Here is a 114,038-nt window from a genome sequence, read left to right as displayed (position 1 = left end):
CGTCGGTCAGCGTCATGGGCACAGAGGAACCGTGGACTGGGCCGCAGGGCTCGACGGTGCCGCCGAAGTGATCGAGCAGCGCCTGGAAACCCAGGCAGATGCCGAGGATGGGGATGCGGCCGAGGGAGGCGTCGATAAGCTGCATCATCGATCCGGCGTCGCGCGGATGGCCGGGGCCGGGAGAGAGGATGATGATGTCGGGTTGGGCGGCGAGAACCTCCTCCACCGGCACGGTATTACGGAAGACGGTGGTGTTATACCCGGCGAGGGCGTCGACGAGGTTGTAGACGAAGGAATCGTGGTTATCAATGAGGACGACGTGTGGGTTCATCGGATGACCTCCAGGGATGCGTTGTGTGCCTGGGCGATAGCGCTGAGCACCGCGAAGGCCTTGTGGACCGTTTCATCGGCTTCGGATTGGGGGATGGAATCACGAACGACACCGGCGCCCGCTTGGACGACGGCCGTGCCATCCTTGACGTAGGCGGAACGGATGACGATGCAGTTATCCATGGACCCGTCGCCGCGCAGGTATCCGATAGCTCCCCCGAAGGAGCCGCGGCGAGTGCCCTCGGTCTCACGGATAAGCTCCATCGCGCGCAATTTCGGCGCGCCGGTCAGAGTGCCCATGTTCATGCAGGCGCGGTAGGCGTCGAGGGCGTCGAAATCCTCGTGCAGCGTGGCGACGACGCGGGAGACCAAGTGCATCACGCGGGAGTAGCGGTCCACCTGGAGCAGGTCAGCGACCTGGCGGGTGCCGGGGACGGCGACGCGGGCGAGGTCATTGCGCGCCAGGTCCACGAGCATGATGTGCTCGGCGACCTCTTTGGAATCCGTGCGCATCTCGAGTTCGTTTCGGATGTCTAGCTCGTGGGTCGCGCCGCGCGGGCGGGTGCCGGCGACCGGGTAGAGCTGTACCTGCCGGTCGGTGGCCGTGTACTTCAGGTTGGATTCCGGAGAGGCGCCGAAGAGCTCGTGCTCGGTGCCGCGCAGGTAGAACATGTACGGCGAGGGGTTGGTCTCACGCAGCGTGCGGTAGGCGGCAAAGGCATCGGGGCAGTCGAGGCTAAACGCACGGGAAGGGACCACTTGATAAATATCGCCGGCGTGGACGTTGCCTTGGAGGCGCTCCACGTGACGTCGGAAAGCAGCGTCGTCGATGGAGGCGTGCGCGGAGATACGAGGCAATGGCTGTGGGGGCTGGGGCGTGATGGGCTCGGTGCGGGCGGCGCGGTCGAGCTCCTCCTCGAGCGCCTGCTTGTCGACGCCCCACCCCTCGATCTTCGCGGTCTCCGTCAGATGGTCTACGGTGAGGACGTGCTCGGCGACGAGAAACTCATAATCGGGGTATCCGTTGAGTCCGTCGGGAACCGCGGGTAGCTTCTCGAAGGTTTCGACGTAGTCGAAGGCGAAACCGCCACCGATGAAGGGCAGTGATTCACTGGAATACAGTTGGCTGAATTGTAAGGTCCGCAGGATATCCGCGGTGGAGGTGGCGCGGAGGCGGGCGCGCTCATCGTGCTCGGTGGAGAGCTCGAAACTAAAGGTGGCGCTCTCCTCGCTGTCCTGGCTGATCCTGGAGCGGAAGTCCTGGCGAAGCTCGTCGAGGAGCAGCTGGCCAGCGGGCGTTAATGCGGTAGCGGTGACCTCTTGGCCGCGGCAGACGACTTTGAGCGCTGCCTTGGTGATCGCGATACACGTGAGGTTCTTCTTGGACTCAATGTCCGCTGATTCTAAGAGCAGGGAATCCTGCGGCGTGGCGAGGGCATAAAAGAGCGCACTGGCGTCGGGTGTGTACCCAACCTCGCGTTTGGCTGTAAACGGCATACGGTGTCTTTCTTTAACGATGTTGTGTGCTGCCGCGAGCTTTTAAAGAGAGCAAAACGCCGAAAAGCCCGCAGCTGCGGGCCTTAAATATGGGAGAACAACGAGGCCCGCGGGTTACGCGCGCCACCACCAAAGGTTAGAAATGTTCTTCACATCACTGACTCTAACACCGATACCTTCTGCCGTACAGATAAATGTGAGCGGGTACCCCCGTGGGCTCTATGTGCTGCAGGGCCACAGCGAGGTCAGTGATGTAGGAAACATGCAGCTTAAGCATGTGATATAGAACTCTAAAACTGTCAAAGTATAGCTTTTGGAGGGCTAAGAGTACCCCCGTGCGGGAAAAATATTCACAAAACTGCTGCTTAAACGCATGGAAAGAGGCTTAAATAACGGTCACAACAGTCACTCTAGAGTAGAAAAGGACCGTTATGTTCTCTAAAACTGCTGCTGCTCTCTCCGCTCTCGCTCTGAGCGCCGCCGCCCTCGTGGGGTGCTCCTCATCCTCGGACAACGCCGGCGGTGATTCCGGTGGTGGAGACTCCTACTCCATCGGTATCAACCAGCTGGTTCAGCACCCCTCGCTCGACGCCGCCGCGGAAGGTTTCCAGGAAGCCTTCGAGGAAGCGGGCGTGGACGTGGATTGGGACATCCAGAATGCCAATGGCGAGCAGGGCACCGCGGTGTCCATCTCCCAGCAGATGGCAAATGCTAACCACGACCTCTACCTGGCAATCGCCACCCCAGCCGGCCAGGCCATGAGCAAGTCCATCAAGGACAAGCCGCTTCTGTTCACCGCGGTGACGGACCCTGTGGAGGCGGAGCTGGTGGAGTCCCTGGATAAGCCGGGCAAGAATGTCACTGGTACCTCTGACGCCGCGCCCATCGAGGAGCAGGTTGAGCTGATTACCCAGCTGGTCCCAGACGTCAAGACCGTCGGCGTGGTCTACTCCTCCGCCGAGGTCAACTCCAAGGTGCAGGTGGAACAGTTGGCGGAGGCCGCTAAGCCGAAGGGCATTGAGGTGAAGTCGCAGACGGTGACCTCCGTGACGGAGATCCCGCAGGCTGTGGAGGCGCTGGGCGATGTCGATGCCATCTACGTGCCGACCGACAACATGGTTGTTTCCGGCATTTCTTCGCTCATCAAGGTAGCGAATGACAAGACCATCCCGGTCATCGCAGCGGACTCGGGTGCCGTTGAAGGTGGTGCTGCCGCCACCATCGGTATCGACTACAAGGAGCTGGGCCGCCAGACCGGTGAGATGGCGCTGCGCATCCTTCAGGACGACGCAGACCCGGCCGAGACCCCGGTAGAAACCGCCTCTGAGTACACCTACGTCATTAACGAGGATGCCGTGAAGGCACAGGGCGTTGAGGTACCGAAGGAGATCATGGAGAAGGCTGAGAAGCTGTGATTGGTGCACTCGAGCTAGGGCTCATCTATGCGGTCATGGCCGTGGGCGTCTACCTGACATTCCGCGTCCTTGACTTCCCGGACCTGACCGTCGATGGCTCCTTTACCACCGGGGCTGCGACGGCCGGCGTGCTCATTACGAATGGGGTTAATCCCTTTCTGGCATCGGCCGCGGGCTTTGTCACCGGCTTTATCGCCGGCTGCATCACGGGGCTTCTGCACACGAAAGGCCGCATCGACGGTTTGCTTGCGGGCATCCTCACGATGATTGGTCTGTGGTCCATCAACCTGCGCATCATGGGCAGCGCCAACGTTCCGTTGCTCTCCCAAGATTCGGTGTTTACCCCGCTGGATGCAGTAATGGGGTCGTGGGCCGGGGTGGGCTTGCTCGCCCTGGGTGCGGTGTTGCTCTGCCTGCTGATCGTGTGGTTCCTGTCCACGGACCTGGGACTTTCTCTGCGCGCAACCGGTGACAATCAGCAAATGATCACCTCCTTTGGCGTGTCTACCGATTTCACCAAGATCCTGACCCTGGCCTTGTCTAATGGCCTGGTGGGCCTGTGCGGTGCGCTCATCGCGCAGTACCAGGGCTTCGCCGACATTTCGATGGGTATCGGACTCATCCTGGTTGGTCTGGCATCCGTCATCCTGGGACAAGCGGTACTCCCCCAGTCGCGCTTGTGGATGGCCGTGGTTGCGGTGGCGTTGGGCTCTGTGATCTACCGTCTCATCATCTTCGCTGCGCTTCAGGTAGGCCTCAACCCGAATGACATGAAGCTCATCACGGCGCTGCTGGTTATTGTCGCTCTGCTGGTGCCGCGTATGACGAAGGTGCGCGGGAAGAGGAAGGTCTAGATCATGCTCAAAGTAGATAAGATTTCGAAGACCTTCTTCCCGGGTACGGTCAACGAACGCCGTGCGCTTCGCGACGTCTCCCTGGAACTTGCCTCCGGCGACTTTGTCACTGTTATCGGCTCCAACGGTGCGGGAAAGTCGACACTGCTGAACTCCGTTGCGGGCCGGCTCATCCCGGATTCGGGAAAGATCTCGATCGACGGCCAGGACGTGACGAGCCAGCCGGAGCACAAGCGTGCAAGGAAGGTCGGGCGCGTCTTTCAGGACCCCATGGCGGGTACGGCACCAAACCTCACGATTGAGGAGAATCTCTCCTTGGCGTACCTGCGTGGCAAGAAGCGGGGCCTCGGTTTGGGTCTCAACTCCGCGCGCCGGGCCATCTTCGTGGAACAGTTGGAATCCCTCGAGCTCGGCCTAGAGAAGCGTCTGGGGACCAAGGTGGGGTTGCTCTCCGGCGGTCAGCGCCAGGCGCTGTCGTTGCTCATGGCCGGCTTTACTAACCCGAAGGTGATGCTTCTGGATGAGCACACGGCGGCCCTCGACCCGCAGCGCGCCGAGCTGGTAACGACACTGACGAAGCGCATTGTGGAGCAAGGTCAGCTCACGACTCTGATGGTGACGCACAATATGGCGCAAGCGCTGCAAGTGGGGAACCGTCTCATCATGATGCATGAGGGAGAGATCATCTATTCCGCTGACGCCGAGCAGAAGGCGAAGCTCACGGTAGAGGATCTCATGGCGGAGTTCGCAAAGATTAAGGGAGCGACCTCCGATAGGACGCTGCTGCAGTAGCATTCCTGCGAGGTTGTTTCACGTGAAACCTAGGTGCTGTGTTCGGCAGCATCTAGGTTTCTTTTGCTAGGTTTCTTTCTTTCTGTGGGGGCTTAGCGGCGGCATTAAAAGAGGGCCCAGCGTTGTGCTGGGCCCCTTTCAGTTTCAAGCTCCTTGAGCTTGAAACGAACTACGTGAGCTTGATGAGCGCGGAAGAGAAGTAGTCCTCGATGGCAGCTGGGTCATCGAGCGGAAGGACCGCTCCCACGTACTGGTCCGGGCGGACGATGACGACGGCACCGTCGCGAGAAATGCCGCGGGTGTGGAAGATGTCCTTGTCTCCCGGCAGAGCATTGAAAACATTCTCCCAGTTCGGGATATTGAACTTGCCGTTGCGGGGGCGGAACAGGAGCGGAGCGTCTAGGATCTCGTACTCGTGATGGTTCGTCTGCTGGTAGATAGCCTTCACGTCGAAATAGGTGTTCTCATCGGCACCCTCGGGCGTGAACTTAGCCAGGATGGGGCCCACCTTGTCAGCCCACTCGCTGAGCCTTGAGGTCTCGCCGGCCTTGGGGGCATCAGCGAAGGCGTAGATGCGGTAGCGGCCGTCAGCGGTGTGCTGGTGGCCCAGGTGCTGGGGGTACGCGTCACAGCGGCGCAGAACCTCGTAGGACTTGAAACGCTTGCCTACCGGGAAGCCGACGGCCAACTTCTGGTGCTCGGTGTTGCCGACGATGAGGTTCTCTTCGTACTGCGTCATCATGCCGGCGGCGAACTCCTCTGCGGAGACGTAGTACTTCTCGACTGCCTCGGGATCATCCAGCTCCTCGGTTGGGGTGGCCATGAGGGTCGACCATTCGCGGTCGAAGTTGATGAGGTTCTGCGCGGCTGGCTGGCGCTCGCCGTGGTAGGTGGCCAGGAGTTCCTTCGGCGCGCGGCCATCGAGGACGTGGCCGAGCTTCCACCCGATATTGAAGCCATCCTGCATGGAGACGTTCATGCCCTGGCCGGCCTTGGCGGAGTGGGTGTGGCAGGCGTCGCCGGTGAGGAAGACGCGCGGGTCCTCATCGTTGTTGTCGAAGGCATCGACGAGGCGGTGCCCTACCTCGTACACGGAGTGCCAAGCGACCATCTTGACGTCGATGAAGTAGGGCGAGTAGATCTCGTTTGCCTTCTCGATGATCTTCTCAATCGGGGTGGAGCGGACCTTGTGGTTGTCATCCTCGGGCACGACGCCAAGGTCGACGTAGATGCGGCAGAGGTAACCGCCCTCACGCGGGATGTGCAGGATCGAGCCTGCCTGCGAGTGGATGGCACACTTGGTGCGCCAGTCCGGGAAGTCGGTATCAACGACAACGTCCATGACGCCCCATGCGTGATTGGCCTGGTCACCCTTGAGCGAGCAGCCAATGGACTTGCGGACGCGGGACTTCGCGCCATCGCAGCCCACGACGTACTTAGCGCGTACGTCGCGCGGGTTGCCATCGACGTCCTCGAGGTGCACCGTCACGGGGTATTCGCCCTCCCCCACCTCAAGGGAGACGAAGTTCCAGCCGTAATCCGGGGTGATTCGGCCGGGTGCTCGGCGTGCGTAGCGGGCGAAGTAGTCCAACACGCGAGCCTGGTTCACAATGAGGTGGGGGAACTCGGAGATTCCGTGTTCGTCGTCAATCGGGCGTGCACCGCGAACAATCTTGGAGCGGTCCTGCGGATCGGGGTTCCAGAAGGACATCTCGGTGATTTCGTAGGCCTCTTCCGTGATTTCCTTGGCAAAGCCAAAGGCCTGGAAGGTTTCTACGGAACGGGACTGGATGCCGTCGGCCTGGCCCAACTCGAGGCGGTGGGGGCGGCGTTCAATGATGCGCGTGTTGACGTCGGGAAACATTGCTAGCTGTGCGGCCGCGATCATGCCGGCTGGGCCGGAGCCCACAATGAGGACGTCCATTTCATCGGGAAGCTCAGTGGCGCGATCGATGCCATACCCGGCGGGCTCGTGCACGCGGGGATCTTCCGAAACGTAGCCGTTGTGGTGGAACTGCACTGTGGACTCCTTAGTCAGCGGGTTGTCGTGGTCGAGAACAAAAGCGAGTGATGGGGTGGTAGCTACTCCCCCATCGCTCTGTGAGCTTTGCTCGTGGAGGTGGTGACTCAGTTCAAGGCGTCTGGAGGATGTGAGCTGGGTCTTATTTCTAGAATCATATATGATGCGCGTCTCCTGCACAATGATCTGCGCACAGGACGTCGCCTAGCGCGGGCTGAAGATGAAGTGTCCCTGAGATTGCTCGGACTCGTGCTCTGCGCCGAGTGCGATTCCCTTGCGCTCACGCAGGATGAAGGCGCAGATGAAGCCGACAATCGAGGCGGAGACGAGGTAGCCCGACACCGCGAAGGTGGTGCCGGTAGCCTCCACGAGCGACGCGGCGATCATGGGTGCGAAGGCGCCGCCCAACACCGAGCCGAGGGCATAAGTGATGGACACGCCGGTAGCGCGAATGGAGGCGGGGAAGAGCTCGGCGTACATCGCGGACTGTGCGCCATAGGTCAGGCCCAGGCCGACGGTCAGGAAAATAAGTGCGCCGTAGAGAAGCCCCAGGCTACCGGTGTTGACCAGCGGGAAAAGGGCGGCAGCGCCGATTCCCTGCAGGATGAATCCGATGAGGTAGGTGTTTCGGCGGCCGATGTAATCGGAGATGTATCCCGCGAACAACGTCATCAATGCCCACGTGACCGCAGAGACGGTCACGGCGTTGAGGACGTCACCGCGGTCGAGGGCAACGAGGCCGTCGGGATCGGTGGCGTAGCGCTGAATATAGCCGCCCGTGGTCATGTACCCGACGGTGCCGTTACCTGCAAAAACGAGGGCCGCGACCAGGACCAGCGGGGTGAAATTCTTGAAGAGCTTGCCAATGGGGTTGGTGGCCTCTTCCTCCTCGCGCTCTGCAATCTCTTCGAAGACTGGGGACTCGTCGACGCCCATGCGGATGAGGTAGCCCACCAGGATGAGAACGAAGGAGAGCAGGAAAGGTACGCGCCAGCCCCAGCTCATGAAGGCGTCGCCAGGCGCGATGGTGTTCATGATGGAGAGCACGCCGGAAGAAAGCAGCAGACCGGCAGGAACGCCGATCTGGGGGCCTGCGCCGTAGAGGCCGCGCTTGTCATTCGGCGCGTGTTCCACAGCCATGAGCACGGCGGATCCCCACTCGCCACCTGCGGAGATGCCCTGGATGATGCGCAAGGTGATGAGGAGGATCGGCGCCCAGATTCCAGCGGTCTCGTAGGTGGGCAGAAGGCCGATGAGGGTGGTCGCACCTCCCATGGCGATGAGCGTGACCATGAGAACCACGCGGCGGCCAAGCCGGTCAGCAAAGTGCCCTGCTAGGAACGCGCCGACCGGGCGGAACAGGAAGGACAATCCCACGGTCAGGAAGGAAATGATGGTGGCTAGGCCACCCTCGAGCGGGCCGAACATGAGCTGGTTGAACACGAGTCCGGCCACTGCGGCATAGAGGAAGTAGTCGTACCACTCGATGGCGGTACCGATGGTAGTCGCGGCGACGACGCGGCGGCGTTCGGCCGTCGAAATTGCCGGCGTGACAGATGTGTGCGACATTCTGGTTCCTTTCGGCATGCGGTGTGCCATATATGGAAATGCGTGTGAGTTGAACCACTTGCGGTGGTGGTAGGGATAATATACGATCTGGGCAAGGATTTGTTCACAATTAAGGATTCTTCATGGCTGTACCTGAGTTCTTGCCGGTTAAACCGGGCAAAATGATCGCTGTCCATGTGGCTTTCGAGTCCCGCGCAGCTCAGCGCGGTCGCTGGCCCAAGACCCCGAGCTACTTCCTTAAGGCGACCAGCACGCTGGCTGAATCGGGCGGGGTTGTTGAACGCCCCGAGGGAACGGAGCTGCTGGCTTTCGAGGGCGAAATCGCGCTCATCATCGGAACCCCGGCCCGCAACGTATCGCTTGAGGATGCGTGGAAGCACGTCGCCTACGTGACGGCTTCGAACGACATCGGCCTGTATGACTACAAGGTGCAGGATAAAGGCTCCAACACCCGCTCCAAGTCCCGCGATGGATACACCCCCATTGGGCCGGAGCTTATCGACGCCCAAGGGATCGACCCCAAGGGCCTGCGCCTGCGCACGTGGGTCAACGGCGAGGTTGTCCAGGAAGGAACCTCTTCTGATGAGGATCTCATCTTCCCGCTCGCGCAGTTTGTGGCCGACCTGTCCCAGCACATGACGCTGGAGACCGGCGACATCATCCTCACCGGTACCCCGGCGGGCTCCTCTGTCATTGAGCCTGGTGACGTTGTTGAGGTCGAGGTTGACGTGCCAGGTGGCGTGAGCTCCGGCAGGCTGAAGACCACCGTGAAGGAAGTCCCCGCTTCCTTCGATCCGCAGCTGGGCAACCTGCCCTACGTGGACGATAAGCAGCGCGAGGACGCCTACGGTGACCGCGAATCCGCCGGCCTTCCCCCCAAGGATGAGGGCGGGCTCGACCCCGAGCTCAAGGCAGCGCTGGAGAAGGCACCGACCGCCGGCCTGTCCGCCCAGCTGCGACAGCGCGGAATCAACCAATCCGTGATCGAAGGCGTCTACCCGCAGGCCAAGGGAACCAAGATGGTGGGTGTTGCCCGCACGCTGCGCTTCGTGGCTGGCCGTGAGGATCTGTTTAAGTCTCATGGCGGTGGACTCAACGAGCAGAAGAAGGTCTTCGACACCGTCAAGGAAGGCGAGGTCATCGTTATTGAGGCCCGCCAGGAATCCGGCTCCGGAACACTCGGCGACATCCTGGCGCTGCGGGCGAAGGTCCGCGGTGCCGCAGGCGTCGTGACCGACGGCGGCGTGCGAGACTACGAGGCCGTTAAGGAGATTGGTCTGCCCGTCTTCACGCAGGGCGCACACCCGTGCGTTCTCGGCCGCAAGCATGTCCCATGGGACAGCGATATCGCTGTCTCCTGCGGCAACGCCACCGTCCTCCCGGGTGACATCATCGTTGGTGATGATGACGGCGTCGTGGTCATCCCCCGCGATATCGCAGCCGAAGTCGCCGCAGGTGCCCTGGCTAAGGAGCACGAGGACGAATGGGTCGCCTCCCAGGTGGAGACGGGCGCCAGCTTGGATGGGCTCTTCCCGCCGACCGGAGCGAACAAGGAAGCCTACATCGCTTTCCGTGATGGAAAGGCAGGTGGTCAATGACGCAAACCGCAGCACCAGCCGGGGAAAGTAAATCCCAACAAGCCTATAACTGGATAAGTGAAAGGATTCGGACTCGCGACTATGAGCCCGGGTATCGCCTCGTGTTGGCAACAATCGCGGATGAACTGGGGATCAGCGTAGTTCCCGTCCGTGAGGCTATTCGGCAACTCGAAGCGGAAGGGATGGTCACCTACGAACGCAACGTCGGTGCCAGCGTGACCACCTACAATCGCGAGGCCTACTACGAATCCATGGACATCGTGGCCACCGTGGAAGCCAATGCCACGGCCCAATCCGCCCCGTATCTCAACGCGGAGGATATTGCCCGGGCGCGGGAGATCAACCAGCGCATGCGGGAGCTCGATATCCACCACGATCCAGAAGAATTTACCCAGCTCAACAAAGAATTTCATAGCGTTCTCTTCTCCAAGTGCCCGAACGAGAGGTTGAAGGACTTGGTGGTGGACCAATGGAAGCAATTGGAATACCACCGCGTCTCGACCTTCCGCTACGTGCCGGAGAGAGCCCAAGAGTCAACGCGCGAGCACGAGCAATTGGTCAGCCTCATCGAGGCTGGCGCGGAACCCGCCTACATAGAAAAAGTGGCCAGGCAACACCGACTGGCCACCCTCAACACCTATCGCAAGAAAAACGATTAAGGAGTTCACAGTACTCATGGCTATCAACAACGATGCTGCTAAGCCCACCGACCTTCCAGAGAAGATTCTTCACTACATCAACGGCGAGTTTGTCCCGTCGATTGACGGCGATGAATTCGAGGTCCTCGATCCGGTAACCAATAAGGCCTACATCAAGGCCGCTTCTGGCAAGCCTGAGGACATTGACAAGGCGGTCGCCGCCGCTAAGGACGCCTTCGAGAACGGCCCATGGTCTAAGGCACTGCCGCGTGAGCGCGCCCGCGTCCTCAACAAGATCGCCGACATCGTCGAAAGCCGCGCAGACAAGCTCGCTGCTTGGGAATCCTTCGACTCCGGCTTGCCGATCACCCAGGCCAACGGTCAGGCCAAGCGCGCTGCGGAGAACTTCCGCTTCTTCGCTGACCTGATTGTCGCCCAGGCTGACGACGCCTACAAGGTACCGGGCCGCCAGATCAACTACGTCAACCGTAAGCCGATTGGCGTGGCGGGCCTGATTACCCCGTGGAACACCCCGTTCATGCTGGAGTCCTGGAAGCTCGCCCCGGCCATCGCCACCGGTAACTCCGTCGTCCTCAAGCCGGCCGAGTTCACTCCGCTTTCCGCACAGCTGTGGGCAGGCATCTTCGAGGAGGCCGGCCTCCCGAAGGGCGTCTTTAACCTGGTCAACGGCTTCGGCGAAGAAGGCTACGCCGGCGACCCGCTGGTTAAGCACCCGGACGTCCCGCTGATCTCCTTCACCGGCGAGTCCCGCACCGGCCAGATCATTTTCGGCAACGCAGCCCCGCACCTCAAGGGCCTGTCGATGGAGCTGGGCGGCAAGTCCCCGGCCATCGTCTTCAGCGACGCCGACCTGGAGACAGCTATTGACGCCTGCATCTTCGGCGTCTTCTCCCTCAACGGTGAGCGCTGCACCGCCGGCTCCCGCATCCTGGTTCAGCGCGATATCTACGATGAGTTCGTGGAGCGCTACGCCGCCCAGGCTAAGCGCGTGAAGGTGGGCCTGCCCTCCGATCCGACCACCGAGGTCGGCGCCCTGGTGCACCCGGAGCACTACGAGAAGGTCACCTCCTACATCGAGATCGGCAAGCAGGAGGCCACCCTGGCCGCCGGCGGCGAGCGTCCGGAAGGCTTCCCGGAAGGCAACTTTGTTCAGCCGACCGTCTTCGTTGACGTCAAGCCGGACGCACGAATCTTCCAGGAAGAAATCTTCGGCCCCGTCGTTGCTATCACCCCGTTCGATACCGACGAAGAGGCACTCGAGCTGGCGAACAACACGAAGTATGGTCTTGCCGCCTATGTGTGGACCTCGGATCTGAAGCGTGCCCACAACTTTGCCCAGAACGTTGAGGCCGGCATGGTGTGGCTCAACTCCAACAATGTCCGCGACCTGCGCACCCCCTTCGGCGGCGTGAAGGCTTCCGGCCTGGGCCACGAGGGCGGCTACCGCTCGATCGACTTCTACACCGATCAGCAGGCCGTCCACATCAACCTGGACAAGGTGCACAACCCGGTCTTTGGCAAGCAGGACCAGTAACGTCTACACGCCCCCTTCACTCCCCCATTACTAATTCACACTAAGGAGCCATCATGGCTGACATTCAGGCCCCCGACATTCTGCGTTGCGCCTACATGGAGATCATCGTTACCGATCTCGCTGCATCCCGTAAGTTCTACGTTGACACCCTCGGTCTCGTCGTGACCGAGGAAAACGAGAACGAAATCTACCTCCGCACCTACGAAGAGTTCATCCACCACAACCTCGTGCTGCGTCAGGGCCCCGTCGCTGCCGTCGCTGCATTCTCCTTCCGCGTTCGTTCGCCGGAGGATCTGGATCTCGCCGAGGAGTTCTACAAGGCACGTGGCTGCGAGGTCCGCCGTAACAAGGATGGCTTCGTCAAGGGCATCGGTGACTCCGTGCGTGTTCAGGACCCGTTGGGATTCCCGTACGAGTTCTTCTACGAGGTTGAGCACCGTGAGCGTCTGGCCTGGGCATACGACGCCCACATCCCTGGTGCGCTCGTTCGCCTCGATCACTTCAACCAGATCACCCCGGATGTCCCTGCTGCCGTGAAGTACATGGAGGAGCTCGGATTCCGCACCACCGAGGACATTCGCGATGAGGAAGGAACCGTTTACGCTGCATGGATGCGTCGTAAGCCGACGGTGCACGACACCGCCATGACCGGTGGCGATGGCCCGCGTATGCACCACATCGCCTTTGCTACCCATGAGAAGCACAACATCATCGCGATTTGTGACAAGTTGGGTGCGCTGCGCGAATCCGACCGCATTGAGCGCGGCCCAGGCCGCCACGGTGTCTCCAACGCGTACTACCTGTACCTGCGTGACCCGGATGGCCACCGCGTGGAGATCTACACCCAGGACTACTACACCGGCGACCCTGATAACCCGGTCGTGACCTGGGATGTTCACGATAACCAGCGCCGTGACTGGTGGGGAACCCCGGTTGTTCCGTCCTGGTACCGTGACGGTTCCACCGTCCTTGACCTGGACGGCAACCCGGTGCCGCTGGTCGCTCGCGAGGACGAGTCCGAACTGGAGGCCACTATTGGTGCGGACGGCTTCTCCTACACCCGTAAGGAAGATTCGGACGAGATGCCGGAGTGGAAGCAGGGCGAGTACAAGCTGGGTAACCAGCTCTAGAAGTCCCCAGCACTCAGGTTGATAAACGTGGTCCCGCGGCGTCGATAATGCGCTCATAACGCGGGGCCGCGTTGTCGTTTCACGTGAAACCGCAACGATTAACAACTAACAACATAGTAAGGAGCGAAGTACATGCTGGATGAAAAACAGCACATCGCTATTGCAGATGAACTGGCGCAGGCCGAAAAGGACCGGTCAATGGTTCCGCTGCTGACCGCCCGTTTCCCGGAGATGAGCATCGAGGATTCCTACGCGGTGCAGCGCGAGTGGGTGCGCCGCGGCATCGAAGACGGACGTCGTCTCGTCGGCCGTAAGATTGGCCTGACCTCGAAGGTCATGCAGGAAGCCACGGGAATCACCGAGCCAGACTACGGCGCCATCTTTGAAGACCAGGTCTATGAGAACGGCTCCACCATCGAGCACGCGAAGTTCTCGAATGTTCGCATCGAGGTCGAGCTGGCCTTCGTGCTCAAGGAGGAACTCAAGGGTCCGAATTGCAGCATCTTCGACGTGCTGCGCGCGACGGAGTACGTCGTCCCGGCCCTGGAGATCCTCTCCTCCCGCATTGAGATGGAGGGACGCACCATTGTCGACACCATTTCGGATAACGCAGCCCTCGGCGCCATGATCTACGGCGGCAACCCGGTGGATCCCGCGGACGTCGACCTGCGCTGGGTGTCTGCATTGCTCTACCGCAACGAGTCCATCGAAGATACGGGTGTGGCGGCGGCCGTGCTGAACCACCCGGCAATGGGCGTGGCCTGGCTTGCCAACAAGCTTCACGCGCACGGCGATAGCCTTGCCGCCGGCGACATCATCCTGGCCGGTTCCTTCACCAAGCCCATGTGGGTTGAACCGGGCGATACCGTCCATGCAGACTATGGAAAGTTGGGGTCCATCACATGCCGATTTCAGTAAAGCTGCCGCCCACCTTTGCGGACGTCCTAGAAAAGGCCGAGCAGCCGCTCGTTGGCGCCTGGATCTGTTCCGGCTCGGAGGCTGCAGCGGAGATCATCGCCTCGGCTGGCTTTAGCTGGACGCTGATCGACGGCGAACACTCGCCCTATGGCCTCGAAACCATCCTCTCTCTGCTGCGGGCTACCGACGCCTACGGCTTGACGCGCGTGGTCCGCGTGCCAGTAAACAACACGGCACTCATCAAACAGTACCTTGACCTGGGTGTACAAAACTTGATGGTGCCCATGATTGATACCGCCGAGGAAGCCGAGGCGGCCGTAGCAGCCATGCACTACCCTCCCCGCGGCGTGCGCGGCGTGGGCTCGGCGCTGGCCCGCTCCTCACGCTGGAACGGCGTGGAGAACTACCTCGCCAATGCCTCAGATACGGTGAGCCTCACGGTGCAGATTGAGTCTGCGACCGCGGTAGAGAACGTGGAAGAAATCGTGGCTCTTGACGGGGTGGACAACATCTTCGTCGGTCCCTCTGATCTGGCGGCCTCCATGGGGCTGCTGGGTCAGCAGACCCATCCGGATGTGATCGAGGCGGTTAATCACACATTTGAAGCCGTGCGCGCTTCCGGAAAGAAGGTAGGCGTCAACGCTTTCAACCTTGAACAGGCCCAGAAATACATAGCTTCCGGCGCATCATTTGCCCTGGTTGGGGCGGATGTTCAACTTCTTTCGGGTGCGGCACGCCAACTGGCAGACAAATTCCATTTGGGAGGGTAAAAAAGAACCATGAGTGAAAACAACAAGGTCAATATTGACGAGCTGCTGGCCAAGGTTCCGACTGGCTTGCTGATTAACGGTGAGTGGGTAGACGCCTCCGATGGATCCACTTTCGACGTGGAAAACCCGGCAACCGGTGAAGTTATCGCCACCCTTGCCTCCGCTACTTCTGAGGATGCGAAGAAGGCTTTGGACGCCGCCTGCGCCGTGCAGGATGAGTGGGCACGCACGTCCACCCGCGAGCGCTCCAACCTGCTGCGCCGTGCTTTTGACCTGGTGCAGGAGCGCAAGGACGAGTTCGCTGCGCTGATGACCCTGGAGATGGGCAAGCCGCTGGCAGAGTCCTACGGTGAGGTTACTTACGGCGCTGAGTACCTGCGTTGGTTCAGCGAGGAGGCCGTTCGTGACTACGGCCGTACCCTGCCGGCGCCGGAGGGCACCCTGCGCATGGTGACCCGTCGTAAGCCGGTGGGCCCGTGCTTGCTTATCACTCCGTGGAACTTCCCGCTGGCCATGGCTACCCGTAAGATTGCACCGGCCATCGCCGCTGGTTGCACCATGGTGGTGAAGCCGGCCAAGCTGACGCCGCTGACCACCCAGTACTTCGCACAGACCATGATTGATGCTGGCGTTCCGGCTGGCGTGGTCAACGTGGTCTCCGGTAAGTCTGCGTCTGCTATCTCCGAGCCGATCATGGCGGATTCTCGTCTGCGCAAGGTTTCCTTCACCGGCTCCACCCCGGTGGGCAAGACTCTGCTCAAGGCAGCTGCGGACAACGTCCTGCGCACCTCGATGGAGCTGGGCGGCAACGCTCCGTTCATCGTCTTTGAGGACGCCGACATTGACCAGGCCGTCGAGGGCGCAATGGGCGCCAAGATGCGCAACATCGGTGAGGCCTGCACCGCTGCCAACCGCTTCATCGTTCACGAGTCCATTGCTGATGAGTTCGCGGAGAAGTTCGCCAAGCGCATCGGTGAGCTCAAGGTGGGCAACGGCCTCGATGAGGGCGTTACCTGTGGTCCGCTCGTGGAGCAGAAGGCGCTGGATAACATCACCGCGCTTGTCGACGATGCCGTGGCCAAGGGCGCCAAGGCCCTCGTCGGTGGCAAGCCGGGTGAGGGCAAGGGTTACTTCTACGCCCCGACCGTCCTGACGAACGTTCCTCGTGATGCCCGCGTGGCACAGGAGGAGATCTTCGGCCCGATTGCTCCGATCCTGACCTTCTCTGATGAGAAGGAAGCAATTGAGATTGCTAACGACACCGAGTACGGATTGGCCTCCTACGTGTTCACCGAGGATTCGGACCGCATGTGGCGCATCGGTGACGGCCTCGAGTTCGGCCTCATGGGCTTCAACGCCGGCGTCATCTCCAACGCCGCTGCCCCATTCGGTGGCGTGAAGCAGTCCGGCATGGGCCGCGAGGGCGGCGCTGAGGGCCTGGACGAGTACACCTCGCTGCAGTACATCGCTATGCGCGACCCGTACGCGAATGCATAAATAGTGCATTAAATCCGCTGATAATGATGCTGGCATCTCCTTTGTGGGAGGTGCCAGCATTGTCTTTTGCGCATAGTATTCGCGCTGATGTGGTGTGACAGCACTCATAGACAAATCGTGATCACGCACAAACAACAATAACTCTGTGTGACGGGACACAATTGCTAACTACACACCGAGATACGTTGGGCTCGCTCCAAGGCATCTCGGGCCGACATAGTTAGTAAGGAGGAGTTGGCGTGGACACATCGACGCAGTCACCAGTGCTACCCGCTCGAAACGTACAGCCCGGGCACCGGGCTCCCAACGACCAAGAGGGCGGCCTGGGCGCCGGGCGCCTAGGGACAACGTCGCTAGTCTTTATGATTATTGCGGCTTCCGCCCCCCTTACTGTGCTCGCGGGAGGAGTACCGACCAACTTTGCGGTATCTGGATTGTTGGGGGTCCCTTGGAGCTACTTAGCGCTTGGGATCATCCTCGTGTTCTTTGCAGTCGGGTACGGAATTATGAGTTCGAAGATTCAGAACTCAGGAGCCTTCTACGCCTATGTGTCAGAGGGGTTGGGCAACCGTCAAGGAATCGCAGCTGCAATTCTGGCCTTGGTTTCCTACAACATGATGCAAGTTGGTCTGTACGGAATCTTCGGTTTCTCCCTCGCCAATCTGATCAATGGTTGGTTCGGCACGAGCATTTCGTGGTGGATGGCGGCTTTGGTTGGCTGGCTTTTGGTAGCAGTCATGGGAGTCAGCAACGTCGACTTCTCGGCCAAGGTCTTGGGAGTTTTAGTAGCGCTTGAATTCCTCGTCGTTGCCGGTGTTTCTTTGTTGTCGCTAGGCGTTGCTCCCGAGGGAATCACCGCGGAGACGATGCGTCCAGGCCAGTTTTTCACTAACGGCATTGGCGTGCTTCTCGCTTTCGGAATCGCGGCCTTCATGGGCTTTGAGTCTGGTGCGATCTACTCGGAAGAAGCACGAAATCCGGAGCGGACGGTTCCGAAGGCCACGTATATCGCTGTTGGAACTATTGCCCTTTTCTACGCCTTTTCGGCATGGGCATTCGCTCAGGGAGTGGGGCCCTCCGTCGTCATCGACAAGGCAACTGAGCTTGGTCCCGACCTAGTCTTCGTGTGGTTGGGCGACTATTCAGTGTTTGCTTCCAACATAGCGAACTGCTTGTTTGTAACCTCGCTTATTGCTGCTCTCGTGGCGTTCCATAACGCCGCAGCGCGATACTTTTTCTCCCTCGGGCGCTCACGCGTTCTTCCTAAGAAGTTCGCGACATCATCTGCTAAAGGCGCGCCTATAGCTGGGTCTCTTACCCAGACAACACTTGCAGTCGTTGTCGTCGCTGGCTTCGCAGTGGCTGGAAATGGGAGTGAAATGGGCGAGCTGTTCCCAGTTCTTACTCTCTTTACGTGGCTTACTAACGCGGCGGCATTTGGCCTGGTGTTCCTGCTCGCAGTGGTGAGTGTGTCCATCATGGTATGGCTCAACAAGCAAGAAAAAGGCTACAACCTATTCACTCGCATCATTGCACCGCTTGTGTCAGCTTGCGGACTCTCAGCTGTCTTCGTACTGGTGCTGATGAATTTCCCGCTCATGATTGGCGACACCGGCCCGGATGCCCTCGTGTGGGTAATGCCGGGAATCATCATCGCATCCGGAATCCTTGGCCTTGTCTGGGGCGAATACTTGAAACATAAGAAGCCGCATATCTACGCAGGTCTTCAAGACAATCTTGACCAAATCTAAAACTTGAGGAAGGCAATCATGGAAAAGAAGAATGTAATCGTCGTTGGTGCAGGATTCGCAGGTCTAACGGCAGCGCGCGAGTTGCAAACCGCTGGAATTGACTATCACATCGTGGAAGCACGCGACCGCATTGGTGGCCGTGCGTGGACGGATGACAGGCTCGGACGTCCGTTGGAGATCGGTGCAACCTGGGTGCACTGGCATCAGCCGCATGTCTGGTCCGAAATCACTCGTTATGGCCAGGACATTATCGCTTCGCCCGTTGTAGATACCGCCTACTGGTATGCCGGCGGAGAGCTGAAGTCTGGCACGGAGGCAGAAATGGATGCCAAATTGGCTCGGCCGATGGAGAAGATCTTCGAGAATTCTCGCGAATTCTTCCCAGAGCCGCACAAGCCGCTGCTTGTGCTGGATGAAAAATTCGGTGCATCCCAAGAGTTAAAGGATGCTTTCCTCGCTGCAGATCAGGCTGGAGTTCTTGACGCATTAGAAGACGGTGACTTCACACAAGAAGAAAAGGACTTGTGCAATGCTTACTGGTCGGCCGGGTACATCGGGTACCCAGAACAGGGCTCCTCTTTGATGGCCAAGCAGTGGGCAGCCTTGTGCGATCACCGTCTTTCCTTGGTGGATGAGCAAACGCTGCGATACAAGCTCGTCAATGGCATGCGGGGTATCTACGGCAACATTGCAAAAGATCTGACCGGAGAAATTCGTTTAAACACTGCGGTGACGGCGATTGAGCATGGAGAAGATTCAGCCACCGTTACATATGCGGACGGTACTTCCGAAACGGCAGACGCGGTGATTGTCACGGTTCCGGTCGGTGCGTTGGGGAACATTACGTTTACGCCAGGGCTGCCCGAGGGCGCGCAGAAGACTGTCGAGCAGAAATGGAACTCAACTGGTTTCAAGGCGTGGATCAAGATCAAGGGGCACCACAATATTTTCGGCTACGCGCCTCAGCCGGCCGTTGTGTCTGTGCTGCGTTCGGAGTACTTCGAAGATGACGACACGACCATTTGTGTCGCCTTCGGCTCCGATCACGAGAAGATTGATCTGGAAAGCATTGAGGATGCCCAAAAGGTCGTTGACCAGTGGCGCCCAGATCTTGAGGTTGTTGGTGTCACCGGTCATGACTGGGTAGCCGACGAGTACTCCGGCCAGGCCTGGGCCACACTGCGGCGAGGCCAGTTCACGGAGGGGTGGCACCACTTCCGCACTTCCACTTCCTCGTTGCACTTCGCAGGAGCCGATTGGGCTTCCGGTTGGCGTGGAGTGGTTGTTGATGGAGCCATCGAAACCGGAATCTCCACCGCACGCGAGGTCATCAATAAGCTGCGTGGTTAGTCGCTGGCCGCCGCTCGGTACGCACTCGGCGACTTGTGGAACTCCGCCTTGAAGATGCGTGAGAGGTGCGAGGGATCGTGCAGGCCATAGCGGGCGCTGATGTGGCTGATTGATTCCTCGGAGTGCCGCGGGTCGACGAGTTCTCTGCGGATGTGCTCTAGGCGCCTCGTTCTGATGTAGCTGCCTACAGAGAGGCCCTGTTCGGAGAACTTGGCGTGGAGGTGGCGCACTGATACGAAGAGTGCTTGGGCGATGGTGCTGGGGCCTAGGTCCGGGTCGCCCAAGTGCTTCTCGATGTAGGCGGTGGCCTGGTTGAACAGAAGTGTGCCTGCAGAGGGTTCGTCGGCGACGTCGGAGGCCAAGACTGACACCAGCATGGTCAGCGCCGAGCGGACTAGGGCCGTGGCATGCGGGCCCTTCAATAGGTCCAGGTTCTTGGCAAGCTGTTCAAAGAGGGGCACGGCCACCGCGCCGAGGCCGTGTGAGCGTGAGATCGGATTCGCGGTGAGGCGTTGGATCTGCGCGGGTGAGATGTCGAGGAAGCTCTGCGGGAAGTGAACAATGAGGGTGTTTTGTTCCTCCGGATAGCGCAGGGTGTAGGGCCGCTGGGTGACGTATAGCGCTAGGTCCCCTGGGCGAAGCTCGCAGGTTCGCCCGTCCTGGCTCATGGTTGAGGAGCCTGTGATCTGCAGACTGAGCTTGCAAAAAGGGACTTCGTCGGTGGAAACCTTGTATCGGTTCACGGTGTGCGGGGAGGTGTGCATATCGAAGAGGGATATGTCCCCCACCTTCGTTGAGCGCAGCGTGGCGTGAAAGGAAGAGGGGTCTTCGGCGTCCACGTCGAGTTGTCCAAAAGAATCGGATGACGCGGTGCGCCACGACGCGATATCGAAATGTTCAACGGCGGAGGAAGACATAACTGGAATCATATCGTGAGAACTGGCACATTTTTGGACAAATTGTGTGCACGCAGAGTCAAGACGACATGTGTGGTGCAGGTAACATCCTAAACAAAAGTATCTTTTGGGCTTTGCTCGCGGGGCCCTCGACTTCCTTGAAGGAGATCTCATGACTCAGTTCGCTACGTACGCTGATCTGCTCAACGCCATCACGGACGAGAATGGACGCGACATCCTCAACCCCGCCACAGGTGAGGTCGTTGGCCGCGCCCCAGAAAACACCGTAGAGGACCTCAACGCTGCAGTTGAGACCGCACGTGCTGCCCAGAAGGACTTTGCCAAGCTCAGCGACGAAGAGCGTTGCGAGCTTCTCACCAAGGCCGCCGCCGCCATCGACGCTAACGCAGAGGCGCTCGTGGAGCTGCTCTCCCGTGAGCAGGGTAAGCCGCTCAACGGACCGAACGCCCGCTTCGAGGTCGGTGCCTGCTCCGGTTGGCTGAATGCTACCGCCTCCTTTGAGCACCCCAACTACACCGCCGTGGATGATGACATCACCGCCACCGTCAACTACCGTCCGCTCGGCGTCGTTGGTGCCATCGGCCCGTGGAACTGGCCGATGATGATTACCATCTGGCAGATTGCGCCGGCACTTCGTATGGGCAACGCGGTCGTCGTCAAGCCCTCCGAGTACACCCCGCTATCCGTACTGGGCCTGCTCGAGGTCGTGAATTCCGTGCTTCCGGAGGGTGTTCTCCAGGTCGTCAGCGGTGCCGGTGAGGTTGGTGCGGCGCTGACGACCCACGAGGGCGTCGACAAGATCATGTTCACCGGTTCCACCGCCACCGGCAAGAAGATCGTGGAGGCCAGCGCCGACAACCTCACCCGCCTCACGCTGGAGCTCGGCGGCAACGATGCCGGCATCGTGCTGGACGACGCCGACCCGAAGGAGATCGCCGGCGACCTCTTCTGGGGTGCGTTCATCAACACCGGCCAGACCTGTGCGGCGATGAAGCGCGTGTACGTGCCGGAGTCGCTGTACGACGCCGTCTGCGAAGCCCTCATCGAGGTGGCCAAGGCCTCCCCGATGGGCGTGGGCCTGGAGGAAGAGAACGTGCTCGGCCCGCTGCAGAACAAGCAGCAGTTCGACATCGTTGACAAGCTCGTCAACGCTGCCAAGGACTCGGGTGCCCGCGTGCTGCTGGGCGGCGACCCGGACTACGACGCGCCGGGCTACTTCTACCCCACCACCCTGGTGGCGGATATCGACCCGGATAACCCGCTGGTCGTCGAGGAGCAGTTCGGTCCGGCACTGCCGATTATCAAGTACACCGACCTCGACTGGGCCATCGAGCAGGCCAACAAGCTTGACGTGGGCTTGGGCTCCTCCGTGTGGTCCTCCAACCGTGAGCGCGCTCTGGACGTCGCTGCTCAGCTGGAGGCTGGCACCACTTGGATCAACAGCCACGGTGCTGTGGATCCGCGCGTGCCTTTCGGCGGCATCAAGTCCTCCGGCTACGGCGTGGAGTTCGGTACTGAGGGCCTCAAGGGCCTGGCCTACCCGCAGATCATCAACGGCTAAAACCGACATGGCGCTGCTATTCTTAGCGCCATGAGCACCGCCAAAGTCCCGGAGATCGAGTACGCAGCCTTCGACGCCATGAAGGAGGTTGCGTCCTCGCTGAAAGCTGCCTACCTCACTAGGGCTGCTGAAGCAGGCAACGATGTTGAATCACAATGGTGGATTCGTCAGAATTGGCTGGTAGAGGACATAGTCAGTGGTGTTGATTCAACCGACATTGAAGCCATCCGCGCCGCTGCGGCTCTCTTTGCGCAGCGGCTTGAAGCCCTCTCCTCCGAGCACAAAGCGGCATAGCCTATGCTTTCCGCCGCTGACTTCCCCGTTGATCCGCAGGTCATGGAGCAACGGCTAAAGACTCTGCAAGCCAGCTACTTTGGCCGATCGAATGCTCACAGTCCGTCTGTTCCAGAAGTCATTTATGTGGCGGGGCAGCCAGCGTCAGGCAAATCAACGGCTATTGAATCTGTAAAGAATGGTCATGCGGTCCTTGATTCCGATGAGGTTCGGAAGCTGCACCCCGCCCTCGACGAGATCATGGAGCGCGACCCCCTGCGCATGGACGTGCTCACCAATGGCCCGGTCCCCTATTGGATGTCCTCGCTCATTGAATATGGCCGCCAGCATGGGCATTCGCTCATCATTGAAAACACGCTGTCTAACCCGGAATTCATCGCGGGTGAAATAGCCAAGTTTCGCTCCGCGGGTTTCCGCGTGAAGGTCGTGGGCCTGGCGGTGGCGCAGGAGGTCTCCAGGCTGGGCGTCGTCCAGCGTTACTTGGAGGCGAAGCGCGTGAGCCGCTACCCGCGCTGGACCAATGAGGTTTCCCACACGACGGGCTTTAAGGCCATCGTCCCAGGGCTTCAAGCGATTGCCCCGCTTGTCGACGACCTCGAGATCCGCACCCGCGACGGCCGTACCTTGAGCGGCATCGAGGATATTGAGGCTGAGCGCGCAACCTGGTTCGACTCCCCCGCCATTCGTGCTGATTGGCTGGCCCGCTTCGACAACTGTGACTTGAGTGGTCTTGAATCCGAGAAGCTCACGCAGAACCTCGTGGCTGATGCAGAGCGTATCCGCAAACTTTAAGGCTGTGCCCGTGGAACTATTAGGTTCACCCACAGTTCCCGTGCCTGCACGCATCGAGAAGGACCAGGCGGTGAACTCGAATGACTCGCCTGGTCCAACGTGTGTGTGCGCTCGGCGCGTGGTTCAACCCTTATAAGACTTGCCGGTCACAGCCTCAGCGTTTCGCTCGTGCAGCCCGCAGGCCGTTCAAGATCACGATGACTTCGGCGACTTCGTGTACCAACACGACGGCGGCCAGGCCCAGTACACCGCTGATCGCCAGTGGCATCAACACGATGATGATGGCCAGAGACAGCACGATGTTTTGGTTGATGATCCTGCTGCCTCGGCGGGCGTGCTGCAGCGCCTGCGGGATCAGCCGGAGGTCGTGGCCAGTGAAGGCGACGTCAGCGGACTCGATCGCGGCGTCAGAGCCGGTTGCTCCCATCGCAATGCCCACCGTTGCGCCCGCCAGTGCCGGCGCGTCGTTGATGCCGTCGCCGATCATCGCCGTCGGCGTCTTGGAGGAGAGTTCGGCGACGATGCTTGCCTTGTCCTCCGGTCGCAGCTCGGCGCGCACGTCGTCGATTCCGGCGATTTCAGCTAGCGCCCGGGCGGTGCGAGTGTTATCGCCGGTAAGCATGCTCACTTCTACGTCGTTGTCGTGCAGGGACTGCACGGCATCGGGCACCTCGGGCCGCAACTCGTCGCGCACCCCGATCGCCCCGGCGAGAGCGTCATCGACGGTGACTAGGACGCAGGTCTGGCCTTCGGACTCCATGCGCTCAACGTCCGCCTTCAGTGGCCCGGCGTCGATCCATCGGGGGCTGCCGACCAGCACCCGTCGGCCTTCGACGGTGCCGCCGATGCCTTGACCGGCTTCCTCGCTGATATCCAAGGCGGTGGGCGCTTCGGGCTCCGCTGCCACGATCGCCGCGGCGAGGGGGTGCGTCGATTGCTGCTCAACCGCCGCCGCGAAGGAAAGCACCTGCGCCCGATCGAATCCGTCTGCCGGGACCACTCCGGTAACCTCGGGCTGGTTGCGGGTAAGGGTTCCGGTTTTGTCTACCGCTAGGTGACGGATGCCGCCGAGTCGCTCGAACGCCGCGCCGGACTTGATGACTACTCCGAACTGGCTGGCCGCGCCGATCGCGGCCACGACCGTCAGCGGCACGGAGATTGCCAGCGCGCACGGCGACGCTGCGACCAGGACCACCAGCGCACGGGTGATCCAAGTCTCGGGGTCGCCCAACAGCGAGCCGATCACGCCGACCAGCACCGCCAGGATCATCACCCCGGGCACGAGAGGTCGGGCAATCCGGTCGGCGATCCGGGCGCGGTCACCCTTCTCCGCCTGCGCCTGCTCGACGAGGTCGACGAGTGTGGTCAGCGAGTTGTCCGTTCCAGCTGCGGTCGTCTCGACCTCCAGCACACCGGCGGAGTTGATCGCTCCCGCGGGTACCTCGTCGCCGGGCGCAACCTCCTCCGGAATGGATTCTCCGGTGATCGCTGAGGTGTCAAGGCTGGAGTGTCCGGACCGAATGATGCCGTCCGTGGCGATCCGCTCCCCGGGGCGTACGACCATTAGCTCGCCAACCTCAAGGTCCTTCGCAGTGACCTCGGCCGTCGTACCGTCGCGCAGCACGGTCGCGGTTTGCGGTACCAGCTTCAATAGTGCCCGCAGTCCGCCTTGGGCCCGGTCCATCGCCTTGTCTTCCAGCGCCTCGGCGATCGAGTACAGGAACGCCAGCGCCGCGGCCTCTCCGACGAAACCAAGGATCACCGCGCCGACCGCGCTGATCGTCATAAGCAAACCAATGCCGAGCTTGCGCTTCGTGACAAGGTTCCGGATCGCTCCAGGTGCGAACGTGTAAGCGCCTAACAGCAGGCCAAGCCAATACAGTACCGTTGCGGGCGTTTCCAAGTCGGACCAGTCCAGCGCCAGTCCTGTAATGAGGGCTACGCCGGAGAAGATCGGTAGCAGTAGCTCGGGGTCCTTCCACCATGGCCGATCGAGCTCTTCGATCTCCGTGGCGGGTTCGTGTTCGCATCCACATGCTGAACTCATGCGTCCGTTCCTTTCTCGCCGCAGCCGGGCACCGAGCACTCATTGTCGATGCAGGGGGCATTCTCGTCGACGGCCAGCGTCGCGTTGACCAGCGCTTCGAGCGCCGCCGCGAGGTGCGGATCGGCAATTTCGTAGCGGGTCTTACGGCCCTCCGGCTCAGCGACGACGATGCCGCAATCGCGTAGGCAGGACAGGTGGTTCGAGACGTTCGAGCGAGTCAGATCCAAGCTTTGCGAAATCTCGGCCGGGTAGCCCGGACCGTCGAGTAGGGTCATCAGGATTCGGGAACGCGTCGGATCAGCCATGGCCCGGCCGAGCCGGTTCATAACGTCGAGGCGTGAAGCAATAGTCAGCATGTGCTGAACAATACAACGTGTGCTGAACTATTCAAAATCCACTGAACTGACGGTTACGCGAAGGTCCTGCGACCTGCAGGAATTAGTCGATGGGATAGCAGATGACTGGTCCTTTGTGGTTCGGCTGCCACCCAACGCGGGAGCGACGTGCGCGGCGAGGTTCTCCAGAATCTTCACGTTGACGTCCACGCCATCCCGCACAACCTTTACGTGTTTCCATGCGCCCATATGTTCTCTGTGTGCTGACGTAATTACAGTTTTCTGATTGTTGCAGGCTAACGAGAAAGTAACTTTGCAACTACATACCGTGGAGTTCAAATTTAACGCGTAGCGTTATTGACGCTTCGCGTTATGGGGGATAAGGTGAAGCATGATCCAGTCGTTCGCTGACAAGGACACTGAGCGTCTGTGGAATCGAGAGCGGATTCCCCGGGGAAACCGGCTCGAGGCGTTGAAAGGTGATCGGCGGGGCCAGAGGAGGTTGAGATCGTTGACTACCACTGACAAGCTCCCTCCGGTTCACCCCGGTGAGATCCTCATGGAGGACTTCCTCAAAGGAATGGGGATCACCCAGCACAAGCTCGCCGTCTCCATCGGCGTTCCGCCCCGCCGGATCAACGAAATTGTTCACGGTAAGCGCGCTGTAACCGCTGACACGGCCCTTCGTCTAGCGAAGTTTTTCGAGATGAGCCCCCAGTTCTGGCTCGGGTTACAGGCTCAATATGACTTGGACGTGGCGGAAGACAAGATCCTCTCGGAAATCGAGTGGATTCAACCGGTCCAAGTTGTCTCAGCGTAGCGGTTACCCGAACCAGGTCCGTCAGCGTGAGGATATGCATGCGGATGGTTCGAACTAGGGAATTTGGGGCCGCCGTCGCGTGGACTTGAGTTCCGAGCGCCGCTTTTTCGCTTCGAGACGGCGTCGCACCGAGCTCCGCGTCGGCTTGGTCCTGCGCCGCGGGGGAGGAGGCGGAGCGAGCGCCTCGCGCAAGAGGGCGGCCATGCGTTCGCGTGCCTCAGCGCGGTTGCGTACCTGCAATCGCTGGGTCGATGCGGTAACGGTAAGGACGGTGCCGTCTAGGCGGTGCTCGTGGTTGTGGAGGACGCGGCGACGCTGGGCGTCGGAAAGCGATGAGCACGTAGCGATATCGACGGAAAGCTGCACTTTGCTGTCCGTAGTATTGACGCCTTGGCCACCTGGTCCCGACGACTTCGCGAACCGCTCCGTCAGGTCGGCGGCGACGATGACCAGACCCCCGGGGATCCCTGGGCCAGGTGCGATGGTCAGGTCGTTCATACCGCCCAGCTTAGTTAGAGTTGCTTCCGGATCAGACCCGCCGTGCGAGATCAGGGTAGTGTACGACCACGCCGCCACCGTCGACCTCCAACTCGACGTCGACTCCCCGTGTTCCGCTTTCATATCGGACAGTTTCAGAATCGACGGAGCTGTAGTACTGGTCTGATGCGATCACCTGGAGGGACGGTATATCAATCCAAGCCATGATCAGCTGCGTTTTCGGAACCTGAGTCTCAAGCAGCGTCAAGCGACGAATAGGCATTGTGTTGGTGAGAGGGCACAGACCGAGAGCGCAATCGAGTGCGGCTTTCAGGTCGGCTGACTGGACGATACCGGGGGAGGGCAGATCTTCAAGCTGGGCGCCCTCTTCAGTGGTTTCCGCCGACCACACGCCTTGCTCGGACCTAAACAGCTCGAGGCTTCGCCCCCATCCGTCGCCTTCAACGTTCACCGACACACGTTCAGTCACCCAGTTCTCCTCGGCGCGCAGTTCCCACGTGGCCTCGTATCCATCGCCGTATTGCACTCCGGAAGCGGTCAAACCGGCTCTTAAAAATGAACTGCGGCCTAGTTCCGGATGAGGGGAATCTCGACATGCTCCCACTTATACGTGCGCTTCATGGTGAGGATTTTCCCACGCTTGATGGTGCGAAAAGGCAGGTAGCTTTCGATTTGGACCACGTACCGAGGACGAGGCATACCGGCAGAATGGTGTATTCAGTAAGTCCGCGACGCAGAAGAATCCCATGAATGAGAGCACGGCCCACACGGCCGTTGCCATCTGCAAATGGGTGAATCGTTTCGAATTGAGCGTGAGCAATCGCGGCCTGGATGAGAGCACCGTGCGAAGCGCCATCGAGGTAAAGACATAAGTCGTCCACGAGGTCATGGACTAGACGTGGGGGCGCTGGGATGAACTCGGCCCCAAAGGGTGTGTGGTTACTTCCACCAATCCAGTTTTGAATAGTGCGGAGACCAGTGGGGATAGAGCCCTTCTCCCCCATCAACTCTCTTTGGAGCTTTTCAAGAAGGCCGATGGAGATGTTGGTTCGGTGGCAAAGCTCTTCTCAATGGAACACAGAACGGTGAGGTTACGCGCAACCTCTTCCGCGCTTTCCTTAAAGCCGCGGACTTCCTTAAAGCCGCGGACTTCCTCCTTTTGGGCGAGTTCCGCGAGGACAACCTTGTCGACGTTGGGCGCAATACCTTCAATGCGTGAGGAAGAAATCGCCTCAGAACGCATGAGTAAGCGGGCCACAGACTCCAACTGGCCAGAAGCAGCATGACGGTTGAGATTCAAGATCTCTCGCTCGATACGTGCTGCCCGGCTGGTGAGCTCTGGGGAAAACTCCATGCCTTACTTACAAAATGGTCAGGGACATAGACCTAAAAAGGGCCTCCGGCCTTATCGCGCCGGGGAATGCCGGAGCCTGATTCGGGGATCCAGCTCTCGGTAACGTAGTGAGGCTTGTAGAGGCTATCCATTCGTCAGACAGCAAATGAGTGGTTGGATAACTCTTATCCAACCACTCATTGCGGTTTATGCGCTAGATAAAGCTTAAACATACGGGGTTTCAGGGCCATAATTTGGCCTCAATGAGAATGTCAATGACACCTCAATGGGAAGATCAATGAGAACTCTTGTCATTGAAGAGGAATGAAGTTAGCATTGAGCCGTCATTGTTAACATTGAGGGCGGGTATTCATCGTGAACAATTGGTCCGAGAATCAGCTGAGAGAGCTATTGGCTGAGCTTGAGTTGCGCGGCGGTGATTCAACAACAGTCGAGGTCAAAACCGCTCAAGGGGGCATTCCGGACTCTCTACCGCAGACATTGTGTGCGTTCGCAAACATGCCGAGTGGCGGCCTTATCATTCTCGGTGTCAATGAGAAGGAAGGATTCATTGTCACTGGCATTGAGAATCCTTCGGAGATGGAGGCTGCTCTGGCCTCGCAGGCGCGTCATGCCATCACCCCTCCAGTCACAGTGCATACCGACAGTGTGGCAATAGATGGCACGCATGTCGTGATTGCGGAGGTTACGGGTCTTCCGATCATTGATAAGCCTGCTATCTACAGGGGAGAAGCGTATCTTCGAATGGCTGATGGGGACTACCGTATGAGTGCCTCGGAGCTGCGCATGATGGACGTGGCAAAGCTGCATGCCGAAGAGGCAGTGTCCTATGACACGACGATTGTGGAAGGCACGAGCCTTGCAGACCTAGATAGCGACGTGGTGCAAGATTTCTTGGTTCAGGCGCGGAAAAAGAATCGGCGACTATCGGGACTTACTCAAGATGAGGACGTCTTACGGGCGCTAGCGGTGACGACCGCGACTGGAGAGCTGACGCTTGCTGGCCTGTATGCGCTGGGTTTCTATCCCCAAGGGCATTTTCCCTCCTTAGCAGTAACGGTGGCGCAAAGGCTACCAAATGGTTCGAAGCACGGGCGAGTGTTGGGGTTGGAGACCTTTGAGGGGCCCGTTCCGGTGCTGTTGAACTCGGTAATGGGATGGGTAAGGCAACGTTTAGCCGCCGTACGGCGATATCGAGAGGACGGATCAATGGTGGAAGTTCCTGAACTTCCCCTTCCGGCCATTCGAGAGGCCGTGGCTAATGCATTGGTGCACCGTGATCTTGGGCCAAATACGTTGGGTGCGGGTAAATCGATTGATGTCCGCCTATTACCGGACAAGATGGTTATCTCCAGTCCAGGAGGCCTACGGGATCTGACGGTTGAACAGCTCAAGTCGAGAGATCTGGCGCGCCAGGAGATTAACCAGCGGCTCTATAGACTGTGCCGATATCTCAAAGCAGACGATGGCTCTTTTGTTATTGAGGGCGAAGGCGGCGGCGTGCAGCTCATGCTGGATGCCGCGCGAGAGCAAGGACTACCGGAGCCTGACCTGATAGATTCTGGCGTGCAATTTACGGTGAAAATGTGGCGGCCGGACACTCGTGGAGAGGCCCGTATCTGGGAGCCACTACGCAAGGAGGAATCAGGCACCGGCCCGGAACGACGAGTGGATGCACCAGTGACCTTGGAACGCCTGGGTGTTAACGCCCCGCGCGTAGCGGAGGCGCTGCGTACGGCGGCACAACCGCTGTCTATCGGCGAAATAGAAACAGCCACAAACCTTACTCGAGCGCAGGTCCGATATGCGCTGAAGTCACTGGTGAAGGCACGATTCGTGCGTATGGATGGCACGCGCGGTTCACAAGCGACAACCTATGAATGGCTAGCTAACCGCGGGCCTGCAGGCGCTTGACCAGCTGATCGTGGTGAATGGGGGCGAGGCAGCCGGCGTCGACGACGCGCCGGGCTAGGTCCTTGTCCCCCATCTTGGCGGCGAAGGCCATGCCCATGGTGATGCCATGGTCGGGGCGGCTGATGAGGGTGATCTCATCGCCGGGATTGATGCGGCCCGGCTCGATGATGCGCAGGTAAGAGCCGCAATCGCCGCGCTCTGTGAAGGACTTGAGCCAGCCGGGCTCGTCCATCCAGCCGGAGAAGGTGGCGCAAGGCTGGCGCGGGATAGAGACTTCGAGCACGCACTCCCCCACCTGAATGCGCTGGTTGATGAGCATATTCGGCCAGGAAATCCCCTCGGTGGTGAGGTTCTCCCCAAAGTAGCCGTCACGCAGAACGCGGTTGAGCGTGCCCTCCCAGTAGTCAAGCTCCTCGCGGGCATAGGCGTAGACGGCCTTCTCGGCGCCGCCGTGGTGGGCGTGGTCACCGATGGAATCCCCCACCACGCCGGAGCCGTCACCGTAGGCGGGCCCGGGGACCTCCAAGTCCAGGAAGGGGCGCGGCTGCTTATCGATGCCCGTGTACTCGTGCCGCCCGTGCGGCTCGGGGCGGCGGACAGCGACGTTCGTGGAGATAACTTTCATGCTCACTCATTGTGGCACACCTCACGCGCTTATACGTCGCGATCGCGGAAGAGAGCTTCGGCGGTCACGAGGTCGTAGAAGAAGAGGCGGGGGGCGAGGGGGAGGACGTCGGCAAGCATAGGCATGTCCTCCTTGAGCAGGGGGCTTTCCATGATGATGTCGTTCGCCGCGGCGCGAGACGCCAGTGCGAAGGCATAAGAGATGTAGGGCATCCACGCAGCGGCATTGAGCTCATCAGCCGTGTTTCCGCTGGCAAAGGCGCCCAGCGCGATAAGGGTGTGGCTGACGGACATGTCAACGCCCGCGTTTTGCACCAGCGAGGCCAGTGCCGTGGCGTCCTTGCGCAGGTGCTCGATGGTGCCCAGCGCATCGAGTGCGCCGTTGTTGGCAAAGCACTCGCGCAGCGCGGCGACGCGGCCAGCCTCCCCCATCAGGTTATCGACGGGCGGCGTGGGGCTGTGAATGGTCGCAGCATTCAGCAGCATCGGGCGGGTCAGGCCATCGGCGCCGGATTCGCGCACGGCGTTCAGCTCCGCGTTCTCGCTGGCGGAAGGATCGAGCAGGAGATCCAGGTAGCTATCGGCGCTCGACTCGGCGGTGGGCTCCAGCGGAGAGTGGAACAAGCGCGTGCGCGCGAGCGAGCGGGCCTGCTGGTTCACGCTAACGCCGGTGCGCGCCAGGGCGTGGAGCGCGTCCTCCGGTTGGGCGCGAAGGCGATCAATCGTGCTGTCGAACATCGCCTGCAGCTTCGGGTTCGGGCTGCGCTGCGAGAGCACGTGAAGCGCGCGGAAGGTGCCCCACAGCTGTTCCGGAGTCCAGTCCTTTGAGGCCAGAGCTGCGGGAGAGCCTTCCGGCGTGATCACGATGGAGGCGCTGGAGGGGCGAGCGGGGGCGGCGAGGTTGGAGTCGGCGCGGAGCTCGCGGACGTCGACAAGCAATGAGCCCTGCTCAGCGAGGTCTGCGGGCAGTTCGAAGCCGTCCTCGGTTGCGGTGAGCTGGGTCGGTGCAACTGTTGGTTCAGCCAATGGCCAGGCCCAACCCACTACTTCTGCTGGCGGCTCAGCGTTCTGTTCGATAACGATGTTGGCATCGGCATCGAGGAGGCCGCGGCTGACGAAGGGAGACTTGCGGATGGTTGCCAGCGCCGCGTAAATCAGGCTGGTGGACGCGGAAGCTTCATACTCCACGATGCGCCGCTCCAAGCTGCGGGCCTGGTGGGCCGCGCGCTCCTCCGCCGGAAGGGAGTCCAGGTAGTCCTCATAGGACAGCGTGGACCACATGAGGAAAAGCTCCGCCGTTGGCTGCTTGCGCACGGCGTTGGCCAGCGCGGCATTGGGCACGGCGAGGCTGGTGACCGCTTGGGTCGTCTTCGACGTGCGGGCCAGCTCCTTGATCTTTTGGCGGCCGTCAATGGTGACGAACTTGGCCAGCGGGAGCGGGCGCGGGGAGTGGACGGTGAACATGTCATCTTGATCAAGCTGGCCCGCAAAAATCACCGGCTTATCGGAGTGCTCGGTGGGCTCCAGGCCGATGCGCTTGACGCGGCTGAACAGGGCCTCGGGCCAGACATCGAATTCCAGCTCATAGCCGGCGTCACTGGCCACTACCTCGCGGCGCGAGACCTCGGTGTCCTCGAGGGTGCGAAGGCCCTTCTCCAGCGCGATGGGCTTCTTTGGCGGAGAGGCCAGCGTGTAGCTGAAGCGCGAGTGCGCGCCGAGGGCGTCGATGATGCGGAAGTCCATGCCGCGCGGACCGTCGTTGGTGGCGCGCATGTGGAGACCCTCGGCGAGGGAGATGAAGCGGACGTCGACAAGCTCCTCGTCGTGCCACAGCGACACCTTGTACCGGCCCACCCACGGGTCTTCGTAGAGATCGCCCGGGAAAGGCTCGGCGATGCCCGCGTCGAAGGTCTGCTCCGAAATCTCCTCCTGCTCGCCGCCGAGGGGAGCGTAGGTGAGATCGATGCGCCACTCCCCTTCCGCGATAAGGTGCACGCGCGGGGACTTGGTGAATACTGGCTCGTTGTCGAGGCCCCGGGCGTTGGGTAGCGTGGCAACGTTAAAGTCCCACTCGAAATCGCTGTGCTTGGCGACGTCCACCGGTTCCCTCTGTGGCACCTCCACCCGCTCCGGCAGCGGGCCTACTTCCCAGCCGGCCCAGATGCCGAGCGGCTTAGCGTCCTTGAGGGTGCCCTGCGGCGCGATAAGCGTGGTGCGGTCATAGACGATGAAGGGCGCGTCCTCGGTGATGCCGGTGAAGGTGATGGTTTCGATGAGGACCTCATCGCCATCGTGCAGGGTGACCTCGATGCGGGTGAACGGCCCAGGGATGCCGACTTCCAGCGGCTCTTCGGTGGCGAATTCACGCACCGAGTGGGGGCGATCGATGAAATGGGACTTGACCACCCACCGCGGATCCGTCAGTTCCGCTTCGGGGTACGTAGCGGGCAGCTGAAGCATGAGGATGTTGCTTCCCCGGCGCAGTGAAATCCGGGGGCCCTGTTCGATGAAATCAGTGGTGACCAACGGCGTTGTGGGAAGTGAATAGATCTCCGCGCTCATTTTTTTCATCATAGGACACCGTGGGGTGCTGTTGCCATGTCGCTGGTAGAAGTATCACCTGTCCTATGCGTAGGACAGCTGTCCTATCTATAGGACAGCTAGCTATAGTAGGGCCATGGACCCAGTACAACTCCTCAAGAAAAGCCCACTGAGCCTTAGTGAAGTGTCGCGGCGTTCGGGGGTCTCACGAAATACGCTCAATCTGTGGTTGCGTGGGACAGCTCAACCGAGTTTGGCTGGTTTGGAGAAGGTAATGCGCGTGCTCGGATACGAGGTTTCCGTATCTGTACACCGCACCAGTGATGCCGCGGCCGCGACAGCCGCCCGAGTGCTTTGTGGGGACCTTAAGAGTGAGGAACCGGACGTTAAAGCCTGGATTGACCGCTTTGTGCAGTGGGGTGACGCCCCGGCCGGCGGCGGTAGCTACCAGGCTCTCATGGAACGGGCCGCGTGGGCCTCCAATCCTTATGGCCGCCACGGGTCTCTCCACTTTTTGCCGTCGAATCCCATAACGGTTGCCTCAGCGGTTGATGCGAGCGGGCAACCATGGGCGATGTCGGGTGCCTTTGCAGCTCAACGAGTCGCGGGGCAGATCGCTGGTGCAGGAGAACCTCAATCAACGTTGATCTGGTGCACAAATCCAGCAGAGATCGTGCCTTCGTTGCCCACGCGGATTCGTGCCAGTGCCGAGCCCGTATCCGGAGGGATCACGCTCGTGCCAGTGGCTGGTGAAGAGCTAACGGGCGCAACAAAAGAATCAGGAATACACTACGTGTCACCGCACCAGCTTGCTATCGATGCGTGCGCAGAAAACTATGTGGGAGGGGCATAGGTGATGAGAAGAGCGACGAGCCGAGTGAGCTGGGAGCACCATGAGCGACCTCTCATTGTGGAGTTGGGGACCGAGCGCGCGTTATTCCGACTAACCAAGCAACTTCCTGACTTGGTGTGGAATGCCGCTGCGCTGGAAGGAAACACGTTTACCCTCCCGGAAGTCCGCACGTTGCTCGATGGCGTCACTGTCGGTGGAAAGGCACTTGCTGAACAGCAACAGATCTTGGATTTGTCAGAAGCTTTTAACCTGCTCCATGAGCTGGTCATCAACGAGAAGTATGCGGTGGATAGAGCCACCAGTGACGCGCTCCATGCTGTCCTTGCAAGGAACGAGGCTCTCGATGCCGGACTTTTCCGTGGTGAAGGCCACGTGGAGGGAGATGGCGGTGGCGTGCGGCTCATGGACGGCGGGTTCATCCCCTTTGACCCTGCTGAAGAGTTGGGTGAAGCCCATGCTGATTTGCTGGCCTCCCTTCAAGGATGTGGAGACCCCGTCGAGCAAGCGTTGGCCTATTTCTGCTCTGCTACACGCAGCCAGTTCTATTTCGATGGGAATAAGCGGACCGCCAGGCTAGTGGCGTCCGGCCTTTTGCTCAGTCATGGATACAGCGCGTTGAATATCCCTCACGCGCGGCGGTTGGAGTTCAACCTTGCCCTCGATGAGCTCTTCCGTGCTGACGACGCCACAACGCTGATGGATTTCCTGTACGACTGCCTAGCGGAGTCCTCCCAGTAGAGGGAGAAGACTCGAAGTGCGTGAACGGCAAAGGCTCTCCGCTTCGAAAGCGGAGAGCCTGTCTGGGCGCTGATTGTTCAGCGCGTCGCTGAGCGCCTAGTGCCTAGCGGAACATCCTCTGCAGGGCGGCGAAGTCAACCTTCACGATGCCCATGGACTGCAGGTAAGCAGCGATAGCGCCGAGGATGGCGGCAGCAACGCCAGCGCCCAGGAAGCCGGCGCCGATGGAGGAGCCGACCTTGCTGCTGGTGTCATCCTTGCTCTGGTTGCCCTGGTCGCCCTGATTCTGGTCATCGCCCTCGTCCTCCGGGGCGGAGCCGTCAGCGAACCACCAGTCCTGGATGATCAGGTTGGCAACGTCGGTGTTGTCGATGTACTTGCCGCGGACCGGGTCGGTGCCGGTGGCCTTGGCCATGATGTCCTCGGAGCCAGCGCCCTTGAAGAAGAACGGAACCACCTGGTTGGTGTGTTCGCCGGAGTACCACTGGTGCTCCGGAGCCTTGCCCTTCTCACCGGTCTGCGGGTTCCAGGAGGCGGTCTCTTCCTTGCCGGAGAGGTAGCCGGTCTCGTGGTCAGCGGTGACGATGAGCAGGGTCTCGTCCCAGCTGGAGTTCTCCTCAACCCAGGCGATGGCGGCGTCGACAGCCTTGTTGAAGTCCTGGGTCTCCTCGATGTCGCGGCCGGTCTGGTTGGAGTGGCCCGACCAGTCGATGGCGCCGCCCTCAATCATGACGGAGAAGCCCTTGTCGTTCTGGCCCAGGGCGTTGAGGGCGCCCTTGGTCATGGTCGGAAGATCAACGACGTCATTCTTCGGGTCGGTGCCCGGCTCAGCGGCATCCGGGTTACCGTCGCGGCCCTGCTGCAGGGTGGACGCAACCGGTGCGAGGCCGAAGTACTTCTTGTCGGCCTCAACGTTGCCCTCAGCCCACTTCTCAAAGTCAGCGGTGTTCTCGGCGAACTCCCAGCCAGCGGAGCCATCACGCAGGGACTTGAAGGAATCCTCGGAGATGTACTTGTAGTTCGGCGCGTCTACCTTCTGCGCGTTGTCATCGAACTCTGGGTGGCCAGCGCCCATGACAACGGAGAGGTCAGAGCCGACCATCTCTTCAGCGATCTCGGTGTAGTTGTTGCGGTTCTTGTTGTGCGCCGCGAAGGCAGCCGGGGTGGCGTGGCTGAACGGAACGGAGCTGACAACACCAGCGGACTTGCCGTGGGAAATAGCCTGCTCGGAGATGTTCTTCAGGGAGTGGCCGTACGGGGACTTACCCAGAACACCGTTGTCCACCTTCTGGCCGGTGGCCATGGCGGTGCCGGCTGCGGCGGAGTCGGTGACCTTGTTCTTCTTGACGTAGTCGTGGTCGGTCCAGGCCTTCTCCGGGTCGTAGGAGCCGCCGTCTGGGAAGGTGGTCATGGAGAGGCGGTTGAAGTCCTCGAAGGCCTGGACGGACTCACCGTCGAGCTCCTTGGCCTGGCCGTCGAAAGCGCCCTCAACCAGGTACTTGGACTGGCCGGACTCGTAGAGGTTGGTGGATGCGATGTGGTTGTAACCCATGCCATCACCAATCATGTAGATGACATTCTTCGGGCCCGAGGTTGCGGCCTGCGCGGGGGCGACGACACCAGCGGTATCAAGGGAAGCGACGGTCACAGCCGCGCAGGTGCGCAGCGCACGAGAGGAAATACGCATTATTGAGCTTTCTAAAGTGAAAAGAGCGAGCAAGAAAAGAGACGGACTGGGGGCCATTGTTCGCATGGCCGGAATCCACTCTGAGACCGTAATAAGCGCAGATGTCGGTTCGGGGAAGGAGAAAGTAAATCAAAGGAAACTCTATGTGGCGGTGAACGATCCTGAGGACAGTGGATCGTCGACAAGCGGTGCGTCCCTCACATGGAACGCACCGCTCAGCGTGGGCATGGTTGGCTAGGCCATCTGCAGTGTGGTCACGCAGGTAGCGCCCTCCTCGGTGGTGTTCAGGGGAACCTCACCGGTCTTGCCGTCGTGGGTGATGGTGATGGTGCCGTGCTTATCGGCGGGCAGCCAGTACCCAATGAAGCCGTTGTCAAAGGTCGTAGTGTCTTCGTTGACCAGCTCTTCTCCGGAGTCATCGGCGATGGTGACGTGGATGTCTCCCTTGCTGAGCTCACCAGTGCAGGTGGTCAGGGAGTGGTTGAAGCAATCATGCGTCTGGGTCATGTATGGCGCGATGGAGACGTAGAACTTGTCCTCCGGCAGGGGCAGGGATGCTTGGCCCTGCTCGGCGGTGAGGACCAGCTCGTTTGGCAATACGGAGGCGTGAAGATTGCTATTGCGCTCCCCCTTGGGCATGTGGTCTAGCTTGTCGATGACCTCCGGGCCGTCCAACCCTTCGAGGTCGAACTCGGCGAGGATCTCCTCGGCAGGCACCTGTTGGATGTCGGTGCTGGAAGCGGCGCTCTTCGAGGCTTCGCTCGGGACGGGGCTCTCCGTGGAGCAGGCGGACAGGGTGATGGCTGCGGCGCACACAGCCGCAAGAGAAATGAGGCGTTTCATAAGTCTTCCGAATGGGTCCGATTATGTTCACTCAAGCCTATACCCCACCCGGGTATCCATCAATGGAATGAGAGAAGGATCATCTTTTCCCCCTACGCAGGCTAAACTCTCCCCTATGTCTGATACTTCGGCCGCAACTCTGCCGCCCTGCCCCGAATGCTCCTCTGAGTACACCTACGAAATGCCGCCGCTCATCGTCTGCCCTGAGTGCGCGCATGAGTTCTCCGCCGACGCTGCCGAAGCCTCGTCCGCGGAAGGAAGCGAACCGACCATCGTCGACTCCGTGGGCAATGCGCTTGCCGACGGCGACACGGTCACCATCACCAAAACCCTTAAGGTCAAGGGCGTTCAGCAGCCACTCAAGGCTGGCACGAAGGTGCGTGGTATCCGCCTCAACGTCGATGCCGGCACCGGCCAGGAAGACCACAACATCGATTGCCGGATTGATGGTTTTGGCGCGATGAAGCTCAAGCCTGCTGTGGTGAAGAAGGTTTAGTATTAAAACCTGCGTGGGGCAGACTCGGAGGCAGTCCCCTACCGCGAGCTAATAGCCGGCATGGCTCCGCATGACAGCTACCCTGAGTTACATGATTACCGGCGCCCTTAAGAACAACGTCGACCGCATCTGGGACACCTTCTGGTCCGGCGGCATTTCTAACCCCGTTTCCGTCATCGAGCAGTTCACCTACCTGCTCTTCATCAAGGATTTGGACGAGCGTCAGGTCCAGATTGATAAGCGCCGGGCGTTGGGGGATCCCACCGCGACGGAAGACATCTTTGATGCGAGCCAGCAGGATCTGCGGTGGCGCAACCTCATCGAAGACCGTGACATCGCCCGCCGCAAGGCCACCATCATCACCAAGGTCTTCCCCTTCCTCAAGGAGATGGGCGGCACCGGCTTCCAGGAGCACATGGCTAACGCCTCCTTCGAGATTGAATCTGAGGCCACGCTCTCGCGAGTCATGGAGCTCATTGACCAGTTGCGCTTTCCGAACAAAGACATGAAGGGCGACTTGTATGAGTACATGCTGGACAAGCTGTCCACCTCGGGCACGAATGGTCAGTTCCGTACACCCAGCCACATCATTGAGCTCCTCGTCGCACTCATGGAGCCGACGCCAACGCAGCGGATCATCGACCCGGCTTGTGGCACCGCGGGCTTCCTGGTGGCCGCCAACGATTGGGTTGCTCAGCATCACCGCGAAGACCTCTACAACAAGGACACGCGCTCTAAGTTCATCAAGAAGGGCCTGACGGGTTTTGACTTTGACAAAACCATGGTCCGCATTGCTGCGATGAACATGTTTATGCACGGTTTTGAAGAGCCCAACATCTCGCACCACGATTCCTTGCAGAAGCTACCCACAAAGTTTGGGGATTTCGACCTTGTCCTGGCCAACCCGCCTTTCGCGGGCAGCCTGGATAAGGACTCCATCGATCCCAAGCTCAAGTCCGTGACCACGGCCAAGAAAACTGAGCTCCTCTTTGTCCACCGCTTCCTGCAGCTGCTCAAGCCGGGCGGCCGCGCTGCGGTGATTGTCCCTGAAGGCGTTCTCTTCGGCTCCACCAAGGCGCATAAGGCCCTTCGTAAAATTTTGGTTGAGGATCAGCGCCTGGACGCTGTCATCAAACTTCCCTCCGGCGTGTTCAAGCCTTACTCGGGCGTGTCCACCGCCGTGCTGTGCTTTACCCGCACCGATTCCGGTGGTACCGACGAGGTGTGGTTCTATGACGTCACCGCGGATGGCTACTCCCTGGATGACAAACGCACTCCGCTTCTCGAGCGCCCCTTGCTCGGCCCCTCCCCTGCCTCCCACATCCAGGACTTAAGTGATCCCGCGCTTGCCGACGTCCCCACTCCCGTCACCCTCACCGACGAGCAGTTGAAGCTCAACAACCTTCCGGACGTGGTTGCCCGCTGGCACTCCCGCACCACCGATGAGCGTGAGCGCGCCCGCACGGACTACTCCTTCACCGTGCCCAAGGAGGAGATCGCCCAAGCCGACTACGACCTCTCCATGAACCGCTACAAGGAGATCGTCCTCGAAGCACAAGAAACCCGCGACCCCATGGACATCATCGCCGAAATCGAAGAACTCGACCGCGACATCACCCAGGGCCTTGCCAACCTCAAGGCCATGCTCAGCGAGGGGAAATAGGATGGCTAGCACTGCAAAGCATGATTGGCCGATGGTGCGGTTGGGGGATGTGTGTGAGGTCGTTTCAGGCGGCACGCCGAAGACGAGTGTTGAGGAGTATTGGGGCGGTGAGATCCCATGGGTGACTCCTGCCGATCTGAGCAAGCTCAAGGGACTCGAAATATCTTCTGGGGAACGAGCTATTACTCAAAGAGGTGTTGACAAAAGCTCTGCCGTGCTTCTTCCTGCAGGCAGTGTAGTGCTTTCGAGCCGTGCACCAATTGGTTATGTCGCAATCGCACAAGTACCCATGACTACGAATCAGGGTTGCAAGAGCTTCATTCCTTCCTCCGAAATAGATGCACGCTACCTAGCCCACTATTTGCTATCGCAGAAAGATGCCCTTCAGTCGCTGGGTACAGGTGCGACATTCAAGGAACTCTCAAAAACAAGGGCCGCGGACATCCGAATCCCCCTCCCTCCCCTCGACGAGCAGCGCCGCATCGCGGCGGTTTTGGACGAGGTTGGCCGGCTATCCTCAATACAGATAAAGAAAGTCGAAGGCCTTGAAGCTCTAAAGCGGGTTGTCGTTGAAGAGTTTCTAAAGGCAAGGGGGGATCAAGAAGTTGAGCTTGGTACCATCTCCGAAATTCAATCTGGAATTACAAAGGGTAGAAAGGTCTCGAAAAAGAGTACAACCTCGATAGTGCCGTATCTTTCGGTTTCCAATGTTAAGGATGGATTCCTTCAACTGCATCCGATTAAGGAAATCAACGCGACAAATGACGAAATATCGCGATATCAGTTGCAACGGGGCGACATCGTTCTAACAGAAGGCGGGGATCCCGACAAGCTGGGGAGAGGAACAGTGTGGAATAACGAGATCCCGGTTTGCATCCATCAAAACCACATTTTTCGCGTCCGCATTCTGCAAGACTCGACTGTAATGACGCCTGAAGTGCTGGCTGCGATACTTAGTAGTTCGAGGCCTAAGAAGCATTTCTTGAGGTCAGCGAAACAAACAACTGGAATTGCTTCGATAAATAAGTCGCAGCTTTCTCGAACACCGATCCCAAATTTGACGCGAGATGACGTAAGAGCCTTATCGCTTCAAATTGAGTTATTGAAGTTAGAACAAGAAAGAGCTGAAACTCAGCGTTCCTCTTTTGAGGAGCTTCGACAGTCCCTATCCACTCGCGCATTTCAAGGAGAGCTCTAGTGGCTATCGAAAGATGGGAAGCCTACATGATTTCGGTGTTGGAGGCTCTTAACGCAAATGGTGCTGAGCTCCGGCGTAGGGAGCTCATCGAGATAACTGCGTCTTATGCGGGCATTACTGACGAAGAGAGGCTTGAGACCATTGCGTCGGGGCAGTCGCGCTTTGAAAACCGTGTTGGGTGGGCGTTGACATTCCTTAAGAAGGCGAATGCCATTACTTCACCGGCGCGGGCGCGTTTTCAAATTACAGATTTTGGCCGTGACCTGTTGGCGCGCTACCCCGAAGGAATGACGGAGAAGCAGCTGTTGGGAGAGATTGCGGGCACGGAAGCGGCACTTACGTGGCGGGGCAGGAATCCTGGGCATAAGGCTGGGGACGAGGTGGGCGTCGATAAGCAAGATGTCCTTCCAGAGGCCGAGAGCGAGCTCGATCCGGTAGAGCAGGTGGAAACCGGTGTGTCTCGTAACAACGAATTCGTGGCTGGTGAGCTGTTGACTCGGTTGCACGACAATGAGCCGGCGTTCTTTGAACAGGCAGTGCTGGACTTGCTCATGGCCATGGGATATGGCGGTACGCAGGGCAAGGCTACGCGTACGCAGTTATCCAATGATGGTGGAATCGACGGGATTATTGACCAGGATGCGCTGGGGCTGTCCCGTATTTACGTGCAGGCTAAGCGGTATGCGTTGGACAAGAGCATCGGCCGACCGGCTATTCAGGGATTCGTGGGTGCGCTGCAGGGTGCGCAGGCGGATCGAGGGGTGTTTCTGACTACAGCGACGTTTTCAGATAAGGCGCAGGAGTATGCGGATGCGGTGTCGTCACGCGTCGTTTTAATCGACGGGGACAGGTTGGCGAAACTGATGATTCGTTACGGCGTAGGTGTGCAGGTCAAGAGGACCGTGGCCCTGGTCGAGGTGGATGAGGATTACTTCGAGTAGGTAGGGGCGGATTCTTGTGTTTGCGGGAGCGAGTACAGCCTTTCGCTGCGTTTAAAAAGGACAGGCGCCCAGCTCAACGAAATGGAGCTGGGCGCCTGTCATTGGTCACGTCGGGGAAACTATTTCCGCTCTTTCGCCTTAAAAGAGTTAATGGCGATGACCTAAGAAGCCAATCTCTAGAAAGGGAGCTTGAACCCTAGTTGCGGCAGGAAGGCCACAACACCAATACCTGCGGCGGCAAGAATTGCCAAGACGATGGCGATGATTCCGCCAGTGGAGGAACCGCTGTCATTGGTCTTATTGGGCTTCGGCGCTGGAGTGGTTGTGGTCGGCTTTGCGGGCGCGGTGGACGTAGGCGCAGAGGTGGACTTGGTCGTGGTCGGCTTGGGCTTGGTTGTAGTTGGCTTTGCCGTGGTCGGCTTCGCGGGTGCAGTAGGAGTAGCTGCCGGGGTGGTCTTAGCCGGACGGGTTGTGGTTGGTTTCGTCGAAGAAGGAGGCACAACGGAAGTGGTCGGTGCCGTGGTTGTGCTAGTGGACGGAACTGGTTCAGAGGTCGGCGGCGTAGCAGAGGCCTCAGCTTCGGATTGTTCCTTCGCGAGGTAGGCGTTTTCGCAAGCACCAGCAAGGGTGACAGTGGAGCTGAAGGGCAAGGTAAAGCCCATGACTTCGAGGCCTGCTACGGCTTCGAATTCATCCTCGAGAGGTTGCAGACGAAGCTCCCCCGGCTTCATGAGATTGGTCAGCTTTTGAGAAGTAGTGGGGAAACCAGCATGTAGACCTGCGGAGTACGAGGGCACCTGCGTCCGAAGATCCATGGCAGAATCCTCGACTTCACCGTTCTGTGAGTTCACTACGGGGAGATCGCCGTAGGGATACTCAGCGAGTTCGCTGGGAGTCCAATTGCGCGCCACTTCCCAATTGAAGGGATATCCGTTGGCCGCCCAATCCTTGTACTTGGCCTCAGTGTCAGAATTGGTGAATACGAGGTAGGAAGCGTCCAAGCGGTCGTAGCCCTGAGCTGCAAGCTCAGCCTCAGTGGGGAGCGCAAAGAAGCTGATGTCAGACCAGAAAGTGAGCATTCTGTGGGTCTGAGGGGCGGAGTCTAGGCGGGCAAAGCTGTCCGCATACTGCGGGAAGTCCTGGCGCATGCGGTTCTGCAGTTTGGTTTGTTCCTCGAGTTTCGCAGCGAAGTACTTCTTAGAGATTTCCTTTTCCGTGGAGTCGAGGGAGACCACACAAATCTCTTTGCCGTTGCGAGTGTCCAGCTGAGCATCGAGAGCAGTAGCGGAAGGGACAGAAACCAAGGAGAGCGAAACGGCGATGGAGACGCCAAGGCCGAGCCGAGAGTATGTCATGGGAGAGTTCAACTTTCAGAGAAGAGAAATAGTGACCTTGTAGTTATAGCCCAAGATTGTGTCTGAAGTCTTGGTTATTAGTAATCAAAATTATTTTTATGGATCTGCTTGTTTGTTGGCCTGCTGCCTTGAAGAAACGATGCATGCCGCAGCATGAAAATGAGTAGGCATTCATCGGGCACGAGGAGCTGCGTTCGCTCTTTCGAATTTTTCGAATTGCCCTATGATGAACTTATGGATGAGGCACGGAATCACCGCCCCCACACGACGCTTCCGCCGCAGGACCTGAAAGCCATGCTTGACGTGAGCAGGTTCTTAGAGCAGCAGTCGGGACCTACTGCGCTAGTGGGGCCCGACGGGCAGGCGGTAGATCTGCCCGAGGAGGCATTGAGCGTATTACTTGACGCAGTTCACGCGATGCAGCAAGGAAAGGCCGTGACTGTTGCGCCCGTAGACCAGTTGCTCACAACGCAGCAAGCGGCAGATTTCCTGGGCATTAGTAGGCCGACTCTGGTGAAGAAGCTTGAGGATGGATCGATTGCGTTTGAGCGCACTACCGGTGGAAGGTATAGGAGAGTTCGGCTCGTTGACCTATTGCGGTACCGAGATGGGCTGCGGAGTGAACGCCGCAAAGCACTGCGAGAGCTGGCGTCTGAGGCCCAGCGTGCTGGTGCCTATGACGTAGATACTCTAGATAAAACTGACGGCGCTGTGGACATTACGCAGATCTTTAAAAACGTCCGCAAGGAAGCGGCGCAGAAGGCTCGGCGTGGATAGTCTGTCGGCGCATCTGGATGGGGTCATGCAACGAGCCATCCACATAAGCCATCACAAGCGGTCGTCACGGTCCAGTAGCGAAATAATGTCGGTTCCAGGACGCAGATTGTCTGTGTGCCTTGGCTGCGGGGCTGTGGCGGCTGGCTGTGAATAAGGCTCTGGAGCGTGGCTCAAAATTCCGGCAGCCACTAATTGCTTCACGGGGCTATCTGGGGATGAGATGGGGACAATTCGAACGATGGCTTGATTGCGGTCAGTGATGACCACGTTGTGACCCGTAGCGGCCACTGCACGCACTATGTGCTCAGAACGCTGGGTGAGTTCGCGCAAAGAAATACTGGTCATCGTTTTAGCTGCCTTGTCTGAACATCCGGTGGACGGGAGTTTTGTCCTTCTTTATTGGTTTATTGGTGTCCTTGTTTTTGAGTGGTGGACCTTGGAACAGCCAACTGTAGAACTGCAGGACAACGGTGATTCTAGTGGCGTATTTAGGCAAGGACAAGGGGCGAATGCAGTGATTAACCAGGGAGGACGGCGATAGGTCAGGGAAGAGAGAGGCTGAAGAGATTGACCCGGGAAAGGAGTAATTCTGGTAGCTAGGTATAGGGCGGTGACTTAGAATTACTGGAATCAAGCTGTATTCGATATGACACCACGTCCCTGGTGATGTGAAAACTTGTCCCTGGAGAACTCTATGGTGACCACTACTCCCCCGACTGCCGGACGCAACGGTGTGCCAGGTGGGCCTGCACGCAGCAACTTCGGCTTTGTACGTTACGTCTGGCCCACGGCGTATGAGGAGTGCCTGAAGGTAGAGCGGTTCGTGGATGCGGACCCGGTGATTTCCTGCTTCTATGCGCGCAAGGTGCTGGAGCGAGTGGTCAGCCACATCTGGGTGCTCCGAAATTTGGGTGACACTCAGTACCGTAGCTTGGCGGAGATGACCCGAGACCGCGCCTTCACTAAGTGTGTGGACAATAAGACCATGCTGCGCAAGATGACTCTCGTGCGCAAGAGCGGCAACGACGCCGCGCACGCAGACGACATGGAAGGCAAGCAAGCGCCGACCTCCCCGCAGAGGGCGCGGAAGACGGCGGCGCACCTCTATGACCTCATGGCCTGGGCGGTGCGGTACCACTCGGCCAACCCTCAGGCCGCACCGGGTCCGCAGGCGGCTTTTGATACTAACCTGCTGGGCCAGGCCACAGCTGACTCTTCAGGCATTCACGTTGCTGGGCGCTCCCAAGCGCAGACCGCCGCGTACCTCAAGAAGCTAGCGCAGCAGGATGAGGAGCTAAAGAAGAACCGGCTGCTGCTCGATGAGGCCAAGGAAGCCGCGCGCGAAGCGGAGGAGAAGCGCCTTCGTGAGGCAGCCCAGTTCGAGCTCAAGCGGCGGAGCACGGAGATTAAGGCGAAGGCGGAGATCGCCGATGCCCAGGAGCAAGCCGAAGCGGAGCGCGAAGCTGCACGGCAGGTGAAAGACGAACTTGCTGCCAAGATTGAGGCCCTCCAGGAGCAGTTGGCTGAGCAACAAGCAGCCGCGGCAGAGCGCGCCGGGGTGGCAGCACCGTCGGCTGCGCCTTTGGCGATCAGCGAGGCCGAGACCCGCCGACAGCTCATTGACCCGATGCTCGAAGCAGCAGGGTTTAGTGATGATTCAATCACCCGAGAGCTCGAGCTGCGCGGCATGCCCAATCCCTCCGGCGTTGGCTACGCAGATTATGTCTTGTGGGATGATGACCGCACACCGCTGGCCGTTATCGAAGCGAAGAAATCGATGGAGTCTATGAGCGTGGGCGCCCAACAGGTGAAGCTGTACGCGGATTGCATCGAGCGCGAATACGGCACACGGCCGGTCATGTTGTGTACCAACGGCTATCACATTGACCTGATCGATGATGCCGCTAACCTTCCTGGCTCCGGTGTGGGCTATCCCGCCCGAGAGGTTGAAGGTTTCCCCACTGCGCAGCAATTTCGCCGCATGATCGGGCGGCGCACCATGCGTGCCCTATTGAGTGAGACGGCGGTTGATACGGAGATTGCTGGCGGCGGCGCCCGCACGTATCAGCTCGAGGCCATCCGCGCGGTGACGGAGACGTTGGAGAGGCGGAGGCGTCGCCAAGCATTGCTGGTCATGGCGACGGGAACTGGTAAGACGCGTGTGGCCGTGGCCACCGCCAAGCTGTTGCGTCAGGCCGGCTGGGTGGGCAAGGTGCTGTTCCTGGCGGACCGCACCGCCTTGGTCAACCAAGCGCACAAGGCCTTTGTGAGCATGTATGCGGAGTCCACGCCCGTGAACCTCATCAAAAATCCTGAGCAGGTAGGTGATGTGTACGTCACTACCTACAACACCATGATGAACCTGATTGGGGATGACGGAGACAAGCCGGCCAAGTTTGGGCCGTTCGACTTTGACCTCATCATCGTGGATGAGGCCCATCGCTCCGTGTACAACCGCTTCAAGCGCATCTTGGAGTACTTCGATGCCTACGTGGTGGGGCTGACGGCGACGCCGAAGAGCGAAATCGACCATGACACATATGCGCTCTTTGAGATGGAAGATAAAACACCGTCCTTCGAGTACGGCCTCGATGAAGCCGTGGCAGATGGAAACCTCGTTCCCTTCAAGACGGCTCGTCAGGACTCACTCTTCCTGCGTCGTGGTATGTCCTATGACGAGCTCTCCCCCGAGGAACAGCTGGCGTGGGACACGTCCGATTGGGGTACCGACGAGGACGGTGGGCGCCTAGATCCGCCCGGGCAGATTTCCTCGGCGGAGATTAACCGCTACCTGTTCAACAAGGACACCATACGCAAGGTGTTGAAAACCGTGGTGGAGAACGGGATTCGCGTGGGCGGCGACCAATTGGGAAAGACCATCATCTTCGCCCGGACCCAACGCCACGCGGAGCTTATTAAGGAAGTCTTTGACGCGACGTTCCCGGAGTATTCGCGCACTGGTGCCTCCGTGATCACCACGCACACAAAGTATGCGCAGTCGGCCTTAGACGAGTTTGCAAATCCGGACGGGGACGTCAACATCGCGATTTCCGTGGACATGCTGGACACTGGCGTCGACGTACCCGAGGTGGTTAACCTCGTCTTTTTCAAACCCATCTACTCCCCCACCAAGTTCTGGCAGATGGTGGGCCGAGGGACGCGATTGCGCCCGGACCTCTTCGGACCAGGGATGGATAAGACCCACTTCCTCATCTTTGATTTCTGCGGAAATGTGGATGAGTTCTACAAGGGTGAAGCCCGGGATTCAGCCACGGGCCGCCCACGATCGCTGTCGGAAAAGCTTTTTGATGCCCGCGTGGGATTGCTCGCGCAGCTGGACAAGCACTCCGATGCCCCAGACCTGCGTGCCGAGCTTGCCGACTCCCTCCACGCCTCAACGGCATCCGTTCCGTTAGGTCACATCATGGTCCGGCCCGGCGACAAAGAAACCCTGATGCGCTACCGCGAGCGCTCCGCCTGGGACGACGTGAATGAGGAAAAGGCTGAGCAGCTGCGCCGCCATCTCGCACACCTGCCGCTGAACACAATGAAAGAACCAGAGACAGCTAAGCGCTTTGATCTGGTGATTCTGAAGCTCCAAGTGGGGTTGCTCGACCACAGCCCCGAGTTTGCGGCACTGCGCCAACGCGTGGAGGGTATGGCGAATGATCTCATGGCCGTGAGTTCCACAATCCCCATGGTGGCCGAGCGGCGGTCCTTCCTCGAGCGCGCGCTGGATCCAGAGTGGTGGAAGAGCGTTACGGTCGAGGACCTCGAGACCATCCGCATCGGCATGCGTTCGCTCATCCAGTTCGTGCCCAAGGGAAAGCGCAACGCCGTGACCCTCGACATCCAGGATGAGATGGGTGAACTCACGATCGATGATGAGATGCCTGTGCGGCTGCCCGGAACAGGCTCTTACCCCTCTCAGGCCGAACAACAGCTGCGTGAAGTGCTGCAGGAACACGACAACGATCTCGCGATGATCAAGTTGCGCAGTGCACGCGCGCTTAACGCAGAGGATGTTGCCGCGTTGGAAGCCATGGTGGCTCAGGCTGGCGGGGGAAGCGTGGGCTTCGAGGAAAGCATTGACAAGCTGCGGGAACGCATGGGTGGAGACAGTATTCCTGCCTTCATTCGCCGCTTGGTGGGCCTTGATGAAGCTGCAGTCCAGGAGCAATTTGCAGACCTTCTCAGCAACACTTCGTTCAGCGCCGCCCAAATCCGCTTCATCAAGATGCTGGTGGACGTGCTGGTTCACAACGGTGGCGTGGCCTACGAGGAAATTTTCCAGCCGCCCTTTGATGAAGAGGGCTCTGTCGTCGATATCTTCTACAACAAGACCGATGTCATCGTGGATTTGCGCAAGCGCCTTGAACGGATTGAAGCAACGGCACAGGCTAACTAAGTGCCGCCGCGCTGCGGGAAAGGACGCGGTCTAGCTGGGTCTAACTGGGGTGATGTCCGTGCGGTGACTACACTGTCTAACCATGACTAACCCGAGCGATAACACCACCCACCGCTACACGCCGGAGCTCGCCGCGCAGATTGAAAAGGCCTGGCAGCAGTACTGGAAGGACAACGGCACGTTTAACGCGCCGAACCCAGTCGGTCCGCTCGCGGAGGAGGGTAAGGAGCTTCCCGCGGAGAAGCTGAACATCCAGGACATGTTCCCCTACCCTTCGGGCGCAGGCCTTCACGTGGGCCACCCGCTGGGCTATATCGCTACGGATACCTATGCGCGTTATCAACGCATGCTGGGCAAGAACGTCCTGCACACGCTGGGCTATGACGCCTTCGGCCTGCCGGCGGAGCAGTACGCCATCCAGACAGGTACGCACCCGCGCACCACGACGGAGGCGAATATCAAGAACATGCGCCGCCAGCTGGGCATTCTGGGCTTGGGCCACGATCCGCGCCGCTCCGTGGAGTCCACCGACCCCTCCTTCTTCAAGTGGACGCAGTGGATCTTCCTGCAGATTTATAACTCCTGGTTTGATGAGGAGCAGCAGAAGGCGCGCCCGATCTCTGAGCTCATCAAGGAGCTTGAGGTGGGCAAGCGCACCACCAAGGACGGCCGCTACTACGCGGATCTCACTAAGGAAGAGCAGCGCCACGCGCTCGACGAATTCCGCCTGGTTTACCTGTCCAACTCCACCGTGAACTGGTGCCCGGGCCTGGGCACGGTGCTGGCTAATGAGGAGGTCACCGCGGAGGGCAAGTCCGAGCGCGGTAATTTCCCGGTCTTCCGCAAGAACCTGCGCCAGTGGATGATGCGCATTACCGCCTACTCCGATCGCCTGCTCGATGACCTGGAGCTTCTGGATTGGCCGGAGAAGGTCAAGTCCATGCAGCGCAACTGGATTGGCCGCTCCCGCGGCGCGGAGGTCACTTTCCACGCTGAGGGCTACAACATCGACGTCTTCACCACTCGCCCGGATACCCTTTTCGGCGCGGAGTATGTGGTGCTGGCTCCGGAGCACGAGCTTGTCGACGCCCTCCTCTCCCCCATCCCCTACGAGGATGACGTCGACGAGCGCTGGACCTTCGGCCACGATGATCCGAAGGAGGCCGTGGAGGCCTACCGTGCTTCCATCGCCGCGAAGTCTGACCTGGAGCGCCAGGAGAACAAGGAAAAGACCGGCGTCTTCCTGGGCACTTATGCCACCAACCCGGTCAACGGCAAGAAGGTCCCGATCTTCATCGCGGACTACGTCCTCACCGGCTACGGCACCGGCGCCATCATGGCGGTCCCGGCGCACGATACCCGTGACTACGAGTTCGCCACCGTCTTTGGCCTGCCCATTACGGAGGTCGTCGCTGGCGGCGACATCACCAAGGAGGCGTATACCGAGTCCGGAAAGGCCGTAAACTCCGCTAACGATTCCCTGGACATCAACGGCATGTCCAAGGATGAGGCCATCGCCGCCATCATCCCGTGGCTGGAGGAGCAGGGCGTGGGTCGCGAGAAGATCCAGTACAAGCTGCGTGACTGGCTGTTTGCCCGCCAGCGCTACTGGGGCGAGCCCTTCCCCATCGTCTACGACGAGGCGGGCCAGGCCTACCCGCTGCCGGAGTCGATGTTGCCCATCGAGCTGCCTGAGGTGGAAGATTACAAGCCGGTGTCCTTCGACCCGGATGATGCCGAGTCCTCCCCGCAGCCGCCGCTGGCCAAGGCCCGCGAGTGGGTTGAGGTGGAGCTGGACCTGGGTCTTGGGGATGGCCCCAAGACCTACTACCGCGATACCAACGTCATGCCGCAGTGGGCAGGTTCGTCCTGGTACCAGCTGCGCTACATCGATCCGACGAACGATGAAGTCTTCTGCGATCTGGAGAACGAGCGCTACTGGACGGGCCCGCGTACAGAAGAGCACGGCGCCAACGATCCGGGCGGCGTTGACCTCTACGTCGGTGGCGTTGAGCACGCTGTGCTGCACCTGCTCTACTCGCGCTTCTGGCACAAGGTGCTCTTTGACCTGGGCTTTGTAAGCTCCAAGGAGCCCTACCGCCGCCTGTACAACCAGGGCTACATCCAGGCCTACGCGTACACGGATTCCCGCGGTGTCTACGTCCCGGCCGCCGAGGTAGTAGAACGCGATGGCGCGTTCTACTACGGGGATGAGAAGGTCAACCAGGAGTACGGCAAGATGGGCAAGTCCCTGAAGAATGCCGTGGCCCCGGATGACATCTGCAACGACTATGGTGCCGATACCCTGCGCGTGTACGAGATGTCCATGGGCCCGCTGGATACCTCCCGCCCGTGGGCGACCAAGGACGTGGTGGGCGCGCAGCGCTTCCTGCAGCGCCTGTGGCGCTTGGCTATCGATGAGAACTCCGGCGAGCTGTCCACGACGGACGCCGCGCTTTCCGACGATGACCTGAAGCAGCTCAACCGCACCATCGCCGGCGTGCGTGACGACTATGAGAACCTGCGCCTCAACACCGTCGTGGCCAAGCTCATCGAGTACGTCAACTACCTGACCAAGACCTACCCGAAGGGAGCGCCACGCGCGGCCGTTGAGCCCTTGGCCCAGCTGGTCTCCCCTGTTGCCCCGCACATTGCGGAGGAGCTGTGGAAGCGCTTCGGTCACGAGGAGACCATTACTTACGAGTCCTTCCCGGAGTTCGATGAGAAGTACCTCGTCGACGATGAGATTGAGGTTCCGGTACAGATCAACGGCAAGGTCAAGGCCCGCGTCATGGTGCCCGCCGATGCTGACCAAGCCACCGTCGTGGGCGTGGCAAAGAGCGATGAGCGCATCGCCGAGCTGACCGCCGGTAAGAACGTGGTCAAGGAGATTTACGTCCCGGGCCGCATGGTCAACTTGGTGGTGAAGTAAAACCAACGCGGCCCCGTTAGATGGCGGCCGCAACTGCCCTAGTTGACGAAACCAGCGCCCTTCCAGCGAAGGATCGTGGGGAAAATTGTCAGTTAGGGCAGTTTTGCGCCTAGGCGTGTACCTTCGTCACTCCCCTCGCAGCGCGCAACGTCTGCGTGCCTCCATTGACATGCAGGAGGCAACTGATAAAAGGCGTCTTACAAAAGGCATCAGTCAAATGGCGTTTTCGCGACCAAAAACGCCATTTACTCAGTGCAGATGGCGTTTTTAGACCCAAAGATGCCTTTTACCAGATGCCTTTTGCAGGACGCCTTCCTGACCTAGGCGGATTTAGTACGCAACAATCCCACCTCACCGCCGAACAACACCAGGGAGCAGTGTTATGAGTGGCGCCTAAAAGGCCGCGGCGTGGAGCTAATCCAGCTCTTGGTTCAGCTCCTCGCGCACCTTGGTGATGATCGCGCCGAGGAAGCCCTCGCACCCATCGGTAATCATGGGAAACGTGGAATCATCCTCAAGGACGCCCAGCGTGAACAGCAGGTCGCGGGTGATGGCGTGCGTGTAGTCGTATTCCGGGTTGAACTCCCACTCGCCGCGGAATAAATGGACTAGTTCGAAGGACAGTTGAGGAATGCCCTCCGGTTCGGCGTAGGCATAAGGAATGTTGTTCAGGACGACCTGCGTTGCCCAGAGCGGATCGCTCATGGCCTTGCGGCCATACTTGGTGAGCTTGATATCCGTCGTCGTGGTCTTGATCCAATCCAAGTCCGTCAAGAAACCCCGCAGGTTCAGCAACGGCTGGTGGTAGTCCTCGCGCTTGACCTCATCAAAATCATTGGGGCTATTCAGTCCCTCCTTGAGGCGCGCGACGGCCGCCTGCTTGAGGTAGCCGGCCCCGGTCAGGCGTGGAAATTCCTCGATGACCTCGAGGTATTCGCGTATGCGCTGGCCTACGTGGAGGGCGGTGGCGTCGTCAAGCGCCGGCAGCTCATAGTCGGGACGCAGCTCCGGGTAGGCCTCGTGGATGTCCGCGCGCCATTGTTTCAGCAGCTCCGGGGACGGCACGGGGATGTCCTCGAAGGGTGTGGAGCGGAAGGGATCGAGCGGGAGATCCCCAGGCAGCGCGGGCTTGGTGCCGCCCTCGAGGTTGGCGGCCTCCGTGCCCATGGTGGCCAGGCGCTGTGCCACTGCTGGCGGGAAGAACGTGGTGAGGCGCTGGTGGATTTGGTCCAGTGTGTAGTTGGGGAAGAGCGCGAAGATGCGCTCCATGCTCTCCGTGGGCACGGCCATGTAGGCCATGGTGGCCTGGACGTCGAGGACCACCTTGAACATCGCCTCGGCGCTGCCCAGCTCACTCATCAGATCGGGGCCCTCACCCGCGATAAGCGCGGGAAGGCCCATGACGACGCGCGAGCTATCGGCCACGCTGATGCTGATATTCCAGGCGCCGTCCGAGGGGTGGTAGTGCGCTACCTCCCGGAAAGTCTCGAAAAAGTCTTGGTCAATGATGCTGAGGACGTCGATTGGCGTGCCTTCCTCACCCACGAGGATTCCCGGATGAGAGGGCTCGAGGCCGAGTGCGGCGTGGACGATGATCATCATCTCGCCCACGGTGAGTTCCGCGGGGGCGGCGACGAAGCGGGACGTGGTGAAGAAGGGATTCTCCACGTCGATGCGGACGTTCCTAGCGAGGTTCATAGTGACCGACAGTATTAGAAAACCGTGCTAGCCGCGCGCCAACGCTTCGCCCACGCGCTTGCCCGAGTGGATGCATCCGCCGAGGAAGGTGCCTTCCAGCGCATTCTTGCCGTGCATGCCGCCACCGCCGAAACCGGAGGCCTCACCGCAGGCGTAAAGGCCGGGGAGTACCGTGCCGTCGGGGTTGAGGCACTGGCCATCGAGGTTGGTCTCCAGGCCACCCAGCGTCTTTCGGGTCAGGAATTTCAAACGCACCGCGATGAGCGGGCCCTTGGATTCATCGAGGATGCGGTGCGGGGGAGCCACGCGGATGAGCTTGTCACCCAAGAAGCCGCGGGCCACGCGCAGGTAGTTGACTTGGGTGTCCTTGCTGAAGGGATTATCAAGCTGAGAATCGCGGTCTTCCAGGACTTTTCGAAGTTGGGCCACATCAATGGTGGGGGAGCCCTCCGGAGAGATGTCGTTCATTCCGGCGACGAGATCCTCCAGGTTGTCTTTTACGACCCAGTCGATACCGTTGTCCATGAAGGCCTTGACGGCCACGTGCGTGCCGGGGCCCAGCTTGCCGGCGAGCTTCTTGAATTCCTTATCCGTCAGATCCGGGTTCTGCTCCGAGCCGGAGAAGATGAATTCCTTGTCCACGATGGCCTTGTTGAGCACGAACCAGGAATAGCCGTGGCCGGTCTGGCCAATGTGGGCGAGTGCGGCCAGGTTATCGGTGCCGGGGAAGAGGTTGGTGGGCAGGCGGTTGCCTTCCGCGTCGAGCCACAGCGCCGAGGGTCCAGGGATGATGCGGATGCCGTGGCCGGGCCAGATGGAGTTCCAGTTGGTCATGCCCTCGGTGTAGGCCCACATGCGGTCGGTGTTGACCACGGAGGCGCCGGCCTGCTGGGCGATGTCGATGCCGCGGCCGTCGACATGCGCGGGAACACCCGTGACCAGCTCCTTCGGGCATTCGCCCCAGCGCTCAGTGGGCCACATCTTGCGTACCTTCTCCAGATTGCCGCCGATGCCGCCGGTGGCGATGACTACGGCGGAGCCGCGCAGCTCAAAGTGCTTGACGACGTCCCTCGGGCTCGCCTCACCACGCGCCTGGCTGGTGGGGGAGAGGACGCTGCCGCGCACGCCGACGACGCGGGGGCTACCAGTGTCGTCGTTGTCGACGACGAGCTCGTCCACTCGGTGGCGGAAGTGGAATTCGACTTGGCCCTTCTCTTCTGCCTTAAGGAGTGGTTCGCGGAAGACGCGCACGACTTCTGGGCCGGTGCCCCAGGTGAGGTGGAAGCGCGGCACGGAGTTGCCGTGGCCGGAGGCATCCCCGGAGCCGCGCTCGGCCCAGCCGATGGTGGGGAGGACGTTGAGGCCCAAGGACTTGAGGTAGCCGCGCTTTTCATTGGCGGCGAAGCGCACGTATTCGCGGCCCCATTTCTCGCCCCAGTAGTCGTGCCGGTCAACCTCGGTCACCGGGTCATAATCTGCGGAGTTGGCCCAGTCGCGCCAGGCCAACTCTTCGGAGTCCTTGACACGCATCATGGATTGTTCGGGGGAGTTGACATAGAACAGCCCGCCGAGTGACCAGAAGGCCTGGCCACCGAGGTTATTGCGGTTTTCCTGTTCCAGGAAGATGACGTGCTTGCCGCCCTTGAGGGCCTCGTAGCCGGCGACCATGCCGGCGAGGCCGCTGCCGACGATGATGACGGAGCCAGTGGTCCAGGTAGTTTCTTTCATGACAGTAATGATAAAAGAAACTCGCCCCGATTGTGTGACTTGGCTCGCAGCTTCGGTTTTAAGCCGAGAGCGTGCCCTAGGCGTAGGTCGTGTTGACCTTCTCCACGAGGGTGAGCACGTCATAGGTCGCGACAATCTCGTCCTCCTGGTTGTAGAGGACGGCGTCCCAGCACACCTCGCCGTAGTCATCGGTCACGCGCGGGGTGATGCGCTTGGCGGTCAGCTCAACGCGGATGGAATCGTCATAGGTCACCGGCGTGATGAAACGCAGGTTTTCCAAGCCGTAGTTGGCCAGGACTGGGCCCGGTGCCGGCTCCACGAAGAGACCTGCGGCCCAGGAGACCAGCAGGTAGCCGTGTGCCACGCGGCGCGGGAAGAAGGGATTGGAGGTGGCGGCTTCCTCGTCTGTGTGGGCGTAGAAGGTATCGCCGGTCTTCTCCGCGAACTCGAGGATTTCCTCGAGGGAGACGTGGCGCAGATCGGAGGCGAACTGGTCGCCGATCTGCAGTGTGGCCAGGTCTTTGCGGAAGGGGTGGGTGCCCTGGCCGTTCTCCACGTCGGCGCGGGTGATGCGCTGCACGGCGGCGCCGCGGTGCCATTGGCCGGTGATGGCGGTGAGATGATCCGGGGTTCCCTGGACGGCGGTGCGCTGCATGTAATGCAGGATGCCGCGCACGCCACCCAGCTCCTCGCCGCCGCCGGCGCGGCCCGGGCCACCGTGGACGAGGTGCGGAAGGGGGGAGCCGTGGCCGGTTGAGGTCTTTGCGTCATCGCGGTCGAGGAAGTGCAGGCGTCCGTGGTGGGCGGCGATGCCGAGCGCATACTCGCGGGCGAGCTGCGGGTCGTGCGTAATGACGGAGGCGACCAAGGAACCGGAGCCCAGGGCGGCGAGCTCGACGGCCTCGGCGGGGGAGTCGTAGCCCAGGAAGGAAACGACGGGGCCGAAGGCCTCGGTGTCGTGGACGGCCGGGGCACGGTTATCGGCAAAGCGCAGGATGGTGGGGTTGAAGAAGGCACCCTCGGCCTCCTCTCCGCCGTAGGCAACCTCACCGCCGCCTGCCTTGAGCTTCTCGACGGCCTCCGCGACGTCCGCCTTCTGATCCGCGGAGACCAGCGGGCCCATGGTGGCGGAGGCATCACGCGGATCACCCACGACGACCTTGTCGCGCAGACGTGCGCTGAGGGCTTCGATGGTGGCGTCGACAAGCGCATGCGGGACGATGGCGCGGCGGATGGCTGTACACTTCTGGCCCGCCTTCGAGGTCATCTCGCCGAAGACCGCCTTGACGAAGGCATCGAATTCCGGGGAATCCGCGGTGACATCTGCGCCGAGGATGGCGGCGTTGAGGGAGTCCGCCTCCGCGCTGAACTGGATGCCACCCTCGATGACGTTGCGGTGTGCGCGCAGCGTTTTCGCTGTATCGGCAGAGCCGGTAAAGGCTACGTGATCGCGGTAATCCAGGTGATCCAGCAGGTCACGAGCGGAGCCGGAGATGAGCTGCAGGCTGCCCTTCGGCAGGATTCCGGAATCGATCATGAGGTGCACGCAGGCCGCGGTGATATAGCCGGTGGGCGTAGCGGGCTTAACAATGGAAGGCACGCCCGCGATGAAGGCCGGGGCGAACTTCTCCAGCATGCCCCAGACGGGGAAGTTGAAGGCGTTGATCTGCACCGCGACGCCGGGGATGGAGGTGTAGATGTGGCGGCCAATGAAGGAACCGTCCTTGGAAAAGACCTCTGCCTCGCCATCCGGCATGACGGTGGAATTAGGCATCTCGCGGCGGCCCTTCGAGGAGAAGGTGAACATGGTGGAAATGCCGCCGTCGATATCGACGAAGTTATCGCGCTTATTAGCGCCGGCCTTGTTGGCCAGTTCGTAGAGCTCTTCGCGGTGGTCTTGGAGGTAGATCGCCAGCTCCTTGAGCTTGAGGGCGCGCTCGTGGAAGGTGAGCTTCTGCAGCCCTTCGCGCCCGGTATTGCGGGCGTAATCGATGGCGCCGGCGATGTCGAGGCCTTCGGCGCTAACCCTGGCGACAACGTCCCCGGTGGAGGCGTCGTGCACGTCCGCAACGCGCGAAGGGTTGTCCGGGGTGAGCCACTGGCCGGAGAGGTAGCTGGGGACGAGGGCTTCAGTCATAGCGAAAAGTTTGGCCTTTCCATTAGTTTCCGAACGGTTGGTCAGTAAATACAGGCTAGTATAGTCTGCGTCACATTTCTAGGATTAAGTAAGGAGCACGGCATGGCCGCAGAGGTATGGAAGATTCAGTTGGGTGAGCTGGATAAGAAGATGGGCGTAGAAATCCTGGAAGAGTCAGCCGAGCGGGTGGTGGCCACCATGCCGGTTGAGGGCAACACCCAATCCTTCGGGCTGCTTCACGGCGGCGCGATGGCCTGTATCGCTGAGGCTGTCGGCAGCTGGGCGGCGGTGATTCATGCCTCGACGCTGGGCAAGGTCGCTGTCGGCGTGGACATCAACGCGACGCACCACGCCTCCGGGCGCTCGGGTCAGGTCACGGCGACGGCCACCGCTATCAAGCTGGGTAAGACGCTGTGCTCCCACGAGATCGTCATTACAGATGACGAGGGGAGGAGACTGTGCACGGCGCGTATCACGAATGCGTTGATTTCCCCTAAAGCGGAAGGGAAGTAAGGGAGTCCGTAAATAAAGCGTAAAAATCGGGGTCAAGGGGTGTAAAGATGCCGCAAATAACCCGTAGGTCTAGGGGGGAGCGGGCCTAACGTCAATGCTCGGCAGGTGCTCACCAGCACCGGCGCTCGATGCTCTGGGGCACCGGGCACACCTTGTATTGCTTTCACCCAAGGGGGTCTCTCCCACATGTTGGACATTCTGGTCATCGTGATCGTGGTCCTTACATTTAGCGCTCCCTCCGCCATCAACGAGTTTATGGACGGAGACGCGTAAATCATGAACACCATCACAGCGGTTATCGGGCTCATTATTGTTGTCGCGCTCGTGGCCTATCTCATCATTTCTCTTATTGACCCGGAGCGTTTCGCATGATCGCCAGCATTGTGGCGGTAGCACCGCAGTACCTCGCCCTCTTTGCCCTTCTAGCGGCGGCTTATGTGCCGCTTGGTAACTGGATGGCTCGTACCTATACCTCTGAAAAAGACTGGGCTGTCGAGCGCCTCATATACAGAATTTTGCGGGTTGACCCCAACCGGGGCCATAACGCCAAGAACTACACTCGTGCGCTGCTGGGCTTCAGCCTGGCCTCCGTCTTGGTTCTTTACGCAGTGCAGCGGCTCCAAGCAGTGCTGCCAAGCTTTGGCAACGCCCGCGAAGACGCAGTGGAGCCGTGGATGGCCTTCAACACTGCGGCCTCCTTTACTTCCAACACCAACTGGCAGTCCTATTCCGGCGAAGACACCCTGACCAATGCTTCGCAGATGCTGGGCCTGACCGTACAAAACTTTGCCTCGGCTGCTGTGGGCATGTGCGTGGCTGTTGCGTTGATCCGTGGCATCGGCCACCTGGGTTACCAGCGCGACGTGGCGGCAACGCAGGATGGTCAGAAGCTCATAGGTAACTTCTGGGTGGACCTCACCCGTGGTCTGGTTCGCATCCTGCTTCCCCTGTCACTCATTATCTCCACCGTGCTCATCCTTGGCGGAACCATGCAAACCTTTGGATCCAACCTGGTCACTGACTCTGGCGTGGATATCTCCCGTGCTCCTGTGGCCAGCCAAGAAGCTATTAAGCTGCTGGGCACCAACGGTGGTGGCATCTTCGGAGCTAACTCGGCGCACCCGTTTGAGAATCCAACGGGCTTTACCAACCTGGTGGAGATCTTCTCCCTGCTTGTCATCTCTTTCTGCATGATTCGCACGTACGGCGTGATGCTTAAATCGCAGAAGCACGCGTGGACGCTGCTCGGCGTTGCCGGTGGTCTGTGGACCGTGATGGTTGTCCTAGTGACCTGGGCACAGCACACCCTCGTCGGCGGTGCTTCCCAGTTGGCAGGCGCCAACATGGAAGGTATCGAACAGCGCCTTGGCATTGACGCTTCGGCATTGTTCGCCGTGTCCACCACGGGTACCTCGACGGGTGCGGTGGACTCCATGCACGATAGCTATTCCCCGCTGGGCGGCGGCTTGCTCATCCTCAACATGCTGCTGGGTGAGATCGCTCCAGGCGGTGTGGGCACTGGCCTCTATGGCCTCTTGATTGTGGCCATCCTAGCAGTGTTCATCGGCGGTCTCCTGGTCGGCCGCACACCGGAGTTTATGGGCAACAAGATTGGACGCAAGGAAATTTCGGCAGTCAGCCTCTACATCCTCACCATGCCGGTTCTAGTCCTCGTGGGCGTCGGAGCCTCCGTGGCGCAGCGCAAGCTGGTTGAGCTTTCTGCAACCAACTTCGGCGCGCCGGGCACAGCGGACAATGCGCACGGCCTCTCTGAGGTGCTTTACGCGTTTACCTCCGCGGCCAACAACAATGGCTCGGCTTTTGCAGGTCTCACGGTGACGGAGCCCTGGTGGCAGATCACGTTGGGCTTGGCCATGCTGTTGGGCCGCTTCTTGCCCATCGTCTTCGCCCTATACCTAGCCGGAAGCCTGGCAGGGCAGAAGCGCCAGGCCACCACTGCCGGCAGCTTGCCCACGTCCGGCATCACCTTCTCCCTGTTGACCATCGGCGTCATCCTGCTGGTCGCAGCACTCACCTTCTTCCCCGTCCTCACCCTGGGTCCCATTTCGGAGGCACTATCATGACAACCCCTACCATGACCGCTGAGCAGGTCAAGGCTCCTCGCACAAAGACTGCGGACAAAAACAGCGGTCTTGCCGCTGCGGCGCTGAAGGCGCTGCCGAGCAAAATGTCCCCGCTTGCCCAAGCACGCAACCCCGTGATGTTCGTCGTGTGGGTCGGCGCCGCACTGACTACGGTGTGGTCCATCATCAACCCCAGCTTCTATGGATGGGTCGTGACTATATGGCTGTGGTTCACTATCGCCTTCGCGGCCTTTGCGGAGGCTTATGCCGAAGGCCGCGGAAAGGCCCAGGCCGACAGCCTGCGCTCTGTGCGTGATGATGCCACTGCCAACCTCATAACGGACTCCGGCATTGAGGTGGTCCCTGCGTCTGAGCTCACGAGAGGCTTTATCGTGCGAGTGGAAGCCGGGGAGACCATCCCGGGTGACGGTGACGTCATCGAAGGCGCCGCTACCGTCGACGAGTCTGCTATCACGGGTGAATCGGCTCCCGTCGTCCGCGAGGCCGGCGGTGACCGCTGCGCCGTGACTGGCGGCACCGTGGTGCTCTCTGACTCCATCAAGGTCAAGATCACCTCTGAACCGGGTTCCACTTTTGTGGACACGATGATTGCTCTGGTGGAAGGAGCCGAGCGCCGCAAGACTCCGAATGAGATTGCGCTGAGCATCCTTCTTTCCACGCTGACTATCCTCTTCCTCATCGCCGTGACGGCTTTGGCTCCCATGGGTTTGTTCACCGGCGCTGAGTTGTCCCCGCTGTCCCTCGTCGCGCTGCTGGTATGCCTCATCCCGACGACCATCGCCGCACTGCTATCCGCCGTGGGTATCGCCGGCATGAACCGCCTCGTTCGCCACAACGTTTTGGCCACTTCCGGCCGTGCGGTGGAAGCAGCCGGTGACGTCGCCACGCTTCTTATGGATAAGACCGGCACCATCACGTACGGCAACCGCCAGGCCACGGGCCTGATCGTGGCTTCGGGTGTGAACGAGTGCGACGCTGCAGAGATTGCGCGCATTTCTTCTTTGGCGGATGAAACCCCGGAGGGCCGCTCCATCGTGGCTTGGCTGACTGAAAACTACTCTCTGTCTAGTGAGGGCGACGCGGAAGCTCGGAAGGCTGAAGTCATCCCGTTCAGCGCTTCTACCAGGATGTCTGGTCTCGACCTGGCTAACAGAAAGCTGCGCAAGGGCGCGGGCGACGCCGTGCGAAAGTGGGTAACTGAGGCAGGCGGCACGTGGCCGCAAGAGATCGAGGATTCAGTAACCCAGATTGCGCAAGACGGCGGTACCCCGCTGCCAGTTGCCGTGGAAGAATCCGATGGCAGCCGCAAGGTGATCGCGGTGGTGCAGCTGAGTGACGTCGTCAAGCCCGGCATGGCCGAGCGTTTCGCCGAGCTGCGCCAGATGGGTATCAAAACCATCATGGTCACCGGCGACAACCCGCTGACCGCCGCGGCCATTGCTAAGGAAGCCGGTGTCGATGACTACATCGCCGAGGCCACCCCGGAAGATAAGCTCGCCCGCATCCGCGAAGAGCAGGCGCAAGGCCGCATGGTGGCCATGACCGGTGACGGCACCAACGACGCCCCGGCCCTGGCGCAGGCGGATGTGGGAGTAGCCATGAACACTGGTACCTCCGCGGCGAAGGAAGCCGCCAACATGGTGGACCTGGACTCTGATCCGACGAAGCTTATCGACGTCGTTCGCATTGGTAAGCAGCTGCTGATCACCCGTGGTGCGTTGACCACCTTCTCCTTGGCCAACGACTTGGCAAAGTACTTCGCCATCCTGCCGGCGCTCTTCTCCGCGCAGTTGCCGCACTTGGAACGCCTCAACATCATGCACCTGCATTCGCCTGAGTCCGCCATCGTGTCTGCGGTGATCTTTAACGCGCTCATCATCGTCGCGCTCATCCCCTTGGCGCTCAAGGGCGTGTCGTATAAGCCAGCCTCCGCGTCCTCCCTTCTGCGCCGGAACCTCGGTATTTGGGGATTAGGCGGCGTTATTACCCCGTTCATTGGCATCTGGCTCATTGACCAGGTCGTCTCCCTCCTCCCAGGCCTCTAAAGAGAACCTGCAAAGAAAAAGGAAGAACAATGCGTGTTTATCTGCGTAACCTCATTGCCGGTTTTGTCGCCGTGCTGCTCTGCGTCGTAGCACTCGGCATGGTCTATCCGGCGGCTGTGTGGGCCATTTCCCGCATCACACCGCAGTCCGCCGACGGCAATCTCATCTACCAAGGAGAGTGCCTCGTGGGCTCTACCCAAATCCAAGACGGGGTGAGCGAGGGCCCCTACTTCTTCCCTCGCGCCGAGGGAATGAGTAACTACGGTACGAGCAGCACGGAGCTGGAGAAAAACATCCAGGAACGCCGCGCCGCTATTGCCCAGCGGGAAGGCGTAAGCGAAGACCGTGTGCCTGCCGACGCCGTCACGGGCTCCGGCTCTGGCGTGGATTCCGGCATCAGCCCCGAGTACGCCGAGCTGCAAGCCCCGCGTGTGGCCCGGGAGCAAGGCATCAGCCTGGAAGAGATTGAAAAGCTCATCGCCGAGAACACGGAGCATGCCAGCCTCGGGTTTCTAGGCGAAGAAACGGTCAATGTGACAACTCTCAATATGTCGTTGCCCACGCCGACGCCTTGTGCATAAAGATGTGCTCATAGATTCCCCATAAGATGAAGCAATGATGACCGAAGCAACTGCGCCGTCCTCGCGCACCAAACGCGGCACCTTGAAGATTTTGTTGGGCGCCGCTCCTGGCGCGGGCAAAACCTGCGCCATGCTTAGTGAGGCGCACACGCTGATTAATCAGGGTCGTGATGTTGTCGTCGGCATTGTGGAAGACCACGGTCGCGCATATACGAAGGCCTTATGCGAAGGTTTGGAGATTATTCCGCGACGCACCGTTGACGGTCTGTCGGCGGGGGAGCTGGATACCGCCGCAGTCAAAGAGCGTAAGCCTGACATCGTCCTCGTCGATGAGTTTGCCCACTCCAATCCTCGCGATGAAGAGCACGAGAAGCGGTGGGAAGATATCGAGGAGATTTTAGACGCCGGAATCGACGTAATCTCGACTCTCAATATCCAGCATCTGGAGAGTCTCAACGACGTTATTAAGCAGATCACTGGCATCGCGCCCCAGGAAACGGTGCCGGATGAGGTAGTGCGGGCTGCGAATGAGATTGAGCTGGTCGACGTCTCCCCACAGCTTCTGCGCACCCGTCTTAGCGATGGCCACGTGTACCGTGAGGCACGCATCGAACCTGCACTCAACAACTACTTCCGCGTGGGAAACCTCACCGCGTTGCGCGAGTTGGCACTGCTCTGGCTGGCAGATCAGGTCGATGAAGCACTCATTACGTATCGCTCGGATCAAAAAATCACCGATACGTGGGAAGCACGTGAGCGGGTGGTTGTGGCCATCCAAAACGTTGCCCATGCCGAGACCCTGATCCGGCGCGGGCGGCGCATCGCGACGAAATCTTCGGCGGAACTGCATGTGGTCCACGTTGTTTTTGGTGATTCCTTCACGTCGCGTTCCTCTTCGGTGGCGGGATCGGCGCAACAACTTGCCCGGCTGCAGACCTTGGCCCACGATGTGGGTGCGCGGCTGCACCAGGTTACTGGGGACTCCGTGCCGGAAGCTCTGCTCAACTTTGCGCGAAGCGTCAACGCTACCCAGCTTGTTGTCGGGGTGTCGCCGCGGCGGCGTTTCGGTGTGCACTGGCACAGCAGGTTAGCAGAGACAGTACTGCGCGAATCCGGCTCGATTGACTGCCACCTTGTCAATCTTCCCCCGGAAAAGCCGCTTCCGCTCACGCGGATGCTGCATCCTTTCCGGCCCTTCCCGCAGCGTGCAATCGCGTGGCTTAGTTCAGCGTTGGCCTTCGCCGGACTCACTGCGTTGTTAGTGCAGGCTGACGGCCAGGACTTGGGAACAGGTACCTGTTCTGCGTTCTACTTTGCACTCATTCTGCTTATTAGTTTGGTGGGTGGCCTGTGGCCGGCCGTGGTGGTGGCGGTGGCTTCCGGTTTGGCGGTCAATTGGTTTTTCACCGAGCCAATCCATACCTTCGACATCGCCGATCCCGCTAACGCTGTCATCGCCGTGGTCATGGTGGCTATCGCTCTGGCAGTTGGCATTCTTGTGCGCCGCGCCAAGATTGAGCGGGCGAATGCAGCTGTGGCTGCCCGCGATGCTGAGCTGCTTACGGTGTTTTCCCGTGCCGCGCTGAATCGCCGTGCAGATTCTTCCCCGAAAGATGCCGTGATGCGCAAGGTGGGGGAGGCATTCACTTGTCGTCGAGCGGAGCTGCTGGATGACAACGGTGACGTCCTTGCCACCTGGCGCGCAGTTAGCCCCGAGCGCACCTCGAAGCACCTTCATATTCCCGAGAAAGTGCGCCATGAACAGACAGTAAACACCGTTGTGGCGAGCGAAGATGGGACGGTTCAGCTTCGTCTTGCGGGCCCGACTCTGTCTGCCCGGGATCGCGGCCTTGTCACCGTGGTCGCGGGCTATCTGGCGGGTATTGTTCGCCGGGAAAAGCTTTCTGCTGAGGCCGCGCGCGCTGATGCGATAGCCGCTGCAGACGAGCTGCGACGAGCGCTGCTGTCGAGTGTGAGCCACGATTTGCGTACTCCGTTGGCAACGGCCAAGTTGGCGGTGTCGTCATTGCGTAATGCCGACATTGAATTCACTCCCGAGGACCAAGATATGCTTTTGGCAGAAACTGCGGCGAGCATCGAGGAACTCACCGGGTTGGTCACCAATTTGTTGGATTACTCCCGGCTCACCGCTGGAGCCATCACCGCTCGCCACGACGTCGTCGAGGTGGCAGAGGTGGCTCATCGTGCCATCGCTTCCTGCGCCTTTGGGCATTCCCCGGAGCAAATCGGGCGCATCCATCTGGACCCTAGTGTGCGTGGCGTTACGTGCTGCGCGGATGCAGCCCTCATGGAGCGTGTCTTGGCCAATCTCTTTGATAACGCCCTGCGTTATGCGCCGACTGGCCAGGTGACGATGAGTGCTCAGGCCATCGCCGAACAGGTGGAACTGATTGTCGGCGATGAAGGACCGGGTATCCCGCCGGAGAAACAGAAGGAACTGTTCCAGGCGTTTCAGCGTTTGGGTGATACCAGCAACGACAACGGAGTGGGCCTTGGCCTTTCTGTTGTTCAAGGCTTTGTGGAGGCCATGGGCGGTAGCATCGAGGTAGCTGCCGCCCCGGGCGCAACCTTTATTTTGCGGTTTCCCGTCGCGGGAGGAGAACAAAAATGACGACGAAGAAAACTAGCATCGCCATCGTGGACGATGACCCGCGTCTGCTCAACACACTGAGCATTAATTTCAAGGCTCGGGGCTACGAGGTTCACCCAGCACGTACAGGTGCTGAGGGACTGCAGGTGGTGTCACAGCAGCAGCCAGACGTAGTCATCTTGGACATGGGGTTACCGGATATGGACGGAACCGTCGTGTTGGAAGGAATCCGCGGATGGTCTGCAGTACCGGTGATCATCTTGACGGCACGCTCTGATCCGCTGTTCAGCGCCGCAGCTCTCGACCGCGGCGCGGACGACTACGTCACCAAGCCCTTCTCTATGGAGGAGCTTCTGGCCCGCGTGCGCGTGGCGCTACGGCATGGTAGCCCACAGAGTCCAGTGAGGCGCACTGAGACCGCTGTGGTACACGCCGGGGACGTTGTGATCGACGTTCCGCGCCATTCCATCACTAAAGGCGGTGAGCCGCTGCATCTGACCCCCACCGAGTGGGGCGTGCTCACCACGCTGCTTCGCGCCCACGGCGGCTTGGTACGCAAAGAGGATCTGCTTTCTGAAATCTGGGGCCCAGGCTTCGAGGGGCAGGGTCACTACCTGCGTATTTACACCTCCCAGTTGCGTCGCAAGCTAGAGGATGACCCAGCCAATCCCGCCTTCCTCCTCACCGAGCCCGGCTTGGGGTACCGCTTCGTGGTGCCCGAGCCGGGTGTGGGAGGGAGTGGCTACTCGGAGTAGTTGTAGAAGCCCTTGCCGGACTTGCGGCCCAGCTCCCCGCGGGCGACCATGTCACGCATGAGCTGCGGCGGGCTAAAGCGCTCGCCCAGCTGGGATTCGAGGTATTCGGCGATGCCGAGGCGCACGTCTAGGCCCACGATATCGGTCAGCTCCAGCGGGCCGATGGGGAACTTGTAGCCCAGCACCATGGCGTTGTCGATATCGCGCGGGGAGGCCACGCCTTCCTCGACCATGCGGATGGCCTCAAGGGCGATGGCCACGCCCAAGCGGGAGGAGGCGAAGCCGGGGGCGTCCTTGACCACCACCGCGGTCTTGCCTAGGCCCTCGACCCAGCCTTTGGCCGTGTCCACGAGTGAGTCCGGGGTGGATTCGGCGACTACAACCTCCACCAGTTTCGAGGCCGGGACCGGATTGAAGAAGTGCAGGCCGATGACGTCGTTGGGGATGCTCTCTGCCAGCTGCGATACCGACAGCGAGGAGGTATTGGTGGCGACAACGGCTTGCGGGGCTGCATCGGCGATATCCCGGAAAGCGGCCACCTTGAGATCCATCGATTCCGGAACTGCCTCAACCACGAGGTCGAAGCCGGCAAAGGCGGAGGCGGCGGTGGACAAGTTGAGACGCTCATCCCAGGATTCGAAGGTGCCTTCCGCGCCGCGGTCGAGGGAGCCGCGGATGGCCTTGTGCACGCGCTCGCGGGCGGCGGCCACGGCGTCATCGTTGATATCCACCACGGTCACGGACGCGCCGGCGGCCAGGAAGGCGTGAGCGATGCCTGCGCCCATGCGGCCGCCGCCGAGCACGCCGACCTTGGCAGGAACCTGCAGTACTGAGGACATGAGTTGAATCTCCTTGTGAGTGGAAGGTTTATTTCTTGCGGTCCAGGAAGGCCTGCATCCGCTCAAATTTGGCGGGGGACTCAAAGAGCACGGCCTGGGCGATGTTATCCACCGCCGGGTGCGCTGCATCTGGCATGGCGATGAGCTGCTTGGTCAAGCGCACGGCGAGCGGGTCCTGCTGGGCAATGCGCCCGGCTAGTTCCAGGGCGCCGTCGACAAGCGTATCCGGCTCATGCAGCTCGCTGACCAGGTGGTTGGCTAGTGCCTCCTCCCCGTTGAGGATGCGCCCGGCCAGCAGGATTTCTTTCGCCAGGGGCGCGCCGACGCACTCCTTGAGGCGCCAAGTAGCACCCGCAGCGGCGGCAATACCCAGGCCGGCTTCGGGCTGTCCAAACTTGGCAAAGGGGGTGGACACGCGGAAGTCAGCGGCCAGCGCTAGCTCCAGACCGCCGCCGAGGGCGTAGCCATCCACCGCCGCGATGACGGGGGCCGGCAGTGAGGCGATGCGATGGAAGATGCCGGAGTTGATGCCACGGAGGGCATCCTCGCGGCGGCGCTCACGAAGCTGCGCGATGTCTGCCCCGGAAGCGAAGATCTCGCGCGGGCCCTTCGGGGTATCCACCGTGCAGCCGGTGATGATGAGGATGCGAGGATCGGACTCGAGCTGCGCGCAGAGCTCGTGGAACTCCGCCACCATCTGCTCATCGATGGCGTTGCGGACGGCGGGGCGGTTGAGCTTGGCGACGACAATTTCGTCCTTCTCGCCGCGCGTTGAAATCTCAATGGCTGTAGTCATTTACACCCTCTCAATCGCAATCGCGGTGCCCTGGCCCACGCCCACGCACATCGTGGCGATGCCGCGGCTCAGCCCGTCTGTTTCCAGACGGTTCAGCAGGGTCAAGGTAATGCGGGAACCGGAGGACCCCAGCGGGTGGCCCAACGCGATGGCGCCACCCCAGGCGTTGACCTTGTCCTCGTCCAAGCCCAGCTCACGGATGCAGGCGATGGACTGTGAGGCGAAGGCCTCGTTGAGCTCGACGGCATCCACGCTGTCTAGCTCCCAGCCGGCGCGCTCGAGCACGTCGCGGGTAGCCGGGATGGGGCCGGTGCCCATGATTTCCGGGCGCACACCGCGCGCGGAGTTGGCCACCACGCGGGCGCGGGCGGTCAGGTTGTGCTTCTTGAGCGCCTCGTCGGAGGCGACAATGACGCAGGAGGCGCCGTCGTTCAGCGAGGAGGCGTTACCCGCCGTGGTGACGTCACCCAGTGAGGTCACCGGGCGCAGCTTGGCCAAGATCTCCATCGTGGTGCCCGGGCGGGGGCCTTCGTCGGTGTCGACGACGGTGACGTTGCCCTTGCGGTCGGTGACCTCGATGGGCACGATCTCCCGGGCGAATTTGCCGGCTTCGATAGCAACGAGCGCGCGCTCCTGGGAACGCACGGCGAAGGCATCGGCCTCCTCGCGGCTAATGCCAAAGACGTTGGCCACTTCTTCGGCTGTCTCCGGCATGGAGTAGGTCATTTTCTCCTGCTCCGCGAACTTCGGGTTGGCAAAGCGCCAGCCAATGGAGGTATCGAAAACCTGGCCTGGCTTGGCAAAAGGCTTGTTCGGCTTCTCCATGACCCAGGGAGCGCGGGACATGGATTCGACGCCGCCGGCGACGACGATATCCGCCTGGCCGGATTCCACGAGGGCGGTGGCCAGGGCAATCGAGGACATGCCTGATGCGCACAGGCGGTTGACCGTAATGCCCGGAACGGTGTCCGGGTACCCGGCGAGCAGCCAGGACATGCGGGCAACGTTGCGGTTCTCCTCGCCGGCGCCGTTGGCGTTGCCGATGATGACTTCATCTACCGCGGAAGGGTCAAGCCCGGCCTCCTCCACCGTCTTCTTGATGGCGGTGGCCATGAGGTCATCTGGGCGAACCGAGGACAGTGCGCCGCCGTAGCGGCCCACGGGGGTGCGGAATCCGGAAACGAGGTAAGCGGTCATGTTTTTCCTTAACTAATTCGTGTGTACTGCGCTGTGTGAACTGCGTGCTGCGCTGGTGGTCTAACGTCCGTGGAAGACCGGCGGGCGCTTCTCGTTGAAAGCAGCGAAGCCCTCGTAGTAGTCCTCGGTATCGCAGAGCTTTCCTTGGGCGACGTTTTCGGCATCGACGCTGGCCCACAGCCCAGTGCCGTTATCGCGGATGTCCTGGACCAGGGTGCGGCTGGTGAGGAAAGCTTGGGTGGCGCCGTGGGCTGCGCGCTTGGCGACGCCCCTGGTGAACTCCAGCAGCTTCTCTGCCGGTACCGCGCGGGAGAAGAGCCCCGCGCGCACTGCCTCTGCGCCGGAGATGAGATCGCCGGTGATGATGAGGTCCATTGCGCGGTGCGTTCCTAGACGTTCGACGAAGAGGGAGTGCCCGCCCGAATCCAGGGTGGCGCCCAGGTTGGCAAACGGGGAGCCGAACTTGGCGTCTTCGGCGACGTATACGACGTCACAGGCCAAGGCGAGGCCGAGACCCACGCCGAGGCAGGGCCCGTGCACGGCGGCGAAGGTGGGCGCGGGGAAGCTATCGATCTTCTTGAGCACCGGGGTAACCACGCCCGCGAGGTAGGCGGTGGCGTCGTCTTCGCGCGGGTTGAGTCCCTTGATGTTGCGGCCGGCGCAAAAGCCCTTGCCTTCGCCGCGCAGGACGAGCGCGCGAGGGCTAAGCTGCGCGGCCTCATCGAGCGCGCGGGAGAGCTCGGCGAGGTCTTCTTCCGCGAGGGAATTGAGGGCCTTCGGGTTGTTGAGTACGAGCTCGATGACTCCGGCTTCGGCGTCGTGGTGTAAATCGATCATGGGTGTTTCTCCTAGGCGTCGAAGTCGAGGACGATGTTCGGCGTGGTGGGGCGCGACTGGCAGGTCAGGATGTAGCCAGCCTTGACCTCATCGGCCTCCAGTGCATAGTTCTCTGCCATGTCCACTTCGCCTTCCACCAGCTTGGCGCGGCAGGTGCCGCACACGCCGCCGGCGCAGGCGAAGGGGACGTCGGAGCGCACGCGCAGGGCCGCGTTGAGCAGGGACTCATTGGCAGAGACCGGAGACTCAACGGAGCCGGAAAGGCCATCGAGCTGGAAATTGATGGTGACGTTATCGCCCTCCGGATCGACCTCGACGTGACGGCCAGCCTGGTTCTGGTCTCCGGAGGGCTTGCCGGTGGTGAACAACTCGTAGCGCACGTCCTTCTCACCGACATCGCGGCTGGCCAGCTCGTCGCGCACCAGCTGCACCAACTCGAAGGGGCCGCAGAGGAACCACTCGTCGACGTTGTCGGTGCGCACGACGTTATCCAGTAGGGTCTGGAGTTTCTCAGCGTCGATACGCCCGGAGAAGAGCGGATTGACGCGCTGCTCGCGGGAGAGGACGTGGTGCACGGCAAAGCGCGTGGGGAACTTGTCCTTGAGGTCACCGATCTCCTCGGCGAACATGACGTCCCCGCCGCCCTTGTTGGCGAAGATGAGTTCAAACGTGGTGTTGGGGGAGCTGTGAAGCACGGTCTGGGCAATAGCCATGATCGGCGTGATACCAGAACCCGCGGCGATGGCCACGAGGTGCGGATTCTCCAGCTTCTCGACTTCCTCGCGGACAGCCTCAGGATTGTTCAGACCGGTCAGGTGGGTCTTCGAGGTGAACGCGCCCTGCGGGTTCATGACGTCCATGGTGTCGCCGGGCTGCAGAGTGTCGTTGGCCCACGTGGAGAACACACCACCGCGGTCGCGCTTAATGGCCACGCGCAGGACGCCGTCGCGAGGCACATCGCAGATGGAATAGGAGCGGCGGACTTCCTGGCCGTCGATAGTCGCCCGCAGGGCTACGTACTGGCCGGGGATGTAGTCATAGTCGTCTTGCAGCTCCGGAGGGATAGCGAAGGAAACCTCCACGGAATCCTCAGTCAGGGCGCGCACCTCGGACACGGTCAGGGTATTGAACGTGGCCTTCTTCTTTGTGGGGGCAGACGGGGTCGTGGTCATTAGTGCACCTTGAAGTAGTCGAAGGGCTCCAAGCAATCCTGGCAGTTGTAGAGAGCTTTGCAGGAGGTGGAACCGAATTGGGCAAGCTTACGTGTGCGGCGGGAGCCACAGTGGGGGCATTCGATGGCCGGCGGCGGTTCGAGTGTGAGCGGGATAGGACCTTCCGGCGTGGCCCGGGTTTTTCCGCTGGGCGGGGCAATGCCGTAGTCCTTGAGGTTTTGCCGGCCGGTCTCCGTCATCCAGTCGGTGGTCCACGCCGGGTGGAGCACGAGATCGACGCGCACCTTCGCGTAGCCGGCATCGGTCAGCGCTGTGGTGATGTCCGCCGTGATGTGTTCCATGGCGGGGCAGCCGGAGTAGGTGGGGGTAATCGTGGCCACCGCGGTATCGCCATCTAGGCGAGCGTCCCGAAGAATTCCAAGGTCGGCGATAGAGATCACGGGGATCTCCGGATCAGGCACCTCGGCGGCGACATCCCACACGTGAGCGTCGTCAGGCTGCGTGGGGCGCAGCGGGTGGGATTTATCTGTGATGGACACGATGAAACCTTGGTCCTTTCCTTGTCTTTACCAGGTCGCGCCGGGGTGTTGGCGCGCCAAGGACTGCATCTCCGCGAGGATGAAACCGCGGTGCTCGGAGAAACGCCCGGTGCGCTGCCCGGAGCGGGCCTGCTTGACGTCCGGGATGGCCAGCCCCGCCTTGTCTAGGACGTAGGCGATGCGCTCATCGAACTGCGCGCGCAGGCTCGAGGGCAGAACTGCGATGCCTTCTGCCGCCAGCTTCTCGTGAAGCGGGAGATCCTCGAAGAGCTCGTCAAGGTAGGGCCACATGTACATCAGGCCCTCCGTGATTCGGCGGTGGGACTCCTCGGTGCCTTGGCCCAGACGAAGAATCCACTGGTTGGCGTGGTCGACGTGGTACTCGACTTCCTTGATGGCCTTCGCCGCGATCGCCGCAATGGTTTCATCCTGCGACTCCAGCAAGGCCGTGTAGAGCCCGTACTGGTAGTAGGAGAAGAGCAGCTGGCGGGCGATGGTGTAGCCGAAGTCGCCGTTCTCCTGCTCGACGAGGCGCGCGGAGCGGAACTCCTCCTCGTTACGGAAGTAAGCCAAGTCATCCTCGGTCTTGCCCCATGCGGTACCGGCGTAGGTCAGTAGGAAGCGGGCGTGCCCGATGAGATCGAGGGCGATATTGCCCAAGGCGATGTCCTCTTCCATCTCCGGTGCACGCGAAATCCACCAGCCCAGGCGCTGAGCCAAGATGAGGGCGTCATCGCCCAACATGAGCGCATAGTTGGCCGTGTCCTCGGGGGCGACTGCGCCGGCGGCGGCGATATCTTCTGCGGTGATGCCGTTGCCCTGCGACTGCTTGGTCGCAGAATCGGCGGCTGCAAATCCGGTCACAGGTGCGGCACTCCTTCCGACTTGTCGTAGTACGTGGCGTGGCGGTAGCTCTTGCCCTGCGGGGATTCGAAGAATCCGCCCTTGGAGTCCGGGTCGGAGGAGGCAATGGCTTCGCTGGGCACAACCCAGACGGAGGTTCCCTCGTTGCGGCGGGTGTAAAGGTCACGGGCATTGCGCAGGGCCATGGTGGCATCCGGTGCGTGGAGCGAGCCGGCGTGAACGTGGGAAAGGCCGCGGGAGGAGCGTACGAAGACCTCCCACATGGGCCAGGTGGAGCTAGACATGGAATCTTCCTTAAAGTCTTGTGGCTGGTTGGGCAGTGTGCTTGGGCTTAGGCGATAAGCGAGGTGTCAGCCGAGTGGTGCTTCTCGGCGTAGGCTGCGGCAGCCTCACGGACCCACGCGCCGTCGGCATGCGCTTGGCGGCGACGCTGCATCCTCTGCACGTTGCAGGGACCTTCTCCCTTGATGACTGCCTTGAATTCGGACCAATCGAGCTCGCCGAAGTCATAGTGGCCGCGCTCCTCGTTCCACTTCAGGTCCGGGTCCTCGAAGTGCAGGCCAAGGGCCTCGGCCTGCGGGACGATCATGTCCACGAAGCGCTGGCGCAGCTCGTCGTTGGAGAATCGCTTGATGTTCCACGCCATGGACTGCTTGGAGTTCGGGGAGTCATCATCCGGCGGGCCGAACATCTGCAGCGCCGGGCCGTAGAAGCGGTTGATGGCTTCCTGTGCCATCTGCTTCTGCTCGGGCGTGCCGTGGGACAGCTCGTAGAGGATCTCCCAACCTTGGCGCTGGTGGAAGGATTCTTCCTTACAGATGCGAACCATGGCGCGGCCATAGGGCGCATAGGAAGCACGGCAGAGCGGGACCTGGTTGCAGATGGCCGCGCCATCCACCAGCCAGCCGATGGCTCCGATGTCGGCCCACGTGCGCGCCGGGTAGTTGAAGATGGAGGAGTACTTGGCGGTGCCGTCGAGCAGCTGCTGCACCAGCTCATCGCGTGGCGTGCCCAAGGTCTCCGCGGCGGAGTAGAGGTAGAGGCCGTGGCCGGCCTCGTCCTGCACCTTCGCCATGAGGATGGCCTTGCGCTTAAGCGACGGTGCGCGGGTAATCCAGTTGGCCTCCGGTTGCATGCCGATGATCTCGGAGTGGGCGTGCTGGGAAATCTGGCGCGTCAAGGTCTTGCGGTAGGCGGCCGGCATCCAGTCGGTGGGCTCGATGCGGGAGTCTTCGGCGATGAGCTCGTCGAAGCGCTGCTGTGCTTGTGCTTCATCCGCGGCCGGGACGGCGGCGAGTGTTTTCTCTGATGGGGTCATGGGAGGAATCGTTCCCTCTCTGCTCAGTGTCGGCTCGGTGATACTTACTGACTGGTTGGTCAGTATATGGGGCATGTGTGAGCTATGTCAACCAAGTTTGTGAGCTGCGCCCTACTTGTTGCGGTTCTGGGGCTTGGCGGGCAGCACGCGGTATGTGCCGCGGAATTCGGCGATGGGCTTACCCTTGATGCTGAGGGTGACGTCGACAACGCCGTTGCGGCCCCAGGCTTGGCGGGTCACCCCAACCCCGTCAACGACATCCCCTTCGAAGGCGGGGGCGATGTAGTGAATCGAGTTGTGCGCGGCCACGGCCAAGTCGCCACCGGAGTTGCAAACGCCGGCGAAGATGGAATCGGCAAACATGTATAAATAGCCACCCTGTGCCGTGCCATGTCCATTGCACATCTCCGGGCGGACGGTGAAGTGGCCTTCGCACTTGCCGACGTCTAGCGCGGTAATCTTCGCGCCAATCTCCGCGGTGGCACGGTCATCGTCGAACATGGTGCGCACGTGGGTGAACTCGGGGCTTTCGGCGACGCCGGGGGCGAGGATGGGGTGCTCGGTGCTCATGGGAATTCCTCCTTGAGGTAAGGGGTTTCCGCAGTGCTGCCGAGGGAGCGAAAAGGGGTGTGGTGGCTCACTAGTCTAACGGTGCTCGGGGCTCTCTGCTTGAATGGACTGCGTGAAGAATGAGAAATCCACTGTCCAGGGCGCGGCACGTGGCCGCCCCGGCTACTCCCGTGAAGATGTCATTCGTGCAGCTGTCCGTGCTTTTACAGCCCGCGGCTACGACGCCACGTCGATGGATAATGTGGCGAGCGAATTGGGGATTTCTAAGTCCGCGCTCTATCACCACATCTCTTCCAAAGAAGAGATTTTGGAGCTCACGGTAGTGCAGGCACTGAGCCGTTTGGAAGCGGTTGCGGAAGAGATGGCCGCGGCCGATGTGTCGGCGGGGGAGAGGGTGCGCGGGCTGTTGCGTGGCTCGATTGAGGTGCTGTGCTCCGACCCGAAGTCTGTCGCGCTCTTGCTCCGTTTGCGTGGAAACTCCGAGGTGGAGCGGAGCGCGTTGGAGCGCCGCCGTACGCTGACGCGTTCCGTGGTTCCGCTGGTGGAGGCTGCTCAGGAGGAGGGTGCTATTCGCTCCGATATTGAGGCTCCGCTGTTGACCCGCATGATTTTCGGAATGATTAACTCGACGTCTGATTGGTACGAGCCGGAGGGTCGACTTGGTGCCGAGGAGCTGGCCAGTGCTTTTGAGAGTGTTGTGTTTGGCGGCCTAGCTCCGCAAGCGACGGGCTAGTCGCGATGGGCAAGTAGTTGATCAGCTAGTCGGGGGCGAGCGTTTCGCTCCGCCGTTGGGGCTCCATATGGGGGTGGGGGCTTCTTTTGTCGGTGAAACCGCCGTGGCCTGCGATGATGTGTCGCGCTTCAAAAACTTGGCCTAATTGTGTTGTCTATCACCACAACGGCCTGTAGTGTACGTCACAAGACTTACCCAACCGAACGGTAAGTAATTAACGTACTTTTGTGCGTTGTCCCAGCTAACCAACTTCTTGCAGCACTTTCGAGGGAGCTTAAAGGGTGTGGTATTCCCCCTCTCCTCGAAATGAAAGGCAAATGACGTGACCGCAACGTTTGATATCTTCTCTGACCACCACGGCCCCCAGATGGGCATTGAGTACGCCTCCCGCGATGAAATCATTGCGCTGCAGACCGCGCGCGCGAAGAACGAGCTTCGCCACGCGTACTACAACGTCCCGCACTACCGCCGTGCGTTCGATGAGAAGGGCGTTCACCCGGATGACTTCAAGGAACTCGCGGACTTTGCGCTGTTCCCGTTCACCGACAAGGAAACCCTTCGCGCGGAGTACCCCTTCGGGATGTTTGCTGTTGGCCAGAACCAAATCTCCCGCATCCACGCTTCTTCCGGCACCACGGGTCGCCCGACCGTCGTGGGATACACCGAGAATGACGTGCGTATTTGGGCCGAGCTCGTAGCCCGTTCGCTGCGGGCAGGCGGCCTGCGCAAGAGCGATAAGGTTCAGATTACGTTCGGCTATGGCCTCTTTACCGGCGGCCTGGGCGCTCACTATGGCGTTGAGGCCCTAGGAGCCACGGCGATTCCGACCTCCGGTGGTCAGACGGAGCGCCAGATCCAGATCATGCAGGACTTCCAGCCGGACGCAATTCTGGGTACGCCGTCTTACGTGCTCAACCTCCTTGACCGCATGCGCAAGGAAGGCCTGGATCCGCGCGAATCCTCCCTGCGCGCCGGCGTCTTTGGCGCCGAGCCGTGGAGCGAGGGAATGCGCCGCGAACTCGAAGAAGGCTTCGGCATTACGGCCACCGATATCTACGGCCTCTCCGAGGTAATGGGCCCTGGCGTGGCCCAAGAATGTGTCGAGACCAAGGATGGCCTGACCGTCTGGGAGGACCACTTCTACCCAGAGATCATCGATCCGGAGACCATGCAGCCGGTTCCAGACGGCGAGTACGGCGAGTTGGTCATCTCCTCCCTCACCAAGGAGGCCTTCCCGATCATTCGTTACCGCACCCACGACATCACCCGCCTGCTCCCGGGCACTGCGCGTTCGATGCGCCGCATCGACCGCATCTCCGCTCGCAACGATGACATGATCATCCTGCGTGGCGTGAACTGTTTCCCGTCACAGTTCGAGGAGATCATCACCGAGGACCGCCTGCTTCGCCCGCGCTACCAGTGCGTGCTGAGCAAGCGTGGCCGCATGGACCACCTCACCCTGGTGGTTGAGCACTCCTCGGAGGCTACTCCTGATCAGATCGATGCCTCCGCCGCGTGGCTGAAGAAACAGATCAAGGAGCGTATCGGCGTCACTGTTGGCGTCGAGATTACTGACCACGTCGATTGCGGTGAGGGCAAGGCCAAGAGGATCGTCGACAACCGCGATCAGTAAAACACTGCAGCGTTCTCGGCTTCTTCGGCACGCCCCGCCGCACTCATTGTCCCTTTCGTTCACTGGCTTTAACTGTATCCACCGTGCTTCTGCACCCATAGAGAAAAGACTCCCACTATGTCTGCACCAGTCACCCAACAGCCTGCCCAAGGGCCGGGAATCACTACAGAGCACAAGCGCGTGCTCGCCGGTTCGATGGTCGGCACCACCATTGAGTGGTTCGACTTCTTCATTTACGCTCAGGCCGCCGGCCTGATCTTCGCTACTCAGTATTTCGATCCGGTCTCCAACGAAAGCGCCTCCCTCGCACAGATCATTGCCTGGGCGTCGCTGGGTATTTCCTTCCTTTTCCGTCCTCTCGGGGCAATTTTGGCCGGCCACTTGGGTGACCGGCTCGGACGCAAGCCGGTCCTCGTGGTCACGTTGGTCGGCATGGGCCTGGCCACCATGTTGATGGGTGTGCTGCCGACGTACGCCTCTATCGGCATGGCAGCGCCTATCCTGCTGGTGCTCTTGCGCATCCTTCAGGGCCTGTCCGCCGGCGGCGAATGGGGCGGCGCGGCGATGCTGGCCGTTGAGCACGCGCCGCAGGGCAAGCGTGGACTGTTCGGCGCGTTCCCGCAGGTAGGTGTCCCCCTTGGTATGTTCCTTGCCACCATCTTCATGCTGGTTCTCTCCTCGGTCCTCACTCCGGAGCAGTTCCTTGCCTGGGGCTGGCGCATCCCGTTCCTGTCCTCCGTGGTGCTCATTCTCCTGGGCTACCTGATCCGCCGGGCAGTGGAAGAGTCCCCGGCCTTCGCGGAGATGGAAGAGCTGAAGGAAAAGTCCACGGCACCGCTCGCGGTCCTGTTCAAGGGCCATCTCGGAACCGTTATCAAGTGTGCAGTTATCTTTGCCGCCAACAACGCGATTGGCTACTTCGTCATCGCCTACTTCACCGCCTATGGCACGAAGGTCGTGGGCTATACCCGCCCACAGGCTCTTGGAGTAGCCCTGGTCGCGTCGATTGGTTGGTTTATCGGCACGCTGTACTTCGGCCACCTGTCTGACCGGTTGGGGCGCCGCACGACGTTCATTGGCGGCTACATCGTCTTGGCGCTGTATATCACCCCGGTGTTCTGGGCGGTTGACTCGGGTAACGTCATGTTCTTCGGCGTAGCCGTGTTCCTCCTGGGTGTCATCCTGGGTGCGACCTATGGCCCGCAGTCAGCGATGTACGCGGAGATGTTCCCGGTGAAGGTGCGCCTGTCGGGCGTGTCCATCGGCTACGCCTTCGGCTCCATCATCGGTGGTGCCTTTGCCCCGATGATTGCAGAGATGCTGTACACGCGGTACGAGACCTCGATGGCCATCGCCGCCTACGGCATCGCGATTTCGGTCGTTTCCCTCATCGGTGTGCTTACCGTCCCGAAGGGTATTCAGGACCGCGATCTGCACGTTTAATCGCCCCGAGTTTGTTTACTCGCCACCCCCTTTAGCGCTTAACCCTTTCTCCGCTGGCTTTTGTTCCGGTTGGAGGGTCAGGCCCTAAAGGGGGTGTGGCGTTGTGGGGGTAAATAATTATTCAAAACGGTACCTATAGGTTGGCAGGTAGGCTAAGCTTCTCGCTAATACTCGTCGTACGCGGCCCGTATAAACAATTCCTACGGTCTTGTGGTGCGCGATATTTGCTCAAGAAGAAAGTTCTCTCATGACCACATCAACCCCGCATAAGACTCGCTCTACACGCGATACTTTTAATACGCGTTTCGTCTTCCTCATGGCCGCCATCGGCTCCGCCGTCGGCCTGGGTAACATCTGGCGCTTCCCTTACGTTGCCTATGAGAACGGCGGCGGCGCCTTCCTCATCCCGTACATGGTCGCCTTGCTGACCGCCGGTATCCCCATCTTGTGGTTCGACCTCGCCATTGGTCACCGCTTCCGCGGTTCTGCGCCGCTGGCATTCCGCCGCATCAGCAGCCGCTGGGAAGGAATCGGCTGGTTCAAGGTCGGCGTGAACTTCTTCATTGCCATCTACTACGCCGCCATCATTGCGTGGGCAGCGCTCTACACCATTAAGTCCTTGCAGCAGACGTGGGGCGAGGATCCCGCGACGTACTTCATGGTTGACTTCCTCCAAGCAGACGCGGACGCAACCTATTCCGGGCACGTTGTCCCATCCATTCTGGGCGTCATGATCCTCGTATGGGTTGTCTGCATCGCCACGCTGGCCACCAGCATCAACAAGGGTATCGGCAAGCTGACCTCCATCTTCCTGCCGGTCCTGGCCGTCATGTTCATCATTCTGGTGATCCGCGCCTTCTTCCTCGACGGTGCTGCCGAAGGCCTCAACGCCTTCTTCACCCCGGACTGGTCCGTGTTGAGCAACCCGTCGGTGTGGATCGCCGCCTACGGACAGATCTTCTTCTCCCTGTCCATCGGTTTCGGCATCATGATCACCTACGCGTCCTACCTCAAGCCGCGCACCAACCTCACCAACACCGGCCTGGTTACCGCCTTTGCGAACTCCTCCTTCGAGGTTCTCGCCGGCATCGGTGTCTTCGCCACTCTGGGCTACATGGCCGCCCAGCAGGGCGTGTCTGTCGATGAGGTGGCTGAGTCTGGTATCGGTCTGGCCTTCATCGCTTTCCCGACGATCATTAACCTCATGCCGCTCGGCTGGCTGTTCGGTGTCCTCTTCTTTGGCTCCCTGTTCCTGGCCGGTGTGACCTCGCTGATCTCCATCATGGAGGTCGTTGTCTCCGCCGTGGCAGATAAGTTCAACATCTCTCGCCGCGTTTCTGCCATCAGCGTTGGCAGCGCGATGGGAGTACTGTCCTGCTTCCTGTTCGCCACCTCCTCGGGCCTGGTCACTCTGGACATCATGGATAAGTTCACCAACAACTTGGGCATCGTCTTCGGCGCCATCTGCGCCCTCGTAGTCGTCGGCTGGGTGACCGGCCGCCGCCGCGAGATCCAGCAGCACATCAACGCCGTGTCGCAGTTCAAGGTGGGTGGCTTCTGGCAGTTCCTGACTTTCGTCGCGACCCCGCTGCTGCTCGTCTACTTCCTGGTCAACGAGATCATCACGATTGTCCGCGAAGGTTATGAGGGCTACTCCTCCACACAGATTGGGCTCTTTGGCTGGGCGGTTCTGGGCGTCATTCTGCTCGTTAGCTTCGTCATGCCGCTAGTGGACTTCCGCGGAAACAAGTACCTAGACGGCATAGAGACGTCTGATTACGGCGTCCCAGTGGGCGGCCGCCCGGCCGGCACACCGAACCCGCTTGCCACAGGCAACGCCGCCGCACCGAACACGGACGACAAGTAGCGGCTAGTAGGAAAGGAGAATAACAATGACTACAAGCGCAATCCTGCTCTTCATCCTCTTCGTCGTCGTCATCTGGGGCGGACTGGTTGTGTCCTCCATCTGGTTGGCGCGCAGCGACGATGAATTCACCGGTGAGCTGGGTAACGCCCCCGGCACCGACGACGAGTCCCTATCGCACCGCGTGCACCACTAAAGGGGCCGGGCAGTAAACGGCTGCCCGCTCACACCTGCCCCTTCCTATATCTCGACTACCGTGCGCCCATGGCGGGAGCCGGCGCGCAGCTCTTGAGCGGCAGTGGCGACATCGGCCAGCGGCACCGTTTCCGTGATCGAGTTCAGCATGCTGAGGTCGACGTGTTCGTCGAGAAGCTGCCAGGCCGCCTCGCGCACCTCGCGGGGCGCATCGACGGAGTTACCGCCGGCCAACACGATGCCGCGCAGGATGAACGGCAGTACCGAGGCAGGAAGATCCGGACCAGCCGCCATACCGGTGGCCGCCACCACGCCGCCCCAGCGCACCTGCGCCAGCACGTTGGCCAAGACGGTGGAACCGGCGGTGTCAATGGCGCCGTCGTACAGCGCCTTCTGCAGCGGGCGGCCGGTCTCAGACAGCGCTGCACGGTCAAGCACGTGATCCGCGCCGAGTGAGGTGAGGTACTCCGACTGGGATTCCACGCGGCCGGTGACGGCGGTGACCTCGTAGCCGGAAGACTTGAGCAGCTGGACCGCGATGGAGCCCACGCCGCCGGTGGCACCGGTGACGAGGATATGGCCCTTCGTCGTGCCGTGCGTGCGCAGCTGGTTGACGCAGATAGCGGCGGTGTATCCGGCCGTGCCAATCGCGGCGGCATCGTGCGCGCTGAAACGCTGGGGTACGGGGATGGTGGCTTCACCGTTGACGCGCTGGCGGGTGGTGTAGCCGCCATGGCGGAACTCGCCCAGGCCATCGCCGCAGGAGACGACAAGCTGGCCAGGGCTCAAGCGTGAATCGGACGTTTCCACCACGGTGCCCACCACATCGATGCCCGGGACGAGCGGATCGATGCGCATGACACCTTTATCGCCCTCCAGGGCCATGGCGTCTTTGTAATTGAGGGAGGAAAACTGCACATCCACGACCGTGTCACCTTCCCCGAGCAGGGGCTGCTCTTGGAACGAGTGCGTTACTCCGGAATCCGTGCGAGTGACAATCAGTGTGTTCATGGACACTATCGTACAGAGGATGTGAAGCAGTGTTTTCTGGCTTCTGCTTCAGCCGATTGTCAGCGAAAACCACTAGGGTGAGGCGCATGACTGGGATAGAAGCTCAACGCCCGCGCAATCGGCTGCGGCCCGCGCCGGATCCGTATCGGCACCTGCTTCGTGATTCCCTCCTTGTCGCAGCCCTGTCCCTGGTGGTCGTGGTGTTGGCGACGGTGGGCAAGCCCTTCATGGACATCCCCGGCGTGGTGGACGGCTCCGCGCATGCGGTGCGAAGGGTCAATCTGCAGCTCTTTGGCGGATTTGAGAACGCCTCCGTGTGGTACGGCGGGTGGACCGATCTCCTGGGGAATATTGCTCTCTTCATGCCGCTGGGAGCGGCGATTTACGTGGCCGGGCGCAACCGCGTCAGGATTCGCTGGGGCTTGGGCGGGACGATGCTCCTTGGGCTCGTGATCAGCTTGTGCATCGAAAGCGCCCAGTACATCTTTGCGCTGGGCTTTAGCGATATCGACGACCTCTTATACAACACGGTGGGTGCTGTCCTCGGCGCCGCACTCATGGCGCGCGTGGGACGCGAAGAGCAGATGAAGATTCTGCGCCGCCTCGGATTCCTGCTTGCGCTGGCAGCGGTGGTGCTCCTCGCCATGGCGACGCTGTAGTGCCTAGCTGGGCGTACGCACGAGCTTGGCGACGTCCCCCGCCACCCGCCGCGCATAGGGGGAGACACCGGTAATCGTGGCCGAGCCCGGGCCCGTCCACGAGCCATAGCCCACGGGGAAGAAACCTTCCACCGTGGGCTTTCCTTTTGCCAGCAGCCCAGGGAAGGGGCGCAGCGCTGGGCGGAAGCCGGTGGCCCAGATGAGATCGCTGAAGCCTTCGCGGTTCAACTGGTCCAGCGAGGAGAACATGCCGGTGGCGCGCAGCAGCCCATTATCACGGGCCTTGAGCACCGGCGGGACCATGACGATGTCTCCTAGCTCACTTTCCGGCCCCGGGTCCGGCTCGCCCCGAAGTTTTGCCAGCATGCGCTGTCTGTTGCGGCTAAAGAGCACGCGCCCGTCGACATCATCCGGCATCCAGCGCGGCGGGTGCGCGGTAAACCACGTGGTGTCCACGCCCGCGAGAGCTAGCTCGGCGGCGATTTGGGCACCGGAGTTGCCCGCGCCGACTATGGCCACACGGCTGCTACGGTCGCTGCCGGCGCCGTCCACGAAAGGACCTCGCCCCGGGTAGCTCGCCGTGTGCCACTGGCGCCCCTGGAATTCACCGGGGTAGAAGGGGATGAACGGCGCGGACCAGGTGCCCGTCGCAGCCACGACGGTGCGGGAGCGGAACTCACCGTGGGTGGTGAAGAGGTGGAAGAGGGGGTCGTCGTCAAGCACGCGCTCCACCGCCACCCCGTGCCGGACGGGAAGGCCATAGCGCTGCTCATAACGGGTGAGGTAGTCCACCACGTGGGAAGCCGGCGGGAAACCGGGATAAGCGGGCATGGGCCAGCCAGGCAGGGTGGAGGACTGGGCATCGCTAAAGAGCGTGAGTGAATCCCACACGTGCTGCCAGGCCCCGCCGGGGGAGGAGTTGGCGTCGAGGATGAGGAAATCGAGCTTCCGGCGGCGTAGGTAATAGCCGGTGGCCAGGCCGGATTGGCCTCCACCCACCACGATGCAATCGTAGGTATGCATCTATTGGATGAGCTTTCGCTCACGAGCGGCGGAGACGGCCGCCGTGCGGGTTTCCACGCCGAGCTTCTGATAGACGTGGATGAGGTGGGTCTTGACCGTGGCTTCGGAGATGAAGAGCCGCTGGGCAATCTGCTTGTTGGAATCTCCCGTGGACAGCGCCTGCAGGATCTCCAGCTCGCGCGGTGAAAGGGCGGTTTCCGGCTGTGCCAAGCGCTCCGCTAGGAGGTTGGTGACTTCAGGCGCCAAGGTCCGCTTTCCCGCGGCCGTGTCGAGCACCGCGGCGTGCAGGGTGTCCTCGGGGGCGTCCTTGAGCAGGTAACCCAGCGCGCCCGCCTCCACGGCGGCCAGGATATCCGCCTGCGTGTCATAGGTGGTGAGAATGAGCACCGGTGGACCGTCGAGCTCGCGCACGCGCCGGGTAGCGGCAATACCGTCGACGTCCGGCATCTGGATATCGCAAACGACCACATCGATATGGGGAACATCAGCATCCGTCAGCTGCTCGACGGCCGAGCCATCGGAGCCTTCCAACACCACCTCGATGTCGGGGAAGGCGTTAAGAATCGCGCGCAGCCCGGCGCGGACCACGGGGTGATCGTCGATGAGCATCACGTTGACCATTGCTGCTGCTTCCTGTTGGGATTCGCACCGCGAGTGCGGTGCCGGCGGGTGAAGATTCTACCTGGACGGTCCCGCCGACGCTGCGAACACGCTGCTCCAGGCCGGTCAGCCCGAAGCCGCGCGGGCCCTCGATGCCACGGCCGTCATCGACCACATCGAGGATGATTCCATCCTCGAAAGAGCCCAGAGTGACCACGGCGCGGTCGGCGTCGGCGTGTTTCATGACATTGGTGAGACCTTCGCGCGCGGCGCGTAGGATGACGTGGGAAAACTCGGTGGGGACGTCGGCACTGCCGGTGAGCTTGAGCCCGAAGCGGGTGCGCAGCCCCAGGCCCTTAGCCTGGGCCTGGAGCTCATCCACAAGTGTGCGCAGTTCCGCGTCGATGGAGGAGGCAGGGGCTGCTAGCTCTTTGACGAAGCGCCGGGCCTCCGCCAGGTTGTCCTGGGCCACTTTTTCAATGAGCGCGAGTTGCTCGGTGACGTCCTGCTGCGTGGATGTCTTCTTGGCGGCGCGGCTGAGCAGGACGATGGAGGAAAGCCCCTGCGCCACGGTGTCATGAATCTCGCGAGAGAGCCGCTCCCGCTCCTCGAGGCGCCCGGCTTGGTGCTCGCTGGCCGCTAGCTCCTCCTGGGTCTCACGCAGTTGCTTGGCGACGGCCGCGTGGTGCGCCGCCTCCGCCTGAACCCGGCGGGCGGCGTGGTAGACGGCCACGGCAAAGCAGGTGCCGATGAACGGCCCGATGGCTGCGGCCGCGGTCCAGAATTGCGGGTGGATCCATGCGGGGACGAAGGCGGCGACGGCCCACAGCACCACGCTGGCGACGATTCCCGGCCAGAAGGGAATCGCATGGATAAAGACGAAGACCAGCGGGAACTCGAGCCACATGAAGTCTTGGGCGTGCACCATAAGCCCGATCCACAGCAGGCACAGGGCGGCGAGCCACAGCGTGGTGGGGACGGGGCGGGTGATGGTGCGGGAGCCGAAGATGGCAAACCCCGTGTAGACCACTGCGAGTGCGATGGAGAGGCCGAGGACGCGGGCGTCGAGGCGCTCATCTGCCCAGGCGCGGAGCACTCCGAACACGAGGAGGAAGCCGAACATGGCATGCAGTCCCACGGTCCACAGTTTGTTGCTCATCATCACGACGCACCAGCCTATCGCCTAGGTGGGGGAGCGCGAATCAACCAACTGGTTGAGTAGAGGTTCAACTGGCTACCCGATTACTTTCGGCGCCCGCACACGCAGGATAAATAGTATGTTCCTGGCATTGAGAGAGATAGTCACCGCCCGCGGTCGGTTCTTCCTGATCGGCGGCGTCGTGGCTCTAATTACGTTGTTGCTCGTTATGTTGTCCGGCCTGACCCAAGGCCTGTCCAAGCAAAATACTTCCGCACTCGAGGCACTCGGGGAGCAGACTCCTTATGTGACCTTCTCGACGGAAGACCCGTCCTTCACCGAGTCGGAGATCTTCGCCGAGGATGTCCCCGCTTCTGGCATTCCGCTCGGTACTTCGCAGACCAAGCTTGAGGGCCACGGCGGCGTGGCGGTCTTCGGCCTGCCCGAAGGTACCCAGATCCCTGGCTCCAGCACCGTGATTCCGGAGGAGGGCATGGTCTTGAGCCAATCCATCGACGACGCCCTGAACGCGCCATCCCGGGGCACCCTCGGCGGCGTGGACCTGGACGTCAACGGGGTGGTCGAGGATGAGTATTACTCCCACTCCCCGGTGGTGTGGGTCTCTACTGAAACCTGGCAGCAGGTCTCCCATTCTCCTGAGGACATGGTGGGCGTAGCCGTGCTGTCCCAGGAGCCGACCGACACCTCCGTGTCCATGAGCAAGGCCCTGTCCGGCCTGCCGGCTTATAGCTCGGAGCGCGGTTCCCTGCTGACCATGCAGGCCTTCCTCTACGGAATCTCCGCGCTGGTCACCATCGCTTTTCTGAGCATCTGGACCATCCAGCGCACCCGCGACCTGTCCATCCTGCGCGCCCTTGGCGCAAGCGTGAAGTACCTGCTCAAGGATGCCATCGCGCAGGCTGCCATCATCCTGGCGATTGGCGTGGGGGTAGGCGCGCTCGTCGGCTGGCTGCTGGGCCTTGCCGCCCAAGGTGCCGTGCCCTTCGAGGTCTCCGCCATGACCGTCATCGTCCCCGCGCTCGGTATCTGGCTGCTCGGCATCGCTGGTGCTTTCCTGGCCACCCGCCGCGTTTCCAAGATCAACCCGCTCGATGCCCTAGGAGGCAACGCCTAATGACTACCACTGCTTCTTCCCCTTCACTGTCCCTCCGCGACATCGTGGTGACCTACCCCGACGGCGACTCCCGCGTCACGGCGCTGGATAACGTCAGCCTGGCCGTCAAGCCGGGCGAGCTCACCGCCGTCATCGGTGAGTCCGGGTCCGGCAAGTCCACGCTGCTCTCCGTAGCTGCCGGCCTCATCGAGCCGGACTCCGGCACCGTGGAGCGAACCGGCTCTCGCGGCCTCATCTTCCAGCAGGCCAACCTGCTGGCCGCCCTGACGGCGCGCGAACAGCTGCTCATTATTGATCACATGGAGGGTCGCAAGCCGCGCCAGGATCGTGCCGATGAGCTGCTCAGCTTCGTGGGCTTGGAGGGCTTTGGCAACCGCCGCATGAACCAGCTCTCCGGTGGTCAGCGCCAGCGCGTCAACATTGCCCGCGCTCTCATGGGCCAGCCTTCCGTGCTGCTTGCCGACGAACCCACCTCCGCCCTCGACTCCAAGCTCTCCCGCGAGATTGCCAAGCTCCTGCGCGGTGTCACCGATGACTTTGATACCGCAACGCTGTTCATTACCCACGACCGCAGCCTGCTCGATTATGCCGATACCGTGGTTGAGGTCAAGGATGGAAAGCTCTCCGAATATTCCGAGTTAGCAGCGTAGGAACCCTCTCATCTCTCACGTGTTCATACAAAGGGGTAGATTAAAGCCCCGTTATGATTCGACCCCGCAAGCCCCGAGTAAGCCCAACTGACTACCCGCGCATGCAGCAGTGGACCGCGCTGCATGCGCTTATGTTGAGCATCACTGTGGTGGCCTGCGGGGTCTTTATCGTCGCCGCCCGCAGAATCAAGGGAACTTCCCGCGAGGCGTTCATCCGCCGGATGGTGGGCTGGGCCTTGCTGGTGGCGGGCACTGCGTGGACGGTCATCTCCCTGGACCCGAAGCAATTCGATATCCGCGAGTCTTTGCCTTTGCACCTGTGCGATGTGCTGCGCCCGATTCTGGCGCTGGGCCTCATTACCGGCAATGAGCATGCCCTGACCCTGTCTTACTTCTGGGGCATCATCCTCAACCCGCAGGCCATTATCACCCCGGACGTCATCTACTACTTCTCCCCGCGGTGGCTGCGCTTTGCCACCTACTGGTTTTTCCACATCGTGGCACTTGCCGCGCCCCTGGCACTAACCTTTGGTCTTGGTTACCGCCCCACCTGGAAGGGTTACCGCTTCGCCGTCAAGGTCACGCCCGTGTGGATGGCACTGGCCATGGCGGTCAATGCGAAGACCGACGGCAACTATGGTTTCCTTAACCACGCGCCGGGCAGTCCCTCCATCATCAACCTATTCGGCCCATGGCCCGGTTACATCGTGGTGGAGACCCTTGCCGTCGCGGCAGCATGGGCGGGGATGACGTGGCCGTGGGAGAACACCTCGCTGCGCCGCGGCACCGTGGCCGTGGGCACTCGGGGACTGCTGCGCAAGTCCGTCGGCACCACCTCCGGGATTCTGCGCCGTGGCACGGTAGGTTTTCGTACATAGTGGCGCGTAAGCCGTGTCGGGCTCAGGTGGTGAATGCGTCCGAACAGCTAGGAGGCTGTGTAGATTTAGGGCGAAAGGAAGCTATACGAGCGTATGCAGAGAAATATCTGCATGATATGCGGCTCGCCTGTGCTCAGCGAGGACGTGGAGTTCGTGTCTTACAAAGACAGTTATATCGGTGCGTTGCGCAGGGCAGATTTTGAGTGAAGCGCTTCCTGTTCATTGACGGGAATTAGATCTGGGCTCGCCGGAAACGGGAACAGAAGCCGCAATATATCTTGTAAATCAGTGACGAGTGTGACCTGAACAGTACGCCTACGGTGCGGCTTTGGGGGCGGTGAACCCAGAACGTCCAAATTTACTCAATGACATTGAACAATAAGGGAAAAGATATGTTAATGTTCAATTGTAAGAATCAGCACGAGTTGAAAGGTGTACCTCATGACTTTTTTAAAGAAGGCGGCTGTCGCGGCTGCTTTGGTTTCGGCTGTAGCGCTCTCGGGATCGCCGGCTTTCGCAGCTGCAGGTAGCGACACGAGTGCAGCTGCAACGAAAATTGCAGATAAGAACTTCACGAAAGTCTATACGGAAGAATCTACTGGCGAAGGAATGGTTCTTTCTGTCGACAATGGAACGATCACTGAAAATAAGGATGGTTCAGTCACCATTTCCAACAAGGACGGCAGTGAAGTTAAGCTCAGGACAGCTTTCCTGCTTTCTGACGGATCGGTAGACAAGGCCTCTTACAGGGTTGACGGTAATACCATCACAGTTTCCTACTCTGAACCTCTCGTTGAAGGAAAGCGAGTTCCTGTCGTCACTCAAGGTTGGGCTGGATGCGCCTTTGGCACTGTTGCTACTATTGGTTCGATTCTCAGTATTCCGGTAACGGCTGGTCTAGATGCTGCTCCGGCTATTATGACTGCAGGAGCTGCTGCAGGAATGGCTTCGTATGAATGCGCGCAAATCGGCAAGTAAGCCGGGTCGTCCTAGCGTTGACCTTTCATTAAATTCTCGTTTGGGGATTAAATATGTATAAAAGTATGACATCACAGCAGAAAAGCGAAATGACCCTGGCGGTTGCAAGTTTCATTCTTGTCTGTATAGCTTTGGGGGGGATTCTTGCTTTTGATTTTTCATATGTAACTGTAGTAATTGGCCTGACCTGGTTAGTAACAACGGTTATTGCCTTTCGAAAGATTTGTGAAATCCTGAAGAGCTTAAAGGGTGGTGAGACTCACCGTACGGCTAAAGAGAATCTAGTATAAAGGTCTATTTCAACCTGTCGTGTAGACCTAAAATTACGAATCGACACTCTTGGCTGCGCTGGCTAGATCTTCCTGTCAGCGCAGTCCTTTTGGAATGAGTAGAGAGCTTAACCATTTTTACCAAAAATCTAACAAAAGTTTCCTGTTTATTATTTAGCTGTTTAATCTTTGGTGTTTCTGGAGCTCAGGCGCGGACCATCTCTCCTTTTGGTGGTCAGCTGGAAATGCCGGTTTTGCAGTCAAGCGATACAAATCCTGTAAATGATAACCGCATTGCTTCTTACTTTTCAGTTTCTCCTGTTTCTGAACAGGAACGACGGACCTGTACTGCAAGTAATATAGCCGATAACCTGTGGCTAGTTGCTAGGCATTGTTCCCCAAAGGCAGGAGATCGGCTTCGCCAGTATGATGGAGATGAGGCAACGGTAAAACGAGTGCATTTTATGTCCGATGTCGATGATTTGGCACTGGTAAGAGTGGGGAGTGGGATTGACGCAAAAGCATTTGATCTGCCTACTTCGTCCGTCGAAAAAGGAGACGCGTTAACTCTTATCGGGTATGGGGCAAATCATGAGTATTCCTCCATAGCGAAGCTGAAAGTAGAAGGCTTTATCGAAAGTTATCCGCCTGAAATAGGGATCCCCTTCCATGATTTGGCAATCGCAGTTACTACTACTCCTTCGCGGACGTGTGAAGGCGATTCAGGGAGTCCTGCTTACACTAATAATACTATTTATGCAACACACACTGCGGCGGCGTCTAATCAAGAGTGTACAAATGGCAAAGGTAATATGACCTGGTTGACGGTTCTAAATTCGAAAAGAGTGGCTTGGATTAAATCTGTTTGTAGAGATGAACCGGCAGCCGATAGTGGGCGTCCGTCACAAGCTACGGAAACAAGCCTTTAGCTATTAGGTCTGTAAATATATTTCCGATCGACGATTCGCGTCCATCTGCCGCAGCGCAGACCTGTAGAATCCGCGGGGTCGGATGCCGTTGTCTTTTTCGCGTATGGCCCAGCAGCTCCTGTCGCGCTCTTTATTGCCGGTGGCCGTGGCCTACCAATGAGTTAGTTGAGGAGCCGCGCGATGGCCTGCGGGATGGCGGCGGCGATCTGGGAGGCGGAGCAGGGGGCGAAGCCGTCGGGGGTCTCGGCCGCGATGGCTGCCGCGTGAGCATGGATGGCCCCGGCGTGGAGGACCTCCGTGATGACCTCGGAAGGGGACGGGGAGGACGTGGCGGCAGATAGCTGGGCGATGACCGCCCCGAGCACCCCGGAGAGCACATCCCCGGAGCCAGGGGTCGCGGCAAAAGAGTGCCCAGCGTTGAAGGAATACACAGGTTGGCCCGGAGCGGTGATGCGGGTCAGGCGGCCCTTGAGCAGGATGATGCTGTCTAGCTCCTCGGCTAGCTCGTGGAGGGCGCGGCTCCAGCCGGTAGCCGCATCGGGAGCAGAGCCGAAAGTGGCCTGGTAGAGACGGCTGAACTCGCCTTCATGTGGGGTGAGGATGGTCATCGGGTGCTCGGTGACTGTCTGGCGCAGAGAGGTGTTGCGCGCTAGGAGCGTTAGGGCATCGGCGTCGAGGATGGTGGGCAGGTTCTGCGCCAGTATCTTGCGTAGTTCGGTGGCCGCCGTTGCATCGGTACCGCGGCCGGGGCCCACGACCCAGGCTTGGGCCTGTCCGGCGGAGGCCACGTCAGGATGGCAGACCAGCTCGGGCAGCAGAGAAGTAATCGAGTTATCGCCGATGAAGCGCACCATCGAGGGCGTGGCGCGCACCGCTGCGGTGGCGCAGAGGATCCCCGCACCCGGGTAGGTATCGCTGCCGGCAGCCAGGGCAACGACGCCCCCGGAATACTTATCCGAGCGCGCGCCTGGTGTGGGATCAACGATGGGGCCGGTGCAGCCAACCGGCCAGGGGCGGGAAGCGCGCCCGCCCGGCAGATCGAGTTCGCCCGATTGCCACGCAAAGGCCGTCGGAACGGAGGGCTCGTGTGCGATGAAGGCCGCTGGTTCATCCAGTTCGGCGAGGGTCTCGGCAAAGGAGGACGCGCCGGGCAAGAAGAGATCGGAAACCACAACCTGCCCGCATTCGGCGGCCAGCGCGTGGCCCAGGCGCGGCGAGCCGAAGGTGACGGTGACATCGGCGTTAACGGCATCCGCAGCACACACTCCCGTGTCGGCGTCGACGCCGGTGGGCATGTCGACGGCTAAGACTGCAGCCCCGGCAGCGGTGGCTTCGCGGTAAAGCGAGAGCGCGGTGCCGCTTAAGCCCCGGGCGGAGCCGAGGCCGGCGATGGCGTCAATAAGCAGCGCGCTGCCTAAGGGCGTGCTGCCTGAGGGCAGCGCGTCGGCAGGAAGGACCGTGCCACCGGCGGCACGGAACGCAGTGAGAGCCTCCTCGTGGCAGCGTTCCGGAACCAGGGCATGGACCGTAACCCCGCGCGAGGCCAGCTCCGCCCCGGCAAAGAGCCCATCCCCGCCGTTGCCGCCGGAACCGGCAAGAATGAGCACCGCGCCGGGGCGTGCCTCCAGTATCACTGATGCGGTTTCTGCCACCGCCGCGGCGGCCAGCTTCATGAGCTGATCCTCATGAGACTGTTGTTCCAGCAGGCGCTTCTCAGCGGCACGGACAGTGGCGACGGTATAAGCAGGGCGCATAACCCACACCCTAGCGCGCGGGTTGGCAGGTGGGGCACCAGAAGAGGTTGCGGCCCTGCATGACCTGCTCCCGGATCTCGGTGCCGCACACGTGGCAGGGTTGCCCGGCGCGGCGGTAGACGTAGACCTCGCCGCCGTGGTCATCCTTGCGGGGTTCGCGGCCCATGGCCTCCGGGGTATGGGCTTCGCGGACGGTGTCGATGCGGCCGTGCTCGACGCCGTAGTCCATGAGTTCGACCAGGTCAGACCAGATGGCGTCAAACTCCGCGCGGTCGAGCTGCTTACCCTGAATGAAGGGGGAGAGCTCCTGGCGGAAGAGGGCCTCCGCGCGGTAGATATTGCCTACGCCGGCAAAGAGACCTTGGTCCATGAGCTGTGCACCGATGCTGCGTTTCGAGGCATGGACCCGGGACCACAAGGCATCAGGATCGGCGTCCTTCCGGAGTGGATCCTGGCCCACCTTCGCCACCTTGGCCTGGTACTCCTCCTCCGTGATGAGCGTGCAGAACTGTGGGCCGCGCAGGTTGGCGGCCGTTGTGCCGTTGTCAAGGCGCAGTCGAATCTGGCCCCACACATCAGCGGAAGGCTCAAAGCGCAGGGAGCCAATGAGGCCCAGATGGATGTAAATAACGTGGCGCGGGTTATCCGCATCGAAGTGCAGAAAGAGGTGCTTACCGAAGGCTTCGGCGAGTAAGAGGGGTGAGGCGCTGACAAGCGCGGCCTCCGCAGCAAACCGGCCTTGGGGGCTGCTCACGGCCAGTGGCTCGTTACGGAAATCCGCATTGAGTGTGCGGGCAAGGCGGTGAATAACGTGTCCCTCAGGCATGTCAGGAAGTCTACGCGGGGGCCGTGCTGCTGTAGACTTTCCGGGTACTACCCGTTGAACGGAAGGGCCTAAATACTATGGGGCGCGCGCTCGGTTTTGATCGTGAAAAATATATTGAACTGCAGTCGGAGCATATCAACGCTCGGCGCAAAGAAATCGGCGGGAAGCTTTATCTCGAAATGGGCGGCAAGCTCTTCGATGACATGCACGCCTCCCGCGTTCTGCCCGGATTCACCCCGGATAACAAGATTGCCATGCTCGAGCGCATCAAGGATGACGTAGAAATCCTCGTCTGCATCAACGCCAAGGACATCGAGCGCCAGAAGATGCGCGGTGACCTGGGGATCCTCTACGAAGATGACGTGCTGCGGCTTGTCGACGTCTTCCGGGACCGCGGCTTCCTGGTCAATAACATTGTCATGACCCAGCTCGAGGAGGGCAATAGCCAGGCGGAGACCTTCATCGAGCGCCTTGAGCGCCTAGGGCTCACCGTAGCGCGCCACCACATCATTCCGGGCTACCCCGCCAACATCGACCTCATTGTCTCCGAGGATGGTCTGGGCAAGAACGACTACGTGGAAACTTCTAGGGACCTCGTCGTGGTCACCGCGCCGGGGCCGGGCTCCGGCAAGCTGGCCACCGCGCTCTCGCAGGTCTACCACGAAAACCTGCGCGGCGTGCAAGCAGGGTACGCCAAGTTTGAGACCTTCCCCATCTGGAACCTTCCGCTGGATCACCCGGTGAACCTGGCTTATGAGGCCGCCACGGTGGACCTCAACGACGCCAACGTGATCGACCACTTCCACCTCTCCGCGCACGGCGAATCCACGGTGAACTACAACCGCGACGTCGAGGCCTTCCCGCTGCTCAAGTCGCTGTTGGAACGCCTGACCGGCACTGTGCCCTACCAGTCCCCGACGGACATGGGCGTGAACATGGTGGGCTTTTGCATCACCGATGACGAAGTCTGCCGCGAGGCCTCCCAGCAGGAGATCATCCGCCGTTACTTCAAGACTTTGGTGGAGGAAGCCCGCAACGGCCTCGACACCACGCAATCCGAGCGCGCCGCCGTGGTCATGGCGAAAGCCGGCATCAAGTCCACCGACCGTCCGGTTGTGTTACCGGCGCGTGAGAAAGCAGAGGAGACCGGCGGTCCGGCAGCCGCGCTGCAGCTTCACGACGGCACCATCATCACCGGCCGCACCTCCCCGTTGCTGGGCTGCTCCGCAGCCGCGCTGCTCAATGCGCTCAAGCACCTGGCTGGCATCGATGATGAGCTGCACTTGTTGTCCCCGGAATCCATCGAGCCCATCCAAACGCTGAAGACGAAGCACCTGGGCTCCCAGAACCCGCGTCTGCACACCGACGAGGTGCTCATCGCGCTGTCGGTATCCGCGGCGAAGGACGAGAACGCCCGCCGCGCGCTCGACGCACTGAAGGAACTCGAGGGCTGCGATGTTCACACCACCACCATCTTGGGTTCGGTGGATGAGGGCATCTTCCGCAACCTGGGCGTCCTGGTGACCTCCGATCCGGTCTTCGCCCGCAAGAGCGCGCTGTACCAGAAGCGCTAAGACTCCACCGAAAAATTGGGGATCTTGCCACCAGCAGGCCTAGACTTGCGGGCGTGACTATTGGCAAGATTCTCCTCTACTACTGCTTTACTCCCATCGAGGACCCCACCGCAATCATGCTGTGGCAGCGTAACCTCTGCGAGAAGCTCGGGTTGAAGGGCCGTATCCTCATTTCGGAGCACGGCATCAATGGCACCGTGGGCGGGGACATGGATGCGTGTAAGCGCTACGTGCGCGAGACCCGCGAGTACCCGGGATTCAAGAAGATGGAGTTCAAGTGGTCCGAAGGCGGAGCGGAAGACTTTCCGCGCCTGTCGGTCAAGGTGCGCGATGAAATTGTGGCCTTCGGCGCGCCGGGCGAGCTCAAGGTGGATGAGAACGGCGTCATCGGCGGTGGTGTCCACCTCAAGCCCGAAGAGGTCAACAAGCTGGTGGAGGAGCGCGGTGAGGAGGTCGTCTTCTTCGACGGGCGCAACGCCATGGAGGCGGAAATCGGCAAATTCAAGAATGCCGTGGTGCCGGACGTGCGTACGACCCACGACTTCATCGCTGAACTCGAATCCGGCAAGTATGACTGGATGAAGGACAAGCCCGTGGTCTCCTATTGCACGGGTGGTATTCGCTGCGAAATCCTCTCCGCGCTGATGAAGAACCGTGGCTTTAACGAGGTCTATCAGATTGACGGCGGCATCGTCCGCTACGGAGAAAAGTACGGCAACGATGGCCTGTGGGAAGGCTCGATGTACGTCTTTGACAAGCGCATGCACCACGAGTTTGGTCAGGGCCTAGAGGATCCAGGCTTTATTCAGCTCGGCCACTGCGTGCACTGTGGGAAGGGGACGAATACCTTCCACAATTGCATTAATGAGGACACGTGCCGCAAGCAGGTGCTTATTTGTGACGACTGTATCCAGCACGTGGAAACCCAGCATTGTGGGCGCCCAGATTGCGCCGAGGTGGCTGCGGCCCAGGCGCGAGCCTAGTTTTCGCTAGTTTTCAAGCACCGGGGTGAGCAGGATCTGGATGTCGTTGATGCACCAGATCATGAAGTTGCCGGCCATGACCCAGAAAATCGCCATCCAACCGCGCCAGCGCACGTAGGCCTTGAGTTTGCGCACCATGATGACGGCGCAGCCGATCATGCCGATGAAGGGGATGATCAGCGTCGTCGTGGCGAACACCGTGCGCTGGGTCCTTGTGCACAGCCAAGCGGCGAACTCCACGCGGAGGCAGTCGGTCGTGGTTCCGAAGAACCTGAAGAATCCAGCGAGGAGGAGCGCGTACAGCGCCGAGCTCACAAGGATAACCACCATAAACCACAGCGCCTGGCGCGAGGAGCGGCGGTTGGCCTCGGCGACGGCGAGGGGATCGGGCTCGTCGGCAAGCTCATCAAAGCTGCGGGGCTCGGGGCGAGGCAGGTTGGTATAGTCCGCGTCGGACGTGAGATCATTTTCGGGGTGCTCTGCTGCCATGCTGTGCAAGTCTAACGTGCTTCGGGGTCATAGGTGCTCGGGCAGACCAGGACTGGCACGCCCACGTGGGGGAGTAGTTCGGTGGCGGTGCTGCCGATGAAGACGCGCTCGATCGGTCCCATGGGGGAGGAGCCCAAGCAGAGCAGGTCGCCCTTCTTCCACTTGAGCGAATCCACCGCGCCGGACCAGCCGTGGCCGCTGCCGATGTCCGTCGTGACGGAAATCTCCGGGAAGGCCTCTGCGATGAAATCGTGGGCGCGGTCCAACAGCGAGAGCGAGTGCTCGCGCCAATTGGGGGCGTCGGAGGGAAAAGTGGGGGAGTATTCGAGGGGGACGTCGACCAGCCCCTTGGCGGAAAACGCCAGGATACGCAAGGGGATGCCGCCGCGCTGCGCAATGCAAGCTGCGTGCCGGAGGGCGGGATCGTCAGCGCGGCCAAGTTCGGTGAAGGCGAAATTGATGCGCGTCACTCCGTGCTTGGACAGCTTGATACCGCGTGGGGTGAGACCCACGGGAAGCGGCGAGTAGTGCAGCAGCGCATCGGCGGTAGAACCGGAGAAGAAACGGCCCTTCGGCGCGGACTGGTTGGCCCCCAGGAGGATGACGTGCGCGTTGAAATCCGTAGCCGCTTGCTCCAGCAGCTGCGGGCGGGACGGTCCCGCGATGAGAACGGAGACGTTCTTATCGAGCTGGTCCTTGTCCACCCCGGCTGCGTCCAAGGCCTGCTTAACGGCGCGTTCGCAGGTTGCGCGCTCCTTCTTGAACCACTGCTTATAGGAGCCGCTGAGCTTGCTGAGCGACGTCACGGTGAGGGGTTGCGAAATCGTGGATACTACCCGGATCTGAACGGGCGTGGAACGCGCAAGCCATGCGGCAAACTCGATGGCCTCGGTGCCCGTGGAGCTAGGACTCCACGAGACGAGTACGCGAAGCGGGGGGATACGGTCCTCCGAGGAGGACTGTCCTTCCGCGGGGTGTGAAGATTTCTTAGCCATTCATCAAAAGGATCGGGGTCGTTTCCTTCATTATCGACCCTTCACGCTTTAAAATAAAATCTGTTCTACCGGCGCTTTTTGGTCTATTTTCCGTCCATGGTGGGGCGGTACACATCCGCGAGTTTGGAAATCAGGTTGACCAAAGAATTGGCGTCCTTGATGTCCTCCGGTTCAAGCCAGCGCAAGATCTCGGCCAAAGCTGCCGCACGCTGGCGGGAGACGATGGTCAGCTCGGATTCGCCGAGCTGGGTGAGGGCGACGAGAACGCCGCGGCGGTCCTTTTCATCGCGGTGCCGTTCCACGAAGCCTTGGCGCTCCAATTGGTACAGTGCATTGGACGCGGTGGGCATCCGGATCAACTCTGCTTGGGCGATGGTGCTGACGCGAGAGGGCCCACGCAGGCGCAGTTGATTCATGATCGAGACCTGCGAGGTGGTTAGGGACGTGCCCTCCGTTGTGCGCTGGAAGATGAGCATGAGCTTATTGAGCGCGGGCTGGATCTGGCGGGCAACATCCAGGGCGTCCTCGTAGGGGATCGGGGATTCGATAGTTTCTTCACTCATGGAAAATAAGTGTAGCTACAATCCACTCGCGGCGGTAGTTAGCTGACTAAAAAATTAGGTTTTGCGTCGCGAAGTGCCCAAGGGGAGCCTAGATTGTTGACGCTGCCCGCACTACACTGTCCGGCGTGAATTCTCCGTCCAAGGCAGAGTCTGCAAAGACAAGGCCAGAAGTGGCCTACCGCAACGAAGTCTCCTATGAATGGGAGCGCGCGCAGCATCTGCGCGAGCTTCGCGCGGGAAAAGTGACGCGCGAAGAACTGTGTGGTGCTGATTTTCTCCTTCGCGCGGCGGCGGAGCACCACGGCGTTGACATGCAGAAGCCGTGCCCGGTGTGCGGAGAAGAGCTGCGACTGACCCGCTGGGTTTATGGCGACTCTTTAAAGCGCCGTGCGGGAAGCGCGCGCAGCGCGGCGGAAATTGCGGAAATGGCGGCCGAGGGGCTGGAGTTTACAGTGCATTTCGTGGAAGTGTGCCCGGCATGCCGCTGGAATCATCTGCTTCGAGCGGCCACGGTCTATGCTCGAAGGTAGTTTTGGCTTCCCAGTTCACGCCGGTAAGCTGCATGTATTTACAGTTTCTGTACAGGATTGATGAGGACACGGATTAGTGACCGAGAAGGAAACCTCCGGGCGAAAGTCAGGTAATCGCAAGAAGAGCGCCTCGCACAGGAGTAGGCGTTCGTCCGGCCGCACACGCCGCTGGCCGTGGATCGTGCTCGCTGTCTTATTTGTAATTGTCGGCATCCCCGCCTTGCTCTTTGGGTACGCGTATACGCAATACGACGTCCCCGAGCCCAAGGAGCTGCAGCCGAGCCAGATTTCCACGATTGTCGCCGGCGACGGCGAAACCCAGCTGGCCAAACTAGTTCCACCGGAGGGCAACCGCCGCCAGGTGACCCTGGATGAGATCCCGGATTACGTTGAGGATTCTGTCCTCGCGGCCGAGGACCGCGAGTTCTGGACCAACTCGGGCTTTTCCTTTACAGGTCTGGGCCGTGCCGTCTTGGGCAAGCTCACCGGTGATGCTTCCGCCGGTGGTGGCTCGACGATTACTCAGCAATATGTGAAGAATACTCTCGTTGGTGACGAGTACTCCTACGTCCGCAAGATTCGTGAGCTCATCTACTCGGTGAAGATGACCAACGAATGGTCCAAGGAGGACATCCTCAACGCCTACCTCAACACGGTCTACTTCGGCCGCAATGCGTATGGCATCGAGGCTGCATCCAATGCGTACTTTAATAAGGACGCCAAGGACCTCACCAAGGAAGAAGGCGCGCTGTTGGCAGGCGTTATCCAGTCACCGTCCGTCCTCGATCCCTGGGTAGATGAGGAACGTTCCCATGCTCGTTGGGACTACGTCATGGATGGTCTCGTTGAGATGGGTGACCTAGATCAGGCTGAACGTGACCAGCTCGTCTTCCCGGAAACCCGTGATCCGTCTGAGTACTCTGCCTACACCGAAGCGCCGGGAGCTTATGGCCACATCAAGAATCAGGTCATCGATGAGCTCGCTCGCGTGGGCATCACCGAGGATCAGCTGGCCACTGGTGGCCTGAAGGTGACGACGACCATTGACATGACCGTCCAGAATGCATCGACGGATGCTGCCCACGCAGAGTTGGACCAGCTTCAGGATGATGCGCGCGCGGCGGCTGTCACCATTGACCCGGCTACGGGTGCCGTGCGCGGCTACTATGGCGGCGATGATTCTGGCGGCTGGGATTATGCCAATTCCCCGCTGCAGACAGGCTCAACCTTCAAGATTATGACCCTGGCCGCAGCACTCCAGCAGGGCATCGATCTCAATACTTATTACTCCTCGGCGCCCTACCAGCTGCCAGGATCGCAGATCGTGACCAACGACGTGGGTGGCGGCTGCGGTAGCTGCTCCATCGCTGAGGCAATGAAGAAGTCTTATAACACGTCCTTCCTGCGCCTCCAGGATGACTTGGAAAACAAGACGCAGGACACCGCGGACATGGCCCACGCCCTGGGCGTGGCGCGCAGTCTGCCGGGAATTGAGAAGACCCTCACTGAAAATGGTGGAACGCCGTACGAGGGCATCGTGCTAGGCCAGTACCAGTCGCGTCCGCTCGATATGGCGACGGCAATGGCCACCTTGACCAACCAAGGCATATGGCATCAGCCGCACTTCGTGGAAAAGGTAGAAAACGACGCGGGTGAGGTTCTCTACGAGAATCCAACTGATGGCGGTGAGCGCCGCGTGTCCGCTAACGTGGCCAACAACGTGATCTCCGCGATGCAGCCAATTGCCGCATGGTCCAATGGTGCGCTAGCTGGCGGACGCCCGTCTGCGTCCAAGACTGGTACGACGCAGCTGGGCGATACGGGCCAGAACAAGGATGCGTGGATGGTCGGTTCCACGCCGCAGCTGGCTACAGCGGTGTGGGTAGGCACGGCCGACAACACCTCCGCAATCTTTAATCAGTGGGGCGGAATTATGTACGGCTCGGATGCACCGACGAAGATCTGGAAGTCCATCTTGGACACCTCTCTGGCCAACGTGGAGCAACAGCCCTTCCCGCAGGCTTATCCGGTTCATTACGGCGTCGGCAGCTGGGGCTCGGGATATGTCTATGATCCGAGCCAGACCACCACGTGGAACCAGACGCCGGCGAGCCCGGAGAGCGACAGCACCGAGGGTGAAGAGGAAACACCTGCCGAGGGCGGCGAGCACCACGACGAGGGTCAGGGCGGTAGCCCAGAGCAGCCGGCCCAGCCTGAGCAGCCTGAGCAACCCGCTAACCCTGAAGTACCTTCACTCGATGACATTCTTAATGGAGATGGCCTCGACCAATTGCTTGGCCAATAGGAGATTGATCCCCCGGTGAGCCATCACACTTCTTCGCAGCTTGTCCCACTCTCATCCGAATCGATGACCCGTGGCGCCATCGATGCCCTCGGCGGGCCGACGGGGCGCTTCGCCCGCTCGTCCCACTCTGGTTGGTGGACGCCGCTGCGCGTCATCATCACACTGGCGTGGACGTTCCTGGCGTTTGGATTCTTGAGTAAGGCAACCTGCGCGGGCAGCCGCCGAGGCGAGGACGGCCTCATCAGCCTGAACTGGGATGGCAACCGCCAGTACACGTCCTTTTGTTATAACGACATCGTGCCGCTCTATGGCGGGCGCGGCTTAGACCAGCCTGGCTTCCCCTATGCCTATTCCTGGGTGGAGGGGGACCTCACGCGCTACATGGAGTACCCGGTACTGGCGGGCCTGTTCCAGGGGGTCGTCGGCTGGCTGGCGCGCACCACGTATCCGGCCGTCGAGTGGATTGGTATGGCCGAGGTCAGTTGGTACTTTGGGCTGACCACGCTCATCTTGTCCCTCGTGTGGGTCGGCACCGTGGTCATGGTATTCCAGCTCACGGGCAATCGGGCATGGGATACCATTCTCATGGCGGCCAGCCCGCTCGTGGTCATCCACGCCTTCACCAATTGGGACATCCCGTCGGTAGCGTTCATGGTGGGTGCCCTTCTCGCCGTGAAAAAGCGCAAGAACTGGCTCGCCGGCATTCTCATCGGGCTCGGCACGGCATTCAAGCTGTGGCCCCTGTTTATCTTGGGCGCGTTTCTGGTGTTGGCCATCCGCCACAAGCGGTGGGCGCCTTTCACTAGGATGGTCGCGGCAACCGCCGCGACGTGGCTGGTGGTGAACCTTCCCGTGGCGCTGGCCTACCCCGAGGCCTGGCGCGAATTCTTCCGGCTCAATCAAGAACGCGGTGCCGAGTGGACCACGATCTATGCGCTCTTGAGCCGCGTGACGGGCGTGAGTTTTGAGCCCGAATTCCTCAACACTTTCTCACTCGTGGCGTTTCTGGTGAGCTGCGGGGCGATTGCCATCATGGGCCTTAAGGCGCCGCGCGCGCCGCGAGTAGCCGAAATGATCTACCTCATCATCATGGCCTTCCTCATTTTCAACAAGGTGTGGTCCCCGCAGTACTCCCTGTGGCTGGTCGTCCCGGCACTCCTGGCCCTTCCCAGGTGGCGGCTCATCTTTAGCTGGGCGCTTGCCGACGCCCTTCTCTGGCCCATCCTCACCTGGCACATGCTCGGCTCGGAAAATAAGGGCCTGCCGCACGAGATGCTCGATATCGCGGTGCTGACGCGCGATGGCTTCATCATTGCCATCGGTGTGCTCATCATCCGCCAGATGTGGGGCAAGTCTGAGGACAAGGTCCGCGCCGCTCATGGCGGCAGGGACCCGTTGGCGGGGGATTTTGCACGATGACTATCACCATCGTGGGCATCGTCTCCATCACGCTGGGCTTCCTTTGTGTGTTGAGCGCCTACTACCTGTTTCAGCGCTCTCAAGACCGCACCTGGCCGGTTGTGCTGGGCTTGCTGGCTTTGCTGTTTCTCACGGTGATCCCGGCGGGATCGGCGATCTTCGTCGCGGCGACCCACTAGCGGCAGCCGAGGAGATGGGGGATTTCCTTTTCCGCCGGTCAGTGCGGTACTGTGTGAGGGTTGCTTGACGCAACAGACCCTCCTGCCATATCCGCAAAGGTGATATGGCCGATACCAATTACTAGACCATAGGAGGTGATGAGGTCCGTGCGTCACTACGAAGTCATGATCATTCTGGATCCTAACCAGGATGAGCGCACCGTAACCCCGTCCCTAGACAAGTTCCTCGAAACGATCCGCAAGGATGGCGGCAAAGTCGAAAAGGTTGATGTGTGGGGCAAGCGCCGTCTTGCATACCCGATCAACAAGAAGGAAGAGGGCATCTACGCAGTCGTGGAGCTGGAGTGTGAATCCCACTCGGTTCTCGAGCTTGATCGCCGTCTGAACCTGAACGACTCCATTATGCGTACCAAGGTTCTGCGCACCGACAGCAAATAGCGGATACTGGGTTTCGAGCAATCCACGTAACCGATATTAAGGAGTAAAGACATGGCTCAGGGAGATACCAACATTACGGTTGTCGGCAACATTGTGGCCGACCCGGAACTGCGCTTCACCCCAGCGGGTGCCGCAGTGGCAAATTTCCGTGTTGCCTCCACCCCGCGTCGCTATAATCAGCAGACTTCCCAGTGGGAGGACGGCGAGGCCATGTTCCTCACCTGCAACGTGTGGCGCCAAGCCGCAGAAAACGTTGCGGAGACCTTGACCAAGGGCATGCGCGTTATCGTTACTGGCCGTTTGCGCCAGCGGTCTTACCAGACCCGTGAGGGCGAGAACCGCACTGTTTTTGAAATCGAGGTCGATGAGGTCGGCCCGTCCCTGCGTTATGCATCCGCACAGGTTAACCGCAAGTCCGGCAACGGCGGCGGCAACTATGGTGGCGGCCAGCAGCAGGGTGGTGCTAACTACGGCGGCGGCAACCAGGGCGGTTTCTCCGGAAACCAGGGCGGTTTCTCTGGAAACCAGTCCCAGTCCTCTGCCCCGCAGCAGTCTCAGCAGCAGTCGGCTCCGAGTAACGATCCGTGGAATTCTGCACCCCAAGCGGGAAGCTTTGGTGGTGCGGATGCAGAACCCCCGTTCTAAGACTGTCACGCAAGTATTCATTTAACTCAATTGAAAGGCAGGGATCATGAAGCTGATCCTCACCGCTGCCGTTGAGAACCTCGGCGCCCCCGGCGAAATTGTAGAGGTTAAGGACGGCTACGGACGTAACTACCTGCTTCCGCGCGGCCTGGCAATCGTTGCTACCCGCGGTGCTGAGAAGCAGATCGAGGGCATCAAGCGCGCCCAGGAAGCTCGCGCAATCCGCGACCTGGACCACGCACGCGAGATCCGTACCCAGCTGGAGGAGCTCAAGGACGTTAACGTCCCCGTGAAGACCTCCGAGTCCGGCAAGCTCTTCGGCTCCGTGTCCGCTGAGGACATCGTGAACGCCGTTGCCGCCGCTGGCGGCCCGAAGCTGGACAAGCGCATCGTTGTGCTGCCCAAGGGCCTGGTCAAGAAGACCGGCAACTACCAAGTCGAGCTGAAGCTGCACGCTGACGTTATCGGCAAGGTGAACTTCTCGGTCGTCGCTGCCTAAGAATTAAGGCGCACGACGGTCACCCTCCGTTCGCCCGCGTGTGAGGCGCGGTGCCGGTACGCAGGACGTGACCTTAAGACAACAGCAAGGCTTTAAGGCCGTGCTCCTTTCACTATGTGAGGTGGTGAGAGGAAGCACGGCCTTGCGCCGTTTTACGAGGGGCCGCGTTCTTGGAGATCTAGCACCGCGGGAGGCAGGGAAACGTCGCCAAGCGCGGCCTGTGGATAACTCGCCCAGCCTGTGGATAAACCTGCGTTCAGTTAACGGTGAATTCACTCATGCCGCCATGTGTTAACCCGCTGGTAGCGGCGATATCGGGGTAATGCCCCTACTTTTCCACGGGATGTGTGCGTATTTTCACACCACAGAAAATAGGCTTTGACCTGCAGAAATAATCTTCGCTGGTCACAGCGGTGCAAAGTTATCCACAGCCCTGACCTCTGGCTTTGTACGCCATGTCTTTGCTGACCTGGGAATTCCACAGCTCTCTGTGGATAACTGTGAGAGTTATGCCCAAGGGGTAGTGTCTTGCCCCTCGGCTACACTGTTGTGTACTACGCGCGGTTGCCGCTTGGCACTGCATCGAAGCCTGGCCGTCCGGCGCGGAGAAGAGTGAGAACTTCAGGAACGGCCAGGGTGGGACTAATGAACGGTGGGATTGATGAGCAATGACTAATGCCAGTTTTGACGACGACCACGTTCCACCGCCGCCGGAGCCGGTAGAGGAGGAACCTCGCCGCTCTTACCGGCAGGAAGAACCGAAGCGCTACGGCGAATTTCGCCAGCCGCCCGCGGACCGCGAGGCCGAACAGGGCGTTCTCGGCGCCATGCTCCTGAGCCCGAATACAGTCATGGAGGTCATTGAGGAGCTGGAGCCGGAGGACTTCTACTATCCTGCGCACACGCTCATCTACCAAGCCATGATCGATCTTTACGCGGCGGGCACGGATATTGACGCGGTGATTGTCGCGGCCCGTCTCGATCGCTATAACAACCTCGAGCGCGTTGGCGGTGCGCCCTACCTGCATACCCTGCTGGCCACGGTGCCCACTGCGGCTAACGCCCGCTATTACGCGGAGATTGTCGCGGAGAAGGCGGTGCTGCGCAAGCTGGTGGACGCCGGAACCAGAGTCGTCCAACTCGGCTTCCAGGGCTCCGAAGACATGGAGATCGAGTCCGTGCTGGACCGCGCCCAGCAGGAAGTATTCGCCGTGGCACAGAAAAAGACCACCGAGGATTACCGTGCGCTGAGTGATCTCATCGACCCCACGATCGATGAGCTCGCCGCCCTGCAACAAAACGGCGTGGAGTCGGGCGTGCCCACAGGGTTCATCGACCTCGACAACCTGACCAATGGCCTGCGTGCCGGCCAGATGATTATCGTCGCCGCCCGCCCTGGCGTGGGCAAGTCCACGCTGGCCATGGACTTCATGCGCTCGGCCTCCCTGCAGCACAACAAGACCTCCGTGGTCTTCTCCCTAGAGATGTCCGCCTCCGAGATCGTCATGCGTTTGCTGTCCGCGGAAGCGGAAGTGAAGCTGTCGGATATGCGCGGTGGCCGCGTGTCCACGGAGGATTGGGCCAAGATCGATGACACCCTCAACCGCATCCAGGATGCGCCACTGTTCATCGATGATTCCCCGAACCTCACCATGATGGAAATCCGCTCGAAGGCCCGCCGTCTGAAGCAGCAGCACGGCCTCGACCTCATTGTGCTGGACTATATGCAGCTGATGTCTTCGGGCAAGAAGGTGGAGTCCCGCCAGCAAGAGGTCTCAGAATTCTCGCGCCAGCTCAAGTTGCTGGCCAAGGAGCTAGAGGTTCCCCTCATCGCGATTTCGCAGCTGAACCGTGGTCCAGAATCCCGTACCGATAAGAAGCCGCAGCTGGCGGATCTGCGTGAGTCCGGCTCGCTGGAGCAGGACGCCGATATGGTTATGCTGCTCTACCGCCCGGACTCACAAGACCGCGATGATCCCCGTGCCGGTGAGGCGGATATCATCCTGGCCAAGCACCGCGGCGGCCCGATCGACACGGTGAAGGTCGCGCACCAGCTGCACTACTCCAAGTTCGTGAACATGGCGCACGGCTAAATTACAGGTCCACCACGGCGTTGGGGTCACCCAACCGTGGGCCGAGGATGATTAAGACCAGGAAGACCGCTGCCGCAGCGAGCGCCAGCCACCGCCACACCGGGAAGAAGCGCTCGCCGCACAGCCTGGCAAACCCCGCGCCGATGAGTGCGCCGAGGGTATTGAAGATGAGGTCATCAATATCAGTGCGCCCGAGCGTGAATGCATACTGCGCTGTTTCCAGTGCCAAGCTCAGCGCGAAGCCCCATGCGGCAGTGGCCTTGATTGACCGGCACATGCTGAAGACGAGCATGCCAAAAGGAATGAAGAAGGCGGTATTGCCCGCATACTCAAAAAGCGGGCCAAACCAGGTGCCGCCGGAGAACTCATCAAGCGGCACCAAGCGCAGGTCACGGACCCGCTGGTTCTCCGGCTTCCACAGGTAGCCGATCTGGTAGAAGGGCTTGAGCGTGGTGAGCGCGACCATGACCGCGACCCACGCGCCGAGGGCGACCCTATTGAGCAAGGGCCCGCCCCTTGAACTCTGGCAGGGTCAGAGCCGCGAAGGCCGCGATGCCGAAGGCTGCTGCAAAGAGCACGAAGAGCCAGCCCGTGCCCGCCACCGCGATGAGCGGCGGAACGATAAGCGGCGCCAGGATGGAGGCGAGTCGGCCGAAGCCCGCGGCCGCACCAGTACCGCGCCCGCGCAGGGCGGTGGGGTAGAGCTCCGGGCCGATGGCGTACAGCGCGCCCCACGCGCCGAGGTTGAAGAAGGAGAGCAGGCAACCGGCCAGGATGATCATGGCCTCAGTGTTGGCGAAGCCAAAGAATCCGGCGGACAGGGCGGAGCCCACGAGGAAGGTTGCCAGCGTCGAGCGGCGTCCCCAGACCTCGATGAGCCAGGCCGCTGCGGCGTAACCCGGCAGTTGGGCCAGAGTGATAATCAGCGTGAAGCTGAAGGACTTCACCAGGGAGAAACCGTCCGCGACAAGCAGCGACGGAATCCAAATGAAGGCGCCGTAGTAAGACAGGTTGACGCAGAACCAGATGGTCCACAGCGCCAGCGTGCGCCCGCGCAGGGATTTCGACCAGATGCTGGTGGCGGTGACATCTTCCTCGGAGTAGGTCGGTGCCGGGGTCGCGCGGTCGATGTCCGCCTCATCCACCTCGGCCTCAAAGGAGGCGACGATTTCTTCTGCTTCCTCGTGGCGGCCCTTCGACTCTAGGAAGCGCACCGATTCAGGCAAGTGAAGGCGCACATAGAGGGCATAGAGCGCGGGCACCATGCCGAGCGCCAGGGCCCAGCGCCAGCCGCTTTCCGACGCCCCCACGACGAACGTTCCAATTACCGCAGCGAGGATCCACCCCACGGCCCAGAAGGCCTCCAGCAAGACCACCATGCGCCCGCGGACCTTGAGGGGTGCGAACTCGGAGATCAGCGTGGAGGCCACCGGCAGCTCGGCGCCGAGGCCAAGTCCGATGAAGAAGCGCAGGATGATGAGGAGTGTGAGGCCCGTTGCGAGGGCGGAGGCGCCCGTCGCGAGGCCATAGACCAGCAGGGTTAGCGCAAAGATGTGGCGGCGGCCGAACTTATCCGCCAAGAGGCCGCCGAAGGTGGCACCCAAGGCCATGCCGATGAAGCCCACGGACGCCAGCCACGAGGACTGGGTCGGCGTGATCCCCCAGTGCACGGCCAGAGCGGCCATGATGAAGGAGATGAGACCGACGTCCATGGCATCGAGCGCCCAGCCGATGCCGGAGCCGAAGAGGAGACGTTTGTGTTTTCCAGTGACGGGAAGGCGGTCGAGCCTCTCCGTGCGTGAGATAGAGCGATGATCAAGTCGATTCATGCAGGCTAAGCTTACTCTGCGGGGGTAAAGCTTTTAAGTCGCAAAGAATTGGTCACCACAAAGACTGAGCTCAGGGCCATTGCCAACCCCGCTAATAGGGGGTTGAGCAGCCCGAACGCGGCCACGGGAAGAAGAATAATATTATAGGCGAAGGCCCAAAAAAGGTTGCCCTTGATGATTCGCAGGGTACTGCGCGCGAGCCGCACCGCCTCTGCGACGGAGCGCAGGTCGTTGTTCATCACCGTGATATCGGAAGCTTCAATGGCAACGTCGGCTCCCGCGCCCATCGCGATTCCGAGGTCCGCCTGCGCGAGCGCCGCGGCGTCATTGACGCCATCGCCCACCATGGCCACGGTCCGCCCCTGCTCCTGCAGTCGAGCGATAGTCTCTACCTTGTCTGCGGGCATGACCTCTGCTGTCACGTTGGCATCATCAATGCCAACGGCCCGCGCCACTGCATGTGCCGCGCCGGCGTTGTCCCCGGTGAGTAGATGCGGGGTAAGCCCTAGCTTGTGCATTGCGGCGATGGCGGCGGCGGAGGATTCCTTGATGCGATCCTGTAGCTCGATGGTTCCCACCAGGTCATCGTCCACGTAGACGCCCACCTGCGTCCCGGTGCCGTCATAGCCCGCAGGCGGCCGGCCCACCCGCACCCGGGAGCCCTCAATCGTTGCCTCGATTCCCTGGCCGGGAAGCTCGTGGAAGCCCGCGGCCGCGGGGAGCTCGCCCTCGTAGGCTGTGCGGATGGCTCGTGCGATGGGGTGCTCGGAACCCTGTTCCGCGGCGGCCGCGAGGCGGAGAACTTCCTGCTGCGTGCGTCCTGCCGTAGGTTCGACTGCTCCCACCGACATCTGGCCTTCGGTGATGGTGCCGGTCTTGTCCAGCACGATGGTGTCGATTCGGCGCGTCGATTCCAAAACCTCCGGACCCTTGATGAGGATTCCCAGTTCGGCGCCGCGCCCGGTGCCCACGAGGATTGCGGTGGGCGTCGCCAAGCCCATGGCGCACGGGCAGGCGATGATGAGCACAGACACGGCGGCCACGAAGGCCGGGGCGGCGCCGCCGACCCACAGGTGCGCCAAGAGCGCGAGGATGGCGATGCCGATGACGATGGGGACAAAGACGGCGGCGATACGGTCCGCGAGGCGCTGGACCGGGGCCTTCGACGTCTGGGCTGCAGTGACGAGCGCACCCATCTGGGCCAAGACGGTGTCGGACCCGACGCGGGTGGCGCGCACCTCGAGCCGACCCGAGGCGTTGATGGTCGCGCCCGTCACCGTGCTGCCGGGAGAAACCTCAACCGGCATCGACTCGCCGGTGAGAAGGGATTCGTCCACGGCGGAATGGCCGTTGAGGATCACGCCATCGGTGGCGATCTTCTCGCCGGGGCGGACAACAAAAACATCGCCTACTCGGAGCTCGCTGGCGGGAATGCGGGTTTCGGTACCGTCGCGAAGCACGGTGGCTTCCTTAGCTCCCATGGTCAGCAGCGTGGTGAGCGCCTCGGAGGAGCGCCCCTTAGCTTTGAGCTCAAACCATCGTCCAAGCAGCAGGAACGTGATAACCATGCCGACGGACTCGAGATAAATATGGTCCATCTGCGCGTCATTGGAGCGCAGCGTCATGTGCATGGTCATGCCGGGCATCCCGGCATCGCCAAAGAAAAGCGCGTAGAGCGACCAGCCAAAGGCGGCGGTGGTGCCCAGCGTGATGAGCGTGTCCATCGTGGCGGCGCCGTGCTTGAGATTGGCCCAGGTGGCCCGGTGGAAGGGCGCTCCGCCGATGACATAGACGAGCGTCGTGAGCATCAAGCAGGCCCACTGCCAGTGCTGGAATTGCAGCGCTGGGACCATGGAGAGCAGCATCACGGGCAGAGAGAGCGCCGCGGAGATCAGAGTGCGCTGCAGGATATCGGAGGCTTCGCTCTCGCGGGCGTCCTCCGCCGTGCTAGTCGACGTCTCCCCCTCACCATCCAGGGTGAACGCTCCGTAGCCTGCGCCTTCGACGACGTCGATGAGATCGGCAGGCGTCGTCGTTGCAGGGTCATAACTCACGGAGGCGGACTCCGTGGCGAAGTTGACCGTGGCTTCAACGTTGTCGAGCTTGTTGAGCTTGCGTTCGACACGGGAGGAACACGACGTGCAGGTCATCCCGGTGATGCCGAGGGTGAGACTGGTAGTCATGCTGTTTAGGCCAACTCGTAGCCGGCTTCGACGACGGCGGCGGCGACTTGGTCGTCGCTAAAGCCCTCCCCGGTCACGGTGACGGCGCCGGTGGTGTGGTCGGCCGTAACGTCGGTGACGCCACTGATCTCTGAGATCTCTTCCTTGACGGAAAGCTCGCAGTGGCCACAGGTCATGCCGTTAACGGTGTAGGTTGTGGTGCTCATGGTGGTGGATCCTTCTCCTTACCTTGGGGGTTAATGTCACTGTCGAGGATATACCCCCCTGGGGTATGTGGGCAAGGAATAATCGAGTCTTGTGTACCGTTGGGGGTTGATAGAACCGAGAAATATCCCCGAGACTGATAGGAAAAGACATGGCAACGATTGACATCACTGAGGACACGTTCCAGGAGACCGTTTCCGGCGACGGCATTACGCTCGTCGATGCTTGGGCGGAATGGTGCGGCCCGTGCAAGCGCTTCGGCCCAGTCTTTGAGAAGGCATCTGAAGAGCACCCCGATGCCACGTTCGCCAAGCTGGATACCGAGGCCAACCAGGAGCTATCCGCGAAGCTGCAGATTCAGTCCATCCCCACCTTGATGGTGTTCCGCGACGGCATCCTGGTCTTCCGCGAGGCTGGCGCTCTGCCGCCGGCGGCACTGGAGGATCTCATTGGCCAGGTTAAGGCCCTCGACATGGACGAGGTCCGCGCCCAGGTGGAGAGCCAGCAGGCGGAATAGAACTGGTTAGTCCTTGTCTGCGGTGAGGTCCCGGTGGCCCCGCCGCGCGCGCTTTCCTGTGAGTATCGCTACACTCGCAGGAAAGCGTCTTTTTATATAGGGCACCAATAAGAGCTGCATTAACTACTGCTGCAGGAACCACAAAGGAGTGAGTGCGATGGCAAATCCATTTAGCAAAGGCTGGAAGTATGTGATGGCTTCTTTCGATCAGAAGATCGACGAGAACGCTGACCCCAAGGTCCAGATCCAGCAGGCCGTGGAAGGCGCGAAGAAGCAGCATCGCGAGATTTCCGAACACGCAGCGGAGATTATTGGACGCAAGACCCAGTTGGAAATGCAGCTCAACCGCCTGGTGAAGACGCAGCAGGATTATCAGGACCAGACCCGCCGGGCGCTGGAGTTGGCGGATGCCTCTGAGGATCCGCAGAAGGCCGCCGAGTACAACCAGGCGGCAGAGGTCGTAGCGAGCCAGCTGGTCGCCGTGGAAAACGAGCTGGCTAACCTGAAAACGCAGCACGAGGCGGCTAGCCAGGCTGCCGAGCAGGCGAAGGCCCAGCAGCAGCAGTCGGAGGCCCGCCTGAAGGAGCAACTGGCGCAGGTGGACCAGTTGCTGTCCCAGGCAGATCAGGCAGCGATGCAGGAAAAGAACGCCGAGGCTTTGAACTCAATGAACGAGCTCAAGCCGGATGATTCCACGCCGACCTTGGACTCGGTGCGCGCCAAGATTGAGAAGCGCTACGCGGATGCGCTCGGCGCCCAGGAGCTCCATCAGGCGGCGGGGGGTAGCCGCATTCAGGAGATCACGGCTGCAGGCCACGACATGGCCGCTACGTCCCGCTTGGACGAGATTCGCGCCGAGATGGCCAAGAGCAAGGAGCTGGAAAACTCGCCCTTCGCCAGCGACCAAGCGCTTGAGGCCGGCGCCGATTCTGATGCTAGTGATGCCAACGCCGAATCGGACTCCGCCGAGGGCAAGCAGTAGCCACTGCGAAGCAAGCCACTACACAGAAAAGTGACCTTCTAGAGCGGGCCGCGCAGCGCGGCCGGGGTGTTTCAGAACCCCACGCTCTCCAAGGTCCCTTTTGACGATTTTCGGTTTAGCTATCTTGGCGGCGGATATTGATGAGCACGCCGCGGATGCCCGAGTGAAAGCCATCGCGCAGGTTGACGCGCTGGGTTTCTGTCAGCGTGTACTCGTGCAGCGTTTCGCAGGCGAACTGCAGCAGCGGGCGATCGATCTCCGGGGGCAGGCCGCCGCCCGAGAGCAGGTGGGCCTGGTCGCGCTGATCGGCGCTCGCGGCGTTGTCGAACCACCACGAGGCATATTGCTGCCCCACGTCAAAGGGGGACTGGAACCCGGCGGAGCTCCACACTTCTTCGGGGAGCGGAACATACTTCGACCGCAGCTTGCGGCGCGGCGCCATCATCGAAGGTTTGGGCGCAGCTGGCTTGGGCGTTGGCTTCGAGCTTTCGGGGGCTGCGTCCGCTTCCTCGCCCGCAGGCTCCTGCGAGTCGATGCCGGGCGCGGAAGGCTGCTCGCCGGAGGGGAGAGGCTCCTCTTCCTTGCGGGAGGTATCGGGCGCAGCCGATTCGGGATGAGAGGCAGTCGCGGCAACGTCCGTCGCGGCGGCAGAAGGTGTGGCCGGGCCGGGCTTGGGGGCGGAGGGGAAGGCGGCTTGCGCCTCGGTGGGCTCGTCGCACTCCTCTGCGTGCTCATCGGTGGCAACGGCTTCGCCCTCGCTGCCGTCCTCGGAGTGCTGGGGCTCGCGGATGGTCGGCGGCAGCGGCCCTTCGAGGACCTCGAGCTCCATTGCATCGGCGAAGTCTTCCCGCGGATCCAGGATGGTGGTGGAGTCGCACGCATGGCGCAACGCCGAGGACATCGAATCCCAGCCAAAGCCATAGAGGTGTACGCGCACGCCGTTGTTCACGGCTTCTTGGACGCCGGGAATCATGTCGGCATCGCCGGAGACCAAAACAAAGTCCGTGACTTGGCCCTTCATGGCGGAGACGATCATGTCGGCGACAAGGCGGGTGTCCACGGCTTTCTGTGTGCGACGCTCGCCCCACTCGATGAGCTGGCCGGTGCGTAGCTGGACGCCGTCGCAGACGCGCAGTGCGCGTTGGTAGCGGTGGGGGCCGGTATCCGGGATTCCGTCATACCAATATTGGCGGTGAACGCGGTTGCCCACCTGGGTTTCAATCATCGAACCGAGGGAGCTGACCACTTCGGGTAAATCAATCTCTAGCTGGGCACGGGCGCCGTCTCCCAGGAGTTATAGAAACTGGCGAGTAGATATGACGTGTCAACGAAGACAAGTGTTCGTTCAAGCATGGCTCCTAAATTCCGTTCTATTTTTTCTAACTAATTTTCTTAGGTCACTTCTGTGAGGTCTTCCAGCCTACGGCCGGTGTAGTCCAGTGTGCCCCATTAGTCACAAAACGTCGATAACCTTGAGGAAATTCCCAGGTCAAAGATATGGAATGGGGAAACCTTGCCCTGGTCGAGTGTTGGTTATATGGTTAGTTACATGAGTAACCAACCAGCCAAGAGGTTTGCATGGACAACTCCGCGCAGCCACTCTTTCGTCAGATAGCGGTGCTCGTCGAGGACGCCATCATCGAGGGCACTCTCGCCGAGGGTGCCCAGGCACCGTCCACGAACGAGCTCGCCGCCTTCCACAGCATCAACCCCGCGACCGCCCGCAAGGGGCTGACCCTCCTCGTGGATCTCGGAATCCTCGAAAAACGCCGAGGCATCGGCATGTTCGTCACCTCTGGTGCCGCCGAACTGATCCGGGCGCGGCGTCGCCAGGAATTCGCAGCCGAGTACGCCGCGCCGCTTATCGACGAAGCCGTGCGCCTGGGCTATACCCGCCAGCAACTCCATGACCTCATCGACCTTGTCGCAGAAAGCCGAGGACTCTATTCATGATTTCCACCCCGCACTTCACGTTTGATGACGGCCTGACTCACGGGCTTGTCGGCCCCAACGGAATTGGCAAGACCACCCTGCTGCGCAAGATTGCTGGCCAGCTCGGCGGCTCCAGCATCAAGGTCGACGGCGACAAGCCCTACGACAATGAAAAAGTCCTCAACAAGGTTGTCCTCATGGGCATAGATAACCCGTTGCCCGAAGGCTGGAATTTGAAGAAAATCTTCACGGTGGCAAGCCTGCGCTGGCCCACGTGGAGCACAGCGCGCGCTGAGGAGCTGGTCGAGCGCTTCGAGCTTCCGATGAAGAATTACTCGGGCCTCTCCCGCGGGCAGAAGTCCGCAGCGAGCTTCATTGTTGCGGTGGCTTCGGGGGTGCCCTACATGCTTCTCGACGAACCCTATCTCGGCCTCGACGCCGCCAAGCGGGAGGTTTTCTACGACGTCCTGCGCGAGGAGCACGGCCGTACCATTATTGTCTCCACCCATCACCTCAACGAACTGTCTGGTTTGCTCGATACCGTAGCCCTGATGGGGGAGAACCCTCTGTCCGGCCCCATCGATGAGTTCATTGAGGGCGTCGTCCAGCTCACTGGTTCTGCCGAAACCCTCGATCGCGCGCTGGGGCGCTTGCAGCTCCCGGTGCTTGAGCGCGAAACCTCAGCCGTGGCCGACCGCGCGCTTGTCGACGCCCGCCCCAACCACACCGCCAACGTCTTTGCCATGGCCCAGGAAATGGGGCTTCGCGCCACCGAGGTATCCCTCGAACAGGCAGTTCTGGCATTGGGGGAGGCGTGATGAAGCTTTATAGGCATATGGCGCTGAGCTGGATCAGCTTCTTCTACGCCTTGTGGATTGTCATCCTTCCGGTGCTGGGAATGGACCGTGGGCAAGGCTGGGCCATCGGGTATTCACTCCTTATGGCGCTCCAGCTCTACCTGGTCCAGCCTGACTTCTCGCGCTACCTCACCTTTGGTCTCAGTACGCGCGTCTGGAACGGGCACCGGCGAATTAATGCCTCCCTGGCGCTTTTGCTCCTTCTCGTCAGCGCACCCTGGGCCTTCCCGTGGTGGGTCCTCATTGCGCCGGCGCTCATGTGGGTGGTGTGCATGACGAAACGCTTTGAGCCATCACGACTGACCACTAGCTCCCTCATCGTAGGCAGCGATGGTGATTCTTCGACGGGCTGGTTCTCAGCGTCCCCGGTCTCCCAGATTGTGTTGCGCCCTCAGGTGCGCGCCTGGATGTGGGCTGCGATTGGTGCAGCCATCGCAACGGCGATAACCATCGTGGTGATCAAGCTGTGGGATACCGGCGTGGGCATCGTAGGTGTCATTGTTACGTTGATTGTCCTGCCGCTAGTTGCTGATTCAATACGCAGCTCACTCAAAGATGCAGTGGCCTTTGGGCTGCCGCGCGGTGTCTGGGCCAAGGCCACTTTGCTGTGCACGGCAATCCCCGTGGTCCTATCGGTCTTGGCCGATCTTGTATCCATGATGTGGACGGGCAATCCAGCCGGGTTCACCATCGTGTGTCTTGCTACAACCTCGCTACTTCTAGGTTTTGCCATTACCGACAAACTGACGTGGCTCTACACCACTGCGCTAGCGGGAGTAATCGCCGCACTGTTCATAGCGTGGCTTATCAATCCCAGCGTTGCGATGGGGTGGGCGCTCACAGGGATGGCAACTATCTACGTCGTGTGGGTTGCCGTATATCCCCGGATGGCGAAGAAGGCCAACGTGTTTAGCCCGGGCCTCATGGGCTGGTTTGGGGCACACTGAGCGCCATCCAATGTCTGCGTTAAAAAGGTTGTTTTAGTGCACTTCAAGAAGGGGTAAAAACCTTCATTGAAGTGCATATTTGTGTTTTATCAAGGCCGTGTGTAACTTTATATGAGTCAGCGCGACCGACAGCGCCCCACAGGAACTGAAGTTCTTGGAGAGTGGCGGTAGGAAAACAGGCCCTGACAAGAAATATTTTCTTTACTCGCAGTACTGCGTTTCGCTCAAGGCGGTCCGTATGACTGTGTGGTGACGATGTCTGAGAACTCAATAGTGTGCCAATGTACTTTTTGTGTTGGTTGATTTTTATCATTTTGGCTGCGATACGCCGTATGTGTGTTGCGGTTGGTGTATGCCGGATGGCGCTTTTCCTTTAAGCGGCGTCATTGTAAATAATATTAAGTTGTTTGGGCATATTGATTTAAATCTTCTAACTAGGCCAGCCTCCTTTTGTGCCCCGTCGGGTTGGGGGTTGGTTGGATTTTTTCTTTATGTAATTTTTGGATAGCCAGTCCGTGCTGTGCACGGTTTGGTTTGTCTGTTTGTTAGGTTTGGGCTTTTCACGGCCTTTTTTGTGGAG

General features: G+C 60.6%; 104 protein-coding genes (1 of these 104 running past the window's edge). 60 read left to right on the top strand and 44 right to left on the bottom strand.

Features of this window, described 5'->3' with window-relative positions; genetic code table 11:
• Positions 1 to 331: the 5' portion of an anthranilate synthase component II gene (locus FME68_RS06865; RefSeq protein ID WP_158396835.1), read on the bottom strand. It extends 314 nt beyond the left edge of the window; only the first 331 of its 645 coding nucleotides appear in the window; the start codon lies at positions 329 to 331; its stop codon lies beyond the left edge, outside the window.
• Positions 328 to 1,827 (bottom strand): anthranilate synthase component 1, encoded by a 1,500-nt coding sequence (locus FME68_RS06860; RefSeq protein WP_158396833.1) that lies wholly within the window; start codon positions 1,825 to 1,827, stop codon positions 328 to 330. The genes FME68_RS06865 and FME68_RS06860 overlap by 4 nt, the downstream gene beginning before the upstream one ends.
• A 431-nt stretch (positions 1,828 to 2,258) precedes the next feature.
• Between FME68_RS06860 and FME68_RS06855 the strand changes: the two genes are divergently transcribed.
• From FME68_RS06855 to FME68_RS06845, 3 genes are read left to right on the top strand one after another with little or no spacing between them, the layout of a single operon-like run.
• The gene (locus FME68_RS06855) at positions 2,259 to 3,242 is read left to right on the top strand and encodes an ABC transporter substrate-binding protein (RefSeq protein WP_158396831.1); all 984 of its coding nucleotides are present in this window, start codon (positions 2,259 to 2,261) and stop codon (positions 3,240 to 3,242) included.
• A complete protein-coding gene (locus FME68_RS06850) occupies positions 3,239 to 4,096 on the top strand; it encodes an ABC transporter permease (RefSeq protein WP_328287753.1) in 858 nt (285 codons plus the stop codon). The genes FME68_RS06855 and FME68_RS06850 overlap by 4 nt, the downstream gene beginning before the upstream one ends.
• Before the next feature lie 3 nt (positions 4,097 to 4,099).
• Positions 4,100 to 4,888 carry an ABC transporter ATP-binding protein gene (locus FME68_RS06845; protein ID WP_046648735.1) on the top strand — a complete coding sequence of 263 codons (789 nt, stop codon included), beginning with the start codon at positions 4,100 to 4,102 and terminating at the stop codon, positions 4,886 to 4,888.
• Between the two features lie 169 nt (positions 4,889 to 5,057).
• Here the strand turns inward: FME68_RS06845 and FME68_RS06840 are convergent, their stop codons facing one another.
• Positions 5,058 to 6,908: an FAD-binding monooxygenase gene (locus FME68_RS06840; RefSeq protein WP_328287752.1), complete on the bottom strand. Its 1,851-nt coding sequence runs from the start codon at positions 6,906 to 6,908 to the stop codon at positions 5,058 to 5,060.
• A 204-nt stretch (positions 6,909 to 7,112) separates the two neighbouring features.
• On the bottom strand, positions 7,113 to 8,477 hold the full coding sequence (locus tag FME68_RS06835) for an MFS transporter (RefSeq protein WP_070700982.1): 1,365 nt from the start codon (positions 8,475 to 8,477) through the stop codon (positions 7,113 to 7,115).
• A gap of 122 nt (positions 8,478 to 8,599) precedes the next feature.
• On the opposite strand from FME68_RS06835, the gene FME68_RS06830 reads away from it, so the two are divergent.
• The 9 genes from FME68_RS06830 to FME68_RS06790 all read left to right on the top strand — a co-directional run bounded on the left by FME68_RS06830 (position 8,600) and on the right by FME68_RS06790 (position 19,684).
• The gene (locus FME68_RS06830; RefSeq protein ID WP_158396829.1) at positions 8,600 to 10,075 is read left to right on the top strand and encodes a fumarylacetoacetate hydrolase family protein; all 1,476 of its coding nucleotides are present in this window, start codon (positions 8,600 to 8,602) and stop codon (positions 10,073 to 10,075) included.
• Positions 10,072 to 10,734, top strand: a complete 663-nt coding sequence (locus FME68_RS06825; RefSeq protein ID WP_046648738.1) for a GntR family transcriptional regulator — start codon at positions 10,072 to 10,074, stop codon at positions 10,732 to 10,734. Before FME68_RS06830 ends, FME68_RS06825 begins: the two co-directional genes overlap by 4 nt.
• A gap of 16 nt (positions 10,735 to 10,750) precedes the next feature.
• Positions 10,751 to 12,268 (top strand): 5-carboxymethyl-2-hydroxymuconate semialdehyde dehydrogenase, encoded by a 1,518-nt coding sequence (hpaE, locus tag FME68_RS06820; RefSeq protein ID WP_070547163.1) that lies wholly within the window; start codon positions 10,751 to 10,753, stop codon positions 12,266 to 12,268.
• Between the two features lie 53 nt (positions 12,269 to 12,321).
• Complete coding sequence (gene hpaD, locus FME68_RS06815; protein ID WP_070512976.1) at positions 12,322 to 13,398, top strand: 3,4-dihydroxyphenylacetate 2,3-dioxygenase; 1,077 nt, start codon at positions 12,322 to 12,324, stop codon at positions 13,396 to 13,398.
• 132 nt (positions 13,399 to 13,530) lie between these two features.
• Positions 13,531 to 14,316, top strand: a complete 786-nt coding sequence (hpaH, locus tag FME68_RS06810; protein ID WP_158396827.1) for a 2-oxo-hept-4-ene-1,7-dioate hydratase — start codon at positions 13,531 to 13,533, stop codon at positions 14,314 to 14,316.
• Positions 14,301 to 15,086, top strand: coding sequence for an HpcH/HpaI aldolase family protein (locus tag FME68_RS06805; protein WP_158396825.1), 786 nt, complete (start codon positions 14,301 to 14,303; stop codon positions 15,084 to 15,086). Before hpaH ends, FME68_RS06805 begins: the two co-directional genes overlap by 16 nt.
• Positions 15,087 to 15,095: 9 nt before the next feature.
• Positions 15,096 to 16,583, top strand: a complete 1,488-nt coding sequence (locus tag FME68_RS06800) for an NAD-dependent succinate-semialdehyde dehydrogenase (protein ID WP_158396823.1) — start codon at positions 15,096 to 15,098, stop codon at positions 16,581 to 16,583.
• 239 nt (positions 16,584 to 16,822) lie between these two features.
• The gene (locus FME68_RS06795) at positions 16,823 to 18,334 is read left to right on the top strand and encodes an APC family permease (RefSeq protein ID WP_250224445.1); all 1,512 of its coding nucleotides are present in this window, start codon (positions 16,823 to 16,825) and stop codon (positions 18,332 to 18,334) included.
• A gap of 18 nt (positions 18,335 to 18,352) precedes the next feature.
• Positions 18,353 to 19,684 carry an NAD(P)/FAD-dependent oxidoreductase gene (locus tag FME68_RS06790; protein ID WP_102234305.1) on the top strand — a complete coding sequence of 444 codons (1,332 nt, stop codon included), beginning with the start codon at positions 18,353 to 18,355 and terminating at the stop codon, positions 19,682 to 19,684.
• Here the strand turns inward: FME68_RS06790 and FME68_RS06785 are convergent.
• A complete protein-coding gene (locus tag FME68_RS06785; protein ID WP_102234306.1) occupies positions 19,681 to 20,601 on the bottom strand; it encodes an AraC-like ligand-binding domain-containing protein in 921 nt (306 codons plus the stop codon). The genes FME68_RS06790 and FME68_RS06785 overlap by 4 nt on opposite strands.
• Before the next feature lie 151 nt (positions 20,602 to 20,752).
• On the opposite strand from FME68_RS06785, the gene FME68_RS06780 reads away from it, so the two are divergent.
• Genes FME68_RS06780 through FME68_RS06770 form a run of 3 tightly spaced genes read left to right on the top strand, consistent with a single transcriptional unit; the run spans position 20,753 to position 23,248 of the window.
• Complete coding sequence (locus FME68_RS06780; RefSeq protein WP_158396821.1) at positions 20,753 to 22,162, top strand: aldehyde dehydrogenase family protein; 1,410 nt, start codon at positions 20,753 to 20,755, stop codon at positions 22,160 to 22,162.
• A gap of 30 nt (positions 22,163 to 22,192) precedes the next feature.
• The gene (locus FME68_RS06775) at positions 22,193 to 22,456 is read left to right on the top strand and encodes a hypothetical protein (RefSeq protein ID WP_070524133.1); all 264 of its coding nucleotides are present in this window, start codon (positions 22,193 to 22,195) and stop codon (positions 22,454 to 22,456) included.
• Positions 22,457 to 22,459: 3 nt separating this feature from the next.
• Complete coding sequence (locus FME68_RS06770) at positions 22,460 to 23,248, top strand: zeta toxin family protein (protein WP_158396819.1); 789 nt, start codon at positions 22,460 to 22,462, stop codon at positions 23,246 to 23,248.
• A 154-nt stretch (positions 23,249 to 23,402) separates the two neighbouring features.
• On the opposite strand, the gene FME68_RS06765 is transcribed toward FME68_RS06770, so the two are convergent.
• Together FME68_RS06765 and cmtR are read right to left on the bottom strand one after the other, a co-directional pair.
• Positions 23,403 to 25,295, bottom strand: coding sequence for a heavy metal translocating P-type ATPase (locus tag FME68_RS06765; RefSeq protein WP_154762388.1), 1,893 nt, complete (start codon positions 25,293 to 25,295; stop codon positions 23,403 to 23,405).
• The gene (gene cmtR, locus FME68_RS06760) at positions 25,292 to 25,651 is read right to left on the bottom strand and encodes a Cd(II)/Pb(II)-sensing metalloregulatory transcriptional regulator CmtR (RefSeq protein ID WP_070510053.1); all 360 of its coding nucleotides are present in this window, start codon (positions 25,649 to 25,651) and stop codon (positions 25,292 to 25,294) included. Before cmtR ends, FME68_RS06765 begins: the two co-directional genes overlap by 4 nt.
• A 490-nt stretch (positions 25,652 to 26,141) precedes the next feature.
• Between cmtR and FME68_RS06750 the strand changes: the two genes are divergently transcribed.
• Positions 26,142 to 26,450 carry a HigA family addiction module antitoxin gene (locus FME68_RS06750; RefSeq protein WP_158396817.1) on the top strand — a complete coding sequence of 103 codons (309 nt, stop codon included), beginning with the start codon at positions 26,142 to 26,144 and terminating at the stop codon, positions 26,448 to 26,450.
• A gap of 54 nt (positions 26,451 to 26,504) precedes the next feature.
• Here FME68_RS06750 and arfB read toward each other — a convergent pair whose 3' ends face one another.
• The 4 genes from arfB to FME68_RS13240 form a co-directional block, all read right to left on the bottom strand.
• Complete coding sequence (gene arfB, locus FME68_RS06745) at positions 26,505 to 26,948, bottom strand: alternative ribosome rescue aminoacyl-tRNA hydrolase ArfB (RefSeq protein ID WP_010187974.1); 444 nt, start codon at positions 26,946 to 26,948, stop codon at positions 26,505 to 26,507.
• 31 nt (positions 26,949 to 26,979) lie between these two features.
• Positions 26,980 to 27,489, bottom strand: a complete 510-nt coding sequence (locus FME68_RS06740) for a putative glycolipid-binding domain-containing protein (RefSeq protein WP_158396815.1) — start codon at positions 27,487 to 27,489, stop codon at positions 26,980 to 26,982.
• A 76-nt stretch (positions 27,490 to 27,565) separates the two neighbouring features.
• Positions 27,566 to 27,952, bottom strand: a complete 387-nt coding sequence (locus FME68_RS13245; protein WP_101736553.1) for a Fic family protein — start codon at positions 27,950 to 27,952, stop codon at positions 27,566 to 27,568.
• On the bottom strand, positions 27,952 to 28,302 hold the full coding sequence (locus tag FME68_RS13240) for a Fic/DOC family N-terminal domain-containing protein (protein WP_070524145.1): 351 nt from the start codon (positions 28,300 to 28,302) through the stop codon (positions 27,952 to 27,954). Before FME68_RS13240 ends, FME68_RS13245 begins: the two co-directional genes overlap by 1 nt.
• Positions 28,303 to 28,656: 354 nt before the next feature.
• Between FME68_RS13240 and FME68_RS06725 the strand changes: the two genes are divergently transcribed.
• Entirely contained in the window at positions 28,657 to 30,216 is a 1,560-nt protein-coding gene (locus tag FME68_RS06725) for an ATP-binding protein (protein ID WP_328287751.1), read from the top strand.
• Here the strand turns inward: FME68_RS06725 and FME68_RS06720 are convergent.
• Complete coding sequence (locus FME68_RS06720) at positions 30,191 to 30,841, bottom strand: MOSC domain-containing protein (RefSeq protein ID WP_158396813.1); 651 nt, start codon at positions 30,839 to 30,841, stop codon at positions 30,191 to 30,193. The genes FME68_RS06725 and FME68_RS06720 overlap by 26 nt on opposite strands.
• A gap of 29 nt (positions 30,842 to 30,870) precedes the next feature.
• A complete protein-coding gene (locus FME68_RS06715) occupies positions 30,871 to 33,402 on the bottom strand; it encodes a hypothetical protein (protein ID WP_230308920.1) in 2,532 nt (843 codons plus the stop codon).
• 115 nt (positions 33,403 to 33,517) lie between these two features.
• Between FME68_RS06715 and FME68_RS13445 the strand changes: the two genes are divergently transcribed.
• Together FME68_RS13445 and FME68_RS06705 are read left to right on the top strand one after the other, a co-directional pair.
• Positions 33,518 to 34,234 carry a helix-turn-helix domain-containing protein gene (locus tag FME68_RS13445; protein ID WP_158396809.1) on the top strand — a complete coding sequence of 239 codons (717 nt, stop codon included), beginning with the start codon at positions 33,518 to 33,520 and terminating at the stop codon, positions 34,232 to 34,234.
• Positions 34,235 to 34,258: 24 nt separating this feature from the next.
• Positions 34,259 to 34,972: a Fic family protein gene (locus tag FME68_RS06705; protein ID WP_328287750.1), complete on the top strand. Its 714-nt coding sequence runs from the start codon at positions 34,259 to 34,261 to the stop codon at positions 34,970 to 34,972.
• A 103-nt stretch (positions 34,973 to 35,075) separates the two neighbouring features.
• Here FME68_RS06705 and FME68_RS06700 read toward each other — a convergent pair whose 3' ends face one another.
• Together FME68_RS06700 and FME68_RS06695 are read right to left on the bottom strand one after the other, a co-directional pair.
• Positions 35,076 to 36,659, bottom strand: coding sequence for an alkaline phosphatase (locus tag FME68_RS06700; protein ID WP_158396805.1), 1,584 nt, complete (start codon positions 36,657 to 36,659; stop codon positions 35,076 to 35,078).
• Positions 36,660 to 36,893: 234 nt separating this feature from the next.
• Entirely contained in the window at positions 36,894 to 37,502 is a 609-nt protein-coding gene (locus FME68_RS06695) for a CueP family metal-binding protein (RefSeq protein WP_158396803.1), read from the bottom strand.
• Positions 37,503 to 37,617: 115 nt separating this feature from the next.
• On the opposite strand from FME68_RS06695, the gene FME68_RS06690 reads away from it, so the two are divergent.
• The 4 genes from FME68_RS06690 (at position 37,618) to FME68_RS06675 (ending at position 41,800) form a co-directional block, all read left to right on the top strand.
• Positions 37,618 to 37,998, top strand: a complete 381-nt coding sequence (locus tag FME68_RS06690; RefSeq protein ID WP_070684573.1) for a zinc ribbon domain-containing protein YjdM — start codon at positions 37,618 to 37,620, stop codon at positions 37,996 to 37,998.
• Positions 37,999 to 38,089: 91 nt separating this feature from the next.
• Positions 38,090 to 39,661, top strand: a complete 1,572-nt coding sequence (locus tag FME68_RS06685; RefSeq protein WP_070684575.1) for a type I restriction-modification system subunit M — start codon at positions 38,090 to 38,092, stop codon at positions 39,659 to 39,661.
• 1 nt (position 39,662) lies between these two features.
• Positions 39,663 to 40,859: a restriction endonuclease subunit S gene (locus FME68_RS06680; protein WP_083321586.1), complete on the top strand. Its 1,197-nt coding sequence runs from the start codon at positions 39,663 to 39,665 to the stop codon at positions 40,857 to 40,859.
• Positions 40,859 to 41,800 (top strand): restriction endonuclease, encoded by a 942-nt coding sequence (locus tag FME68_RS06675; protein WP_070817950.1) that lies wholly within the window; start codon positions 40,859 to 40,861, stop codon positions 41,798 to 41,800. Before FME68_RS06680 ends, FME68_RS06675 begins: the two co-directional genes overlap by 1 nt.
• Before the next feature lie 176 nt (positions 41,801 to 41,976).
• On the opposite strand, the gene FME68_RS06670 is transcribed toward FME68_RS06675, so the two are convergent.
• Positions 41,977 to 43,155: a hypothetical protein gene (locus FME68_RS06670; RefSeq protein ID WP_158396801.1), complete on the bottom strand. Its 1,179-nt coding sequence runs from the start codon at positions 43,153 to 43,155 to the stop codon at positions 41,977 to 41,979.
• Positions 43,156 to 43,389: 234 nt separating this feature from the next.
• On the opposite strand from FME68_RS06670, the gene FME68_RS06665 reads away from it, so the two are divergent.
• The gene (locus FME68_RS06665; RefSeq protein ID WP_158396799.1) at positions 43,390 to 43,932 is read left to right on the top strand and encodes an excisionase family DNA-binding protein; all 543 of its coding nucleotides are present in this window, start codon (positions 43,390 to 43,392) and stop codon (positions 43,930 to 43,932) included.
• Between the two features lie 51 nt (positions 43,933 to 43,983).
• Here FME68_RS06665 and FME68_RS13440 read toward each other — a convergent pair whose 3' ends face one another.
• Positions 43,984 to 44,277 (bottom strand): type II toxin-antitoxin system Phd/YefM family antitoxin, encoded by a 294-nt coding sequence (locus FME68_RS13440; protein ID WP_083309044.1) that lies wholly within the window; start codon positions 44,275 to 44,277, stop codon positions 43,984 to 43,986.
• A 349-nt stretch (positions 44,278 to 44,626) separates the two neighbouring features.
• On the opposite strand from FME68_RS13440, the gene FME68_RS06655 reads away from it, so the two are divergent.
• The gene (locus tag FME68_RS06655) at positions 44,627 to 48,340 is read left to right on the top strand and encodes a type I restriction endonuclease subunit R (protein WP_158396797.1); all 3,714 of its coding nucleotides are present in this window, start codon (positions 44,627 to 44,629) and stop codon (positions 48,338 to 48,340) included.
• Between the two features lie 82 nt (positions 48,341 to 48,422).
• Entirely contained in the window at positions 48,423 to 51,272 is a 2,850-nt protein-coding gene (gene leuS, locus FME68_RS06650) for a leucine--tRNA ligase (protein ID WP_158396795.1), read from the top strand.
• Between the two features lie 414 nt (positions 51,273 to 51,686).
• Here leuS and FME68_RS06645 read toward each other — a convergent pair whose 3' ends face one another.
• The 3 genes from FME68_RS06645 to paaZ form a co-directional block, all read right to left on the bottom strand.
• Complete coding sequence (locus FME68_RS06645; RefSeq protein ID WP_070533691.1) at positions 51,687 to 52,970, bottom strand: hypothetical protein; 1,284 nt, start codon at positions 52,968 to 52,970, stop codon at positions 51,687 to 51,689.
• 27 nt (positions 52,971 to 52,997) lie between these two features.
• Positions 52,998 to 54,698: an FAD-binding dehydrogenase gene (locus FME68_RS06640; protein ID WP_158396793.1), complete on the bottom strand. Its 1,701-nt coding sequence runs from the start codon at positions 54,696 to 54,698 to the stop codon at positions 52,998 to 53,000.
• A gap of 76 nt (positions 54,699 to 54,774) precedes the next feature.
• Positions 54,775 to 56,835, bottom strand: a complete 2,061-nt coding sequence (paaZ, locus tag FME68_RS06635; protein WP_158396791.1) for a phenylacetic acid degradation bifunctional protein PaaZ — start codon at positions 56,833 to 56,835, stop codon at positions 54,775 to 54,777.
• A gap of 102 nt (positions 56,836 to 56,937) precedes the next feature.
• Here paaZ and FME68_RS06630 point away from each other — a divergent pair, with 102 nt between their 5' ends.
• The 7 genes from FME68_RS06630 (at position 56,938) to FME68_RS06600 (ending at position 65,445) form a co-directional block, all read left to right on the top strand.
• Entirely contained in the window at positions 56,938 to 57,348 is a 411-nt protein-coding gene (locus FME68_RS06630; protein WP_070510093.1) for a PaaI family thioesterase, read from the top strand.
• 276 nt (positions 57,349 to 57,624) lie between these two features.
• The gene (gene kdpF / locus FME68_RS06625; RefSeq protein WP_039672809.1) at positions 57,625 to 57,720 is read left to right on the top strand and encodes a K(+)-transporting ATPase subunit F; all 96 of its coding nucleotides are present in this window, start codon (positions 57,625 to 57,627) and stop codon (positions 57,718 to 57,720) included.
• Entirely contained in the window at positions 57,720 to 59,432 is a 1,713-nt protein-coding gene (kdpA, locus tag FME68_RS06620; protein WP_371326328.1) for a potassium-transporting ATPase subunit KdpA, read from the top strand. Before kdpF ends, kdpA begins: the two co-directional genes overlap by 1 nt.
• Positions 59,429 to 61,498, top strand: a complete 2,070-nt coding sequence (kdpB, locus tag FME68_RS06615; protein ID WP_158396789.1) for a potassium-transporting ATPase subunit KdpB — start codon at positions 59,429 to 59,431, stop codon at positions 61,496 to 61,498. Before kdpA ends, kdpB begins: the two co-directional genes overlap by 4 nt.
• Positions 61,499 to 61,527: 29 nt before the next feature.
• Positions 61,528 to 62,079, top strand: coding sequence for a potassium-transporting ATPase subunit C (locus FME68_RS06610; RefSeq protein ID WP_158396786.1), 552 nt, complete (start codon positions 61,528 to 61,530; stop codon positions 62,077 to 62,079).
• Positions 62,080 to 62,113: 34 nt separating this feature from the next.
• Entirely contained in the window at positions 62,114 to 64,711 is a 2,598-nt protein-coding gene (locus FME68_RS06605) for an ATP-binding protein (RefSeq protein ID WP_230308919.1), read from the top strand.
• Complete coding sequence (locus FME68_RS06600) at positions 64,708 to 65,445, top strand: response regulator (protein WP_158396784.1); 738 nt, start codon at positions 64,708 to 64,710, stop codon at positions 65,443 to 65,445. The genes FME68_RS06605 and FME68_RS06600 overlap by 4 nt, the downstream gene beginning before the upstream one ends.
• On the opposite strand, the gene FME68_RS06595 is transcribed toward FME68_RS06600, so the two are convergent.
• From FME68_RS06595 to FME68_RS06550, 10 genes are all read right to left on the bottom strand, one after another.
• The gene (locus FME68_RS06595; protein WP_158396782.1) at positions 65,433 to 66,284 is read right to left on the bottom strand and encodes a 3-hydroxyacyl-CoA dehydrogenase family protein; all 852 of its coding nucleotides are present in this window, start codon (positions 66,282 to 66,284) and stop codon (positions 65,433 to 65,435) included. The genes FME68_RS06600 and FME68_RS06595 overlap by 13 nt on opposite strands.
• A 28-nt stretch (positions 66,285 to 66,312) precedes the next feature.
• Complete coding sequence (locus tag FME68_RS06590; RefSeq protein WP_158396780.1) at positions 66,313 to 67,080, bottom strand: enoyl-CoA hydratase/isomerase family protein; 768 nt, start codon at positions 67,078 to 67,080, stop codon at positions 66,313 to 66,315.
• Positions 67,081 to 68,277 (bottom strand): thiolase family protein, encoded by a 1,197-nt coding sequence (locus FME68_RS06585; protein ID WP_158396778.1) that lies wholly within the window; start codon positions 68,275 to 68,277, stop codon positions 67,081 to 67,083.
• A gap of 60 nt (positions 68,278 to 68,337) precedes the next feature.
• The gene (locus FME68_RS06580) at positions 68,338 to 69,114 is read right to left on the bottom strand and encodes an enoyl-CoA hydratase/isomerase family protein (protein WP_158396776.1); all 777 of its coding nucleotides are present in this window, start codon (positions 69,112 to 69,114) and stop codon (positions 68,338 to 68,340) included.
• Between the two features lie 11 nt (positions 69,115 to 69,125).
• Positions 69,126 to 70,286, bottom strand: a complete 1,161-nt coding sequence (gene paaE / locus FME68_RS06575) for a 1,2-phenylacetyl-CoA epoxidase subunit PaaE (RefSeq protein WP_158396774.1) — start codon at positions 70,284 to 70,286, stop codon at positions 69,126 to 69,128.
• Positions 70,286 to 70,825, bottom strand: coding sequence for a 1,2-phenylacetyl-CoA epoxidase subunit PaaD (gene paaD, locus FME68_RS06570; RefSeq protein WP_070510120.1), 540 nt, complete (start codon positions 70,823 to 70,825; stop codon positions 70,286 to 70,288). The genes paaE and paaD overlap by 1 nt, the downstream gene beginning before the upstream one ends.
• A gap of 27 nt (positions 70,826 to 70,852) precedes the next feature.
• Complete coding sequence (gene paaC, locus FME68_RS06565) at positions 70,853 to 71,689, bottom strand: 1,2-phenylacetyl-CoA epoxidase subunit PaaC (protein ID WP_328287749.1); 837 nt, start codon at positions 71,687 to 71,689, stop codon at positions 70,853 to 70,855.
• Entirely contained in the window at positions 71,686 to 71,973 is a 288-nt protein-coding gene (gene paaB / locus FME68_RS06560) for a 1,2-phenylacetyl-CoA epoxidase subunit PaaB (protein ID WP_046648767.1), read from the bottom strand. The genes paaC and paaB overlap by 4 nt, the downstream gene beginning before the upstream one ends.
• Before the next feature lie 47 nt (positions 71,974 to 72,020).
• A complete protein-coding gene (gene paaA / locus FME68_RS06555; protein WP_158396772.1) occupies positions 72,021 to 73,007 on the bottom strand; it encodes a 1,2-phenylacetyl-CoA epoxidase subunit PaaA in 987 nt (328 codons plus the stop codon).
• A 111-nt stretch (positions 73,008 to 73,118) separates the two neighbouring features.
• Positions 73,119 to 73,577 carry a hotdog fold thioesterase gene (locus FME68_RS06550; protein WP_070517297.1) on the bottom strand — a complete coding sequence of 153 codons (459 nt, stop codon included), beginning with the start codon at positions 73,575 to 73,577 and terminating at the stop codon, positions 73,119 to 73,121.
• 112 nt (positions 73,578 to 73,689) lie between these two features.
• Here FME68_RS06550 and FME68_RS06545 point away from each other — a divergent pair, with 112 nt between their 5' ends.
• The 5 genes from FME68_RS06545 to metS all read left to right on the top strand — a co-directional run bounded on the left by FME68_RS06545 (position 73,690) and on the right by metS (position 79,446).
• A complete protein-coding gene (locus tag FME68_RS06545) occupies positions 73,690 to 74,310 on the top strand; it encodes a TetR/AcrR family transcriptional regulator (protein ID WP_232745371.1) in 621 nt (206 codons plus the stop codon).
• A gap of 367 nt (positions 74,311 to 74,677) precedes the next feature.
• Positions 74,678 to 75,943: an AMP-binding protein gene (locus FME68_RS06540; protein WP_158396924.1), complete on the top strand. Its 1,266-nt coding sequence runs from the start codon at positions 74,678 to 74,680 to the stop codon at positions 75,941 to 75,943.
• Positions 75,944 to 76,060: 117 nt separating this feature from the next.
• Positions 76,061 to 77,386 carry an MFS transporter gene (locus FME68_RS06535; protein ID WP_158396769.1) on the top strand — a complete coding sequence of 442 codons (1,326 nt, stop codon included), beginning with the start codon at positions 76,061 to 76,063 and terminating at the stop codon, positions 77,384 to 77,386.
• A 247-nt stretch (positions 77,387 to 77,633) separates the two neighbouring features.
• Positions 77,634 to 79,253 carry a sodium-dependent transporter gene (locus FME68_RS06530; protein WP_158396767.1) on the top strand — a complete coding sequence of 540 codons (1,620 nt, stop codon included), beginning with the start codon at positions 77,634 to 77,636 and terminating at the stop codon, positions 79,251 to 79,253.
• Between the two features lie 25 nt (positions 79,254 to 79,278).
• Positions 79,279 to 79,446, top strand: coding sequence for a methionine/alanine import NSS transporter subunit MetS (gene metS, locus FME68_RS06525; protein WP_046648774.1), 168 nt, complete (start codon positions 79,279 to 79,281; stop codon positions 79,444 to 79,446).
• Positions 79,447 to 79,490: 44 nt separating this feature from the next.
• Here metS and FME68_RS06520 read toward each other — a convergent pair whose 3' ends face one another.
• Positions 79,491 to 80,456, bottom strand: a complete 966-nt coding sequence (locus FME68_RS06520; RefSeq protein WP_158396765.1) for an MDR family oxidoreductase — start codon at positions 80,454 to 80,456, stop codon at positions 79,491 to 79,493.
• An 86-nt stretch (positions 80,457 to 80,542) separates the two neighbouring features.
• Between FME68_RS06520 and FME68_RS06515 the strand changes: the two genes are divergently transcribed.
• Positions 80,543 to 81,115 (top strand): VanZ family protein, encoded by a 573-nt coding sequence (locus FME68_RS06515; RefSeq protein ID WP_046648776.1) that lies wholly within the window; start codon positions 80,543 to 80,545, stop codon positions 81,113 to 81,115.
• Between the two features lie 3 nt (positions 81,116 to 81,118).
• On the opposite strand, the gene FME68_RS06510 is transcribed toward FME68_RS06515, so the two are convergent.
• From FME68_RS06510 to FME68_RS06500, 3 genes are read right to left on the bottom strand one after another with little or no spacing between them, the layout of a single operon-like run.
• Positions 81,119 to 82,138: an NAD(P)-binding domain-containing protein gene (locus tag FME68_RS06510; RefSeq protein WP_158396763.1), complete on the bottom strand. Its 1,020-nt coding sequence runs from the start codon at positions 82,136 to 82,138 to the stop codon at positions 81,119 to 81,121.
• A complete protein-coding gene (locus tag FME68_RS06505; RefSeq protein ID WP_071407035.1) occupies positions 82,139 to 82,759 on the bottom strand; it encodes a response regulator in 621 nt (206 codons plus the stop codon).
• Complete coding sequence (locus tag FME68_RS06500; protein ID WP_158396922.1) at positions 82,695 to 83,900, bottom strand: histidine kinase; 1,206 nt, start codon at positions 83,898 to 83,900, stop codon at positions 82,695 to 82,697. Before FME68_RS06500 ends, FME68_RS06505 begins: the two co-directional genes overlap by 65 nt.
• 115 nt (positions 83,901 to 84,015) lie before the next feature.
• Here FME68_RS06500 and FME68_RS06495 point away from each other — a divergent pair, with 115 nt between their 5' ends.
• The 6 genes from FME68_RS06495 to FME68_RS06470 all read left to right on the top strand — a co-directional run bounded on the left by FME68_RS06495 (position 84,016) and on the right by FME68_RS06470 (position 88,715).
• A complete protein-coding gene (locus FME68_RS06495) occupies positions 84,016 to 85,011 on the top strand; it encodes an ABC transporter permease (protein ID WP_070701872.1) in 996 nt (331 codons plus the stop codon).
• Entirely contained in the window at positions 85,011 to 85,661 is a 651-nt protein-coding gene (locus FME68_RS06490; protein ID WP_071409699.1) for an ABC transporter ATP-binding protein, read from the top strand. The genes FME68_RS06495 and FME68_RS06490 overlap by 1 nt, the downstream gene beginning before the upstream one ends.
• Before the next feature lie 101 nt (positions 85,662 to 85,762).
• Positions 85,763 to 86,539, top strand: coding sequence for a YwaF family protein (locus FME68_RS06485; RefSeq protein ID WP_230308918.1), 777 nt, complete (start codon positions 85,763 to 85,765; stop codon positions 86,537 to 86,539).
• Between the two features lie 441 nt (positions 86,540 to 86,980).
• Positions 86,981 to 87,517 (top strand): hypothetical protein, encoded by a 537-nt coding sequence (locus FME68_RS06480; RefSeq protein ID WP_158396759.1) that lies wholly within the window; start codon positions 86,981 to 86,983, stop codon positions 87,515 to 87,517.
• A gap of 65 nt (positions 87,518 to 87,582) precedes the next feature.
• A complete protein-coding gene (locus FME68_RS06475; RefSeq protein WP_158396728.1) occupies positions 87,583 to 87,807 on the top strand; it encodes a hypothetical protein in 225 nt (74 codons plus the stop codon).
• A gap of 224 nt (positions 87,808 to 88,031) precedes the next feature.
• Positions 88,032 to 88,715: a trypsin-like serine protease gene (locus tag FME68_RS06470; protein ID WP_158396726.1), complete on the top strand. Its 684-nt coding sequence runs from the start codon at positions 88,032 to 88,034 to the stop codon at positions 88,713 to 88,715.
• Between the two features lie 161 nt (positions 88,716 to 88,876).
• Here the strand turns inward: FME68_RS06470 and FME68_RS06465 are convergent, their stop codons facing one another.
• On the bottom strand, positions 88,877 to 90,469 hold the full coding sequence (locus FME68_RS06465) for an NAD(P)H-hydrate epimerase (protein WP_158396724.1): 1,593 nt from the start codon (positions 90,467 to 90,469) through the stop codon (positions 88,877 to 88,879).
• 10 nt (positions 90,470 to 90,479) lie between these two features.
• Positions 90,480 to 91,295, bottom strand: a complete 816-nt coding sequence (locus tag FME68_RS06460; protein ID WP_158396722.1) for an Fpg/Nei family DNA glycosylase — start codon at positions 91,293 to 91,295, stop codon at positions 90,480 to 90,482.
• Between the two features lie 77 nt (positions 91,296 to 91,372).
• Between FME68_RS06460 and FME68_RS06455 the strand changes: the two genes are divergently transcribed.
• Complete coding sequence (locus FME68_RS06455; protein ID WP_158396720.1) at positions 91,373 to 92,869, top strand: DUF1846 domain-containing protein; 1,497 nt, start codon at positions 91,373 to 91,375, stop codon at positions 92,867 to 92,869.
• Between the two features lie 53 nt (positions 92,870 to 92,922).
• On the top strand, positions 92,923 to 93,852 hold the full coding sequence (gene trhO / locus FME68_RS06450; protein ID WP_328287747.1) for an oxygen-dependent tRNA uridine(34) hydroxylase TrhO: 930 nt from the start codon (positions 92,923 to 92,925) through the stop codon (positions 93,850 to 93,852).
• 6 nt (positions 93,853 to 93,858) lie between these two features.
• On the opposite strand, the gene FME68_RS06445 is transcribed toward trhO, so the two are convergent.
• The 3 genes from FME68_RS06445 to FME68_RS06435 form a co-directional block, all read right to left on the bottom strand.
• Positions 93,859 to 94,341 carry a hypothetical protein gene (locus FME68_RS06445; RefSeq protein WP_158396718.1) on the bottom strand — a complete coding sequence of 161 codons (483 nt, stop codon included), beginning with the start codon at positions 94,339 to 94,341 and terminating at the stop codon, positions 93,859 to 93,861.
• An 11-nt stretch (positions 94,342 to 94,352) separates the two neighbouring features.
• The gene (locus tag FME68_RS06440) at positions 94,353 to 95,336 is read right to left on the bottom strand and encodes a universal stress protein (RefSeq protein ID WP_070547018.1); all 984 of its coding nucleotides are present in this window, start codon (positions 95,334 to 95,336) and stop codon (positions 94,353 to 94,355) included.
• 83 nt (positions 95,337 to 95,419) lie between these two features.
• A complete protein-coding gene (locus FME68_RS06435) occupies positions 95,420 to 95,899 on the bottom strand; it encodes a MarR family winged helix-turn-helix transcriptional regulator (protein WP_046648788.1) in 480 nt (159 codons plus the stop codon).
• Positions 95,900 to 96,069: 170 nt separating this feature from the next.
• On the opposite strand from FME68_RS06435, the gene FME68_RS06430 reads away from it, so the two are divergent.
• The 8 genes from FME68_RS06430 (at position 96,070) to dnaB (ending at position 104,007) form a co-directional block, all read left to right on the top strand.
• Positions 96,070 to 96,429 (top strand): DUF5318 family protein, encoded by a 360-nt coding sequence (locus FME68_RS06430; RefSeq protein ID WP_328287763.1) that lies wholly within the window; start codon positions 96,070 to 96,072, stop codon positions 96,427 to 96,429.
• A gap of 76 nt (positions 96,430 to 96,505) precedes the next feature.
• Positions 96,506 to 98,734: a transglycosylase domain-containing protein gene (locus FME68_RS06425; protein WP_102234462.1), complete on the top strand. Its 2,229-nt coding sequence runs from the start codon at positions 96,506 to 96,508 to the stop codon at positions 98,732 to 98,734.
• 63 nt (positions 98,735 to 98,797) lie between these two features.
• Positions 98,798 to 100,153, top strand: a complete 1,356-nt coding sequence (locus FME68_RS06420; protein WP_102234471.1) for a glycosyltransferase family 87 protein — start codon at positions 98,798 to 98,800, stop codon at positions 100,151 to 100,153.
• Positions 100,150 to 100,332, top strand: coding sequence for a hypothetical protein (locus FME68_RS06415; protein WP_046648791.1), 183 nt, complete (start codon positions 100,150 to 100,152; stop codon positions 100,330 to 100,332). The genes FME68_RS06420 and FME68_RS06415 overlap by 4 nt, the downstream gene beginning before the upstream one ends.
• Before the next feature lie 147 nt (positions 100,333 to 100,479).
• Positions 100,480 to 100,770 carry a 30S ribosomal protein S6 gene (gene rpsF, locus FME68_RS06410; RefSeq protein ID WP_175973876.1) on the top strand — a complete coding sequence of 97 codons (291 nt, stop codon included), beginning with the start codon at positions 100,480 to 100,482 and terminating at the stop codon, positions 100,768 to 100,770.
• 51 nt (positions 100,771 to 100,821) lie between these two features.
• Positions 100,822 to 101,415 carry a single-stranded DNA-binding protein gene (locus FME68_RS06405; RefSeq protein ID WP_046648793.1) on the top strand — a complete coding sequence of 198 codons (594 nt, stop codon included), beginning with the start codon at positions 100,822 to 100,824 and terminating at the stop codon, positions 101,413 to 101,415.
• A 46-nt stretch (positions 101,416 to 101,461) separates the two neighbouring features.
• On the top strand, positions 101,462 to 101,914 hold the full coding sequence (gene rplI / locus FME68_RS06400) for a 50S ribosomal protein L9 (RefSeq protein ID WP_010187895.1): 453 nt from the start codon (positions 101,462 to 101,464) through the stop codon (positions 101,912 to 101,914).
• Positions 101,915 to 102,582: 668 nt separating this feature from the next.
• Positions 102,583 to 104,007, top strand: a complete 1,425-nt coding sequence (dnaB, locus tag FME68_RS06395) for a replicative DNA helicase (protein WP_046648794.1) — start codon at positions 102,583 to 102,585, stop codon at positions 104,005 to 104,007.
• Between the two features lies 1 nt (position 104,008).
• Here the strand turns inward: dnaB and FME68_RS06390 are convergent, their stop codons facing one another.
• From FME68_RS06390 to FME68_RS06375, 4 genes are read right to left on the bottom strand one after another with little or no spacing between them, the layout of a single operon-like run.
• Positions 104,009 to 104,512: a VanZ family protein gene (locus FME68_RS06390; RefSeq protein WP_439329111.1), complete on the bottom strand. Its 504-nt coding sequence runs from the start codon at positions 104,510 to 104,512 to the stop codon at positions 104,009 to 104,011.
• Positions 104,502 to 105,836 (bottom strand): MFS transporter, encoded by a 1,335-nt coding sequence (locus FME68_RS06385; RefSeq protein WP_158396714.1) that lies wholly within the window; start codon positions 105,834 to 105,836, stop codon positions 104,502 to 104,504. Before FME68_RS06385 ends, FME68_RS06390 begins: the two co-directional genes overlap by 11 nt.
• A gap of 11 nt (positions 105,837 to 105,847) precedes the next feature.
• A complete protein-coding gene (locus FME68_RS06380; protein ID WP_158396712.1) occupies positions 105,848 to 108,019 on the bottom strand; it encodes a heavy metal translocating P-type ATPase in 2,172 nt (723 codons plus the stop codon).
• A gap of 5 nt (positions 108,020 to 108,024) precedes the next feature.
• A complete protein-coding gene (locus FME68_RS06375; protein WP_046648796.1) occupies positions 108,025 to 108,225 on the bottom strand; it encodes a heavy-metal-associated domain-containing protein in 201 nt (66 codons plus the stop codon).
• A 149-nt stretch (positions 108,226 to 108,374) separates the two neighbouring features.
• Between FME68_RS06375 and trxA the strand changes: the two genes are divergently transcribed.
• Entirely contained in the window at positions 108,375 to 108,740 is a 366-nt protein-coding gene (trxA, locus tag FME68_RS06365) for a thioredoxin (RefSeq protein WP_046648797.1), read from the top strand.
• Positions 108,741 to 108,897: 157 nt separating this feature from the next.
• On the top strand, positions 108,898 to 109,722 hold the full coding sequence (locus FME68_RS06360; protein ID WP_070681798.1) for a PspA/IM30 family protein: 825 nt from the start codon (positions 108,898 to 108,900) through the stop codon (positions 109,720 to 109,722).
• A gap of 115 nt (positions 109,723 to 109,837) precedes the next feature.
• Here the strand turns inward: FME68_RS06360 and FME68_RS06355 are convergent, their stop codons facing one another.
• A complete protein-coding gene (locus FME68_RS06355) occupies positions 109,838 to 110,947 on the bottom strand; it encodes an NYN domain-containing protein (RefSeq protein ID WP_395888105.1) in 1,110 nt (369 codons plus the stop codon).
• Positions 110,948 to 111,300: 353 nt separating this feature from the next.
• On the opposite strand from FME68_RS06355, the gene FME68_RS06350 reads away from it, so the two are divergent.
• Genes FME68_RS06350 through FME68_RS06340 form a run of 3 tightly spaced genes read left to right on the top strand, consistent with a single transcriptional unit; the run spans position 111,301 to position 113,458 of the window.
• Positions 111,301 to 111,675: a GntR family transcriptional regulator gene (locus FME68_RS06350; protein ID WP_158396710.1), complete on the top strand. Its 375-nt coding sequence runs from the start codon at positions 111,301 to 111,303 to the stop codon at positions 111,673 to 111,675.
• Positions 111,672 to 112,472, top strand: a complete 801-nt coding sequence (locus FME68_RS06345; RefSeq protein ID WP_158396708.1) for an ATP-binding cassette domain-containing protein — start codon at positions 111,672 to 111,674, stop codon at positions 112,470 to 112,472. The genes FME68_RS06350 and FME68_RS06345 overlap by 4 nt, the downstream gene beginning before the upstream one ends.
• Positions 112,472 to 113,458: a hypothetical protein gene (locus FME68_RS06340; RefSeq protein WP_158396918.1), complete on the top strand. Its 987-nt coding sequence runs from the start codon at positions 112,472 to 112,474 to the stop codon at positions 113,456 to 113,458. Before FME68_RS06345 ends, FME68_RS06340 begins: the two co-directional genes overlap by 1 nt.
• Positions 113,459 to 114,038: the final 580 nt, after the last annotated feature.

Origin of the sequence: Corynebacterium hiratae (assembly GCF_009708045.1) — a bacterium.
Taxonomy (GTDB): domain Bacteria; phylum Actinomycetota; class Actinomycetes; order Mycobacteriales; family Mycobacteriaceae; genus Corynebacterium; species Corynebacterium hiratae.
The sequence above is the reverse complement of the archived record's forward strand: the minus strand, read 5'-3'. Positions and strand labels throughout refer to the sequence as shown.

What these genes read in the sequence shown, in the direction of transcription:
- FME68_RS06580 (WP_158396776.1), bottom strand. Translation starts at nt 69,114, where the DNA reads ATGATCGATTTACACCACGACGCCGAAGCCGGAGTCATCGAGCTCGTA.
- FME68_RS06595 (WP_158396782.1), bottom strand. Translation starts at nt 66,284, where the DNA reads ATGTCCTCAGTACTGCAGGTTCCTGCCAAGGTCGGCGTGCTCGGCGGC.
- FME68_RS13240 (WP_070524145.1), bottom strand. Translation starts at nt 28,302, where the DNA reads ATGGAGTTTTCCCCAGAGCTCACCAGCCGGGCAGCACGTATCGAGCGA.
- paaE (WP_158396774.1), bottom strand. Translation starts at nt 70,286, where the DNA reads ATGACCACGACCCCGTCTGCCCCCACAAAGAAGAAGGCCACGTTCAAT.
- FME68_RS06805 (WP_158396825.1), top strand. Translation starts at nt 14,301, where the DNA reads ATGCCGATTTCAGTAAAGCTGCCGCCCACCTTTGCGGACGTCCTAGAA.
- FME68_RS06415 (WP_046648791.1), top strand. Translation starts at nt 100,150, where the DNA reads ATGACTATCACCATCGTGGGCATCGTCTCCATCACGCTGGGCTTCCTT.
- FME68_RS06640 (WP_158396793.1), bottom strand. Translation starts at nt 54,698, where the DNA reads ATGAAAGAAACTACCTGGACCACTGGCTCCGTCATCATCGTCGGCAGC.
- FME68_RS06345 (WP_158396708.1), top strand. Translation starts at nt 111,672, where the DNA reads ATGATTTCCACCCCGCACTTCACGTTTGATGACGGCCTGACTCACGGG.
- FME68_RS06385 (WP_158396714.1), bottom strand. Translation starts at nt 105,836, where the DNA reads ATGAATCGACTTGATCATCGCTCTATCTCACGCACGGAGAGGCTCGAC.
- cmtR (WP_070510053.1), bottom strand. Translation starts at nt 25,651, where the DNA reads ATGCTGACTATTGCTTCACGCCTCGACGTTATGAACCGGCTCGGCCGG.
- FME68_RS06695 (WP_158396803.1), bottom strand. Translation starts at nt 37,502, where the DNA reads ATGAAACGCCTCATTTCTCTTGCGGCTGTGTGCGCCGCAGCCATCACC.
- FME68_RS06825 (WP_046648738.1), top strand. Translation starts at nt 10,072, where the DNA reads ATGACGCAAACCGCAGCACCAGCCGGGGAAAGTAAATCCCAACAAGCC.
- FME68_RS06510 (WP_158396763.1), bottom strand. Translation starts at nt 82,138, where the DNA reads ATGCATACCTACGATTGCATCGTGGTGGGTGGAGGCCAATCCGGCCTG.
- rplI (WP_010187895.1), top strand. Translation starts at nt 101,462, where the DNA reads ATGAAGCTGATCCTCACCGCTGCCGTTGAGAACCTCGGCGCCCCCGGC.
- FME68_RS06845 (WP_046648735.1), top strand. Translation starts at nt 4,100, where the DNA reads ATGCTCAAAGTAGATAAGATTTCGAAGACCTTCTTCCCGGGTACGGTC.
- FME68_RS06530 (WP_158396767.1), top strand. Translation starts at nt 77,634, where the DNA reads ATGACCACATCAACCCCGCATAAGACTCGCTCTACACGCGATACTTTT.
- FME68_RS06855 (WP_158396831.1), top strand. Translation starts at nt 2,259, where the DNA reads ATGTTCTCTAAAACTGCTGCTGCTCTCTCCGCTCTCGCTCTGAGCGCC.
- hpaD (WP_070512976.1), top strand. Translation starts at nt 12,322, where the DNA reads ATGGCTGACATTCAGGCCCCCGACATTCTGCGTTGCGCCTACATGGAG.
- FME68_RS06655 (WP_158396797.1), top strand. Translation starts at nt 44,627, where the DNA reads ATGGTGACCACTACTCCCCCGACTGCCGGACGCAACGGTGTGCCAGGT.
- metS (WP_046648774.1), top strand. Translation starts at nt 79,279, where the DNA reads ATGACTACAAGCGCAATCCTGCTCTTCATCCTCTTCGTCGTCGTCATC.
- FME68_RS06490 (WP_071409699.1), top strand. Translation starts at nt 85,011, where the DNA reads ATGACTACCACTGCTTCTTCCCCTTCACTGTCCCTCCGCGACATCGTG.
- FME68_RS13445 (WP_158396809.1), top strand. Translation starts at nt 33,518, where the DNA reads ATGGACCCAGTACAACTCCTCAAGAAAAGCCCACTGAGCCTTAGTGAA.
- FME68_RS06800 (WP_158396823.1), top strand. Translation starts at nt 15,096, where the DNA reads ATGAGTGAAAACAACAAGGTCAATATTGACGAGCTGCTGGCCAAGGTT.
- paaZ (WP_158396791.1), bottom strand. Translation starts at nt 56,835, where the DNA reads ATGACTGAAGCCCTCGTCCCCAGCTACCTCTCCGGCCAGTGGCTCACC.
- FME68_RS06610 (WP_158396786.1), top strand. Translation starts at nt 61,528, where the DNA reads ATGCGTGTTTATCTGCGTAACCTCATTGCCGGTTTTGTCGCCGTGCTG.
- FME68_RS06715 (WP_230308920.1), bottom strand. Translation starts at nt 33,402, where the DNA reads ATGAGCGCGGAGATCTATTCACTTCCCACAACGCCGTTGGTCACCACT.
- FME68_RS06540 (WP_158396924.1), top strand. Translation starts at nt 74,678, where the DNA reads ATGGGCATTGAGTACGCCTCCCGCGATGAAATCATTGCGCTGCAGACC.
- FME68_RS06505 (WP_071407035.1), bottom strand. Translation starts at nt 82,759, where the DNA reads ATGGTCAACGTGATGCTCATCGACGATCACCCCGTGGTCCGCGCCGGG.
- FME68_RS06665 (WP_158396799.1), top strand. Translation starts at nt 43,390, where the DNA reads ATGGATGAGGCACGGAATCACCGCCCCCACACGACGCTTCCGCCGCAG.
- leuS (WP_158396795.1), top strand. Translation starts at nt 48,423, where the DNA reads ATGACTAACCCGAGCGATAACACCACCCACCGCTACACGCCGGAGCTC.
- FME68_RS06700 (WP_158396805.1), bottom strand. Translation starts at nt 36,659, where the DNA reads ATGCGTATTTCCTCTCGTGCGCTGCGCACCTGCGCGGCTGTGACCGTC.
- FME68_RS06495 (WP_070701872.1), top strand. Translation starts at nt 84,016, where the DNA reads ATGTTCCTGGCATTGAGAGAGATAGTCACCGCCCGCGGTCGGTTCTTC.
- FME68_RS06830 (WP_158396829.1), top strand. Translation starts at nt 8,600, where the DNA reads ATGGCTGTACCTGAGTTCTTGCCGGTTAAACCGGGCAAAATGATCGCT.
- FME68_RS06500 (WP_158396922.1), bottom strand. Translation starts at nt 83,900, where the DNA reads ATGATGAGCAACAAACTGTGGACCGTGGGACTGCATGCCATGTTCGGC.
- FME68_RS06720 (WP_158396813.1), bottom strand. Translation starts at nt 30,841, where the DNA reads ATGAAAGTTATCTCCACGAACGTCGCTGTCCGCCGCCCCGAGCCGCAC.
- hpaE (WP_070547163.1), top strand. Translation starts at nt 10,751, where the DNA reads ATGGCTATCAACAACGATGCTGCTAAGCCCACCGACCTTCCAGAGAAG.
- FME68_RS06790 (WP_102234305.1), top strand. Translation starts at nt 18,353, where the DNA reads ATGGAAAAGAAGAATGTAATCGTCGTTGGTGCAGGATTCGCAGGTCTA.
- dnaB (WP_046648794.1), top strand. Translation starts at nt 102,583, where the DNA reads ATGACTAATGCCAGTTTTGACGACGACCACGTTCCACCGCCGCCGGAG.
- paaA (WP_158396772.1), bottom strand. Translation starts at nt 73,007, where the DNA reads ATGACCCCATCAGAGAAAACACTCGCCGCCGTCCCGGCCGCGGATGAA.
- FME68_RS06440 (WP_070547018.1), bottom strand. Translation starts at nt 95,336, where the DNA reads ATGGCTAAGAAATCTTCACACCCCGCGGAAGGACAGTCCTCCTCGGAG.
- arfB (WP_010187974.1), bottom strand. Translation starts at nt 26,948, where the DNA reads ATGAACGACCTGACCATCGCACCTGGCCCAGGGATCCCCGGGGGTCTG.
- FME68_RS06380 (WP_158396712.1), bottom strand. Translation starts at nt 108,019, where the DNA reads ATGACTACCAGTCTCACCCTCGGCATCACCGGGATGACCTGCACGTCG.
- FME68_RS06860 (WP_158396833.1), bottom strand. Translation starts at nt 1,827, where the DNA reads ATGCCGTTTACAGCCAAACGCGAGGTTGGGTACACACCCGACGCCAGT.
- FME68_RS06585 (WP_158396778.1), bottom strand. Translation starts at nt 68,277, where the DNA reads ATGACCGCTTACCTCGTTTCCGGATTCCGCACCCCCGTGGGCCGCTAC.
- FME68_RS06670 (WP_158396801.1), bottom strand. Translation starts at nt 43,155, where the DNA reads ATGACATACTCTCGGCTCGGCCTTGGCGTCTCCATCGCCGTTTCGCTC.
- FME68_RS06350 (WP_158396710.1), top strand. Translation starts at nt 111,301, where the DNA reads ATGGACAACTCCGCGCAGCCACTCTTTCGTCAGATAGCGGTGCTCGTC.
- FME68_RS06445 (WP_158396718.1), bottom strand. Translation starts at nt 94,341, where the DNA reads ATGGCAGCAGAGCACCCCGAAAATGATCTCACGTCCGACGCGGACTAT.
- FME68_RS06475 (WP_158396728.1), top strand. Translation starts at nt 87,583, where the DNA reads ATGACATCACAGCAGAAAAGCGAAATGACCCTGGCGGTTGCAAGTTTC.
- FME68_RS06465 (WP_158396724.1), bottom strand. Translation starts at nt 90,469, where the DNA reads ATGCGCCCTGCTTATACCGTCGCCACTGTCCGTGCCGCTGAGAAGCGC.
- FME68_RS06435 (WP_046648788.1), bottom strand. Translation starts at nt 95,899, where the DNA reads ATGAGTGAAGAAACTATCGAATCCCCGATCCCCTACGAGGACGCCCTG.
- FME68_RS06485 (WP_230308918.1), top strand. Translation starts at nt 85,763, where the DNA reads ATGCAGCAGTGGACCGCGCTGCATGCGCTTATGTTGAGCATCACTGTG.
- FME68_RS06480 (WP_158396759.1), top strand. Translation starts at nt 86,981, where the DNA reads ATGACTTTTTTAAAGAAGGCGGCTGTCGCGGCTGCTTTGGTTTCGGCT.
- FME68_RS06785 (WP_102234306.1), bottom strand. Translation starts at nt 20,601, where the DNA reads ATGTCTTCCTCCGCCGTTGAACATTTCGATATCGCGTCGTGGCGCACC.
- FME68_RS06690 (WP_070684573.1), top strand. Translation starts at nt 37,618, where the DNA reads ATGTCTGATACTTCGGCCGCAACTCTGCCGCCCTGCCCCGAATGCTCC.
- FME68_RS06375 (WP_046648796.1), bottom strand. Translation starts at nt 108,225, where the DNA reads ATGAGCACCACAACCTACACCGTTAACGGCATGACCTGTGGCCACTGC.
- FME68_RS06340 (WP_158396918.1), top strand. Translation starts at nt 112,472, where the DNA reads ATGAAGCTTTATAGGCATATGGCGCTGAGCTGGATCAGCTTCTTCTAC.
- FME68_RS06455 (WP_158396720.1), top strand. Translation starts at nt 91,373, where the DNA reads ATGGGGCGCGCGCTCGGTTTTGATCGTGAAAAATATATTGAACTGCAG.
- FME68_RS06520 (WP_158396765.1), bottom strand. Translation starts at nt 80,456, where the DNA reads ATGAACACACTGATTGTCACTCGCACGGATTCCGGAGTAACGCACTCG.
- FME68_RS06685 (WP_070684575.1), top strand. Translation starts at nt 38,090, where the DNA reads ATGATTACCGGCGCCCTTAAGAACAACGTCGACCGCATCTGGGACACC.
- kdpB (WP_158396789.1), top strand. Translation starts at nt 59,429, where the DNA reads ATGACAACCCCTACCATGACCGCTGAGCAGGTCAAGGCTCCTCGCACA.
- FME68_RS06515 (WP_046648776.1), top strand. Translation starts at nt 80,543, where the DNA reads ATGACTGGGATAGAAGCTCAACGCCCGCGCAATCGGCTGCGGCCCGCG.
- paaB (WP_046648767.1), bottom strand. Translation starts at nt 71,973, where the DNA reads ATGTCTAGCTCCACCTGGCCCATGTGGGAGGTCTTCGTACGCTCCTCC.
- FME68_RS06405 (WP_046648793.1), top strand. Translation starts at nt 100,822, where the DNA reads ATGGCTCAGGGAGATACCAACATTACGGTTGTCGGCAACATTGTGGCC.
- FME68_RS13245 (WP_101736553.1), bottom strand. Translation starts at nt 27,952, where the DNA reads ATGGGGGAGAAGGGCTCTATCCCCACTGGTCTCCGCACTATTCAAAAC.
- FME68_RS06360 (WP_070681798.1), top strand. Translation starts at nt 108,898, where the DNA reads ATGGCAAATCCATTTAGCAAAGGCTGGAAGTATGTGATGGCTTCTTTC.
- FME68_RS06630 (WP_070510093.1), top strand. Translation starts at nt 56,938, where the DNA reads ATGGCCGCAGAGGTATGGAAGATTCAGTTGGGTGAGCTGGATAAGAAG.
- FME68_RS06550 (WP_070517297.1), bottom strand. Translation starts at nt 73,577, where the DNA reads ATGAGCACCGAGCACCCCATCCTCGCCCCCGGCGTCGCCGAAAGCCCC.
- kdpF (WP_039672809.1), top strand. Translation starts at nt 57,625, where the DNA reads ATGAACACCATCACAGCGGTTATCGGGCTCATTATTGTTGTCGCGCTC.
- FME68_RS06835 (WP_070700982.1), bottom strand. Translation starts at nt 8,477, where the DNA reads ATGTCGCACACATCTGTCACGCCGGCAATTTCGACGGCCGAACGCCGC.
- FME68_RS06420 (WP_102234471.1), top strand. Translation starts at nt 98,798, where the DNA reads ATGACCCGTGGCGCCATCGATGCCCTCGGCGGGCCGACGGGGCGCTTC.
- FME68_RS06460 (WP_158396722.1), bottom strand. Translation starts at nt 91,295, where the DNA reads ATGCCTGAGGGACACGTTATTCACCGCCTTGCCCGCACACTCAATGCG.
- FME68_RS06605 (WP_230308919.1), top strand. Translation starts at nt 62,114, where the DNA reads ATGATGACCGAAGCAACTGCGCCGTCCTCGCGCACCAAACGCGGCACC.
- hpaH (WP_158396827.1), top strand. Translation starts at nt 13,531, where the DNA reads ATGCTGGATGAAAAACAGCACATCGCTATTGCAGATGAACTGGCGCAG.
- FME68_RS06535 (WP_158396769.1), top strand. Translation starts at nt 76,061, where the DNA reads ATGTCTGCACCAGTCACCCAACAGCCTGCCCAAGGGCCGGGAATCACT.
- trxA (WP_046648797.1), top strand. Translation starts at nt 108,375, where the DNA reads ATGGCAACGATTGACATCACTGAGGACACGTTCCAGGAGACCGTTTCC.
- FME68_RS06645 (WP_070533691.1), bottom strand. Translation starts at nt 52,970, where the DNA reads ATGAACCTCGCTAGGAACGTCCGCATCGACGTGGAGAATCCCTTCTTC.
- FME68_RS06775 (WP_070524133.1), top strand. Translation starts at nt 22,193, where the DNA reads ATGAGCACCGCCAAAGTCCCGGAGATCGAGTACGCAGCCTTCGACGCC.
- FME68_RS06600 (WP_158396784.1), top strand. Translation starts at nt 64,708, where the DNA reads ATGACGACGAAGAAAACTAGCATCGCCATCGTGGACGATGACCCGCGT.
- FME68_RS13440 (WP_083309044.1), bottom strand. Translation starts at nt 44,277, where the DNA reads ATGACCAGTATTTCTTTGCGCGAACTCACCCAGCGTTCTGAGCACATA.
- FME68_RS06770 (WP_158396819.1), top strand. Translation starts at nt 22,460, where the DNA reads ATGCTTTCCGCCGCTGACTTCCCCGTTGATCCGCAGGTCATGGAGCAA.
- FME68_RS06590 (WP_158396780.1), bottom strand. Translation starts at nt 67,080, where the DNA reads ATGACTACAGCCATTGAGATTTCAACGCGCGGCGAGAAGGACGAAATT.
- FME68_RS06680 (WP_083321586.1), top strand. Translation starts at nt 39,663, where the DNA reads ATGGCTAGCACTGCAAAGCATGATTGGCCGATGGTGCGGTTGGGGGAT.
- FME68_RS06355 (WP_395888105.1), bottom strand. Translation starts at nt 110,947, where the DNA reads ATGATTGAAACCCAGGTGGGCAACCGCGTTCACCGCCAATATTGGTAT.
- FME68_RS06765 (WP_154762388.1), bottom strand. Translation starts at nt 25,295, where the DNA reads ATGAGTTCAGCATGTGGATGCGAACACGAACCCGCCACGGAGATCGAA.
- FME68_RS06780 (WP_158396821.1), top strand. Translation starts at nt 20,753, where the DNA reads ATGACTCAGTTCGCTACGTACGCTGATCTGCTCAACGCCATCACGGAC.
- FME68_RS06470 (WP_158396726.1), top strand. Translation starts at nt 88,032, where the DNA reads ATGCCGGTTTTGCAGTCAAGCGATACAAATCCTGTAAATGATAACCGC.